General features: G+C 64.9%; 107 protein-coding genes and 1 tRNA gene (2 of these 108 only partly in view). 41 read left to right on the plus strand and 67 right to left on the minus strand.

The window, feature by feature from the left end; genetic code table 11:
• From AC3FLX_RS21990 to AC3FLX_RS22020, 7 genes are all read right to left on the minus strand, one after another.
• On the minus strand, nucleotides 1-969 hold the 5' portion of the coding sequence (locus tag AC3FLX_RS21990; RefSeq protein WP_488699437.1) for an ApeI family dehydratase. It extends 837 nt beyond the left edge of the window; only the first 969 of its 1,806 coding nucleotides appear in the window; its start codon is at nucleotides 967-969; its stop codon lies off the left edge, out of view.
• A gap of 115 nt (nucleotides 970-1,084) precedes the next feature.
• Nucleotides 1,085-1,342: an acyl carrier protein gene (locus AC3FLX_RS21995; RefSeq protein WP_488699438.1), complete on the minus strand. Its 258-nt coding sequence runs from the start codon at nucleotides 1,340-1,342 to the stop codon at nucleotides 1,085-1,087.
• A 73-nt stretch (nucleotides 1,343-1,415) separates the two neighbouring features.
• Nucleotides 1,416-1,673, minus strand: coding sequence for a phosphopantetheine-binding protein (locus tag AC3FLX_RS22000; RefSeq protein WP_488699439.1), 258 nt, complete (start codon nucleotides 1,671-1,673; stop codon nucleotides 1,416-1,418).
• Nucleotides 1,660-2,436: a lysophospholipid acyltransferase family protein gene (locus AC3FLX_RS22005; RefSeq protein ID WP_488699440.1), complete on the minus strand. Its 777-nt coding sequence runs from the start codon at nucleotides 2,434-2,436 to the stop codon at nucleotides 1,660-1,662. The genes AC3FLX_RS22000 and AC3FLX_RS22005 overlap by 14 nt, the downstream gene beginning before the upstream one ends.
• Complete coding sequence (locus AC3FLX_RS22010; RefSeq protein WP_488699441.1) at nucleotides 2,429-3,172, minus strand: beta-ketoacyl synthase chain length factor; 744 nt, start codon at nucleotides 3,170-3,172, stop codon at nucleotides 2,429-2,431. The genes AC3FLX_RS22005 and AC3FLX_RS22010 overlap by 8 nt, the downstream gene beginning before the upstream one ends.
• A gap of 543 nt (nucleotides 3,173-3,715) precedes the next feature.
• Nucleotides 3,716-4,540: an alpha/beta fold hydrolase gene (locus AC3FLX_RS22015; protein WP_488699442.1), complete on the minus strand. Its 825-nt coding sequence runs from the start codon at nucleotides 4,538-4,540 to the stop codon at nucleotides 3,716-3,718.
• 224 nt (nucleotides 4,541-4,764) lie between these two features.
• On the minus strand, nucleotides 4,765-6,144 hold the full coding sequence (locus AC3FLX_RS22020) for an FAD-containing oxidoreductase (protein ID WP_488699443.1): 1,380 nt from the start codon (nucleotides 6,142-6,144) through the stop codon (nucleotides 4,765-4,767).
• A gap of 196 nt (nucleotides 6,145-6,340) precedes the next feature.
• Between AC3FLX_RS22020 and AC3FLX_RS22025 the strand changes: the two genes are divergently transcribed.
• The 3 genes from AC3FLX_RS22025 (at nucleotide 6,341) to AC3FLX_RS22035 (ending at nucleotide 8,525) form a co-directional block, all read left to right on the plus strand.
• Nucleotides 6,341-7,288: a lactate/malate family dehydrogenase gene (locus AC3FLX_RS22025; RefSeq protein ID WP_488699444.1), complete on the plus strand. Its 948-nt coding sequence runs from the start codon at nucleotides 6,341-6,343 to the stop codon at nucleotides 7,286-7,288.
• A 197-nt stretch (nucleotides 7,289-7,485) separates the two neighbouring features.
• Complete coding sequence (locus AC3FLX_RS22030; RefSeq protein WP_488699445.1) at nucleotides 7,486-7,809, plus strand: DUF7281 domain-containing protein; 324 nt, start codon at nucleotides 7,486-7,488, stop codon at nucleotides 7,807-7,809.
• A gap of 290 nt (nucleotides 7,810-8,099) precedes the next feature.
• On the plus strand, nucleotides 8,100-8,525 hold the full coding sequence (locus AC3FLX_RS22035; protein WP_488699562.1) for a phosphodiester glycosidase family protein: 426 nt from the start codon (nucleotides 8,100-8,102) through the stop codon (nucleotides 8,523-8,525).
• Between the two features lie 422 nt (nucleotides 8,526-8,947).
• Here AC3FLX_RS22035 and AC3FLX_RS22040 read toward each other — a convergent pair whose 3' ends face one another.
• The 7 genes from AC3FLX_RS22040 to cysS all read right to left on the minus strand — a co-directional run bounded on the left by AC3FLX_RS22040 (nucleotide 8,948) and on the right by cysS (nucleotide 15,762).
• The gene (locus tag AC3FLX_RS22040) at nucleotides 8,948-9,331 is read right to left on the minus strand and encodes a DUF6538 domain-containing protein (protein ID WP_488699446.1); all 384 of its coding nucleotides are present in this window, start codon (nucleotides 9,329-9,331) and stop codon (nucleotides 8,948-8,950) included.
• 11 nt (nucleotides 9,332-9,342) lie between these two features.
• A tRNA-Ser gene (locus AC3FLX_RS22045) sits at nucleotides 9,343-9,436 on the minus strand.
• Nucleotides 9,437-9,573: 137 nt separating this feature from the next.
• Nucleotides 9,574-10,824 carry an aspartate kinase gene (locus tag AC3FLX_RS22050; protein ID WP_488699447.1) on the minus strand — a complete coding sequence of 417 codons (1,251 nt, stop codon included), beginning with the start codon at nucleotides 10,822-10,824 and terminating at the stop codon, nucleotides 9,574-9,576.
• 177 nt (nucleotides 10,825-11,001) lie between these two features.
• On the minus strand, nucleotides 11,002-12,447 hold the full coding sequence (gene tilS, locus AC3FLX_RS22055; RefSeq protein WP_488699448.1) for a tRNA lysidine(34) synthetase TilS: 1,446 nt from the start codon (nucleotides 12,445-12,447) through the stop codon (nucleotides 11,002-11,004).
• A 1-nt stretch (nucleotide 12,448) separates the two neighbouring features.
• Nucleotides 12,449-13,420 carry an acetyl-CoA carboxylase carboxyltransferase subunit alpha gene (locus AC3FLX_RS22060; protein ID WP_488699449.1) on the minus strand — a complete coding sequence of 324 codons (972 nt, stop codon included), beginning with the start codon at nucleotides 13,418-13,420 and terminating at the stop codon, nucleotides 12,449-12,451.
• Between the two features lie 135 nt (nucleotides 13,421-13,555).
• Entirely contained in the window at nucleotides 13,556-14,377 is an 822-nt protein-coding gene (locus AC3FLX_RS22065) for a DNA-3-methyladenine glycosylase family protein (RefSeq protein WP_488699450.1), read from the minus strand.
• Nucleotides 14,374-15,762 (minus strand): cysteine--tRNA ligase, encoded by a 1,389-nt coding sequence (cysS, locus tag AC3FLX_RS22070; protein ID WP_488699451.1) that lies wholly within the window; start codon nucleotides 15,760-15,762, stop codon nucleotides 14,374-14,376. The genes AC3FLX_RS22065 and cysS overlap by 4 nt, the downstream gene beginning before the upstream one ends.
• Before the next feature lie 168 nt (nucleotides 15,763-15,930).
• On the opposite strand from cysS, the gene AC3FLX_RS22075 reads away from it, so the two are divergent.
• The 4 genes from AC3FLX_RS22075 (at nucleotide 15,931) to AC3FLX_RS22090 (ending at nucleotide 18,718) form a co-directional block, all read left to right on the plus strand.
• Nucleotides 15,931-16,608, plus strand: coding sequence for a tetratricopeptide repeat protein (locus tag AC3FLX_RS22075; RefSeq protein ID WP_488699452.1), 678 nt, complete (start codon nucleotides 15,931-15,933; stop codon nucleotides 16,606-16,608).
• 95 nt (nucleotides 16,609-16,703) lie between these two features.
• On the plus strand, nucleotides 16,704-17,312 hold the full coding sequence (locus AC3FLX_RS22080; protein WP_488699453.1) for a peptidylprolyl isomerase: 609 nt from the start codon (nucleotides 16,704-16,706) through the stop codon (nucleotides 17,310-17,312).
• A 51-nt stretch (nucleotides 17,313-17,363) separates the two neighbouring features.
• Complete coding sequence (locus AC3FLX_RS22085) at nucleotides 17,364-17,864, plus strand: peptidylprolyl isomerase (RefSeq protein WP_488699454.1); 501 nt, start codon at nucleotides 17,364-17,366, stop codon at nucleotides 17,862-17,864.
• A 62-nt stretch (nucleotides 17,865-17,926) separates the two neighbouring features.
• Nucleotides 17,927-18,718, plus strand: a complete 792-nt coding sequence (locus AC3FLX_RS22090; protein WP_488699455.1) for a UDP-2,3-diacylglucosamine diphosphatase — start codon at nucleotides 17,927-17,929, stop codon at nucleotides 18,716-18,718.
• Between the two features lie 63 nt (nucleotides 18,719-18,781).
• Here the strand turns inward: AC3FLX_RS22090 and cysE are convergent, their stop codons facing one another.
• Together cysE and AC3FLX_RS22100 are read right to left on the minus strand one after the other, a co-directional pair.
• Nucleotides 18,782-19,525 carry a serine O-acetyltransferase gene (gene cysE / locus AC3FLX_RS22095; RefSeq protein WP_488699456.1) on the minus strand — a complete coding sequence of 248 codons (744 nt, stop codon included), beginning with the start codon at nucleotides 19,523-19,525 and terminating at the stop codon, nucleotides 18,782-18,784.
• A gap of 303 nt (nucleotides 19,526-19,828) precedes the next feature.
• Nucleotides 19,829-20,695 carry an RNA methyltransferase gene (locus AC3FLX_RS22100; protein WP_488699457.1) on the minus strand — a complete coding sequence of 289 codons (867 nt, stop codon included), beginning with the start codon at nucleotides 20,693-20,695 and terminating at the stop codon, nucleotides 19,829-19,831.
• Nucleotides 20,696-20,931: 236 nt separating this feature from the next.
• Here AC3FLX_RS22100 and AC3FLX_RS22105 point away from each other — a divergent pair, with 236 nt between their 5' ends.
• Nucleotides 20,932-21,774 carry an inositol monophosphatase family protein gene (locus AC3FLX_RS22105; protein WP_488699458.1) on the plus strand — a complete coding sequence of 281 codons (843 nt, stop codon included), beginning with the start codon at nucleotides 20,932-20,934 and terminating at the stop codon, nucleotides 21,772-21,774.
• 13 nt (nucleotides 21,775-21,787) lie between these two features.
• On the opposite strand, the gene AC3FLX_RS22110 is transcribed toward AC3FLX_RS22105, so the two are convergent.
• Complete coding sequence (locus tag AC3FLX_RS22110; protein ID WP_488699459.1) at nucleotides 21,788-22,309, minus strand: pilin; 522 nt, start codon at nucleotides 22,307-22,309, stop codon at nucleotides 21,788-21,790.
• 865 nt (nucleotides 22,310-23,174) lie between these two features.
• Between AC3FLX_RS22110 and mutS the strand changes: the two genes are divergently transcribed.
• Nucleotides 23,175-25,784 carry a DNA mismatch repair protein MutS gene (gene mutS, locus AC3FLX_RS22115; RefSeq protein WP_488699563.1) on the plus strand — a complete coding sequence of 870 codons (2,610 nt, stop codon included), beginning with the start codon at nucleotides 23,175-23,177 and terminating at the stop codon, nucleotides 25,782-25,784.
• Nucleotides 25,785-25,816: 32 nt separating this feature from the next.
• Nucleotides 25,817-26,833 carry a hypothetical protein gene (locus tag AC3FLX_RS22120; protein WP_488699564.1) on the plus strand — a complete coding sequence of 339 codons (1,017 nt, stop codon included), beginning with the start codon at nucleotides 25,817-25,819 and terminating at the stop codon, nucleotides 26,831-26,833.
• Between the two features lie 143 nt (nucleotides 26,834-26,976).
• Here AC3FLX_RS22120 and AC3FLX_RS22125 read toward each other — a convergent pair whose 3' ends face one another.
• A complete protein-coding gene (locus AC3FLX_RS22125; RefSeq protein WP_488699460.1) occupies nucleotides 26,977-27,516 on the minus strand; it encodes an FKBP-type peptidyl-prolyl cis-trans isomerase in 540 nt (179 codons plus the stop codon).
• An 11-nt stretch (nucleotides 27,517-27,527) separates the two neighbouring features.
• Here AC3FLX_RS22125 and AC3FLX_RS22130 point away from each other — a divergent pair, with 11 nt between their 5' ends.
• Together AC3FLX_RS22130 and AC3FLX_RS22135 are read left to right on the plus strand one after the other, a co-directional pair.
• A complete protein-coding gene (locus AC3FLX_RS22130; RefSeq protein WP_488699461.1) occupies nucleotides 27,528-28,736 on the plus strand; it encodes a JmjC domain-containing protein in 1,209 nt (402 codons plus the stop codon).
• Between the two features lie 199 nt (nucleotides 28,737-28,935).
• Nucleotides 28,936-29,175, plus strand: a complete 240-nt coding sequence (locus AC3FLX_RS22135; RefSeq protein WP_488699462.1) for a hypothetical protein — start codon at nucleotides 28,936-28,938, stop codon at nucleotides 29,173-29,175.
• Between the two features lie 100 nt (nucleotides 29,176-29,275).
• Here the strand turns inward: AC3FLX_RS22135 and AC3FLX_RS22140 are convergent, their stop codons facing one another.
• The 7 genes from AC3FLX_RS22140 to AC3FLX_RS22170 form a co-directional block, all read right to left on the minus strand.
• Nucleotides 29,276-30,064 carry an MBL fold metallo-hydrolase gene (locus tag AC3FLX_RS22140; protein ID WP_488699463.1) on the minus strand — a complete coding sequence of 263 codons (789 nt, stop codon included), beginning with the start codon at nucleotides 30,062-30,064 and terminating at the stop codon, nucleotides 29,276-29,278.
• Between the two features lie 70 nt (nucleotides 30,065-30,134).
• A complete protein-coding gene (gene bamC, locus AC3FLX_RS22145; RefSeq protein ID WP_488699464.1) occupies nucleotides 30,135-31,388 on the minus strand; it encodes an NlpB/DapX family lipoprotein in 1,254 nt (417 codons plus the stop codon).
• A gap of 58 nt (nucleotides 31,389-31,446) precedes the next feature.
• A complete protein-coding gene (gene dapA, locus AC3FLX_RS22150) occupies nucleotides 31,447-32,331 on the minus strand; it encodes a 4-hydroxy-tetrahydrodipicolinate synthase (protein WP_488699465.1) in 885 nt (294 codons plus the stop codon).
• A gap of 159 nt (nucleotides 32,332-32,490) precedes the next feature.
• A complete protein-coding gene (locus AC3FLX_RS22155; protein ID WP_488699466.1) occupies nucleotides 32,491-33,066 on the minus strand; it encodes a class I SAM-dependent methyltransferase in 576 nt (191 codons plus the stop codon).
• 52 nt (nucleotides 33,067-33,118) lie between these two features.
• Nucleotides 33,119-33,784: a site-2 protease family protein gene (locus AC3FLX_RS22160; protein ID WP_488699467.1), complete on the minus strand. Its 666-nt coding sequence runs from the start codon at nucleotides 33,782-33,784 to the stop codon at nucleotides 33,119-33,121.
• Nucleotides 33,785-33,888: 104 nt separating this feature from the next.
• Nucleotides 33,889-34,524, minus strand: coding sequence for an L-threonylcarbamoyladenylate synthase (locus AC3FLX_RS22165; RefSeq protein WP_488699468.1), 636 nt, complete (start codon nucleotides 34,522-34,524; stop codon nucleotides 33,889-33,891).
• Between the two features lie 30 nt (nucleotides 34,525-34,554).
• A complete protein-coding gene (locus AC3FLX_RS22170) occupies nucleotides 34,555-35,400 on the minus strand; it encodes a 3',5'-nucleoside bisphosphate phosphatase (protein ID WP_488699469.1) in 846 nt (281 codons plus the stop codon).
• Nucleotides 35,401-35,521: 121 nt separating this feature from the next.
• Between AC3FLX_RS22170 and AC3FLX_RS22175 the strand changes: the two genes are divergently transcribed.
• Nucleotides 35,522-36,598 (plus strand): NAD(P)/FAD-dependent oxidoreductase, encoded by a 1,077-nt coding sequence (locus tag AC3FLX_RS22175; protein ID WP_488699470.1) that lies wholly within the window; start codon nucleotides 35,522-35,524, stop codon nucleotides 36,596-36,598.
• 74 nt (nucleotides 36,599-36,672) lie between these two features.
• On the opposite strand, the gene AC3FLX_RS22180 is transcribed toward AC3FLX_RS22175, so the two are convergent.
• On the minus strand, nucleotides 36,673-37,566 hold the full coding sequence (locus AC3FLX_RS22180) for an alpha/beta fold hydrolase (RefSeq protein ID WP_488699471.1): 894 nt from the start codon (nucleotides 37,564-37,566) through the stop codon (nucleotides 36,673-36,675).
• Nucleotides 37,567-37,712: 146 nt separating this feature from the next.
• Between AC3FLX_RS22180 and AC3FLX_RS22185 the strand changes: the two genes are divergently transcribed.
• A complete protein-coding gene (locus AC3FLX_RS22185; protein ID WP_488699472.1) occupies nucleotides 37,713-39,452 on the plus strand; it encodes an acetate--CoA ligase in 1,740 nt (579 codons plus the stop codon).
• Here the strand turns inward: AC3FLX_RS22185 and AC3FLX_RS22190 are convergent.
• Nucleotides 39,449-40,297, minus strand: a complete 849-nt coding sequence (locus AC3FLX_RS22190; protein WP_488699473.1) for a ferritin-like domain-containing protein — start codon at nucleotides 40,295-40,297, stop codon at nucleotides 39,449-39,451. The two genes, AC3FLX_RS22185 and AC3FLX_RS22190, sit on opposite strands and share 4 nt — an antisense overlap.
• Before the next feature lie 117 nt (nucleotides 40,298-40,414).
• Between AC3FLX_RS22190 and AC3FLX_RS22195 the strand changes: the two genes are divergently transcribed.
• The 3 genes from AC3FLX_RS22195 (at nucleotide 40,415) to AC3FLX_RS22205 (ending at nucleotide 42,464) form a co-directional block, all read left to right on the plus strand.
• Complete coding sequence (locus tag AC3FLX_RS22195; protein ID WP_488699474.1) at nucleotides 40,415-40,939, plus strand: gamma carbonic anhydrase family protein; 525 nt, start codon at nucleotides 40,415-40,417, stop codon at nucleotides 40,937-40,939.
• A gap of 41 nt (nucleotides 40,940-40,980) precedes the next feature.
• Nucleotides 40,981-41,985: an Hsp33 family molecular chaperone HslO gene (hslO, locus tag AC3FLX_RS22200; RefSeq protein WP_488699475.1), complete on the plus strand. Its 1,005-nt coding sequence runs from the start codon at nucleotides 40,981-40,983 to the stop codon at nucleotides 41,983-41,985.
• 86 nt (nucleotides 41,986-42,071) lie between these two features.
• The gene (locus AC3FLX_RS22205; protein ID WP_488699476.1) at nucleotides 42,072-42,464 is read left to right on the plus strand and encodes a hypothetical protein; all 393 of its coding nucleotides are present in this window, start codon (nucleotides 42,072-42,074) and stop codon (nucleotides 42,462-42,464) included.
• Nucleotides 42,465-42,545: 81 nt separating this feature from the next.
• On the opposite strand, the gene ftsB is transcribed toward AC3FLX_RS22205, so the two are convergent.
• The 12 genes from ftsB to edd all read right to left on the minus strand — a co-directional run bounded on the left by ftsB (nucleotide 42,546) and on the right by edd (nucleotide 55,587).
• A complete protein-coding gene (ftsB, locus tag AC3FLX_RS22210; protein WP_488699477.1) occupies nucleotides 42,546-42,887 on the minus strand; it encodes a cell division protein FtsB in 342 nt (113 codons plus the stop codon).
• Between the two features lie 236 nt (nucleotides 42,888-43,123).
• Entirely contained in the window at nucleotides 43,124-44,413 is a 1,290-nt protein-coding gene (gene eno / locus AC3FLX_RS22215) for a phosphopyruvate hydratase (protein ID WP_488699478.1), read from the minus strand.
• A gap of 63 nt (nucleotides 44,414-44,476) precedes the next feature.
• The gene (locus AC3FLX_RS22220; RefSeq protein ID WP_488699479.1) at nucleotides 44,477-44,767 is read right to left on the minus strand and encodes a DUF1330 domain-containing protein; all 291 of its coding nucleotides are present in this window, start codon (nucleotides 44,765-44,767) and stop codon (nucleotides 44,477-44,479) included.
• Between the two features lie 126 nt (nucleotides 44,768-44,893).
• Entirely contained in the window at nucleotides 44,894-45,763 is an 870-nt protein-coding gene (gene kdsA / locus AC3FLX_RS22225) for a 3-deoxy-8-phosphooctulonate synthase (protein ID WP_488699480.1), read from the minus strand.
• A gap of 26 nt (nucleotides 45,764-45,789) precedes the next feature.
• Nucleotides 45,790-47,442, minus strand: a complete 1,653-nt coding sequence (gene pyrG / locus AC3FLX_RS22230) for a CTP synthase (protein ID WP_488699481.1) — start codon at nucleotides 47,440-47,442, stop codon at nucleotides 45,790-45,792.
• A gap of 126 nt (nucleotides 47,443-47,568) precedes the next feature.
• Nucleotides 47,569-48,390: an alpha/beta fold hydrolase gene (locus tag AC3FLX_RS22235; protein WP_488699482.1), complete on the minus strand. Its 822-nt coding sequence runs from the start codon at nucleotides 48,388-48,390 to the stop codon at nucleotides 47,569-47,571.
• A gap of 96 nt (nucleotides 48,391-48,486) precedes the next feature.
• Complete coding sequence (locus AC3FLX_RS22240; protein ID WP_488699483.1) at nucleotides 48,487-49,290, minus strand: proteasome-type protease; 804 nt, start codon at nucleotides 49,288-49,290, stop codon at nucleotides 48,487-48,489.
• Nucleotides 49,291-49,407: 117 nt separating this feature from the next.
• On the minus strand, nucleotides 49,408-50,232 hold the full coding sequence (locus AC3FLX_RS22245) for a transglutaminase family protein (protein WP_488699484.1): 825 nt from the start codon (nucleotides 50,230-50,232) through the stop codon (nucleotides 49,408-49,410).
• A gap of 83 nt (nucleotides 50,233-50,315) precedes the next feature.
• Nucleotides 50,316-51,269: an alpha-E domain-containing protein gene (locus AC3FLX_RS22250; protein WP_488699485.1), complete on the minus strand. Its 954-nt coding sequence runs from the start codon at nucleotides 51,267-51,269 to the stop codon at nucleotides 50,316-50,318.
• A 33-nt stretch (nucleotides 51,270-51,302) separates the two neighbouring features.
• A complete protein-coding gene (locus tag AC3FLX_RS22255; protein WP_488699486.1) occupies nucleotides 51,303-52,778 on the minus strand; it encodes a circularly permuted type 2 ATP-grasp protein in 1,476 nt (491 codons plus the stop codon).
• 249 nt (nucleotides 52,779-53,027) lie between these two features.
• Nucleotides 53,028-53,543: a gluconokinase gene (locus AC3FLX_RS22260; protein WP_488699487.1), complete on the minus strand. Its 516-nt coding sequence runs from the start codon at nucleotides 53,541-53,543 to the stop codon at nucleotides 53,028-53,030.
• 145 nt (nucleotides 53,544-53,688) lie between these two features.
• Nucleotides 53,689-55,587, minus strand: a complete 1,899-nt coding sequence (gene edd, locus AC3FLX_RS22265) for a phosphogluconate dehydratase (protein WP_488699488.1) — start codon at nucleotides 55,585-55,587, stop codon at nucleotides 53,689-53,691.
• A gap of 289 nt (nucleotides 55,588-55,876) precedes the next feature.
• Between edd and AC3FLX_RS22270 the strand changes: the two genes are divergently transcribed.
• Nucleotides 55,877-56,869 (plus strand): MurR/RpiR family transcriptional regulator, encoded by a 993-nt coding sequence (locus tag AC3FLX_RS22270; RefSeq protein WP_488699489.1) that lies wholly within the window; start codon nucleotides 55,877-55,879, stop codon nucleotides 56,867-56,869.
• A gap of 10 nt (nucleotides 56,870-56,879) precedes the next feature.
• Here the strand turns inward: AC3FLX_RS22270 and AC3FLX_RS22275 are convergent, their stop codons facing one another.
• The 4 genes from AC3FLX_RS22275 to AC3FLX_RS22290 form a co-directional block, all read right to left on the minus strand.
• Nucleotides 56,880-59,408, minus strand: coding sequence for a ComEC/Rec2 family competence protein (locus AC3FLX_RS22275; protein WP_488699490.1), 2,529 nt, complete (start codon nucleotides 59,406-59,408; stop codon nucleotides 56,880-56,882).
• 122 nt (nucleotides 59,409-59,530) lie between these two features.
• Nucleotides 59,531-60,358, minus strand: a complete 828-nt coding sequence (locus AC3FLX_RS22280; protein ID WP_488699491.1) for a TatD family hydrolase — start codon at nucleotides 60,356-60,358, stop codon at nucleotides 59,531-59,533.
• Between the two features lie 14 nt (nucleotides 60,359-60,372).
• Nucleotides 60,373-61,116 carry a lipoprotein-releasing ABC transporter ATP-binding protein LolD gene (lolD, locus tag AC3FLX_RS22285; protein ID WP_488699492.1) on the minus strand — a complete coding sequence of 248 codons (744 nt, stop codon included), beginning with the start codon at nucleotides 61,114-61,116 and terminating at the stop codon, nucleotides 60,373-60,375.
• On the minus strand, nucleotides 61,109-62,359 hold the full coding sequence (locus AC3FLX_RS22290; protein WP_488699493.1) for a lipoprotein-releasing ABC transporter permease subunit: 1,251 nt from the start codon (nucleotides 62,357-62,359) through the stop codon (nucleotides 61,109-61,111). Before AC3FLX_RS22290 ends, lolD begins: the two co-directional genes overlap by 8 nt.
• A 102-nt stretch (nucleotides 62,360-62,461) precedes the next feature.
• On the opposite strand from AC3FLX_RS22290, the gene AC3FLX_RS22295 reads away from it, so the two are divergent.
• Entirely contained in the window at nucleotides 62,462-63,586 is a 1,125-nt protein-coding gene (locus AC3FLX_RS22295) for a hypothetical protein (protein ID WP_488699565.1), read from the plus strand.
• A 14-nt stretch (nucleotides 63,587-63,600) separates the two neighbouring features.
• A complete protein-coding gene (recJ, locus tag AC3FLX_RS22300; protein ID WP_488699494.1) occupies nucleotides 63,601-65,301 on the plus strand; it encodes a single-stranded-DNA-specific exonuclease RecJ in 1,701 nt (566 codons plus the stop codon).
• A 14-nt stretch (nucleotides 65,302-65,315) separates the two neighbouring features.
• Here recJ and AC3FLX_RS22305 read toward each other — a convergent pair whose 3' ends face one another.
• Nucleotides 65,316-66,059, minus strand: a complete 744-nt coding sequence (locus tag AC3FLX_RS22305) for a peptidoglycan DD-metalloendopeptidase family protein (protein WP_488699495.1) — start codon at nucleotides 66,057-66,059, stop codon at nucleotides 65,316-65,318.
• 211 nt (nucleotides 66,060-66,270) lie between these two features.
• On the opposite strand from AC3FLX_RS22305, the gene prfB reads away from it, so the two are divergent.
• The 5 genes from prfB to AC3FLX_RS22330 all read left to right on the plus strand — a co-directional run bounded on the left by prfB (nucleotide 66,271) and on the right by AC3FLX_RS22330 (nucleotide 71,946).
• A protein-coding gene (prfB, locus tag AC3FLX_RS22310) for a peptide chain release factor 2 (RefSeq protein ID WP_488699496.1) occupies nucleotides 66,271-67,375 on the plus strand; the annotation gives its coding sequence in 2 pieces (ribosomal slippage) (nucleotides 66,271-66,351 and nucleotides 66,353-67,375; 1,104 coding nt in all).
• 115 nt (nucleotides 67,376-67,490) lie between these two features.
• Nucleotides 67,491-68,261, plus strand: coding sequence for an SDR family oxidoreductase (locus AC3FLX_RS22315; RefSeq protein WP_488699497.1), 771 nt, complete (start codon nucleotides 67,491-67,493; stop codon nucleotides 68,259-68,261).
• Between the two features lie 50 nt (nucleotides 68,262-68,311).
• A complete protein-coding gene (gene lysS, locus AC3FLX_RS22320) occupies nucleotides 68,312-69,847 on the plus strand; it encodes a lysine--tRNA ligase (protein WP_488699498.1) in 1,536 nt (511 codons plus the stop codon).
• 217 nt (nucleotides 69,848-70,064) lie between these two features.
• Nucleotides 70,065-70,820, plus strand: a complete 756-nt coding sequence (locus AC3FLX_RS22325) for a glycine zipper 2TM domain-containing protein (RefSeq protein ID WP_488699499.1) — start codon at nucleotides 70,065-70,067, stop codon at nucleotides 70,818-70,820.
• Between the two features lie 112 nt (nucleotides 70,821-70,932).
• The gene (locus AC3FLX_RS22330) at nucleotides 70,933-71,946 is read left to right on the plus strand and encodes a hypothetical protein (protein ID WP_488699500.1); all 1,014 of its coding nucleotides are present in this window, start codon (nucleotides 70,933-70,935) and stop codon (nucleotides 71,944-71,946) included.
• A gap of 82 nt (nucleotides 71,947-72,028) precedes the next feature.
• Here AC3FLX_RS22330 and iscX read toward each other — a convergent pair whose 3' ends face one another.
• From iscX to uvrB, 12 genes are all read right to left on the minus strand, one after another.
• The gene (iscX, locus tag AC3FLX_RS22335) at nucleotides 72,029-72,223 is read right to left on the minus strand and encodes a Fe-S cluster assembly protein IscX (RefSeq protein ID WP_488699501.1); all 195 of its coding nucleotides are present in this window, start codon (nucleotides 72,221-72,223) and stop codon (nucleotides 72,029-72,031) included.
• 22 nt (nucleotides 72,224-72,245) lie between these two features.
• Nucleotides 72,246-72,584, minus strand: coding sequence for an ISC system 2Fe-2S type ferredoxin (gene fdx, locus AC3FLX_RS22340; RefSeq protein ID WP_488699502.1), 339 nt, complete (start codon nucleotides 72,582-72,584; stop codon nucleotides 72,246-72,248).
• A 38-nt stretch (nucleotides 72,585-72,622) separates the two neighbouring features.
• On the minus strand, nucleotides 72,623-74,488 hold the full coding sequence (gene hscA, locus AC3FLX_RS22345; RefSeq protein WP_488699503.1) for a Fe-S protein assembly chaperone HscA: 1,866 nt from the start codon (nucleotides 74,486-74,488) through the stop codon (nucleotides 72,623-72,625).
• A 9-nt stretch (nucleotides 74,489-74,497) separates the two neighbouring features.
• On the minus strand, nucleotides 74,498-75,016 hold the full coding sequence (hscB, locus tag AC3FLX_RS22350) for a Fe-S protein assembly co-chaperone HscB (protein WP_488699504.1): 519 nt from the start codon (nucleotides 75,014-75,016) through the stop codon (nucleotides 74,498-74,500).
• A gap of 104 nt (nucleotides 75,017-75,120) precedes the next feature.
• Nucleotides 75,121-75,441, minus strand: a complete 321-nt coding sequence (gene iscA, locus AC3FLX_RS22355; protein WP_101682131.1) for an iron-sulfur cluster assembly protein IscA — start codon at nucleotides 75,439-75,441, stop codon at nucleotides 75,121-75,123.
• A gap of 80 nt (nucleotides 75,442-75,521) precedes the next feature.
• The gene (iscU, locus tag AC3FLX_RS22360; RefSeq protein ID WP_488699505.1) at nucleotides 75,522-75,923 is read right to left on the minus strand and encodes a Fe-S cluster assembly scaffold IscU; all 402 of its coding nucleotides are present in this window, start codon (nucleotides 75,921-75,923) and stop codon (nucleotides 75,522-75,524) included.
• Nucleotides 75,924-75,978: 55 nt separating this feature from the next.
• A complete protein-coding gene (locus AC3FLX_RS22365; RefSeq protein WP_488699506.1) occupies nucleotides 75,979-77,199 on the minus strand; it encodes an IscS subfamily cysteine desulfurase in 1,221 nt (406 codons plus the stop codon).
• A 74-nt stretch (nucleotides 77,200-77,273) separates the two neighbouring features.
• A complete protein-coding gene (iscR, locus tag AC3FLX_RS22370; RefSeq protein WP_488699507.1) occupies nucleotides 77,274-77,828 on the minus strand; it encodes a Fe-S cluster assembly transcriptional regulator IscR in 555 nt (184 codons plus the stop codon).
• Between the two features lie 188 nt (nucleotides 77,829-78,016).
• Nucleotides 78,017-78,496: a low molecular weight protein-tyrosine-phosphatase gene (locus AC3FLX_RS22375; protein ID WP_488699508.1), complete on the minus strand. Its 480-nt coding sequence runs from the start codon at nucleotides 78,494-78,496 to the stop codon at nucleotides 78,017-78,019.
• A gap of 48 nt (nucleotides 78,497-78,544) precedes the next feature.
• Entirely contained in the window at nucleotides 78,545-78,784 is a 240-nt protein-coding gene (locus AC3FLX_RS22380; protein WP_488699509.1) for a hypothetical protein, read from the minus strand.
• 36 nt (nucleotides 78,785-78,820) lie between these two features.
• A complete protein-coding gene (locus AC3FLX_RS22385) occupies nucleotides 78,821-79,042 on the minus strand; it encodes a hypothetical protein (protein WP_488699510.1) in 222 nt (73 codons plus the stop codon).
• 114 nt (nucleotides 79,043-79,156) lie between these two features.
• Nucleotides 79,157-81,235, minus strand: a complete 2,079-nt coding sequence (gene uvrB, locus AC3FLX_RS22390) for an excinuclease ABC subunit UvrB (protein ID WP_488699511.1) — start codon at nucleotides 81,233-81,235, stop codon at nucleotides 79,157-79,159.
• Between the two features lie 199 nt (nucleotides 81,236-81,434).
• On the opposite strand from uvrB, the gene AC3FLX_RS22395 reads away from it, so the two are divergent.
• On the plus strand, nucleotides 81,435-82,631 hold the full coding sequence (locus tag AC3FLX_RS22395) for an amino acid aminotransferase (protein WP_488699512.1): 1,197 nt from the start codon (nucleotides 81,435-81,437) through the stop codon (nucleotides 82,629-82,631).
• Nucleotides 82,632-82,862: 231 nt separating this feature from the next.
• Nucleotides 82,863-84,110 carry a polyhydroxyalkanoate depolymerase gene (locus AC3FLX_RS22400; protein WP_488699513.1) on the plus strand — a complete coding sequence of 416 codons (1,248 nt, stop codon included), beginning with the start codon at nucleotides 82,863-82,865 and terminating at the stop codon, nucleotides 84,108-84,110.
• 93 nt (nucleotides 84,111-84,203) lie between these two features.
• Here AC3FLX_RS22400 and AC3FLX_RS22405 read toward each other — a convergent pair whose 3' ends face one another.
• Entirely contained in the window at nucleotides 84,204-84,839 is a 636-nt protein-coding gene (locus AC3FLX_RS22405; RefSeq protein ID WP_488699514.1) for a TetR/AcrR family transcriptional regulator, read from the minus strand.
• Between the two features lie 199 nt (nucleotides 84,840-85,038).
• On the opposite strand from AC3FLX_RS22405, the gene rsxB reads away from it, so the two are divergent.
• Nucleotides 85,039-85,866: an electron transport complex subunit RsxB gene (gene rsxB / locus AC3FLX_RS22410; RefSeq protein WP_488699515.1), complete on the plus strand. Its 828-nt coding sequence runs from the start codon at nucleotides 85,039-85,041 to the stop codon at nucleotides 85,864-85,866.
• Entirely contained in the window at nucleotides 85,863-86,507 is a 645-nt protein-coding gene (gene nth / locus AC3FLX_RS22415) for an endonuclease III (RefSeq protein ID WP_488699516.1), read from the plus strand. Before rsxB ends, nth begins: the two co-directional genes overlap by 4 nt.
• A 5-nt stretch (nucleotides 86,508-86,512) precedes the next feature.
• On the opposite strand, the gene AC3FLX_RS22420 is transcribed toward nth, so the two are convergent.
• On the minus strand, nucleotides 86,513-87,133 hold the full coding sequence (locus AC3FLX_RS22420) for a TetR/AcrR family transcriptional regulator (protein WP_488699517.1): 621 nt from the start codon (nucleotides 87,131-87,133) through the stop codon (nucleotides 86,513-86,515).
• Nucleotides 87,134-87,208: 75 nt separating this feature from the next.
• Here AC3FLX_RS22420 and AC3FLX_RS22425 point away from each other — a divergent pair, with 75 nt between their 5' ends.
• Genes AC3FLX_RS22425 through AC3FLX_RS22435 form a run of 3 tightly spaced genes read left to right on the plus strand, consistent with a single transcriptional unit; the run spans nucleotide 87,209 to nucleotide 90,444 of the window.
• The gene (locus tag AC3FLX_RS22425; protein ID WP_488699518.1) at nucleotides 87,209-88,726 is read left to right on the plus strand and encodes a flavin-containing monooxygenase; all 1,518 of its coding nucleotides are present in this window, start codon (nucleotides 87,209-87,211) and stop codon (nucleotides 88,724-88,726) included.
• A gap of 11 nt (nucleotides 88,727-88,737) precedes the next feature.
• Nucleotides 88,738-89,691, plus strand: a complete 954-nt coding sequence (locus AC3FLX_RS22430) for an alpha/beta fold hydrolase (protein WP_488699566.1) — start codon at nucleotides 88,738-88,740, stop codon at nucleotides 89,689-89,691.
• 27 nt (nucleotides 89,692-89,718) lie between these two features.
• The gene (locus AC3FLX_RS22435; protein WP_488699519.1) at nucleotides 89,719-90,444 is read left to right on the plus strand and encodes a Coq4 family protein; all 726 of its coding nucleotides are present in this window, start codon (nucleotides 89,719-89,721) and stop codon (nucleotides 90,442-90,444) included.
• Nucleotides 90,445-90,513: 69 nt separating this feature from the next.
• On the opposite strand, the gene AC3FLX_RS22440 is transcribed toward AC3FLX_RS22435, so the two are convergent.
• Nucleotides 90,514-91,101: a malonic semialdehyde reductase gene (locus tag AC3FLX_RS22440; RefSeq protein WP_488699520.1), complete on the minus strand. Its 588-nt coding sequence runs from the start codon at nucleotides 91,099-91,101 to the stop codon at nucleotides 90,514-90,516.
• Nucleotides 91,102-91,188: 87 nt separating this feature from the next.
• Entirely contained in the window at nucleotides 91,189-92,127 is a 939-nt protein-coding gene (locus AC3FLX_RS22445) for a DMT family transporter (protein WP_488699521.1), read from the minus strand.
• 91 nt (nucleotides 92,128-92,218) lie between these two features.
• Here AC3FLX_RS22445 and AC3FLX_RS22450 point away from each other — a divergent pair, with 91 nt between their 5' ends.
• A complete protein-coding gene (locus AC3FLX_RS22450) occupies nucleotides 92,219-92,650 on the plus strand; it encodes a DUF1841 family protein (protein WP_488699522.1) in 432 nt (143 codons plus the stop codon).
• A gap of 171 nt (nucleotides 92,651-92,821) precedes the next feature.
• A complete protein-coding gene (locus AC3FLX_RS22455; protein WP_488699523.1) occupies nucleotides 92,822-94,087 on the plus strand; it encodes a phospholipase A in 1,266 nt (421 codons plus the stop codon).
• 10 nt (nucleotides 94,088-94,097) lie between these two features.
• Here AC3FLX_RS22455 and AC3FLX_RS22460 read toward each other — a convergent pair whose 3' ends face one another.
• Nucleotides 94,098-94,502, minus strand: coding sequence for a thioredoxin family protein (locus AC3FLX_RS22460; protein WP_488699524.1), 405 nt, complete (start codon nucleotides 94,500-94,502; stop codon nucleotides 94,098-94,100).
• Between the two features lie 76 nt (nucleotides 94,503-94,578).
• Entirely contained in the window at nucleotides 94,579-95,136 is a 558-nt protein-coding gene (gene grpE / locus AC3FLX_RS22465; protein ID WP_488699525.1) for a nucleotide exchange factor GrpE, read from the minus strand.
• 165 nt (nucleotides 95,137-95,301) lie between these two features.
• Between grpE and AC3FLX_RS22470 the strand changes: the two genes are divergently transcribed.
• The gene (locus AC3FLX_RS22470; RefSeq protein WP_488699569.1) at nucleotides 95,302-95,580 is read left to right on the plus strand and encodes a hypothetical protein; all 279 of its coding nucleotides are present in this window, start codon (nucleotides 95,302-95,304) and stop codon (nucleotides 95,578-95,580) included.
• Nucleotides 95,581-95,649: 69 nt separating this feature from the next.
• Here AC3FLX_RS22470 and AC3FLX_RS22475 read toward each other — a convergent pair whose 3' ends face one another.
• The 3 genes from AC3FLX_RS22475 to hrcA all read right to left on the minus strand — a co-directional run bounded on the left by AC3FLX_RS22475 (nucleotide 95,650) and on the right by hrcA (nucleotide 98,372).
• Nucleotides 95,650-96,045, minus strand: a complete 396-nt coding sequence (locus AC3FLX_RS22475; RefSeq protein WP_488699526.1) for an RNA-binding S4 domain-containing protein — start codon at nucleotides 96,043-96,045, stop codon at nucleotides 95,650-95,652.
• Between the two features lie 41 nt (nucleotides 96,046-96,086).
• Nucleotides 96,087-97,202 (minus strand): ferrochelatase, encoded by a 1,116-nt coding sequence (gene hemH, locus AC3FLX_RS22480; protein WP_488699527.1) that lies wholly within the window; start codon nucleotides 97,200-97,202, stop codon nucleotides 96,087-96,089.
• 117 nt (nucleotides 97,203-97,319) lie between these two features.
• Nucleotides 97,320-98,372: a heat-inducible transcriptional repressor HrcA gene (gene hrcA / locus AC3FLX_RS22485; protein ID WP_488699528.1), complete on the minus strand. Its 1,053-nt coding sequence runs from the start codon at nucleotides 98,370-98,372 to the stop codon at nucleotides 97,320-97,322.
• Between the two features lie 118 nt (nucleotides 98,373-98,490).
• Here hrcA and AC3FLX_RS22490 point away from each other — a divergent pair, with 118 nt between their 5' ends.
• The 4 genes from AC3FLX_RS22490 (at nucleotide 98,491) to mprA (ending at nucleotide 103,427) form a co-directional block, all read left to right on the plus strand.
• The gene (locus tag AC3FLX_RS22490; protein ID WP_488699529.1) at nucleotides 98,491-99,408 is read left to right on the plus strand and encodes an NAD kinase; all 918 of its coding nucleotides are present in this window, start codon (nucleotides 98,491-98,493) and stop codon (nucleotides 99,406-99,408) included.
• A gap of 39 nt (nucleotides 99,409-99,447) precedes the next feature.
• On the plus strand, nucleotides 99,448-101,193 hold the full coding sequence (recN, locus tag AC3FLX_RS22495) for a DNA repair protein RecN (protein ID WP_488699530.1): 1,746 nt from the start codon (nucleotides 99,448-99,450) through the stop codon (nucleotides 101,191-101,193).
• 37 nt (nucleotides 101,194-101,230) lie between these two features.
• Entirely contained in the window at nucleotides 101,231-101,689 is a 459-nt protein-coding gene (locus AC3FLX_RS22500; RefSeq protein WP_488699531.1) for a hypothetical protein, read from the plus strand.
• A 97-nt stretch (nucleotides 101,690-101,786) separates the two neighbouring features.
• Nucleotides 101,787-103,427 (plus strand): MprA protease, GlyGly-CTERM protein-sorting domain-containing form, encoded by a 1,641-nt coding sequence (mprA, locus tag AC3FLX_RS22505; protein ID WP_488699532.1) that lies wholly within the window; start codon nucleotides 101,787-101,789, stop codon nucleotides 103,425-103,427.
• A gap of 32 nt (nucleotides 103,428-103,459) precedes the next feature.
• Here mprA and rrtA read toward each other — a convergent pair whose 3' ends face one another.
• A complete protein-coding gene (gene rrtA, locus AC3FLX_RS22510; protein WP_488699567.1) occupies nucleotides 103,460-104,026 on the minus strand; it encodes a rhombosortase in 567 nt (188 codons plus the stop codon).
• 57 nt (nucleotides 104,027-104,083) lie between these two features.
• Nucleotides 104,084-106,951: a bifunctional [glutamate--ammonia ligase]-adenylyl-L-tyrosine phosphorylase/[glutamate--ammonia-ligase] adenylyltransferase gene (glnE, locus tag AC3FLX_RS22515; RefSeq protein ID WP_488699568.1), complete on the minus strand. Its 2,868-nt coding sequence runs from the start codon at nucleotides 106,949-106,951 to the stop codon at nucleotides 104,084-104,086.
• Nucleotides 106,952-107,180: 229 nt separating this feature from the next.
• Here glnE and AC3FLX_RS22520 point away from each other — a divergent pair, with 229 nt between their 5' ends.
• Entirely contained in the window at nucleotides 107,181-111,485 is a 4,305-nt protein-coding gene (locus AC3FLX_RS22520) for a YhdP family protein (RefSeq protein ID WP_488699533.1), read from the plus strand.
• Nucleotides 111,486-111,555: 70 nt separating this feature from the next.
• Nucleotides 111,556-111,619, plus strand: partial view of a carbon-nitrogen hydrolase family protein gene (locus tag AC3FLX_RS22525; protein ID WP_488699534.1) — the beginning only. The gene runs 761 nt beyond the window's last position; only the first 64 of its 825 coding nucleotides appear in the window; its start codon is at nucleotides 111,556-111,558; its stop codon lies beyond the right edge, outside the window.

Raw genomic sequence — 111,619 nt, forward strand, 5'->3', positions numbered from 1 at the left:
CACGCCCGGCAACGCGGTCCAGCGATCGGCCTGCACCGCGCGCTGACGCCATGCGATGCCGCCGGTTTCCGAACTGCCGAACACTTCGATGGGCGACTGGCCCAGATGGCGCTGCGCATCAATGGCGGCCTCGGGCGGCAGCGGGCCAGCCGACGAAAACACCGCACACAGCGCGGCACGCAGATCGCTCCAGTCGAGGGCTTCCGACATGCGGCGCAGATGCGCCGGGCTGCTGACGAGCATCGCGGGTGTTGTACCGGCTTCGCGCACGAGTTCTTCGTGGTAGACGGCGCGCCTGACCGGCATCGGCCGGCCCGCCGCGAGCGGCCACAGCACGCAGAACAACAGGCCGTAGATGTGCTGGTGCGAGACCGTGGTGAGCACGCGGGCATCGGCAGGGATACGCTCGCCAAAAGCCGCTTGCAGCGCATGCACCTCGGCATCGAGTTGCGACAGCCGCTTGGCGATGGGCGTGGGCGCCCCGGTCGAGCCCGACGTGAAAATCGTCACCTGGGTGGCACGCGGGTCGAGCGCGGGCCATGACATACAGGGCGCGCCGGATGCCCCCTCTTCGGCATTGGCGATCGCGGCGTATCCGGAATCTCCCGGTGTACCCGCGCCAACGGACGCGGGCCACAGCGCCTGCGGCATATCGCCGGCCATGCCGTCTGTATGACCGGCCAGTGCCGCCAGGGTCTCCGGGCGGGTATCTCCCGGCAGGACGACATCCTTGCCCGCGTGCCAGGCGCCAAACAGCGCGGCCGCGAACTCGGCCGTCGAATCGACATACAGTGCCCAGCGGCGACCCGTGGCGCCCGCGAACGTCCGTCGCCATGCGGCGGCGCGCGCGACGAATGCGCGGGTGTCGAGCGTCACGCCATCGTCCTTCGCCACGCAGCGGGGCGCGCGATCATCGGCACGCGCCGACAGCGCGTCCATCACGTCGCACAGGCCGGTCCATTCAGCCATGACGGCTCCTGGCCGTTGCCACGCGCGGCAACCGGCACCGCGGGCCAGCACCGACGAACGCGGGATTCCACTGCGGCGGCAGTCCGGAAAGCAGGTGTTGCAAGCGCATGCCGCGTCAGACCGTGGCGGGCGAGTCGATCAGTTGCGACAGTGCCTTCACCACGTCTTCCACGGTACGGACGGCGCGGAAGTGCTCTGGCTTCACCGGCTTGTTCAGCATCGGCTTGAGCTTCACGATCAGATCGACGGCATCGATGCTATCGATGTCGAGATCGTCGTACAGACGCGCTTCGGGAACGATGCGCGCCGGATCGATCTCGAACGTCTCTTCCAATACCTGTGCGACGCGTGCGTAGATTTCGTCGTGAGTCATGTCATTTCCTTGTTGCCGGCCGCGCCACCTGGGCGCGCTGGCTGTCGTGTTCAATCGGGAATTCCTTCGGCGACTACCCGCGCTGCGCAGCCACGTACGACGCCAGCGCCGAGACACTGGCAAAACGCGCCCGCATCTCGTCCTGACCCGCATTCATCGTGATGCCGTAGCGCTTCTGCAGGGCCAGGCCGATTTCGAGCGCGTCGATCGAATCGAGACCAAGCCCCTCGACGAAGAGCGGCGCCGCGGCATCGATCTCGTCGGCGGTCACATCGTCCAATGCAAGCGACGACACGATCAGTTGCTTGATTTCCTGTTCAAGTGCCTTCACGGCGTAACTCCCTGGAGAAAAATTCGGATAACGAGCAGGTCAGCTGGCGAACCGCCTGCGATTCGTTGGCGCCCGCGTCGACGCAGTCAGCAACGGCCAGATCCTCATGGACCTCGATCACGTAGCGAGGGCGTCGCACGGGGACCCTGTACCACTTCTCGCCCTTGGTCAGCGTGGGGGGATCGCAGCGAATGACGACCGGCGTCAGCGCCCGCCCTCCGCGCACGGCAATATTCGCGGCACCGCGCTGCAGCCGCAGCGGGCCATGCAACGGCGTGCGGGTACCTTCCGGGAAGATCACGAGGTTGTTGCCCGCGCGCAGCGAGGCAATACAGTCGTCGACCATGCCGGCGCCACTGCCATTGCACACGTAGCCCGTGGCCCGCACCGGACCGCGCGTGAACGGGTTGCGAAGCAGGTCTGCCTTGACCACGCAGTCGGCCCGCCGGACCTGCGCGATCAGCAATACGACGTCGATCAGCGACGGATGATTGGCCACGATCAGCAGACCGCTGCGGCGCAGCCGGTCGGCATGGCGGACTTCGCAGCGCATCACGCCCACGCTGGTCATCAGCCAGACGAACACACGAAAGGCATACCGGACCAGTTCCTTGCAGACGCGCTGGCGCACGCTGGCCGACCTGACGAAGCACGTCATCGCCGGGAACACCAGCACGCGCATCAGCAGCCCGCCCAGGCCGAAACAGGAAAAACAGAATCCCGTGGCGCAGACGCGCCAGGTCCGTTCAAGCCGGTCAACCATGACGCCGCCAAACCCAGTTCACGCGCCGCCCGCGATTGGTCAGGCTCGGCGACCCGCCCAGCATGAACCTCAGCACCTCCAGCCCATGCGGGAGCAGCGACGAAGCGCCATCCGGCGCCGCCTGCGCGGACGCGGCTTCGCACGACAGGCTGAACCGGGCACCCGCTCCCGCCGGCCGGCAAAGGCGCCAGGCCCACGCATGAAAGCACTCCGGCCCGGCGGCAAATTCCTGGTACGCATCCGGAACAGGTGCCTCGTAATGCACAAGCACGACCTCGTCGTGACCATCGGCAAGCAGCGCGGCCGCTTCCACGAGACCCGCCTCGACGGTGTCCTGCTCGGCGGCAAGCGCCTGCAGCGTGGCCGTATGGCCGCGATCGATCGAATAGAGCGCGCCGATCGCGTTGTGTACGGCCAGTGCGAACAGCATCGGAGACAGCGGCTCGCCCGCGGTTAGCTGGTCGAGCAGTTGCCAGGCGCGCCGCACCTCGCCATGACGGGACGCGAACACTATCGGCACGGCCCGGGAGGAAGGCTCGCACGCATAAACGGCGTTCAGCGCGACGGGGCCAAGATCGCCCGCACGCCGGCGCAATATCGATGACATGGAGGTAAGCGGCGGGACTTCGCGGCCCATTGGAAGCCACGGCTGGGACGCCCAATCGTGCCAGGATTGCCGGGCAATCAGCCCAGGAGCACAAGCCGCCCAGTCACGAATCTCAAACTCGATCAACATCCCACGCCCACCAGACCAGATCAGGAACCCTTGGAAATCACTCTCGGAAAGCAAACGGGTTCACCCAATCCGGCAAACCCTCCGCCCCGCCCCCCGCGCCCTGCCGCGTCATTCGGATAGCGGATCTCAGATCGAATATCGACGCCAGGCCATCAACCTTGAGAGATGGCCACACAGCCGTTCCCCGCCACGACAAGGCGAGGAAAACGGTCCGTAAGCGTGCTTCCGATGTGATTGCTACCGGTGACTGCCGGGGATGCGGAGGCCGCACATTAGCAGCAGATTTCCCTGTTGCACATAGGTTTCCCTTCAGTTTTGGCAATTTTCAGGGTCGACCGTGGTGCCCATACGACCAAGGTGGCCGGCGGGGATTGTCGGAGTCGTCTGGAAGACGGGCGTGCGGCCCTGTGAATGCGCGGAATCACGCCACTTTGGGTGATTCCGGCAGCATTTGAGGCCCGGCAGGGATCGAAAACCGTCCCTTGCCGGGCGGGATGCCATCGGCGATGGCATCGAAGTCTCCGGCACCGGGCCGGATCGCGCTCAGGATCGGATGAAAGCCAGCAGGTCCGCGTTGATCGTTTCGGCGTGCGTGGTGGGCATGCCGTGCGGGAATCCCTTGTAGGTCTTCAGCGTGCCATTGCGCAGCAGCTTCGCCGAGAGCGGGCCGGAGTCGGCATAGGGCACGATCTGGTCGTCGTCACCGTGCATCACCAGCGTCGGCACGCTGATCTTCTTCAGGTCTTCAGTGAAATCGGTCTGCGAGAACGCGACGATGCCGTCGTAGTGGGCCTTGGTCCCGCCCTGCATGCCCTGCCGCCACCAGTTGGCGATGACCCCCTCCTGTGACTTCGCGCCCGGCCGGTTGAAACCATAGAACGGCCCTTCGGGAATATCGCGGTAGAACTGCGCCCGGTTAATGGCAACCTGCGCCTGGAAACCGTCGAATACCTCCTTCGGCAATCCTCCGGGGTTGGCTTCCGTCTTGACCATCAGCGGCGGCACCGCGGCAATCAGCACCGCCTTTGCCACGCGGGCTTCACCATGACGCGCCAGATACCGCACGACCTCGCCGCCGCCGGTGGAATGGCCCACGTGGATGGCCTGCTTCAGGTCCAGATGGGCGGTAAGCGCGGCCAGGTCATCGGCGTAGTGATCCATGTCGTGACCGTCGGCCGTCTGCGTCGACCGGCCGTGGCCGCGCCGGTCATGAGCGATGACGCGAAAGCCTTGATTCAGGAAGAACATCATCTGCGCGTCCCAATCATCCGCGCTCAGTGGCCACCCATGAGAAAAGACGATTGGCTGGCCACTGCCCCAATCCTTGTAGAAGATCTCGACGCCATCCTTTGTCCTGACCGTTTGCATGCTAATCCCTCTCAGTTTGGTTGCCCCGGCGTGCGGGAGCGTGAGTGATAGTGGCAGCCCCCCGAGACGGCATCGTCCCATCGCAGGCAGGTGGGCAGAAGTGAATGCTTTTTTCGCGTGAAATTAGCGTTGTCGTAGCCGCCCGCACCGTTGCGGTGCAGGCGCCGCGATCGCCAATGACGCAACAAAGCGGCGCGTGCCGGACGCCCCCGCGCTTGCGCCAGCTAGACCAGTGGCCGCAAATCCTGCAGCAGCGTGGGCACCAGTTCGGACACTGTGGGATGGATATGCATCGCGCGGCTGATGGTCGCATAGGGAGCCTTGGCATACATGACGTCCAGCAGCGAATGAATCACCTCGTCGCCGGTCAGGCCAAGGATCGTCGCACCCAGGATCATGCCGGTGTCGGCATCGACGAGGACTTTCATGAAGCCCAGGCTCTCGCCTCTTTCCACGGCCCGCCCGACACGGCTCATCGGGCGTGTGCCGATCAGCACCCTGCGCCCCGACTGCCGCGCCTCGGTGTCCGTCATGCCAATCCGGCCGAGCGGCGGGTCGATGAACATCGCATAAACGGCGATGCGGTCCGCAACGGTACGCGGATCGTTGTCGAGGAGATTGGCCGCGACGATCTCGTAGTCGTTGTATGACGTATGCGTGAAGGCGCCGCGGCCGTTGCAATCGCCAAGCGCCCAGATGCCGGGAACGTTGGTGCGTAACTGTTCGTCGACCTTGATATACCCGCGCGCGTCGGTCTCGATCCCCGCCTTGTCCAGCCCGAGATCGCCGGTGTTGGGCACGCGGCCGACCGCCAGCAGCAGATGCGAGCCGTGCGCTTCCGGCGCCCCGGTCATGCAATCGATCCCGACGGCGATACCGTCGCCGTCCGGGCGCGCGCTCAGGCAGTTGGCATTGAGCCGGACTTCGATCCCCTCGCCTTCCAGTATCTCCAGCACGGCTTGCGACACGTCCTCGTCTTCGCGCTGAACCAGGCGCGGGCCTTTTTCGACGATCGTCACCTTCGACCCGAAGCGCCGGTACATCTGACCGAATTCAAGGCCGATGTAGCTGCCGCCGATGACGATCAGGTGCTCCGGCAGAAAATCCACGTCCATCATGCCCGCATTGGTAAGGAACGGCACTTGGTCCAGTCCCGGCATGGGAGGAACCAGCGCCCGCCCGCCGACGTTCACGAAAATCCGCTCGGCTTGCAGCAATGCGCCGTTCACCTGCACGCTGCGCGCGCTTTCGAAGCGGGCATGACCGTGAAAGACCGTGACGTTCTTCAGGCCACGCATCCACTTTTCCACATTGCTGCTGGAGCGCCCTGAGATTTCATCCTTACGCGCCTTCACCCGCTTCATGTCGACGGCGACCGGCCCATCGATCGTCACACCGTACTCGGCCGCCCGCCGCGCCTGTTGCGCAACATACGCGCTGGCAATAAGGGTCTTGGTGGGAATGCAGCCGGTGTTCACGCAGGTGCCGCCAAAGCGGGCGCGCTCGATGACGGCCAGCTTCATGCCAGTGCCAGCCAGCCGCGCGGCGAGCGCCGGGCCTGCCTGCCCGGCACCAATGACGATCGCGTCGAATTCTTGAGCCATCACGATTCCCCCTGCGGTGCGCCGTGTTCATCATCGTGCGGACGGGCATATGCGGCGGCAAAGCGGCCACGCAGCGCCTGCAACCGCACTTATCCATAGATACCTTAGACCAAAGGCCATTGCCGAAAAACGTCTCAGGCCTCCAAATTGATAGTTGAATTCCACGCCCTGTGTGCGAAGTTATCGGAGACATGCAATGCGGCAACCCAAGATCGTCATCGTCGGCGCCGGTCTGGTTGGTGGGTCGGCGGCCCTATTCGCCGCTGCGGCGATTCCGAGCGCGGAGATCGTACTGGTCGACATCGAGCGGGTGCGGGCCGAGGGTCAGACGCTCGACCTCGCCCATGCCGCGGCATTCTGGGGTCACAGCCATTTCCGCGCTGGCGATCTCGACGACGCGGGCGATGCGGACATCATCGTGATCACCGCCGGCGCAGGCGTGAAACCGGGTCAGACCCGTCTGGACCTGGCCAAAACGAATGTGGACGTCGCGCTTGCGATTGTGGACCGCACCGCACCGCTGGCCCCGGATGCCATCTACCTGATCGCATCCAATCCATGCGACGTCATCGCCGCCGCTGTGGTTGACCGGCTGCGCTGCGCGCCGGAGCGCGTCATCAGCACCGGTACCGCTCTCGACACCGGCCGGTTGCGAGCGCTGCTGTCCGAGCGGCTGGGCGTGGTGGCGCCCGCGATTCATGCCTACGTCATCGGCGAGCACGGTGAGTCGGCGGTCATCGACTGGTCTGGCGCAACGGTCTCAGGCATGCCGCTCGAAACGTTTCTTGCCAGGAGCGGCAAGGAACTCGGCCCGGCCAGCCGCGACCTTGTGCTGCGGTCCGTTCACGAATCGGCCAAGCTCATCAAGGAAGGCAAAGGCGCCACGCACTACGGCATCGCCAGTTCGATCGGGCGAATCTGTCAGGCGATCGCGCACAACTCCGACCAGATACTCACGGTCGCCATCGTGCACCCCGAAGTCGAAGGAATACCGGATGTGTGCCTATCCCTGCCATCGGTGGTCAACGGCAGCGGCGCGCGTCTGCTGGCATATCCGGAACTCAAGCCCGACGAACGCGCGGCCCTGCAACGCAGTGCGCGCATCGTCAAAGAAGCGACTGAGAGCGTGCTGAAGGGGCGGTAGGGTTTTGTGTGTATCAGACCGGCCGGAAGCTCACCGACAGACCCGGCAACACTCGCGGCGTAACTTGAGCGAAGCGTGGCATCCTTGTACCTGTGGTCCCTGGCATCATCCTGCGACGTCAGCCAGCGCCGGAGGGCATTTAGCTGAGCATTTGGCATGTATTTGCCGTGTTTGGGCGACCATCTTCGGAACCATGAATGCACCCTCGCCAATTCGGCGGTCGCCCTTTTCTGCGCGTGCATTGTCAACAGTTGCTAGTTTTCGAAAACCTCGAGACATTTAGGTACATTGGGCGATGCAAGTGGTTCCCGTACGGCGAACACTCAACGCTCGCTGTATTTCGTGGTGACACCCGAGTGGAATTAAGCGACGCGGCAGGTGGGATTGCGCGTCACCCGAGCCGCGTTTTCGCTTTCACGGACTTCGATCCGGCAGGGCTGTATATCGCCTCCCAATTCAGCGCAATATCTCGAATACAGAGCATTCTCATCCACCATCAGTCGTTCTTGGAGGTTTATTGATTTCCTCTTTTTCGATTTAACATGCATTCGGAAAGGTGCCACCAACTCCAGGAAGATCCGTCTTAAAATCATTGCTGAGCGGATCATAGGCGCAGATGCAATTCGTCAAGCAGTCTAGAAACGTATGCTGGCATCCACCATCATCCTGCCCAATTATGGTGATGGATTGCCTAATCGGCTGGCCTCGCCGCACGAATTTTTTTGCGGTTGTCTCACAAACTTTGCGAATTAGATTTTCTACAATACTGAGATAGAATTTTTCTAATTGCGCTAGCTTCTTTCAAATACGTCTGGGAGTTTTCGACGAACACAATTGGCAGTCTTGTACCCAAGCAATTCAGGTTGGCCCGGTACTCGTCGGTCCTCAAGGCTCGGTAGCAGTTTGCCAGAAAACACCTACCTCCCCAAAATACATAAGAACAGCTATTTGCACCGGGAAAAATGAAAACGGTACTCGCTACGTAAAGATAATAATTACCAAAGATTCCACAACCCTCTTCGATCTTGCAGTTTGGATGTCCAGAAAGGAAAATTCAGGCGGTTTGGGATGTGATGATGCAATCAATTTACCCGGCGACACCTCTTCAGGAGCGCTACTATTAATCAAATCGAAGACAGAAAACTCCTTCCAACGGCATCTCTACGGAGAAGGAGTCTACCCTCAAGCGTCGTTAATAGTGCTGTCGTTAAAAGGCGGCTCAGCTAAGCGAAAATAATGGATTGAGCCGGGCCCTAGCCAAATAGCCCAGGCGGCGAATCGAGTACTTTGCAGGGTCGGCGACCCGGTACTCGCAGTGGCAGCAAGAATGGACTCGACCTGCCCTGTCGAAAATGGCTGCCGCAGACCCACAGCACGAACATAGTAGACAAGCCATCCCCTCGGCAGGGTTGCTTTCGATGAGGCCGCGATTGCGGCCCGCTGTCAGAAGCAGACGGATGAAGCTGACCTTCGTGATAACGGTGGCAGCTGTGTTACTCCACTCCAGCCGGATGTCCCACATGGCAGCTCACCCGAGCAATCGTTAGGATGTCGGGGTTGCCCACTTCGCCCACCGCGTTCACCGCCTTGTCAGTGGGATTGCTCTCGCGTCGCCAGATGGGAAGGAGGCAAGGCAGTGCAATCTTCTTCGTCTTAGATTCAAGCCCCTCGCCTCCACCCTGCGCGCTCAAAGATGCCGTCGGGTCCGGCGTTACAGCAGCCTGCGTGGGAGCGACAGGTTGGCCCCTGCGTTAGGCAGAACTCGTCATCAAGCTGGACTGCAACACGCAGCGCGAGACGGGCTGCTATGGGACGTTCTTCGGTACGGAGGCTGTAGATGATCTCTCGTCTGCCGTACACGGCAACGAGATCAACGGGGACTTTCTTGCGGAAGTAATAGACGCCTTTTCGGCGGGTGATGTGCGTCGCTGACGCTCCCTCGGCGTAAGTGACACGCGGAAGGTGCAGCGGTGTCAGGGGCCAAAAGAGGGCCAAAAAAAACAAAACCCCGGAAGACCGCGATCTTCCGGGGTTCGCCGCCAATACAGATGTAGTGGCGGAGACGGAGGGATTCGAACCCTCGATCCAGGTTTTGGCCCAGATGCTCCCTTAGCAGGGGAGTGCCTTCGACCTCTCGGCCACGTCTCCCAAACTTTTGTTGTGCAAGGGAGGCTGCACAACAGAGCGCGTATTCTAGCGAGGCAGTCTCAACTGGTCAATGAATTTTCGATGACCCGTGACAAAAATCACAGCAATCCCGCCACGCCAGAAATTTCAGCAGCCGATCACGCCTGATCCAGCTCGAATACCTTGTGCAGAGCGCGTACGGCCAGCTCCATGTACTTCTCGTCGATCAGCACCGAGATCTTGATTTCCGAGGTGGAGATCATCTGGATGTTGATGCCCTCTTCCGACAGCGTACGGAACATCTTGCTGGCGATGCCCACGTGCGAGCGCATGCCAACGCCCACCACCGACACCTTCGACACCTTCGGGTCGCCCGACACGCTGGCGGCGCCGATATGGGCCTTCACGCTGTCGTTCAGGATCGTCAGCGCGCGCTGGTAGTCGGCGCGCGGCACGGTGAACGTGAAGTCGGTCTTGCCGTCCACCGACTGGTTCTGGATGATCATGTCGACGTCGATATTGGCGTCGGCGATCGGACCCAGGATCTGGTAGGCGATGCCCGGCTTGTCAGGCACGCCCAGCACAGTGATCTTGGCCTCGTCGCGGGCAAAGGCGATGCCGGAGATGACGGCTGCTTCCATTTCAGACTCTTCCTCAAAAGTAATCAGCGTGCCCGAATGCATTTCCTGTTCGAGCGGCATCAGGGGGTCGGTCAGCGACGACAGCACGCGGGTCTTCACGCGGTACTTGCCGGCGAACTCCACCGAGCGGATCTGCAGCACCTTGGAGCCGAGGCTGGCCATTTCCAGCATTTCCTCGAAGGTGATCTGGTCCAGGCGGCGCGCGTCTTCCACCACGCGCGGGTCGGTCGTGTACACGCCGTCCACGTCGGTGTAGATCAGGCATTCATCCGCCTCGATGGCGGCGGCGATGGCCACGGCCGAGGTGTCCGAGCCGCCGCGGCCCAGCGTCGTGATGTTGCCGTCGTCGTCGATGCCCTGGAAGCCGGTGATCACCACCACCTTGCCTGCTTCCAGGTCGCCGAGGATGCGCTCGTCATCGATCGATTCGATGCGGGCCTTGGTGTAGGCCGAATCGGTCTTCACCGGAACCTGCCAGCCCGTGTAGCTGACCGCGTCGATGCCTTCGCCATGCAGCGCGATGGCCAGCAGCGCCACACTGGCCTGCTCGCCCGTGGAGGCCAGCATGTCCAGTTCACGCGGGTCCGGCTGCGCGGAAATTTCCTTGGCAAGGCTCAGCAGGCGATTGGTCTCGCCCGACATGGCCGAAGGCACCACGACAACGCGGTGACCGGCGCGGTGCCACTTGGCCACGCGCTTGGCGACATTCTTGATGCGTTCCGTGGAACCCATCGAAGTGCCGCCGTATTTGTGAACGATGAGAGCCATCTTCTTGTCGACGCCAGCGATTGTGCAAAGCCGATGAAATTACACGAAGAGTCGCTGCCCGTAAAGGCCGAAAGGGGATAAAACCCGTAAAAACGACGCCAAAATCGCGTCATTTCTTGTGAAAAATATTCACAAGCGAAATTGATTCTGTCCCCATTTTCGCCGGTAATTGGCCGTTCAGCTGGCCAGATCTGGCCGTGTCACCCACTCCACACGCCACCGCGGGGCGTGGGGAAATTCGGTGGGCCAGCGGCGATGGATGCCCAGGCCAGCGGCCAGCACGAGCGTCTCGCCGCTCCAGAGCAATGGCAGATGCGCGCGTCGCCAAGCGGGAATATCCGCTTCCTGGTAAGCCTGCTTCAACGCGCGCGCCGGGCCGCCCGGGCGCAGGACGATACGCTCCCCCCCTGCCCTGGCCGCCAGCCGCAGCGGCGCGGACAGTACGGCTTCGGGCACGCCAAAGGTATCGTCGCGCTCGAAGCGCAGTTCGCCACGCCACGCGGGCACCACGATGCGCGCCTCGCCGCGCCATTCGAACGCGAAGGGTGCAGGCGCCCCGGCCGCCACGGCGCGGCATGCGAGAACGCGATCGCGGAAGCGCCGCAGCACCAGACCGTCGTGCGCGATGGCCGGTTCGCCGCCGCGATCTTCAATCAGTTGCGCACGCATTGCGGCCAGGCGCGCAGTCGATGGCGGCTGGGTGCCGAGATCACGCAGCCAATGTCGCAGCACGCCATCGGCGTGGTCGGGCGGCAAGGCGCGTAGGAGCGTGAGATCGAGTTCGGAAAGCGTATCGGCGTCGCGCCCAGTGCAGACCATGCTGGCCAACGATTGCTCGGCCAGCGCGTCGAGCATCCCCGCCGCCTGCGCAAAATGGGAGGCGGCCTGCGTCACGTTCTCGTAAAGCGCGGGAAACGCCTGCAGCAGCGCCGGCAAGTGGGCGCGCAACGCATTGCGTGCGAAGCGCGTGTCGGCATTCGAGGGGTCGTCGATCCAGCGCAGCGCATGGGCCGCGCAATAGGCGTCGATCTCGGCGCGCGCCACATCGAGCCAGGGGCGTAGCAGCTGCACATCACCCTGCGCGTCGAGCGGCCGGCGCGCGGGCATGCCGGACATGCCGGCCACGCCCGTACCGCGAAACAGCCGCAGCAGCACGGTCTCCACCTGATCGTCGCGATGATGGGCGAACAGCAGCAGACGCGCACCCTGGTCGCGGCACATCCGGCCCAGCGCGTCATAGCGCGCGCGCCGCGCCGCGGCTTCGATGCCTTCGCCCGCGGTGGGCTGCACCGTCACGCGGGTGCTCACCAGCGGCACCTGCAGATCGGTGCAAAGGGCAGCACAGAAACGATCCCAGTCATCGGCCTGCGTCTGCAAGCCATGATGAACGTGCAGCGCCACCAGGCGCGCCAGCGGCCAACCGGCAGCCAGCGCGCCGCGTGCGGCATGCAGCAACGCGACGGAGTCGCGGCCACCGGACAGCGCCACGGCGATGGTGAACGGATGCTTGTCGGTGACGGGATCGGCCGGGCCAGAAACAACAAAGGCCGCACTGGCCTGTAAAGCCTGTGCGACCTTGTCGGTCAGACGCGCGGTCAGGTGCGTCGAGTCTTCGGCGCTCACATCATTCCTGGGCGCCGGTTTCCTTGAACTTGCCATAAGCCATCAGGCGCTCGTGGCGGCGCGCCTGCAGTTCCTTGACGCTCATGCCCTGGAACTGGCGCAGCGATTCCGCCAGCGTGCGCTTGAGCATCGTCGCCATACCCTTCGGGTCACGATGTGCGCCGCCCAGCGGCTCGTTGATGATCTTGTCGATCAGGCCCAGTGCCTTCAGGCGGTGAGCGGTCAGGCCCAGTGCCTCGGCGGCTTCCGGTGCCTTCTCGGCCGTCTTCCAGAGGATCGACGCGCAGCCTTCCGGCGAAATCACCGCGTAGGTGGCGAACTGCAGCATTTGCACGACGTCGCCCACGGCAATCGCCAGTGCACCGCCCGAACCGCCTTCGCCGATGATCGTGGCGATCAGGGGCACCTTCAGTCCGGCCATCACATAGAGGTTGTGACCGATCGCTTCCGACTGGCCACGCTCCTCGGCGTCGATGCCCGGGAACGCACCCGGCGTATCCACGAACGTGAAGATCGGCAGACCGAACTTGTCGGCCAGTTCCATCAGGCGCTTGGCCTTGCGGTAGCCCTCGGGCTTGGACATACCGAAGTTGCGCAGCGCGCGCTCCTTCGTGTCACGGCCCTTCTGGTGGCCGATGACCATGCATGCCTGGCCGTTGAAGCGGGCCAGACCGCCAACGATCGACAGATCGTCGGCAAACGCACGGTCGCCGTGCAGTTCATGGAAGTCGGTGAAGATCTCGCGCACGTAGTCCAGCGTGTATGGACGCTGCGGGTGCCGCGCGATCTGCGCAACCTGCCACGGGGTCAGGTTGGCATAGATATCCTTGGTCAGCTGCTGGCTCTTGCCGGCCAGCCGCGAAATCTCTTCGGAAATATCGACAGCCGAGTCGTCCTGCACAAAACGCAGTTCTTCGATCTTTGCCTCGAGCTCGGCAATCGGCTGCTCGAAATCCAGGAAGGTGGTTTTCATAAAAACGCGGACCTGTCTGTGAAGGGGCGCATTCTACCGGAAAAAATCCAGAATACCGCTGCCCAATATGTTGATTCTTATGCATTTTTGGCAAGAATCAACGCCGTCACTGCTTCAAACTGCCCGATTCGGTAACTAATACGTCACTGGCAACGGGTCGAGACTGCGCCACATGTACCAGGTGGCCACGGTGCGCCACGGTTCCCAGTTGGCCGCCACTTCGCGCGCCTCGCTGCGGGTGACCGGCTCGCCACTGAAATAGTTGGTCGAGATTGCGTTGATCAGACCCACGTCATCGAGCGGCAGCACGTTGGGCCGCATCAGATTGAACATCAGGAACATCTCCGCCGTCCAGCGGCCAATGCCACGAATCTGCGTAAGCTCGGCGATCACGGCCTCGTCGTCCATGCCAGCCCACTCGTTGACATGAACCGTGCCGGCCTTGAAATGATCGGCGAGATCGGTGATGTACTCGGCCTTGCGCTTGGACAGGCCGCATCCCGCCAGTTGCTCGGTGCCGGCCTTCAGGAACTGGGCCGGCGTCACGCGCGGGCACAGCGCCACCAGGCGTTCCCAGACCGACTGCGCGGCCTTGACCGAGATCTGCTGGCCGACGATCGAGCGCGCCAGCGTGATGAACGGGTCGCCACGCGAGACAAGGTGCGCGGGTCCGTAAGTCGGAATCATCTTGCGCAGGATGCGGTCGCGCTTCATCAGGTCGGCGCAGGCTTCATCCCAGTACGCTGGGCGCACGGCATCGATAACCGTTTCCACCGGCAGCGGAACAGCCTGCGCCTCCGGCAGATCCGGCTTGCGGCTCTTACCGGCAGCCTTGGCCGTCGCGGACGCCTTCGCCACATCCTTTGCCGACACCTTCGGCGCCTGCTTTGCCGCCGTCTTGCCGGCAGGCTTCGGCGCGACGGCAGCGGACTTCGGCTTGCGCGCGGCAGCGTTCAAGCACGCCTCCACTCGGTGGCACCGCCCGGCTTGTCTTCCAGCACCACGCCGGCCGCCAGCAGCTCCGCGCGAATCCGGTCCGCCTCGGCAAAATTGCGTTCAGCCTTGGCGGTACGGCGCGCGGCAATCTGCGCATCGATTTGCTCGGCGCTCAGGCCATCCACGGCCGCACCACCCTGCAGGAAGGTATGCGGGTCGCGTTCCAGCAGGCCCAGCGTGCCGGCCAGCGCCTTGAGCTGGTGGGCGGCCTGAAGCGAACCGGAGCGGTTCACTTCGCTGGCGAGGTCGAACAGCACCGACATGGCGATCGGCGTGTTGAAGTCGTCGCCCATTGCCTCGGCAAAGCGCTTTGCATGCGGTTCTTCCCAGTCCACGGCGCAGCCACCGGGCTGCGTTTCCTTGAGCGCCGTGTACAGGCGCGTCAGGGCGTGGCGGGCATCGTCCAGATGGGCGTCGCTGTAGTTCAGCGGGCTGCGGTAGTGCGCGCGCAGGATGAAGAAGCGCACGACCTCGGGGTCGTACTCCTTGAGCACTTCGCGGATCGTGAAGAAATTGCCCAGCGATTTGGACATCTTCTCGTCGTTGATACGCACGAAGCCGTTGTGCATCCACACGTTCACGAACGGATTGCCGCTGGCGCCTTCCGATTGGGCGATCTCGTTTTCATGGTGCGGGAACTGCAGGTCGGCCCCGCCACCGTGGATATCGAAATGCTCGCCCAGCAGCGTGCAGCTCATGGCGGAGCATTCGATATGCCAGCCTGGCCGGCCGCTGCCCCACTTCGAGTCCCATTTGCTCTCGGGCGGCTCGGTTTCCTTGGCCGACTTCCAGAGCACAAAATCCAGCGGGTCCTGCTTGGCGTCGTTGGCACTGACGCGTTCGCCGGCGCGCAGGTCTTCCAGCGACTTGCCGGACAGCTTGCCGTAGCCGGGAAACTTGCGCACCGAGTAGTTCACGTCCCCGTCGGCCGCCTGATAGGCCAAGCCCCTGGCTTCGAGCTTCTCGATGATATTGAGCATCTGCGGCACGAATTCCGTGGCGCGCGGCTCGTAGTCGGGACGGATCACGCCCAGCGCGGCTGCATCTTCATGCATGTACTGGATGAAGCGCGTGGTCAGCTGACCGATGGTTTCGCCGTTTTCGGCGGCGCGACGAATGATCTTGTCGTCGATATCGGTGATGTTCTGCACATACGTCACATCGTAGCCGGCGGTACGCAGCCAGCGGTGCACCATATCGAACACCACCATCACGCGCGCGTGGCCCACGTGGCAGTAGTCGTACACGGTCATGCCGCACACGTACATGCGGACCTTGCCGGGTTCGATAGGCACAAAGGGCTGCTTTTCACGCGCGAGCGTGTTGTAGATGTTCAGTTGCTGCATGGAGCGATGTGATTGGTGGCAGAGCGGCGTGCGCGCCATGACGCACGGGCCCCATATCTTACCGGAAGCTCATCCGTCCGGCCTGCGGAGGGGTCATGGCGTTGCGACCTGTCCTGCACGCCGTGCCGCTTTGCTAGAATGCCGCGGAGTATAACGGACCGCCCTTACATGAGCCTGCTTCTGCCTTCCCCGATCCCCGCAACGGCCCGCCGTGGCACCGCCCTTTCCGCCGTCACCGGCGCGCTGGCGATCGCAGTGGCGCTGGCGTCCCTGCCGGCCGCTGCCCAGAACGGCCCGCTGTCGCTTTCCGCGCCACCGGCTCCGTCGAATGTGGCATCGGCGGACCCAGGCATGGTGCCGGCACAGAAGGCCGTCAACGACAAGCGCTACGAAGACGCCATCAAGGGCTTCGACAAAGTGCTTGCCGGTAACCCGCGCAACGCCCAGGCGCGCTTCCAGCGGGCGTGGGCTATGGCCAAGGCCGGTCACGAGGACGAAGCCATCCAGGCTTTCTCCGAAATGGCGCAGGACTTTCCCGAGCTGCCGGAACCGCACAACAACCTCGCCCTGCTCTACGCAAAGCGTGGCGACCTGAAGCGCGCCGAGGCCGAGCTGCTGCTGGCCATCGACGCCAAGCCCGACTACGCCATCGCGTACAGCAACCTGGGCGACGTCTACCGGCGCCTGGCCGAGAGCGCCTACACCGATGCGGTGCGCCGCAACCCCGGAGATACACGCGCCGCGGCCGGCCTGCGCCAGCTTGGCGTGTCGCCCGCGCCCGCCAGCGCGCCGGCTGCCGCGCCCGCCGTCCGAAAGGCGCCCGCCAGCGCCCCGGCGGCACGCTGAACCCGCATGGCAGGCAACGCCGTCATGGGCGTTGCCGCCGCCTGCTCTGCCTCAATCGCATCAAATCATCTGCACTGAAAGATGGAGTTCCAGACATGACCCTTTCCCGCCGCATCGCCCTGGCCGGCCTGATGGCCGCCGCCACCGCGCTGACGCCGTTGGCCGCCCTGGCACAGGGCGCCAGCCCGGCCGCCTCCGCGCCGAAGACCGAGCGTGTGCAGTTCGTCACCAACGCCGGCAAGTTCACCATCGAGGTGTACCCCGACGCCGCCCCGAAGACCGTCGCCAACTTCATGGAATACGTGAAGAGCGGTTTCTATGGCGGCACGATCTTCCACCGTGTGATCAACGGCTTCATGGTGCAGGGCGGCGGCTTCGACCGTGACATGAAGGAAAAGGCCACGCGCGCACCGATTCCGCTGGAGTCCCAGAACGGCCTGAAGAACAAGGCGGGCACGGTCGCAATGGCCCGCACTTCGAATCCGAACTCCGCCACCGCGCAGTTCTTCGTCAATGTGGTGGATAATCCGAACCTCGACTACCCGCAGCCCGATGGCAACGGATATGCCGTATTCGGCAAGGTGGTGGAAGGCATGGACACGATCGACAAGATCAAGGCCGCGCCGACCACAGCCTACGGTGCCATGCGCAACGTACCGGCCGCGCCGATCGTGATCGAGTCCGCCACCGTCGTCACCAAGTAACTCTGCGCCCGCAGTCCTGCGGGCCTAACCGTCACCGTACAGAGGTCACCCATGAGCAAGGTACAACTCCAAACGACGCAAGGCGTCATCACCATCGAACTGGACGCCGAGAAAGCCCCGAAGACGGTGGAGAACTTCCTGTCGTACGTGCGCAAGGGCCACTATGACAACACGGTCTTCCACCGCGTGATCAAGAACTTCATGATCCAGGGCGGCGGCTTCGAGCCGGGCATGAAGCAGAAGGACACCGACGCGCCGATCGACAACGAAGCCGGCAACGGCCTGAAGAACGACCGCTACACCGTTGCGATGGCCCGCACCAACGCACCGCACTCGGCCACGGCTCAGTTCTTCATCAACGTGGTGGACAACGACTTCCTGAACTTCAGCTCGCCCACGCCGCAAGGCTTCGGCTACGCCGTGTTCGGCAAGGTCGTGGAAGGTACCGACGTCGTGGACGCCATCAAGGGCGTGCGTACCGGCAGCTCGGGCTTCCACCAGGACGTGCCGGTGGACGACGTGGTGATCCAGAAGGCCACCATCGTCGAGTAATTCTTCGACGACCTACCCTTCGATGGCGGCATGCCGCTCGTGAACTCACTTTTCCGACACGCATGACCGCATCCCTGCCCACGCCGGCGGCCGCACCCATCGAGGTGCAGGCGCCGGCGTGGTTCATTTCCGATCTGCACCTGACCCCCGGCATGCCGCGTACGCTGGCCGCGTTCGACCGCGTGCTGGACCAGGCCAAACAGCAGGCGCGCACGCTCTTCATCCTGGGCGACTTCTTTGAGTTCTGGGTGGGCGACGAGGAAACGGAAACACCGTTTGCGGCTGGCGTGGCGGCGGCATTGCGCCGCGTTGCCGATGCCGGCGTGCCGGTCTACCTGATGCACGGCAATCGCGACTTCCTGATTGGCCGACGCTTTGCCAGGGCAGCCGGGGCGACGCTGCTGGCCGACCCCTCGGTGATCGTTTGTGCCGGGCAACGCGTGGTGCTGAGCCACGGCGACATGCTTTGCACGGACGACCCGCGCTATAACCGCTTTCGGCACTGGACGCGCAAGGGCTGGGTGCAGCGGCTGTTTCTGGCCTTGCCACTGGCCACGCGACAGAAGATTGCTCGCCGGCTACGGGCCGACAGCGAAGCCGGCCGCGCACGGCAGGCTGACGGTGCCGCACCGCCCGACTATGGCGATGCCACGCCCGCCGCCGTCGACGCGCTGCTGGCGGCGAGCCACGCCAGCACACTGGTGCATGGCCACACCCATCGCCCTGCCCGTCACGCGCATGCGCGAGGCGATCGCTGGGTGCTGACCGACTGGGATCTGGATGGCCGACATCCGCGCGCAGCCGTGCTGCAGCTCGATGCCGGCGGCTTCAGTCTGCTGCCGCAGGTGGAGTGACCGTGACCGCTTCACGACGCACCACGCCGCGCCGGGCGGCGTGCCTGTCCACCGCCGCAACGCCTATTTCATCAGCTTGCGCAGTTCGCTCGCATCGAAGCGGTCGTTCGGGGTGTTCTCGAGATGTTCGCCGAGGCGGTCGAGCGCGGCCAGCACGGCCTCGATGCGGTCATGTTGCTTGGCCGCGTTGTCGATCAGGCTCTTGAGCGCGAGCGACACCGGATCGTCGGCATTCGGCGTGATGCCATAAGCCGAGAACTCCTGCTTCGCGCCCTGCTGGGCGGCCGGGGCATCGGGCATGATGATGCGGGCCGGTATGCCCACCGCGGTGGCGCCCGGCGGCACCGGCTTGAGCACCACGGCGTTCGATCCCACGCGCGCGCCATCGCCCACCTCGAATCCGCCAAGCACCTTGGCACCGGCGCTGACCACCACGCCCGCGCCGAGTGTCGGGTGGCGTTTCTGACCCTTGTAGAGCGATGTGCCGCCCAGTGTCACACCCTGGTAGATCGTGCAGTCGTCGCCGATCTCGGCCGTTTCGCCGATGACCACGCCCATGCCGTGATCGATGAACACGCGGCGCCCCATCCTGACGGCGGGGTGAATCTCGATACCGGTCAACCAGCGTGACCAGTGCGAGATCCAGCGGCCAAGCCAATGGAAACCGCCGCGCCAGCACGTGTGGGCCACGCGATGGAATATCACGGCGTGGAGTCCGGGATAGCAGGTCAGAACTTCCAGGCGGCTGCGCGCAGCGGGGTCGCGCCGCATGATGGCATCGATATCTTCCTTCAGGCGAGTGAACATCTTCGTCGTGTCGTGTTGCCGCGCCGATGCGCGCGCCCGCACGATATGCGGACGGTCGCCGGCGCGGTCATAAGCCGGTCTTGTGCTTCTTGCTTGTGTTGGGGGACGGCCTGGGCGCGTGCGAGCAGGGAGTGTAAGAGATTTATGCGCCTGCCGCCGGGCCCTGAGGCCATCAGGGCTTTTGGGGTCGCGGCGGCTTCAACATCGCGGCGGCTGGCTCACGCAGGCGCGCGCGTCCCGCTGGCCGGGGGCCTGGCTCCGGGAATCGTTCCGCCTGTTGAGTGCCGAGATGGAAATCACGGGTCAGCTGTCCTTGTTGCCTTCTGTCTGCCTGCCGGCCAGCAGCATGCGCTTGGCGATGCCACGCAGGATATTCACTTCCTCGCGTTCGAGTCCGGCTCTGGCAAACATCCGCCGCAGTCGCGGCATCAGCTTGCGTGGATTGTCCGGATCGAGAAATCCGATGGCCACCAGCCCCGACTGGAAGTGGCCGAACATCGATTCGACCTGTTCCGCCGTGGCGGGCTCACCAGAATAGCCGATATTCGGCGCGCCGTCCGGCACCGCGCCCGCCGCCTCCTGCTCCTCCAGCAGCGCCAGGCGCATCTCGTAGGCAATGAGCTGCACCGCCTGCGCCAGGTTCAGGGACGCATACGCCGGGTTGGCGGGAATGTGCGTCACGGCCGAGCAGCGCAGCACCGCATCGTTGGGCAGGCCATAGCGCTCGTTGCCGAACACGAAGGCGATGACCGCCGCGTCGTCGGCCGCCAGCACGGCACGTCCCCGGCTGGCCGCGGCGCGCGGCAGCAGGCGCGGCGGGCCGAATTCACGCTGGCGCGCGGTCATCGCCACCGTAAAGGCCGTGCCAGTCAATGCGCTTTCGATATCGTCGACGATGCGGGCACCCGCCAGCACGTCGTCGGCACCGCTGGCCATCGCCACGGCGTCCGGGTGCGTCAGCACGTCCGGCTCGCGCGGCGTCACCAGCACCAGGCTGCCGGGCACATCGCCAAAACCCATCGTCTTCATCGCGCGGGCGACGGAACCTACGTTACCTGGGTGGCTGGTTTCCACCAGCACCACGCGCACGCGGGAAAAAATGCCGGGCAAGCCACCGGGGCCAGCATCCGCGGGGGTCTGCCCCGCCTCGAAATTCAGTGCTTCAGTCATTTGGGATGCCCCGCTACGACGTTTGCCGCGCGCGACTCGTGCAGCGGGCCGGGTTCCTATACAATGCAGCCTTCCAATTGCGGCGCGGCGCCCAGAAAAGGCGACGCACCCTCGTTCTTCTACAATCCGTTGTGCTGTTCGGCCGATGCCGGACTATCCGCGCGCCTTCCGGCCATGACCACCAGGTCTGGCAGAAGCTGCCCCGCAGGACAGTTCGCCGGCCCCTGGAGAGATTCATGCATCCGATGCTAAATATCGCCGTCAAGGCGGCCCGCAAGGCGGGTTCCATCATCAACCGCGCGTCGATCGACGTCGACCTGGTACGCGTTTCGCGCAAACAGCACAACGATTTCGTGACCGAAGTCGATCGCGCTGCCGAAGCAGCCATCATCGAGGTCATCCGCACCGCCTACCCCGAGCACGCCATTCTAGCGGAAGAGTCCGGCCAGTCCTGGGCCGAGGGCGACGACCAGCACGAATTCACCTGGGTGATCGATCCGCTGGACGGCACCACCAACTTCATCCACGGCTTTCCGCAGTACGCAGTGTCGATCGGCCTGCTGCACAAGGGCGTGCCTTCCCAGGCCGTGGTCTACGATCCCACGCGCGACGAACTGTTCACCGCCAGCAAGGGCGCCGGCGCCTTCCTGAACAACCGCCGCATCCGCGTCACGCGCCGCGACAAGCTGGCAGACTGCCTGATCGGCACGGGCTTCCCGTTCCGCGATCTGGAAGGCGTGGACGAATACCTGGAGATGTTCGCGCTGATGACGCGCAGCTGCGCGGGCCTGCGCCGCCCGGGCGCTGCCGCGCTGGACCTGGCCTATGTGGCCTGCGGCCGCCTGGACGGTTTCTTCGAGCGCGGCCTGAAGCCGTGGGACATGGCCGCCGGCATGCTGCTGATCACCGAAGCGGGTGGTCTGGTGGGCAACTACAACGGCGAATCGCGCCAGATGGAACAGGGCGAGGTGCTGGCCGGTAATCCGAAGGTCTTCGCACAGATGGTTCGACTGCTGGCGCCGTTCTCGCTGGACAACATCAAGCCGGCACTCAAGGCACTGAAGGCAATCGAGGAATAACTCGCGCGGCAGCCTAGCTGCTGGTATCGAGTACGCACGAAAGGGGCAGGTACATGGCGGTGATGCCGCCGGTTCCGCCCCGCACCGTGCAGTCCCAACTGCCGTCCGCCAGGCGGCCCACGGTCAGGCGCGTGCCCTTGACCATCGTATGCACGTCGCCGTCGAGCGTGACGACGATGCTGCCTGACCCGTCCGCGTTGAACACGAAGGTATTGGCGGTAGTGGTAAGCGACGACTTCACGTATCCCAACGAATCGGCGGGATTCGGAAATACGCGCACGCCGGCGTTCAGGCGTTCCTCCACGGGAATCTTGTAGGCCGATGCTTCCCAGAAAGCCCGGCCGATCTGCGCCTTCGCAACAAAAACCTGATAGGTGGGAATGGCGATCGCGGCAAGAATGCCCACGATCGCCACCACGATCATCAGCTCGATCAGCGTGAATCCGCGGTGTGGCGCGGGCCTCCAGGCCACGCCCCACACCGGAATCACGCTGACGGCCCTCCCCGGCCATCTTCCCGCCCTTGCTTTTTTCATTTGCGACCTGTCCTGTTACCGGCCTCTTCGTGCCGCTACGCACGGTTATATCCAAGGATCATGCCAGGCCCGATCGCCCCCATATCTGACACTTTTTGTCGGAAACATCTGGTTACAGACGGCTGTGGCTGACAAATATGCAGCGGCGCTCCGGGGCAACTGACAAATCTCGTCGATTTCGCGCCTGCCCGCTCAAAATGCGGCGTTGCTTGCCGATTACAGCGCAACGTCCAAAGTTATTCTTGCGTTACATGCCGCCGCACGCGGCCTGGCTCCCCGCTCCCGCGTCCCTGCAATTTTTGAGATTCCACCCCAAGACATCCCAGTCGCCCCCAGCTAGATTTGCTGACTGCACATAACTGCTGGAGATCGCATGGAAGCACCCGGACCTCAAATATGCTGGCGCCTCCCCGCGCGGGGCCCTTCACACCACGGCTCCTGTCCGTTCCAGCGCTCAAAGTGCGGCGCACCGGACGGGAAGCCAGCAGTGCATCGCGGAATCGGATGAAAATCCGGTCCGGCAGCGGACCACTGGATGGGCAGGCAGTAAAATGCCGCTTTGCGCCGCGGCCCGCTTGAGGCCAGTCACGTCGGCAAGTCACCGACCACTCGCCACGCCCGCGGCAATCGATACACCGGCGGCCCCTTTCACCGGGCCGCCCGAGAGGAATGCATGTCCGCAGAAGCCTTTTCCAACCAAGCCGAATCCACGCGACCGGACGCACCCGTAGCCGCAGGTGAGATCCAGGAGGCCCGCGACGATACCGTGTCCGCCGAAGCCCTGGCCGCCGCCGAAGGCACGCGCCCGCGCAGCGGCAAAGCCGACAAGTCGGACAAGGCCGAGAAATCCGAAAAGCACACGCCCATGATGCTGCAGTATTTGCGGCTAAAGGCGGACCATCCGGACACCCTGCTGTTCTACCGGATGGGCGACTTCTACGAACTGTTCCACGATGACGCGGAAAAGGCAGCCCGCCTGCTCGACATCACGCTGACGTCGCGCGGCCAGTCCGGCGGCGTGCCGATCCGCATGGCCGGTATCCCGTTCCATTCGGTGGACCAGTATCTGGCGCGCCTGGTCAAGCTCGGCGAATCCGTGGCGATCTGCGAACAGATCGGCGATCCGGCCACGAGCAAGGGGCCGGTCGAACGCAAGGTCGTGCGCATCGTCACGCCGGGCACGTTGACCGATGCGGCGCTGCTGCCCGACAAGGTCGACAGCTACCTGATGGCCGTGCACCAGCAGACCACACGCCGCGGCATCAGCAAGACCGGCATGGCGTGGCTGAACCTGGCTAGCGGAGAACTGCGTCTGATGGAATGCGACGCGGCGCAGCTTTCGCGCGAACTGGAACGCATCCGGCCAGCGGAACTGCTCTATGCGGACGGCATGGACCTGCCGGCGCCGACCTGCGCCCGCACGCGCCTGCCCGAGTGGCACTTCGATCAGGAGGCCGGCACACGCCGCCTGCGCGAACAGATCGGCGTCGCCAGCCTGGAGCCGTTTGGCTGCGCCGGGCTTGGTGCGGCCCTCGGCGCGGCGGGCGCGCTGCTCAACTATGCCGCTACGACGCAGGGGCAGTCACTGCGCCACGTGCAGGGCGTGACCGTCGAGCGCGAGTCCGAATTCGTCGGCCTGGATACGGCCACGCGACGAAATCTCGAACTGACCGAAACCCTCCGCGGCGGCGAATCACCGACGCTGTTCTCGCTGCTCGATACCTGTTCGACCACGATGGGTAGCCGCGCACTGCGCCACTGGCTCCACCATCCGCTGCGCGACCCGGCCTTGCCGCGCGCACGCCAGCAGGCCATTGGCGTGCTCATCGCGCAGGACCCGGACACGGTGCGCGCGGCGCTGCGCAAGCTGTGCGACGTCGAACGCGTTACCGCACGCCTGGCGCTGTTGTCGGCGCGACCGCGCGACCTGTCTTCGTTGCGCGACACGCTGAAGACTCTTCCGTCGGTACAGGCAAGCGTCAGCGCCGCGCATGAGTCGCCGCTGCTCGCGCAGACGATGGACGAACTCGAAGTCCCCGTGGAGTGCCTGTCGCTGCTGATCCGCGCCGTGGCGGAAGAGCCGTCGACGGTGATCCGCGACGGCGGCGTGATCGCACCGGGCTACGACGCCGACCTCGACGAACTGCGCGATATTTCCGAAAACTGCGGCCAGTTCCTGATCGAACTGGAAACGCGGGAGCGCGCACGCACCGGCATCAGCAACCTGCGCGTCGAGTACAACCGCGTGCACGGCTTCTATATCGAAGTGACCAACGGGCAGGCCGACAAGGTGCCCGACGACTATCGGCGCCGTCAGACACTCAAGAACGCCGAGCGCTACATCACGCCCGAGCTGAAAGCGTTCGAGGACAAAGCCCTGTCCGCCCAGGATCGCGCACTGGCGCGCGAGAAGCAGCTCTACGAGGCATTGCTCCAGGCGCTGCTGCCCCATATCGGCAACCTGCAGCGCGTGGCGGCGGCCCTCGCCCGGCTGGACGTGCTGGCCACACTGGCCGAGCGCGCACGAACGCTCGACTGGAGCCAGCCGGAGCGCGTTTCCGAGAATGTCATCGACATCACGCAGGGACGCCATCCGGTCGTGGAAGGACAGTTGGCCGCGGAATCGGTGGCATTCATCGCCAACGACTGCCAATTGAATGAAGCGCGCAAGCTGCTGCTGATCACCGGCCCGAACATGGGCGGTAAGTCGACGTTCATGCGCCAGACGGCACTGATTGTGTTGCTGGCCTGCGTGGGCGCATGGGTGCCGGCGCAAGGTGCGGTGATCGGACCGATCGATCGCATCTTCACGCGGATTGGCGCAGCCGACGACCTGGCTGGCGGACGTTCCACGTTCATGGTGGAAATGACCGAGGCCGCCGCCATCCTGCACAACGCCACGCCGTCGAGCCTGGTGCTGATGGACGAAATCGGCCGTGGCACGTCAACGTTCGACGGCCTGGCGCTGGCATGGGCGATTGCGCGCCACCTGCTCTCGCACAATCGCAGCCACGCGCTGTTCGCCACGCACTACTTCGAGCTGACGCAACTGCCGCAGGAATTCTCGCAGGCCGCGAACGTCCACCTGTCCGCTGTGGAACACGGCGACGGCATCGTGTTCCTGCATGCGGTGCAGGATGGCCCGGCAAGCCAGAGCTACGGCCTGCAGGTGGCACAACTGGCAGGCGTGCCGCAGCCCGTGATTCGGGCCGCGCGCAAGCACCTGGCCTGGCTGGAGCAACAGTCGGCGGATGCCACGCCTACCCCGCAGCTGGACCTGTTCGCAGCCCCGGCCACCCCGCAGGACGACGATGCGTTGGACGTGATCGATGGCATGTCTGCCGATCTTTCCGCCGAACAGGCTGCCGCGCTTGAGGCGCTGGCCGATATCGATCCGGACAGCATGTCGCCGCGTGATGCGCTGGAAGCGCTGTACCGGCTCAAGGCACTGGCGGAACCGACGCGCAAGGCATGATGGCACCGCACCGCTCGGGACGCGCGGCCATCATGCTGGCCGCCCTGGTGTACGCCGCCGGCTTCCTGGCGTCGCACACCGCCCATGCGGCGCGCGCCAGCAAGGTATCGCCACCGGCGGCGCCAACGGTGCAACTGACGCGCATCGCACTGGTCGCCGATGTGCCACAGTGGCCGACGGCGGAGGCCGACACGACGGCGCTGTTCGACCAGATGAGCGCGCGTCAGGCGTCGCTGATCATTCACGCGGGCGGCATCAAGGGTGACACGGAGTCGTGCGGAGACGCCGTGCTGGGCGCGCGCCTGCGCGTGCTCGACGACTCGCCCGCACCGCTGCTCTACGTACCTGGCGAGACGGACTGGGCGGAATGCCACAAGCCGGTCAATGGACAGTTCGATGCCGTGGAACGGCTCAACCGGTTGCGCGAGCTGTTCTTTCCAGTCGATGCCACGCTGGGCCGGCGCACGATTCCGCTGGTACGTCAGTCAGACCAGGCCATGTTCCGGAGCTTTCGGGAAAACGTTCGCCTGGTGGCCGGCAATGTGATGATCGTCGGCCTGAACCTGCCCGGCGACAACAATCACTATCGCAGCGAGGGGGGGCGTAACGGCGAGTTCGAGGACCGCCGCGAAGCCAACCGGCAGTGGCTGGGCCGCGCGTTCTCGGTAGCCGAACAGCGCGACCTGCCGGGGATTCTTATCGTGGTGCACGCCGATCCGCAGTTTGGCAATGGCTGGGAAAAGCGCGGCAAGCCGTCACTGCTCGATGGCTTTCTGCGACGCGGCACCCGCGATGGCTATCTTGAATTCAAGCGACAACTGCGGGACCTGAGCGCGAAGTATCCGGGCCAGGTGTTGCTCGTGCATGCCAGCGACAGCGGCTTCAGCGTCGACAGGCCGCTGCGCGACGCGGGCGGCAAGGTGGTGGGCAACTTTACGCGCGTGGCACTGCCGATCGGCAATCCTTCGCACTGGGTCGAACTGACCATCACGCCCGGCACGCGCTCGGTCTTCCAGGTGGAAATGCAGGACGGACCGAAAACCAACTGACCGCTGGAACATGCCGGCCGACGGAACTTGATGCACATCACGTGCGGGGCGTTGCGCCCAAAATAAAAAAGCCGGCGGATGCCGGCTTTTTCATGTTCGCGATGACCTGTCGCGTATCGCTCGATTGGCTAGAGGATATCGGCTTAGTGCAGCGTGCGCGGGCTGTCGCCTTGGCTGCCTTCGTCCTCGTCTTCGTCGACGACTTCGATGCCCGATGCGCCATGCGCGTGACCGTGTTCCACTTCTTCGGTCGTGGCTTCGCGGACTTCGGAAACCTGGAGCCAGAAGCGCAGTGCCATGCCGGCCAGCGGGTGATTGCCGTCGAGCACCACCTTGTCTTCGGCGACGTCGGTCACCGTGTAGATGATGGAATCCTCGTCGTCGCCGTCCTCGGGCACGCCCTCGAACTGCATGCCGACTTCCAGCGGCTCCGGAAAGCGGTCGCGCGGCTCAACCTTCACCAGTTCGGCATCGTAGTCGCCGAACGCTTCGTCGGGTTCCAGCTGCAGCTGGGTCTCGAAGCCGGCATCGTGACCTTCCAGCGCTTCCTCGATCTTGGGGAACGTGCCATCATACCCGCCGTGCAAATAGACCATCGGCTCATCGGATTCCTCGATGAGATTGCCCTGCGCGTCCGACAGCTTGTACACAACGGACACCACCGTGTTCTTAGCGATTTTCAATTCTTGACTCCATGAGCGATTCCGCATTATACGCGCAGGCCCTGCCCGCGGGCCCCATTGATCCCGATGCACCGCTCACGCTGCTCGGGGGGATGACGCCCGCGGCATTCATGCGTGACGTCTGGCACCGCAAACCGATGCTGATTCGACAGGCAGTGCCCGGAATCGTGCCCCCTGTGTCGCGCGAAGCGCTTTTCGAACTGGCCGACCGCGACGACGTAGAGTCGCGCCTGGTGTCGTACTTTCGCAACCGCTGGAAGCTCGAGCACGGTCCTTTTGCCGAAGACAATCTGCCGTCACGCAAGACTGGCAAGTGGACGCTGCTGGTGCAAGGCGTGAACCTGCACGACCAGGCAGCCGCCGAGCTGATGAGCCAGTTCCGCTTCGTGCCGGACGCACGCCTGGACGATGTCATGATCAGCTATGCCACCGACGGCGGTGGCGTGGGGCCGCACTTCGATTCGTACGACGTGTTCCTGCTGCAAGTATCGGGCCGACGCCACTGGCGAATTTCGTCGCAGACCAAGCTCGACCTGATTCCCGACATGCCGCTCAAGATCCTGTCCGATTTCAGCGCCGAACAGGAGTGGGTGCTCGAGCCGGGCGACATGCTCTACCTGCCGCCGCAGTACGCGCACGATGGCGTTGCCGAAGGCGAATGCATGACCGTCTCCATCGGGTTCCGTGCGCCGGCGTATCGCGAGCTTGCGGGCCATTTCCTGGCGTGGCTGTCCGAAACCGTGGAAGGCAACGAGGACCTGGACGGTCGCTATGCCGATGCAGGCGAGGCCGCCACGGCAACGCCCGCGCAACTGCCGGCCGGCCTGGCGAAGAACGTGGCCGACCGTCTGCAGGCTCTCAAATGGAACGCGGGCATGGTGTCCGAATTCCTGGGATCGTACCTGTCGGAACCCAAGCAATCGGTGCAGTTTGACGAAGTCGCGGAAATCAGCCTGAAGCAATACACGAAGCTGGCCAAGACGCATGGCGTGGTACTTGCTCCCGCCTCCATCGCGCTCTACGACCGCACGCACTTCTTCCTGAACGGTGAAGCCTACGAGCCACCGCCACCGCTGGCGAAATGGCTGCGACGGCTCGCGGATCACCGCCAACTGGCGGCCGAAGATGTGGCCGCGTGCGCGGCGCTTCCCGATCTCATGGACACATTCCATGACTGGACGATGGAAGGTTGGCTGCAGATTGCGCCCGCACGCGTGTAATTTTACGTAACAGAATGAACCGGCATATTTCGCCTATACACAAGGCGGGAAAACGCGGATATAATCGCCCGCTGGCTAGTACTGTGGACCACTGCACTGTCGGCACCCGGGAGAGCCTCATATTTGCAGTACAAGAGCGATAATTACCGGTAATTATTCATCGCCTGTTTTCGTTTTATTAAAAGTTAAAGGACGAACAATGAAGAAGTCTCTCCTGATCGCATCCCTGCTGGCTGCTGTTGCTCTGGCCGCTTGCGGCAAGAAAGAAGAAGCTGCTGCCCCCGCAGCTGACACCGCTGCTTCGGCTCCGGCCGCTGCTGCTCCTGCTGCTGAAGCTTCGGCTCCCGCAGCTGCTGCTCCGGCTGCTGACGCTTCGGCCCCGGCTGCCGACGCTTCGGCTCCGGCTGCTGACGCTTCGGCTCCGGCTGCCAAGCAGTAATCGGATTCTTCCGATACAAAAAGCCGACCTTCGGGTCGGCTTTTTGTTTGGGCGATTATCTGGCGCTCCCCTCATTAGGGGCAACGACATGCCGCGCCGATTATGCCCGCACTCCCTGCCATCCCAGCCCCTCTTCCTGATCAGCTATCAGGATCGCATCCGGCAGAACGCCTAGCACTGTAGCAAGCGCCGCTGCCGCGAGTTCACGGGTGTTGTTCTGCTTGCTCAGATGAGCCGCGACGACGCACGACAAGTCCGAGTGGGTCACCTGCGACAGAATGCTGGCCGCGATATCGTTGGCCAGATGGCCGAAATCGCCGCCGATACGCCGCTTCAACGACCACGGATAAGGGGAATTGTTCAGCATCTCCCGATCGTGGTTGCATTCCAGCACCAGTGCATGCACGCCGGCCAACCGCGCCGTGACGTAAGGCGTTTCCATGCCCGCATCGGTCAGCACGCCCAGCCTGGCATCGCCATCGGTCAACACAAACTGCAACGGCTCCCGCGCATCATGCGGCACCGTGTAGGGATGAATCTGCAGGCCCCCGACCGAAAACACATGATCGGCGCAACATACGCGCACATCGGCCTGGTCTGCCCCGCGCATATGCGACGTTGCCAGCCACGTACCGTGACTCGTATGGACGGGCAGCTTGTGGCGCGCGGCAAACGCGTATGCCGATCCCACATGGTCGCCATGCTCATGCGTGACAAGTAGCGCGTCCAGTTGATCGGGCGACACGCCCAGCCGCTCCAGCCGCCGCGCCGTTTCCTTGATGCCAAATCCGCAATCAAGCAACACGCGCGTGACGGATACGCCGTCGCCAGCCTCTATCAGCAGCGAGTTACCCTCGCTGCCGCTCCCCAAAAAAGCAAAGCGCATCATCGATGCGCTCGCCTGGGAAGATGCCCGGCGGCGGGCGCCGCCGGCATCGATGTACGACAGAAAACGAACATCAGTGCAGCTGTTCGTCGAGCAGCGACAGGATGCGCTTGCTGACGTCGGTGTTCTCCGGCTGGCCGGCATCGTTCTGCACGGTGACCGTGGTGCCCGAGCCGCTACCCTTCAGCGACACGCGATACTTCTTGGCGGTCTTGCCGTCGTTGGCCTTGGTGAAGAGCTTCGAGAAGAAGCCACGGTCATCCACGGCTTGCTTCGGATCCACATAACGCACGTAGTACAGACCTTGCGCGCGGTCGCGGTCTTCCACGGTGAAGTTCACGCGGTCCAGCGACAGGCCAACCGAACGCCATGCGCGATCGAACGGCTCCGGCAGCTGCAGGGCCGGCGCGCCATTGACCTGGCCCAGGAAGGATTTGGTTTCGGCATCGGTAGTGGCGCCAGTCGCTGCCGTGGCACCGATACCTGTCGCGCTAGCCGAGGCCGAAGGCGCTGCTGCTGCGGCAGCCGCCGCGGCATTGCCCACCGGCGTCGGGTTCTTGGCCATCTGGTTGGCCTGGTCCTTCTGCACACCCAGGCGCTGTGCCAGGCGGGAGAGGAACTCGGCTTCCAGTTCCGGATCGGCCGGACGCGGCGTCCAGACCGTCGTCGACTTGTCCACGCCCGTCAGCTGCTCTTGCGCGCCACGGTGGCTGATGAACACTTCGAGCTGGCCGTTCTGGGCGCGCTCCACGCGCGTACGGAACTTGTCGCGCTCGGAGGTCGAGTACAGACCGTCGAACACCTTGCCAATCGTGTTGCGGATGATGTCCTGCGGAATCTTGGCGCGATTCTCAGCCCAGTCCGTTTCCATGATGCCGGTCTGCGGCGAATCCTGCGTCAGCAGGAAACCGTTTTCCTGCCAGAAGCCGCGCAGCGACTCCCACAGCTGGTCGGCACGCATGCCATTGCTGATCACGAGCCAGCGCTGGTTGCCATCACGCTCCATGCGGATGCCCTGCGAGGACGGCAGCACGTTGGTAGCCGGCTCGGCTTCGCGGGTCTTGGTCGCCTGCTGGTAGTTCGACAGCGTGGACGTGCCGGCGGCATCGGGCACGGTGTAGCGACGGTCGCCTTCGAGCTTGGTCAGGTCCGGCGGAATGTCCAGCGACGCGGTCTTCTTGCCCTGGGACTTGTAGTCGATCTTGTCGGGCTGCATGGCCTCGTTGATGCTGCTGCAGCCGGCAATCAGCGTCAGCGCCAGCATGGGCGCAACCACTGCGACACGGCGAACCTGCGTCGCGCCGCGACGGTTAAGCTTCTGTTTCATTGACACGTAATCCTGGTTTCAAGAATTGGCGAATAGCCAAACGTTCAGCCGGCGAATCTCAGCCCAGCAGGCCGGCCGCTGCCAGCGCGCGGCGCACGGTTTCATGCTGGCCTTCCGCCAGCGGGGTCAGCGGCAGGCGGATACCGCCTCCCATCTTGCCCATTTGCTGAAGCGCCCACTTCACCGGAATCGGGTTGGCCTCGACAAACATCGCACGGTTGAGGTCGATCAACTCCATGTGAAGACGGCGGGCCGTCATCACATCGCCCTTCAGGGCGGCGACGCACATCTCGTGCATCTTGCGCGGCGCCACGTTGGCGGTCACCGAGATATTGCCCTTGCCGCCCAGCAGGATCAGCGCCACGGCCGTGGGGTCGTCACCGCTGTAGATGGCAAAGCTATCGGGCGCATCCTTGATCAGTTGCGCTGCACGGTCGATATTGCCCGTGGCTTCCTTGACACCCACGATGCCCGGCACCTGCGCCAGGCGCAGGATCGTCTCGTTGTTCATGTCCGCCACGGTGCGGCCCGGCACATTGTAGAGCAGCACCGGAAGTTCCACGGCTTCCGCGATGGTGCGGAAATGGCGGTACATGCCTTCCTGGGTCGGCTTGTTGTAGTACGGCACGACCTGCAGCGACGCATCGGCACCCACCTTCTTCGCAAAGGCGGTCAGTTCGATGGCTTCGCGGGTGGAATTGCCGCCGGTACCGGCGATGATGGGCACCCGGCCGGCCGATTGCTCGACGGCTACGCGAATCAGTTCGCAGTGCTCTTCGACGTTGACCGTCGGCGACTCACCCGTGGTGCCCACGATCACGATGCCATCGGTGCCTTCCGCCGCGTGCCAGTCAATGAGGTTGCGCAGTGCCGGGTAATCCAGGCTGCCATCCTCATGCATCGGGGTGACGATGGCCACGATGCTGCCGGTAATCTGTGTCATATCTCAGGGAATTCGGGAAATTCGAACAACCGGGATTGTACCGGAACCGTCAGGGGCTCCGGACCCCCTATCTATGAGGGAAAACGTTAACGGGCGTAACGTGTGCCGGGGCCGCCTCGCTGACAGCCCCGCAGGCCCATTCGCTGCGCCTCCGACACCTCAGGCGGGCAGCCGGTAACGCGGCGGCGGACCATCCGAACCCGCTTGCGGTGCCTCGTGGACAGCACAAATGCGCTGCACGAACGCCGGACGTGGACTTTCCAGCGTGCCGTCCTCGTAACCCACCACGCGCAGCGTGCCGCGCGTCACTTCCAGCAATTCGCCGGGATGCAGCAGAAAATCGGGCCGGGAAGGCTTGCCGACGGTCTCGTTGCCCGCCGCAAAGGTTTCGTAGATCAGCACGCCGCCCGGCCCCAGCGCTTCCAGAAGATGCGGCCAGAGCGGACGGTGGAGGTAGTTGGTGACCACCACGGCATCGAACCGCCCCGCATCGGCCAGCGGCCAGCTGCCTTGCTCCAGGTCAGCCACACGGCCCACCACGCCCGCCGGCAGGCCGGCAATGGCTTCAGCGTCGCGGTCGACGCCCAGCACCGCAAACCCCTGCCCGGCCAGCCAGGCCGCATTGCGGCCGCTGCCGCAGGCAAGGTCAAGAACCCGGCCGCCAGGCCGGATCAGGTGCGCCCAGCGGGTCAGCCAGGTAGATGGCGCGGCAAGCGGAGGATGCGTCAAGGTCATGCGCGGCGAGTCGTCTGAAACGGGATAAAGGAAAAGGCAGGCAGCGGCCGGACTACTGCAGCACCATCAGCACCGGGCGCAGCATCAGTTCGACGATCGACAGCAGCACGGTCATCACCGGCTGCATCCAGATCCGCGTGATAACGCCAGCGGCAACCAGCGCCAGGACGATGAAGATGCCATACGGCTCGACCCGGCCCACTGCCTCGGCCATGCGGCGCGGCAGGAATGCCGTCAGCACGCGGCCACCGTCGAGCGGGGGGATTGGAAAAAGGTTGAAGGCGGCCACCACGGTATTGACCAGGACGCCAGCACGCGCCATCTGGCTCCAGAACGGCTCCTGCACCTGGGCGGCCGCCAGCCCGACGGCCACCAGCGCCCACAGGAACGCCTGCAAGATATTGCTGGCCGGGCCCGCCAGCGCCACCCACATGCCATGCCAGCGCGGGTTGCGCAGATGGCCGAATACCACCGGCACCGGCTTGGCAAAGCCGAACACGAACTGGCCCGCGGTCAGGAAATACAGCAGCAGCGGCACGGCCACGGTGCCGATCGGATCGATATGGCGCACCGGGTTCAGGCTGACGCGCCCAAGCAGCCAGGCTGTGTTGTCACCGAAATACTTCGCGACAAAACCGTGGGCGGCCTCGTGCAGCGTGATGGCGAACAGCACGGGCAGCGCATATACGGCGAAGGTCTGGACGATCGAGGAATCCATGCAAACTATTCTATCGGGCCGCCGGCATCAAAGGCTGTCCGGCATGTCCTTGGGTGTGCGGTATGTATCTAAAACTGCAGCCGAATCGAAACAGGCAGGCCAGATCAGACGGCGGCGGTCAGTCCGAAGCGCTCCAGGTCGCCACGGCCCGGACGAACCAGTTCCGGCTCGCCACCGGACAGGTCGATCACCGTGGTTGGCTGCGCCGGTGCGGGGCCGCCACAGATCACGAGGTCGAGCTGCTTTTCCAGCCGTGCGCGAATCTCGGAAGGCTCGTTCATCGGCGCCTCGTCATCCGGCAACTGCAGCGTGGCCGAAATCAGTGGCTGCCCCAACTCGGCCACCAGCGCCAGCGGAATCGCATGGTCGGGCACACGCACGCCAATGGTCTTGCGCGCGGGATGCGAAAGCCGCCGCGGCACTTCCTTGGTCGCTTCCAGGATAAAAACGTAGGGTCCCGGCGTGGCGCCCTTGATCCAGCGGTACTGGCGGTTATCGACCCGCGCGAAGTTGCCGAGTTCCGACAGGTCGCCGCACATCAGCGTCAGATGGTGTTTCTCGTCGATGCCACGCAAACGGCGCAGCCGTTCCACGGCGGACTTGTCGTCGAGCTGGCAGGCCAGTGCATAGCTGGAATCGGTGGGCAGCGCGATCAGGCCGCCCTTCTGCACGATCTGCGCGGCCTGCTTGATCAGCCGCGCCTGCGGGTTGTCGGGATGGATCTCGAAGTACTGGGACATGGCGGACGCGGATTGTCTGGGGCGATCAGCTTACCAGTCGTGCCAGACCGGTGTGACGTCCGATGGCAACGGCGGCAGCGTGCCGATCTCCACGCGGCCTTCGCCAGGACCGTGGAAATCCGATCCGCGCGATGCCAGCAGGCCATAGCGGCGCGCCACGTCGGCGTAGCGGCGAAACTGGTCGGGCGTGTGGCTGCCGGTCACAACCTCGACGGCCCGCCCGCCCAGTTGTGTGAAGTCGTCGAACAGCGCGTCGTGCTGGATGGGGGTGTAGTTGTAGCGCCCCGGATGCGCCATCACGGCGATTCCGCCAGCGCCACGAATCCAGCCCACGGCTTCCGCCAGAGACGACCAGCGGTGCGGCACGTAACCGGGCCGGCCTTCGGAAAGATATTCGCTGAAAACATCGCCGATGGTCTTGCAGCGGCCTTCGTCCACCAGCCAGCGCGCAAAGTGGGTGCGCGAAATCAGATCGGGATTGCCCACGTAGCGCAGCGCGCCTTCGTAAGCGCCGGTGATGCCGATCTTCTCCAGGGCCACGCCGATGTCCTGCGCGCGGCGGGCGCGGCCGTCGCGCGTTTTCGCCAGCCCGTCGATCAGGTCCGGGTTGAACGGATCGATCTGCAGGCCGACGATATGGACGGTCTGCCCGGCCCATGTCACCGAGATCTCGACACCGGGCACGTAACGCATGCCCATCGCCTCGGCGGCGGCACGGGCCTCGGCCTGGCCGCCAACCTCGTCATGATCGGTCAGGGCCCAGAACGCCACGCCACCGGCGTGCGCACGCGCGGCCACCTCGGTCGGCGACAGCATCCCGTCGGACACGGTGGAATGGCAGTGCAGATCGGCGTTGATGGCATGGGCGTTTTGCATGGGTGCCATTCTACTCCTGGCAGGGTTTTTTAGCCCTGCCGGCAGAGGTGGCGTGTCCGGATTGCGGTGCCACGCAAGGTATGATGGGGCCTGTTTCCACCGCAGTTTTCCGCCTTTTCCCATGTCCTCCACGCCCAGCTCCGCCGCCATACCAACCTCGGAAACCATCCAGACCGATGTGCTGATCGTCGGCGCCGGCCCCGTGGGGCTGTTCGCGGCGTTCCAGGCAGGCGTGCTGGGACTCAAATGCGAGCTGATCGACGTGCTCGATCGTGCCGGCGGCCAATGCACCGAGCTGTACCCCGAGAAGCCGATCTACGACATCCCCGCCGTGCCTGGCTGCCTGGCCCAGGAACTCGTGGATCGCCTGCTTGAGCAATGCGCGCCGTTCGCGTTTCCGATGCACTTTGGCCAGCGCGCCCAGTCCGTCAACGACGTCACCAGTGCCGACGGCCATCCGCGCGTGCTGGTGACCACCGACGGTGGCAAGCGGTTCGACGTGGCCGCCGTGCTGATTTGCGCCGGCGCTGGCGCCTTCGCCCCGCAGCGCGTGTCGCTGCCCGAGGCCGCCGCGCTGGAAGACCGCCACGTGCACTACGCCGTGCGCGACACGTCGCGCTTTGCCGGCAAGCGCGTGATCGTGGCAGGTGGCGGCGACTCGGCGCTGGACTGGGCATTGGCCCTGCGCAAAGTGGCGGCGCGCGTCACGCTGCTGCACCGGCGCGAGGGCTTTCGCGCGGCGGACCACACGGTGGGCGCCATGCGTGCGGCCGTGGACGCCGGTGAGATGGATTTCGTAGTCGGCATGCTCGGCAGCCTGCAGGCCGATGATTCGGGCGCCCTCACCCACGCCGGCATCAAGACACGCGACGGCGATCGTACGGTCGAGGCCGACGAGCTTGTGGCGCTGTACGGCCTGGTTTCGGAGCCGGGTCCGATTGCCCAGTGGGACCTGGACATGCGCGCGGGCCGCATCCAGATCGACGACACCACTACCTACGAGACATCGCGCCGAGGCATCTTCGCCGCCGGTGACATCGCGGTCTATCCCAACAAGCAGAAGCTGATTCTCTCCGGCTTCCACGAGGCCGCGCTGGCCCTGCGCAAGGCTTACCACTACGCATTCCCCGAAAAGGCGCTGGTACACGTGCACACCAGCAACAACGCCGCGCTGAAAGAAAAGCTCACGCACGCGTGAGCGTTGGCCCGATGAGTGCTCCCCTCCCGCGCGGTGGGAGGGGGAGAACATCCAAAGCCAAACCAAGACCAAACTCAGCCCAGGAAATCCTCGATCAGTCTGGCCACCACCTGCGGCTGGTCGTGGTGCAGCATGTGGCCGGCGTCGTCGACAAACACCTCGCGGAAATCCGGAAAGGCGCGGAAGCGCTCCTTGAATTCCTCGATGCTTTGCTTGTGCGCAATGTGTGCCAGCGTGGGCGAGTTACGCGCTTCCACGTGCAGCACCGGCGACGCGACCTTTGCCCAGATCGCCATGATCTCGTCGATGCGGTACAGCGTGGGGTTGGTCATCTTATGCGCGGCATCGCCGAGGATTTCCCATCGTCCGGCGTCATTGCGGCGCGACCAGTGCGCGGCCAGGAATGCCGCGCGCTCGTCCGGCAGGCGCGGGTTGGTCTTCTGCAGCCGCGCCGCCACTGCCGCCTGGCTGTCGTAGGTCTTCAGCTCGGGCTGCGCGCGCAGTTCGTCGAGCCAGCGCGCCAGCCGGCCCGGCGCCTGCTCGGGTCGCGTACGTGTCAGGCCGAATCCCTCCAGGTCCACCACGCGCCGCACGCGCTCGGGCCGCACGCCCGCGTAGATGCAGACCACGTTCGCACCCATGCTATGCCCCACCAGATCGACCTGCCCCTCGGGCTGGTAGTGGTCGAGCAGCGCTTCGAGGTCGGCCACGTAATCGGGGAACCAGTACGAGCGGGTGCCCGGATATTCCGTCGGATAGTCGGATTCGCCAAAGCCGCGCCAGTCCATCGCAATGACGTGCCAGTCACGCTCGAACGCGTCGACGAGGAACTGGAACGATGCCGCCACGTCCATCCAGCCATGCAGCATGAACAGCTTCGGGGCGCCGGGTTGTCCCCAGTGGCGCACGTGCGTGCGCAGGCCGCGCAGCGTGATAAATTCGGAGCGCGAAGTTTCCGTGATGGTCATGGTGTCTACCCTCTGTGCCCGGGTCTTCTGATGCGTGCGCGGCCAATGACCACGCGGCAGCCCGGATAAAAATAGAACGATCGTTCGATTGCTGGATTATAGCCAAACGGCTAGCCGGTGCGAGCGAGAACATTGGAGACAACTGCATGACCGCCTTGCCGGCCACGCGCCGTGACGACTATCACGCGCTGCACGACTCGTTCCACTGGAATGTGCCCGAATTCTTCAACCTGGCCGAGGTCTGCTGCGGCCGCTGGGCACGCGACCCCGCCACGGCAAACCGCATCGCCGCCCATACCGAGCATGAAGATGGCCGGCGCGCGTCGTACACCTACGCCCATATCCAGGCCGAAGCCAACCGTCTGTCGCGCGCGTTGCGCGAACTGGGCGTCCAGCGCGGCGACCGCGTCGCCATCGTCATGCCCCAGCGCATCGAGACCGTCGTCGCGGGCATGGCCGTGTACCAGTTGGGTGCCATCGCCATGCCGCTGTCGATGCTGTTCGGCCCCGAGGCCCTGTCATATCGCATCGACCACAGCGAAACGCGCGTGGCCATTGCGGACGAAACATCGATCGACAACCTGCTGGCCGCCCGCCCCGACTGCCCGACGCTGAAAACCATCATCGGCGCCGGCCAGGCCACCGGCCGCGGCGACCTGGACTGGGACACGCTGCTGGCCGCGCAAATACCCGAGTTCACGGCCGAACAGACCAAGGCCGACGAAGCGGCGGTGCTGATCTACACCAGCGGCACCACGGGTCCGCCCAAGGGCGCGCTGATTCCGCACCGCGCGCTGATCGGCAACCTGACCGGTTTTGTCTGCTCGCAGAACTGGTATCCGAATGACGACGACGTGTTCTGGAGTCCCGCCGACTGGGCCTGGACCGGCGGTCTGTGGGATGCGCTGATGCCCGCGCTGTACTTCGGCAAGCCCATCGTCGGCTACCAGGGCCGTTTTACGGCCGACCGCGCATTCGAACTGCTGGAGCGCTACGGCGTGACCAATACGTTCCTGTTCCCGACCGCGCTCAAGCAGATGATGAAGGCTTGCCCTGCGCCATCGGAAAAATACGATCTGAAGCTGCGCGCCATCATGAGCGCGGGCGAGGCCGTGGGCGAAACGGTGTTCACGTGGTGCCGCGACGCATTGGGCGTGATCGTCAATGAAATGTTCGGCCAGACCGAGATCAACTATATCGTCGGCAACTGCACTGCCCAGTACGACGACAACCACCTGGGCTGGCCCGCGAGGCCAGGGTCGATGGGGCGCCCCTACCCCGGCCACCGCGTCGCCGTGATCGACGACGAGGGCCGCCCGTGCGCCGCCGGGGAGGATGGCGAAGTGGCCGTCTGCGCCACCGATATCCACGGACATCCCGACCCGGTGTTCTTCCTCGGCTACTGGAAGAACGAGGCCGCCACGGCTGGCAAGTATTCCGAGCACGAGGGTCTGCGCTGGTGCCGCACCGGCGACCTCGCACGCATCGATGCCGATGGCTATCTCTGGTACCAGGGCCGTGCCGACGACGTGTTCAAGTCGTCGGGCTATCGCATCGGGCCAAGCGAGATCGAGAACTGCCTGCTCAAGCATCCCGCCGTATCGAACTGCGCGGTCGTGCCGTCGCCGGACCCCGAGCGCGGCGCCATCGTCAAGGCGTTCATCGTGCTGACGCCCGCCGTGGCCCGGTCGTTCGACAACGACGCGGCGTTGATCGCGGAATTGCAGCAGCATGTGCGCGGCCAGCTGGCGCCGTACGAATACCCGAAGGCAATCGAGTTCATCGACCAGCTGCCGATGACCACCACGGGCAAGATCCAGCGCCGCGTGCTGCGGCTGATGGAGCAGGAACGCGCGCAGCAGCAGGCCGGAAACCCGGCGAACTAGCCCGCCGAGGCTTCCAGCCAGGCCAGTTCATCCTCGTCGAATCCGGCCGCGCGCCGGGCATCGAGGTTGAACGGGCCGCGCAGCTTCGGTGCCTTGTATTGCTCGGCCAGCTGCGCGTAGGTGGCCACTGGTTCGAGTCCGCGCTGCGTGCAGAGCCAGCGGTACCAGCGGTTGCCGATGGCGACGTGACCCACTTCGTCGCGCAGGATGATGTCGATGATCGCGGCGGCGGCTTCATCGCCGGCTTCGGCCAGCTTGGCCCGCACCGGCGGCGATGCGTCGAGTCCGCGCGCTTCCAGCGTGCGCGGCACCAGCGCCATGCGTGCGAGCACGTCGGCCGACGTCTTGTCGGTCATCTCCCACAGGCTGTTGTGCGCCGGAAAGTCGCCATACGTGGCGCCCAGCGTTTCAAGGTGATCGGCCAGCAGCGTGAAATGGTAGGCCTCTTCATCGGCCACGCGCAGCCAGTCGCGGTAGTAGTCGGCGGGCAGGCCCGGAAAGCGCCAGACGGCGTCCAGCGCCAGATTGATGGCGTTGAACTCGATGTGGCACAGCGCATGAATCATGTTCGCGCGGCCGGCGGTGGTATGGATCGACCGGCGGCGCTCCACGCGCATCGGCGGCACCAGTTCGGGCCGCGCCGGACGGCCCGGCACCGCCCCCGGCTCCGCCACAAGGACTTCATCGACATCGACTACCGTATTCGTACCGGCCTGCAGCGCGGCAAACAATGCCCGTGCCGCGCCGGCCTTGGCGCGGGCATCGGTCATGCAAAGCACGTCGAGTGCGATGCGGCGTGCAGAAAGTGGCGCTTCAGCGATGTCGGCGCGTGCGATCACTGGCATAGGCGTAAAATTCGGGAAGCCGCCATTGTAGAGCCTCGCCGGTGCAGTACCGCGCCAGAACCGGCTCTTTTAATCCGCGCGGCCATCCCCAATTACGCACATTCAGCAGGAGACCTCATGGCGCTTTACCAGCTCGGCGATACCGCCCCGTCCATTCACGAGGATGCCTATGTGGCGGCGGAAGCCACCATTATCGGCAACGTGACGCTCAAGGCGCGTGCCAGCGCCTGGCCGGGCGTGGTGATCCGTGGCGACAACGAGCCGATCGTCGTGGGCGAAGACACCAACATCCAGGAAGGCTCGGTGCTGCATACCGACCCGGGCCGCCCGCTTACGCTGGGCGACAAGGTGTCCGTGGGTCACCAGGCCATGCTGCATGGCTGCACCGTGGGCGAAGGCTCGCTGATCGGCATCCAGGCCGTGGTGCTCAATGGTGCGGTGATCGGCAAGGAATGCCTGGTCGGCGCGGGTGCCGTGATCACCGAAAACAAGGTGTTTCCGGACCGCTCGCTGATCCTGGGCGCGCCCGCCAAGGTGGTGCGCGAACTGACCGATGCCGACGTGGCCAACCTCTATCGCAACGCCGAAACGTATGCGAAGCGCCAGGCCGTGTACAAGACACAACTCAAGCGTATCGGCTGACCACAGCCGGAACGCGACTTAACCGCTAGACAAACAGAACCGTGACCGCTTCCTCGAATCCCGATACGCTCCAGAAATTCCTGTTCGACGCCGCCCCTGTGCGCGGCGAACTGGTCCGCATGGAGGCCACCTGGCAAGAGGTGTTGAATCGCCACACCTACCCCCTGCCGGTACGCCGCGTGCTGGGCGAGATGATGGCGGCCGCGGCGCTGCTGTCGGCCAATCTCAAGTTCAATGGCGCGCTGGTCATGCAACTGCATGGCGATGGCCCGGTGCGCATGCTGGTGGTGGAATGCCTGTCCGACCTGTCGATGCGCGCGACGGCCAAGATCGCCGAAGATGCCGAGATTGCTGACGACGCCACGCTGAAGCAGCTTGTGAACGTGCACGGCAAGGGCCGCTTCGCCATCACGCTCGACCCGCAGGACAAGCTGCCGGGCCAGCAGCCCTACCAGGGCATCGTGCCGCTGGCCGACGAACATGGCCCGCTGGCGTCGATGACCGAGGTGCTGGAACATTACATGCAAGCGTCCGAGCAGCTCGACACGCGTCTGTGGCTGGCGTCGAATGACCAGGTGGCGGCCGGCATGCTGCTGCAGAAACTGCCGGCATACGGCGGCACGGCCGGCGCGCAGATTGGCGAAACCGGTGCGGCGCTGACCGACGAAGGCCAGGCGCAGGACCTGGACACCTGGGATCGCGCCTGCCAGCTGGGCGCTACGCTGAAGGAAGACGAACTGCTGGCGGAAACGCCGGACACGCTGCTGCGCCGACTGTTCTGGGAAGAACTTCAGAATGCCGGCCTGCGGGTATTCGAGCCGATGACGCCGCATTTCCAGTGCTCGTGCTCGCGCGACAAGGTGGCTGGCATGCTGCAAACGCTGGGCCAGGATGAAATCGAAAGCATCATCGCCGAGCGCGGCGAGGTGGAAATCCACTGCGACTTCTGTGGCCAGCGCTATGCGTTCGACCCGGTGGATGCCGCCCAGCTGTTCACGGCCCCGGTGGCCACGGGCGCGGGCGAAGGCGCGAAGCAGCAGCACTGAGGGTTGGCCCCGCTTACCGTGCGGAACCACACGCACGGGTGACTGGGTCCAATGGCATGCTTGAAGTCGTTCGAACGGAGTCCGACATGACAGCGACCATTCGTTCCGGATCACCCCCCGTCCTGGCCGGCGCCCTGGCGCTGGCAGCCCTGCTTGCCGGCTGTGCGGCGCCGGTGCCGCGCAATGTCGACGGCGTGCCGGCCACGGCGCGGCTTCCCGCCGACACCATCCCGCCAGCCCAGATCAGCGAAGGCGAACGTCAGCGGCTGGGCGCGCTGAACAAGCAGATCCTTCAGGAACAGGCCGCCGTGATGGTCAACCAGCAGTCCGCGGCCGCATGGAGCCGCGCGTCGTATGCGCCGAACACCAGCTTCAGCCTGTTCTACAACGGCTGGGGCGGCGGTGGCTGGGGAGGTGGCGTGGGTGTCGGCTTCCCAGGGTATGGCTGGGGAGGCTACCCGTACGGCGGCTGGTGGTAAGCGACGACGGGTAATAGATGTGTGGCGGCAGGGTCGAGGCCAGGATTCACTTTTCCTGGCGTCTTTCTATCCTGGCGTCTTTCAGTGTCCGCCCCGGCCTGCCACGGAATTGGCTGGCGGCGGTAGCGGCGGTGTGGCGCTGACCTTCGGCGCCGGGGCCACGAACTGCACGAAGACTTCATCGTCCTTGACCATGCCCAGTTCGTAGCGGGCACGCTCCTCGATGGCGCCCGTGCCATCCTGCAGGTCTTTCACTTCCCCTTCCAGTTTGGCATTGCGCAGCTTCAAGCCTTGATTGTGCGTGGCTTGTTCATTGACCTGGCGATTCAGGTCCCAAACGCGCAGCCAGCCTCCCTTGCCCAGCCAAAGCGGGTACTGAATGGCCAGCAACAGCACGAACAGCAGCAGGGAAATCAGGCGCATCGGGGCAAAAGGCGCAATGGGAAGGCGTGACCGGAGGTTTCCGATGGGCACCAATGATCCATCAAGCGGCCGCAGATTGCAAAACAAAAGACGCTACAAAGCGCAACAACGGTGCGCGTAACGCCCGGCATCGGCACAATCACCACAGATTCAACAAAAAAACGCCGCTCCGGCAGACCGGTAGCGGCGTTTTCTTTTGGCTTGCGGACGGACTGGCCGCCCGCACGCTCAAGGCATCAGCGCAGGTTGTAGAACGCGCTCTTGCCCGGGTACGTAGCGATATCGCCCAGATCTTCCTCGATGCGGATCAGCTGGTTGTACTTGGCGATACGGTCCGAACGCGACAGCGAGCCGGTCTTGATCTGGCCAGCGTTGGTACCAACGGCGATGTCGGCGATCGTGCTGTCCTCGGTCTCACCCGAACGGTGCGAGATCACGGCGGTGTAGCCGGCGCGCTTGGCCATCTCGATGGCGGCGAACGTCTCGGTCAGCGTACCAATCTGGTTGATCTTGATCAGGATCGAGTTGCCGATGCCCTTCTCGATGCCTTCCTTCAGGATCTTGGTGTTGGTCACGAACAGGTCGTCACCCACCAGCTGCACACGCTTGCCGAGCTTGTCGGTCAGCGTCTTCCAGCCTTCCCAGTCGCCCTCGGCCATGCCGTCCTCGATCGACACGATCGGGAACTTGTCGCACAAGTTGGCCAGGTAGTCGGCGAATTGCGTCGACGACAGCTTCAGGCCTTCGCCTTCCAGCGAATAGACGTCTTCGGCTTCGTGGTAGAACTCGCTGGCGGCACAGTCCAGCGCCAGCAGCACGTCCTCGCCAACCTTGTAGCCGGCCTTCTCGACGGCCTGCACGATCGTGTTCAGGCACTCTTCGTTCGACGAGAAGTTCGGCGCGAAGCCGCCTTCGTCGCCAACGGCCGTCGACATGCCCTTGTCGGCCAGGATCTTCTTCAGTGCGTGGAACACTTCGGCGCCGCAACGCAGCGCTTCACGGAAGCTGGTCTGCGACACGGGCATGATCATGAATTCCTGGATGTCCAGGCTGTTGTTGGCGTGCGCGCCACCGTTGACGATGTTCATCATCGGCACCGGCATCTGCATCGCGCCCGAACCGCCGAAGTAGCGGTACAGCGGCAGGCCAGCCTCTTCGGCAGCGGCCTTGGCCACGGCCATCGACACGGCCAGCATGGCATTGGCGCCCAGACGGCCCTTGTTCTCGGTGCCATCGAGTTCGATCAGCGTGCGGTCCAGGAACGCCTGCTCGGACGCGTCCAGGCCCATGATCGCTTCGGAGATTTCGGTGTTGATGTGCTCGACGGCCTTCAGCACGCCCTTGCCCAGGTAGCGCGACTTGTCGCCGTCACGCAGTTCGATGGCTTCGCGCGAGCCGGTCGATGCACCCGACGGCACGGCGGCACGGCCCATCACGCCCGACTCCAGCAGCACGTCGCACTCGACAGTGGGATTGCCGCGCGAGTCCAGCACCTCGCGACCGATGATATCTACGATTGCACTCATATTTCCTCTCAGGACTGTTGAATCTTCGTGAATCTTCTACGTGCCAGATGACGGGTGGAAGTCTCAGACGCCTTCCACGACGATCATGTTCATCTTTGCCGCATGCTTGCGGGATTGGCGGGCCGCCAGGTATTCCTCGCTGTCGTAGAAAGCCTTCGCGGCTTCGAAGCTCTGGAATTTCAGCACGACCACCCGCGTCGGTGCCCATTCCCCTTCGAGCTGCTCGGTCTTGCCGCCGCGCACCAGCACTTCCGCACCGTGCGCCTGCATGGCCCGGCTGGAAAGCACCTTGTACTGCTCGTATTGCTGGGGATCCGTCACGTCGACGTACGCGATGATAAGGCCGGCGGCCATACGCTATCTCCGAATCTTTTGTATTGTCTTTCGATACCGGCGCGTCGATGTTGATCCTAATGACTCACCGCGCCCGGAAGCGACACCGCCCGCGACAGGCGCGGGCGGCGGGTATTACGGGCCAAGTCAGGCGCAGGCCGGCCAGCCGAAGTTGTCTTCCAGGAAGCCGGCGCGCTTGACCAGGGTATCCAGGTCCTTCAGCACAGCCAGCAGTTCCTTCATGCGCGACAGCGGCACCGCGTTCGGGCCATCCGACATGGCCTTGCTCGGGTCCGGATGGGTTTCCATGAACAAACCCGCCACACCCGTGGCCACGGCGGCACGCGACAGCACCGGCACAAACTCGCGCTGACCGCCCGAGCTGGTGCCCTGCCCGCCCGGCAACTGCACCGAGTGAGTGGCGTCGAACACCACCGGGGCACCGGTCTCGCGCATGATCGCCAGCGAGCGCATGTCCGATACCAGGTTGTTGTAGCCAAACGAGACACCACGCTCGCAGGCCATGAAAACGTCATCGGGCAGGCCAGCATCGCGCGCGGCGTCGCGGGCCTTGTCGATCACGTTCTTCATGTCGTGCGGCGCCAGAAACTGGCCCTTCTTGATGTTCACCGGGCGGCCGCTCTGGGCGCACGCACGGATGAAATCAGTCTGGCGGCACAGGAATGCCGGCGTCTGCAGCACGTCTACCACGGCGGCGACGGGCTTGATCTCGTCGATCTCGTGGATGTCGGTCAGCACGGGCACGCCGATCTCGCGCTTCACGGTGGACAGGATCTCCAGACCCTTTTCCATGCCGAGACCACGGAACGACTTGCCCGACGAACGGTTGGCCTTGTCGAACGACGACTTGTAGATGAACGGGATGCCCAGCTCACGGGTGATTTCCTTGAGCTGGCCAGCCGTGTCCAGTGCCATCTGCTCGGACTCGATGACACAAGGCCCGGCGATCAGGAAGAACGGCTTGTCGAGGCCGACATCGAATCCACACAGTTTCATGGCTTTCTCTCCTTCGTCGCGCGAGTTCAGGCGCCCTTGCGTTGCTGCGAGGCCAGCGCGGCTTGCACGTAGGCCTTGAACAGCGGATGGCCATCGCGCGGCGTCGAGGTGAATTCCGGGTGGAACTGCACGCCGACGAACCACGGGTGCATCGACTCGGGCAGCTCCATCATTTCCGGCAGGTTCTCGGTCGGGGTACGGGCCGAAATCACCATGCCAGCCTTTTCGAGCTGCGGCACGTAGTGATTGTTGACTTCGTAACGATGGCGGTGACGCTCGTTGACTTCGGCGCCGTAGATCTGCGCGGCCTTCGTGCCTGCCTGGATCGGCACGCGTTGCGCGCCCAGGCGCATCGTGCCACCGAGGTCGGACTCAGCCGAACGCTGTTCCACCTTGCCCTCGCGGTCTAGCCACTCGGTGATCAGCGCGACCACCGGGTGCTCGGTCTCGAGGTTGAACTCGGTCGAGTTGGCGTCGTTCATGCTCGCCACATGACGGGCGAATTCGATCACGGCCAGCTGCATGCCCAGGCAGATGCCCAGGTACGGTACCTTGTTCTCGCGGGCGTACTGGATCGCGCGGATCTTGCCTTCCGTGCCGCGCTTGCCGAAACCGCCCGGCACCAGGATGGCATCCAGCGGCTGCAGCACTTCGAGGTGACCCGATTCCAGCTCTTCGGAATCGATGTACTCGATGTTGACGCGCGTGGCCGTATGCATGCCAGCGTGGCGCAGCGCCTCGATCAGCGACTTGTACGACTCGGTCAGGTCGACGTACTTGCCAACCATGCCGATCTTGATCTCGTGCTCGGGGTTTTCCTGCGCGTTGACCAGCTTCTGCCACATCGACAGGTCGGCCGGCTTCGGATCCAGGCGCAGTTCCTCGCAGATCAGGCGGTCCAGGCCCTGCTCGTTGAGCATCTGCGGGATCTTGTAGATGCTGTCGGCATCCCACACCGAAATCACGGCGTCCTGCGGGATATTGGCGAACAGCGAAATCTTGGCGCGCTCATCGTCCGGGATCGGACGGTCGGCGCGGCACAGCAGCGCCGTCGGCGAGATGCCGATTTCACGGAGCTTCTGCACCGAGTGCTGGGTAGGCTTGGTCTTCAGCTCGCCGGCGCTGGCGATGAACGGCACCAGCGTCAGGTGCACGAACGCGCAATGGTTGCGGCCCAGGCGCAGGCTCATCTGACGTGCGGCTTCCAGGAACGGCAGCGATTCGATGTCACCCACGGTGCCGCCGATTTCCACCAGCGCCACGTCGGCCTTGCCGTCGTGCGAGGCGGCCGCGCCACGTTCCACGAACGCCTGGATCTCGTTGGTGATATGGGGAATCACCTGCACGGTCTTGCCCAGGTATTCGCCGCGGCGTTCCTTGCGGATCACCGACTCATAGATCTGGCCAGTCGTGAAGTTGTTCGACTTGCGCATCTTGGCCGACACGAAGCGTTCGTAGTGGCCGAGATCGAGGTCGGTTTCAGCGCCATCCTCGGTCACGAACACCTCTCCATGCTGGAAAGGGCTCATCGTGCCGGGGTCGACGTTGATGTAGGGATCAAGCTTGAGGAGGGTGACTTTGAGGCCGCGCGACTCGAGAATGGCCGCGAGCGAAGCAGCAGCGATGCCCTTGCCGAGAGAAGAGACGACGCCACCGGTGACGAAGACGAATTTGGTCATAAACCGAGCTTGCCGGGGAAATTGGGATTATACATGAGACCCCGTCCGCCGCCGACCCGGAATTTGTGACAGCGGCGAGTCCGCAATGCCCGCCCGAACCGCTGCGGCGCATGCGCCGCTCCGCCCCTATTGTCCGGCCTGGCGCATCTGCCCGATCAGTTCGCGCACCACGTCCGCGGTCTCCAGCGGGCGCTCCATCGGATAGAGATGGCCGCCTTCCACGTAGCGCAGGTGGTCACCCACGAGCTTGCGCGTGGCGCCCAGGCCCACCTGCCGCACCTCGCGCGATTTCGTACCGGCGACAAATCCGACCGGCACCGGCGCGCCACGTGCCACGCGCCGGCCCAGGCTGGTTGGCAGCGTCCGATAGATCCGGTATTCCACATCACGGTCAAAGCGCAGGCGGCGCTCCGCTGCCCGGCCGGTGGGTTCGGTGCCGTGCTCGGTGTAGTCGCGCAGCACGTCGGGGTCCCAAACCTGGAAATTGCGCTTGGCCTGGAAGTGGGTCCATACCGATTCGGCATCGGGCCAGTGCGTCCGGCGCTTCTTGGTCACCGCCGCCGGACTCGGCTTTTCGTCCAGCCCCAACACCTGGGATGCCCGCAGCAGCGAAGCTCGCCAGCCGGCGATGATCGGCGAATCGAGCATCACCACGCCCCGCACGCGCTGCGGATTGCGCAACGCCGCCATCAGCGACAGGAATCCACCGAGCGAATGCCCGACGAGCCAGACCTTGCGGGAGTCGGCGCCGTCGCGCCCTGCCCGGTCAATCTCGCGCAGCAGTTCTTCCACCAGGTTCGGCCACTCCCGCGTGACCGGAAATTTCGGGTCATGGCCGTAGCGTTCGACGGCGCGAATCTCGAATGCTTCCTCCAGCGCGCCGAATAGCTTGCGATAGGTCGGCACCGGAAATCCGTTGGCATGGGAGAACAGCAGGATGTCGCGCATGGAGCGGGGGCAGGGAAAATGAAGTCGCCGCAGAGTGTACTGCGGCGCAACGCCCGTTCGGCGCGCCGACGTCGCCTCGGGCGTAGGTAAATCCTTCTACCTGTCGCGCCGTGCCCGCACCGGCTGGCCCCAGCGGTCGGCCTCGTCGCGCGCCAGCGGAAACTCGGCGGGCTGGGCGGCATCCCATTCCGGGTTGCAGATCTCGCCGAACACCTGGCGCAGGCGCTGCCCCCAGGTATCGCGGATCATGCGGAAGTAGGCGTTCTTTTCGTCGATATTGACGAATCGCGTCACGCGCAGCGAATCGGCCTCGTACACCAGCAGGTCCAGCGGCAGGCCTACCGAAATGTTCGACTTCAGCGTCGAATCCATCGATATCAGCGCGCACTTGGCGGCCTCGCCCAATGGCAGCGATGGCGACACCACGCGGTCGATGATCGGCTTGCCATACTTGGCCTCGCCGATCTGGAAATAACAGTTCTCCGGCGTGGCCTCGACGAAATTGCCCGCGGCGTAGATATTGAACAGTCGTTGGCGTTCGCCGCGAATCTGGCCGCCGAAGATCATGCTCACATTGAAGTCGATGCCGGCCTCGCGCATCGCGTGGGCGTCGCGCTTGTGCACGGCGCGCACCGCATCGCCAACGATCGAGGCGGCCTCGAACATGTCACGGGCCGTCCACAGCGAGCGCTTCTCGTCGCGCCCTTCGGCCAGCAACTGGCGCACCGACTGGCTGATCGCCAGGTTACCGGCAGTCATCAGCACCAGCACACGGTCGCCGGCCTCTTCGAACACGGTCATCTTGCGCGCGGTGGAAATGGCATCCACGCCTGCATTGGTTCGGGAATCGGACAGGAATACCAGGCCGGCATCCAGCCGCATGGCTACGCAGTACGTCATGTTGTGTGTTTTGGGCGACGGCAAGACTGCATTCTAGCCGGTCGGGAATGGGGAGAACGCTCGAAAATGCTGGCCATTTTCTCCCCACTTCGCCATGCGGGCGAGGGGAGAAAGCCATCAGGTCGCGGGCGTGATCGAGATATCGACTTCAAGGGTCTCGCCAGCGCCGCCTTCGAGAATGCCCCGAATCGGTGCAGCCGACGCGTAGTCGCGCCCCACGGCAAGCCGTACATGGCGCGCGTCTGTCACACATCGGTGCGTCACGTCGATACTGCACCAGAGTCCCTGGCCAGCGTCGAGGCAGACATCGGCCCAGGCGTGGCTGGCCAGCGCCGTTGCGGCGGGATCGTAGAAGTAGCCACTGACATAACGGGCCGGAATGCCAAGCGCGCGGCACGCCGCCACCATCACCTGAGCCTGGTCCTGGCAGACGCCGCTGCCCTTCTGGAAGGCTTCGGCGGCGGATGTGCCGACATCGGTCGTATTGGCCTTGTAGCGGACACGGTCGGCAATGCCGCCTGCCAGCGCCAGCAACGCGGGGGCGTCATGCCCCACGGCCAGATATGGCGCGGCGAACGCCTGCATGTCGGCGGGCGCGTGGGTAAGCGGCGTGCCCGCCATGAAATAAAGCGGCGACACACGCGACTCGCCCGCTTCGGGCGCATCGACGAACGCGTGATGCCCGGCGCCCTCGCCTGCCTTCACTTCCACTTCTCCCGTGGCGGTGATGGCGATGGTACGGGCCGGGCCGGCCATAGTGAAGTTGTGCACGATGTTGCCGAAGCCGTCGCGTGCCTCCGACAGATTGCCGGGCGCGGACAACTGCCAGGTCTCGACCGATTGCAGCGGCCCCGAACGCGGTGCCAGACGCAGCTCATGCACGCTGCGGCGCACCGCTTCGGTGTATCGGTAGACGGTCTTGTGGTGGATCCTGTATTTCACGATGCGTATCGCGCACACGGCACATGTACCTGCCAGACATCACGCACCCGGCACATGATGCGCCGGGCACATATGGAACATCGTCAGGCGGCCTGCAGCGGCACGAGGAAATCCCGGCTGATGCCATTGCCGAGATCGCCGATGCGCTCCAGGAAGCTGGTCAGGTACGCGTGCAGCCCGACGGCGAAAATGTCGTCGATGCGCGCGTATTTAAGGTCGGCGTGAAGTTTACCAGCCTGCCGCTCGGTCTCGGACGATTGCTGGTTCGACACCAGCGCCAGGATCGCCACCACTTCGTCCATGCTCGACACCAGCGAGCGCGGCATGTCCGGCCGCAGGATCAGCAGCTCGGCCACGCGCTGCGGCGTGATCACGGCGCGGTAGATCTTGCGGTAGACCTCGAAGCCCGACACCGAACGCAGTACCGCCGCCCAGTGGTAGAAATCGTTCTGCTCGCGGTTCGGATCACTGTCGTCCCGGCCCGACGCCTGGAACTTGACGTCCAGAATCCGCGCCGTGTTGTCCGCGCGCTCCAGGAACGTGCCCAGCCGCATGAAGTGGAAGGCATCGTCCTTGAGCATCGTGCCGAATTGCACGCCGCGCGCCAGGTGCGAGCGGAACTTGACCCATTCGAAGAAGCGCGACGGATCTTCGCGCAGCTCGCCATCGGCGATGATGCGCTGCACGTCCAGCCACGTGGTGTTGATGGTTTCCCAGACCTCGGTCGTCAGCGACCCGCGCACCGCCCGCGCGTTCTCGCGCGCCGCGCGCAGGCAGCTCATGATCGACGACGGATTGGTCATGTCGCGCACCATGAAGTCGATGACGTCGTCACGGTGCAGCAGGCCGTACTTGTGGTCGTAGGCCTGGGTCAGTTCGGAGATATCGAGCATCGCCCACCAGCCCTGCTCGGCCACTTCGGCCGATTGCGGCAGCAGCGAGGTCTGGTAGTTGACGTCGAGCATGCGCGCGGTGTTTTCCGCGCGCTCGGTGTAGCGGGCCATCCAGAACAGGTGGTCGGCGGTACGGCTCAGCATGATGGGGTCTCCCGGCGATCAGTATGTTCGGCTTCAGCGTTCCAGCACCCAGGTGTCCTTGGTGCCGCCGCCCTGCGAGGAATTCACCACCAGCGACCCCTCGCGCAATGCCACGCGCGTCAGGCCGCCCGGCACCATGCGCACCTCCTTGCCCGACAGCACGAACGGCCGCAGATCGATATGGCGAGGCGCGATGCCGGACTCCACATACGTCGGGCAGGTGGACAAGGCCAGCGTGGGCTGCGCGATGTACTGCTCCGGGCGAGCCTTCACGACTTCGCGGAACTGGTCGATTTCGGCCTTGGTCGCGGCCGGCCCTACCAGCATGCCGTAGCCACCGGCGCCATGCGTTTCCTTGACCACGAGGTCGGCCATATGGTCCAGCACGTACTGCAGGTCGTCCGGACGCCGGCACATGTACGTGGGCACGTTCGACAGGATGGCTTCTTCGCCCAGGTAGAACCGGATCATGTCCGGCACGTAGGGGTAGATTGACTTGTCATCGGCCACGCCGGTGCCGATTGCATTGCAGATCGTCACGTTGCCGGCGCGATAGACCGACAGCAAGCCCGCCGCACCGAGCGTGGAGTCTGGCCGGAACACGAGCGGGTCCAGGAAGTCGTCGTCCACGCGGCGGTAGATCACGTCGATGCGCTGCGGCCCCTGCGTGGTGCGCATGTACAGATGGTCGTCGTCGACGAACAGGTCGCTGCCTTCGACCAGTTCCACGCCCATCTGCTGGGCCAGGAACGCGTGCTCGAAGTAGGCCGAGTTGTACATGCCCGGCGTGAGTACCACCACGGTGGGATCGGCAATGTTCTGTGGCGACACGCTGCGCAGCATGTCGAGCAGCAGATCGGGATAGTGAGCCACCGGCGCCACGCGGTTGCGTGCGAACAGGTCCGGAAACAACCGCATCATCATCTTGCGGTTTTCCAGCATGTACGACACGCCCGACGGCACGCGCAGGTTGTCTTCCAGCACGTAGAACTCACCCTCGCCGGCACGCACCACGTCGATACCGGCCACGTGCGCGTAGATATCGCGCGGCACGTCGACGCCAAGCATCTCGGGACGGTACTGGGCGTTGTTGTAGATCTGGTCGGGCGGGATCACGCCGGCGCGGATGATGTCCTGCCCGTGATAGATATCGTGGATAAACCGGTTCAGCGCGGCCACGCGCTGGCGCAGGCCGCGCTCGAGCGTCGCCCATTCGCTGGCCGGGAACACGCGCGGTATCACGTCGAACGGGATGGTCCGCTCGGTGCCGCTATTGGACTCATCCTTGTCGCCATAGACGGCAAAGGTGATGCCCACGCGCCGGAAGATCAGGTCCGCCTCCGCGCGCTTGTTGTCCATCGTCGCCACGGACTGCCGCCCCAGCCAGTCCGCAAAGCCCCGGTAGTGGGGCCGAACCGCCCCTGACGGCAAAACCTGCCCGGCCTCGATGGCCGTCAGTGTGCCGTCCTCTCGCCCTTCCAGCATCTCGTCGAAAAACCGCGCCGCCATGATGGCCGCTCCTTCGTGGATGTGGGCGCCTGCCGCGGGTGCCGTGCCGCCTGACTACTCCCCGGCTTGCTGCATGGCAACACCGCCGGCCGCCCGTTTATCGATGCCTCGTCGAGTCGACGCTTTGAAGCATATCCGTACCACCAAATCCCGCAAGGGGTTGCATGCACGAGACATGCGCCGGTACGCGAAAACGGATTAGCAAGATGCTTGCCAGGCCCTGGGGCATGCCTGGCTTTCTGGTGCCCCCTACCGGGCGGCCTTTCCGCAGGAAACCGACTCCGGCGGGCATTTGGCCAGGATGTCCTCCACCAGCGCTTCCGGCGGGCGGCGGATATCGAGCACCAGCGCGTCTCGCGGTTCTTCCAGCGTATCGAACTGACTTTGCAGCAGCGCCGGATTGAAGAAGTGGTCCGACCGGACCGACAGCCGGCTGCCGATCGTGGCGGCATCGCCCTTCATGAACACGAACGTCACGCCGCCATCGGGCGGGCTCAGGCGGTCGCGGTAGATCTGGCGCAGCGCCGAGCAGGTGAAAACATGCGTACGCCCTTCGGCGCGGGCGGTGTCGATGGCCGAGCGCATGGCGTCCAGCCAAGGCCAGCGGTCTTCGTCGGTCAGCGGCACGCCGGCGTGCATCTTGGCCTTGTTGGCCTCGCTGTGGAAGCTGTCGGCGTCATGGAAGCCACAGTGCAATTGCTGCGCCAGCAGTTGGCCCACGGTGGTCTTGCCGCTGCCGGAAACGCCCATCAGGATATAGATCATGTCTGCTCCATCGAACATGGTATCGGGTGGTATTGCCACCCTTGTCGGTAGCCGCCGCCCACGCCCGGCGTGGCACGGCGGTGCCCCGGCATGAAGATGCCGGGGAATACGAAAATGTCTGAGTAAGCCGGAGTCCTGACGCCGCCTATTGTGCGACGGCGGCGCGCGTTTGGACAGCCGCAGCCGCATCGGCCTCGGACAGGTCGAGCGCGCTACCGCCCTCCTCGGCGATGCGTGCGTGGCGCCGGAACAGGCCAAACAGGCCCCGGCCCATGCTGAAGTTGGCGAAATCATCAACCGGCGCGGGCGTCGGCGTGCGCGCCGCGAACCCGGCCTGCGCGGCGGCGTCTCCCACCAGCTCCAGCGTGCCCGCCACGGCATCGACGCGAATGATGTCGCCATCACGCACGCGCGCCAGCGGCCCGCCAACCAGCGCCTCGGGACCCACATGGATCACGGCCGGCACCTTGCCCGACGCGCCGGACATCCGCCCATCGGTGACCAGCGCCACCTTGTGGCCGGCGTCCTGCAGCGCGCCCAGCGCCGGCGTCAGGCGATGCAGTTCGGGCATGCCGTTGGCATTCGGCCCCTGGAAACGCACCACCGCCACCACGTCGCGATTGAGTTCGTCCGCTTCGAAAGCGGCTTGCAGCGCCTCCTGCGTATCGAATACACGGGCCGGGGCTTGCACCACACGATGCTCGTCGGTAACCGCGGATACCTTGATCACGCCGCGACCGAGGTTGCCGGCCATCAGGCGCAGGCCACCTTCGGCCGAGAACGGCGCCGAGGCCGGCGCCAGCACCGCTGCATCGCCACTCGTTGTCGGACCCTCGCGCCAGCGCAATGCGCCATCGGTCATCACCGGCTCCTCGGTATAGCGAGCCAGGCCGCGCCCCATCACAGTGTTGACGTCCTCGTGCAGCAGGCCGGCATCGAGCAGTTGCGCGATCACGTAGGCCACGCCACCAGCCGCATGGAAGTGATTCACATCGGCAGAGCCATTCGGATAGACGCGCGCCAGCAGCGGCGTTACGGCCGAGAGCTGGTCGAAGTCGTTCCAGTCGATGATGATGCCGGCGGCACGCGCCATTGCCACCAGGTGAATCGTGTGGTTCGTCGAGCCGCCCGTGGCCAGCAGGCCCACCATCGCGTTGACGATGGCGCGCTCGTCGACGATTCGCGCCAGCGGCGTGTATTCGTGCCCGCGCGCAATCAGCGCCAGCGCACGCTGGGCAGCCGCCGTGGTCAGCGCATCGCGCAGACCACTGTCCGGGTGCACGAACGCCGAGCCTGGCATGTGCAGGCCCATGATTTCCATCAGGAACTGGTTGCTGTTGGCGGTGCCGTAGAACGTGCAGGTGCCGGCGCCGTGGTAGGCCGCGCATTCGGCCTCCAGCAGCGCATCGCGGCCGATCTGCCCCGTGGCGTAGAGCTGGCGCACGCGCGCCTTTTCCTTGTTCGACAGACCGGACGCCATCGGGCCGGCCGGCACGAAAACGATCGGCAGATGGCCGAACTGCAGCGCGCCCATCAGCAGGCCAGGCACGATCTTGTCGCAAACGCCCAGCATCAACGCCGCATCGAAGGTGTTGTGCGACAGCGCGATCGCCGTGCCCATCGCAATGGCATCGCGCGAAAACAGCGACAGTTCCATACCGGCATTGCCCTGCGTAATGCCGTCGCACATCGCCGGCACGCCACCCGCCACCTGCGCCACGGCACCGACGGCACGCGCGGCTTCGCGGATCACTGCCGGATAGCGCTCATAAGGCTGGTGCGCCGACAACATGTCGTTGTAGGCGGTGACGATGCCCAGGTTTGGCGCGTGTTCGACGCGAAGCTTCAGCTTGTCGTCAGCGGGCAGCGCGGCATAACCGTGCGCAAGGTTGGCGCACGACATACCGCGTAGCGGCCCCTGATCTTGCTGCGCGCGCTCGCAACGCGCCAGATAGGCGGCGCGGCTGGCGCGGCTGCGTTCAACGATGCGTTGCGTCACTGCCGAGATTTCGGCGCGGACATTGCCGTTGGCGGCTAGGGTCATGGCGAAATGAATCCTCGTGGGGCGATTCGCAGGGACCAAAAATGGCCTGCAAATCTGTAGATTTTCTACATTATAGCCACGCGCGGCACACGCCCGGAAGGCTTGCATCGGCGTGAATATGGCGTTATACGCGCAAATTCGGGTAAATCCTAAGGTTGAAACCGGGCAACACGACTGCGAATTCGTGGCCCGAATGTGTAGAATCTCTACAAAATTCCAGGACGGCGCTCCGCCAATCAGGCGCCCGCTTCGACGATACCCACGCACAGCATCCCGCACGACCCTCACCATGCGCGACAGAATTCTTGCCGTCTACGACACGCTACGCCCGTCCGAACGCCGGCTGGCCGACTATGTGGCCCGCCACGGCGCCAGCGTCATCAGACTGACCATGCCCGAGCTGGCGGAGCGCGCCGGCGTTTCCCAGCCGACCATCGCACGCTTCTGCGCCGCGCTTGGCTATGACGGCTTCAAGGAATTCAAGCTCCAGTTCGCCCAGAACGTCGGCGGCGGCACGCCGTTCGTCCACCAGGACGTGGAAGCCAGCGATCGCCCCGCCGATATCGCCGGCAAGGTGTTCGACCGCACCATCGCCACGCTGATGAGCGTGCGTAACGCACTGTCGGCCGACCAGATCGAGCACGCGATCCGCCTGCTGGCCAGTGCACGGCGCATCGAGTTCTACGGCTGCGGCAACTCGGGTATCGTCGCACTCGACATCCAGCACAAGTTCTTCCGCCTGGGCATTCCCACCACGGCCTACTCCGATTCGCACGTATTCAGCATGTCCGCCGCCCTGCTGCGGCCCGGTGACGTCGCCGTGCTGGTCTCCAACAGTGGCCGCACCTGGGACATGCTGGCTGCTGCCACCCTGGCACGCGGCAGCGGTGCCAGCGTGCTGGCACTGACCCATAGCGGCTCCCCGCTGGCCAAACTTGCCGACGTCTGCGTGTTTTCCGATGTCGAGGAAGACAGCGAGGTCTACACACCGATGACGTCGCGCATCTGCCATCTGGTACTGGGCGACGTACTGGCCGCCGGCGTGGCATTGGAGCGCGCGGATTCGGTGGCGGCCGGACTGCAGCGGGCCAAGGCCCATCTGCGCGAACGCCGCATCGCTGGCGCGGAACCGGCTCCCCTGGCCGCACAGACGGAAGAATCCGACGACGGCCCCGCAAAGTCCGCCGGCAAGCTCCCTGCCCGCACGACACCCAGGACCGAAACCCGGTCCAGCGCAAAATCGTCCGCAAAACGGGCCAAGGCAACGGCTCGCGCAAACTGAACCCTTCCCCTTAACGCGGCGCGGCCGGCGCGTCGCGCCAGTAGCGGCGATTGCGCTGCCGGTATGGCACCACCTCGAGACCGGCACCGTGCGTCACGATGGATACCGCACCAGTCTCGTCGGACCGATAGCGCGCAATGCCGGCTCGCTCGTACCGGCGCCAGACGTCCTCCCGGGGATGCCGGTAACGATTGGCAAATCCGAGCTGAAAGATGGCCACCGTCGGCTGCACGGCACGCAGGAACGACGTGTGGGATGACGTGGCGCTGCCATGATGTGGCACCAGCAATATGTCGGCGCGCAACTGGTCCGGCGGCACACGATCAATCAGGCCCAATTCCTCGCGCGCGCCGATATCGCCAGTCAACAGCAGACTGCGATGCGCGGTTGCCACGCGCAACACGCAACTTCGCGCATTGCTCGATAAGCGCGACTGCGACAGATCACCCCTTGAGGGATGAAGGATGTCGAATCGCACGCCGTCCCACTGCCAGCCGGTACCGGCGACGCATGGCTCCCACTGCTTGCCCGGCACCTCCAGCAGCTTGTGATCGGGTGGCGACGCGGTCAACATCGCACCAACCTGCACCGCTTGCGTGACATGCAGGACACCGCCAGCGTGATCGGCATCCTCGTGGCTGACCATCAACACGTCCAGTCTGCGCACGCCCTTGGCACGCAGGAAAGGCGCGATAACCTGGGCGCCTGCGCTGCTGCCCGAGACATGGGCAGGGCCGGCATCGTAAAGCAGCGCGTGGCGCCGCGTTTCCACGAGCACGGCCGTACCCTGCCCTACGTCAAGCGCGGTGATGCGCATTTCCCCTTCCCGCAGTGACGCGCGACCGGCCAGAAGCATCGGCAACATGAGCAGCCCGCCGGCCCAACGCGGTATTCGGCGCCCGGTCTCTTTGGACACGCCATGCCCGCGCACGCGCCTCCTCTCGCCCGTGGCAGGGCAAGCGGACGATGGCCGACGCGCGCAGTCACGCGGCATCAGCAGCAGCGTCACGCCAGCAATGGCCAACCCTGCCGCGATCCATCCGGGCTGCGCAGCCTCCCACACCGCCCACGATGGCGCAGCCAGCCAGGCAAGGCCGCGAACCAGCCACTCAAGCATGGTGTGCGCCAACCCAAGCAACAAACCTGCAACGCCGCCGGGCAAGACCGCCCCGACCAGCGCGAGCGGCGTCACCAACAGGCTGACGACGGGAATTGCCACCGCGTTGGCCAGGCTGGACACGACCGATACCTGCCCGAATAGCAGCAAGGTCAGCGGCACGAGTCCCACCGTCACGGCCCACTGCGCGCGCGCCGCATCCGCAAGCGTTGCCCCCGCACGCCGCATCCATCGCACGATGACCGAGGCGGCCTGATCCTGACCGCGATCACCCTCCTTGCGGGCATGGAAGAAAATCACGGCGACGGCGCCAAACGATAACCAGAATCCCGGCGACATCACGGCCCAGGGATCAATGGCCACGGCCACGCCCGCCGCCCATGCCAGCACCACCGACACCGGCGGCGATCGCCCGCTCCACAACGCCACCGCAGCGACGCTGAGCATCGTGACGGTGCGCAACGCGGGGATCTGCATTCCCGCGATCAACCCATAGCCAAGTGCTGTCAGCACCGCCACCACCAGCGCGGCCTTCTGCGTCGGCCAGACCAGCGGCAACGGCCGGCTCAAGATGCGGCCCATGCCAAACGAGCGGCGCCATAGTCCGCGCGCCAATGCCCCGGTGGCTCCCGCGATCATCGTGATGTGCAGGCCGGAAATACTGACGAGATGGGAGATACCGGTCCGTCGAAAGATCTCCCAGTCCGACACGCCGATGCCGCGCTGATCACCTATGACCAGCGCGATCAGCACGGACCCGTAGCGCGCATCGGCCGGCATGGCCGCACGCAACCGGTCGCGGAGTGCCGCACGCCACATCTCGATGCGGACGCCCCAGGGCACTGCGCCGCCATCACTGTCGCGCATGCCGTCCCGTACGTAGCCCGTCGCGTCGATGCCTTCCGCAAGCAACCAATAGGCGTAGTCGAAACCGTACGGATTGGCGAGTCCGCGCGGCCTGCGCAGGCGTACGGTCAGGCGATGGCGCTGGCCCGGCTGCAGCCGTTCGGCCGGCTCGCGCCATGTCAGCAACAGCGTTGACCCACGCGCAAGCGCGGCCGTCTCACCATCCGACCGCTCGACGTCAAATCGAAAGCGCGTGCCATGATCGGCCTCGTCGGGCAAGCCGGCGACGATGCCTTCGACAACAACATCGCGCCCCATCAATTCCGGTGGCAGCCATCGCTCCATGCGAAGCTCGGCTCGCCATGCCGCCCATCCGAAAGCGGTCAGCACCGCCAGTGCGATAGCAATACCCCAGCGCGCATTGCACCACCACGTTCGTCGCCCACGCAGCATCAGCGCGCCGATCAACACCGCCGCACTGCCCCACCCGATCCACCATGCGTGCGCGGATGGCAGCGCGGCCTGTTGCTGCCACAGCCAGCAGCCCGCCACGAATGCCAGCAGCAGCAACCGCATTTCGCCCCTCCAAACGCTTCACGAACGGGCGTAGTTGTACCGCGTCAGCACACGTCAAAACGTGTCCGAACGTTGTGTCGGCGTGTCAACTGGTTAAATCGGAGGGAAGGCGGACAGTACGATCAGCGCGGCGCCATGACGTCCGCGAACGCGGCCAGGCGTGGGAGCGCGGCCACCGAGTTGCGCCACATCGCGTCCGCCAGCTCACGTTCCGGCAGGCCGCGCAGCTCGGCCATCACGCGCGCCACGCCAGCCACCTCGCCAGGCGTATTGCGCGCCTTGTGCTGTTCGCCGAACTGGTCGTCGGACAGCCAGGCCGGGGCGATATCGGGCGCGTCGGTTTCAAGCACGATAGCTTCGATCGGAAGCTCGCTGGCCAGCCTGCGGATCTGCCTGGCGCGCGAAAACGTGACGTTGCCGCCGAAGCCGAGCTTCATGCCATGCTCGACGTAGCGGCGCGCCTGCTCATGGCTGCCGTTGAAGGCGTGCGCAATGCCCTGCCGCACACCCGCGCGCCGCAACCCGGCATAGACCTGGTCCTGCGACTTACGCACATGCAGCAGCACGGGCAGATCAAACTCGCGCGCAATCTTCAGTTGCTCGGTGTAGAGCCAGGTCTGGTGCGCGGCATCGAGACCCGGCACAAAGAAATCGAGGCCGATCTCGCCAATGGCAACCAGGCGCGGATCGTCGATCGACGCCGCCACCTGGCTACGCAGCGCATCGAGGTCTGCCTGCCCGGCGCCGGGCGTGCAAAGTGGATGGATGCCAAGCGCGTAGACGCAGTGCCGGTTGCCATGAGCCAGCCCCCGCACGGCGTCGAAATTGGACACGGCTACCGCCGGCAGCACGATGCCCGAAACCGCGGCAGCCGCCGCGGCCCCGATCACGCCGTCGCGGTCGGCATCGAACTCGCTGGCATCCAGATGGCAATGGGTATCGATCCACATAGGGTCGGGCCGGGTCAGCGTTCCTGGTGCAGGTGTCCGTCGCGCAGCCGGAAGACGCGGTCGCAGCGGCCGGCCAGATCCATGTCGTGCGTCACGATCACAAAGCTCGTGCCCAGCGTGCGCGACAGGTCGAGCATCAGGTCATAGACACCGCCGGCCGTATGGTCGTCGAGGTTGCCGGTAGGTTCATCGGCCAGCACGCAGGCCGGCTGCCCCACCAGCGCGCGCGCGACGGCCACGCGCTGGCGCTCGCCACCCGACAGCTCGCCAGGACGATGCTTGGAACGGCCGCCAAGCCCCACGCGCTCCAGCATCGCCTGGGCCGCTTCACGGGCCTGCGGTTCGCGGAGACCACGGATGCGCATTGGCATCGCCACGTTATCGAGCGCCGTGAACTCGGGCAGCAGATGATGAAACTGATAGACGAAGCCCAGCGCGCGATTGCGCACGACGTTGCGTTCCTTCTCGCGCAGCGCCGTGAACGGCTTGCCGAGTAGCGCCACGCGGCCCGCATCGGGATTGTCGAGGCCGCCCAGCACGTGGAGCAGCGTCGACTTGCCTGACCCCGATGCGCCCACGATGGCCACCTTCTCGCCCGCGTTGATGCGCACGTCCACGCCGCGCAGCACCTCCACGTCGAGCCCGCCCTGGCGGAAACGCTTGGTCAGACCTTCGGCCACCAGCACCGGCGACCCGCCGGTCTGGACCGCCGCCGCTGGCACTGCCGCGGCCTCCTGGATCAGCGTGGTATCACTCATAGCGCAGCGCCTCCGCCGGATTCACGCGCGCGGCGCGCCAGCTGGGATAGATCGTGGCCAGCGTCGCCAGCACGAAGGAAATGATGCCGATGGTGGCGATGTCGTTCACGCGGGGGTCCGAAGGCAATTCGCTGATGAAATAGATGTCCTTGGGCAGGAACTGCACGTGCAGCACACGTTCGATGAACGGCACGATCACGTCGATATTGGTCGCAATCAGCGTGCCGCCCAGCACGCCGAGCAACGTGCCGATGAAGCCGATGGCCACGCCCTGGACGATGAAGATCTTCATGATCGAGCGCGGCTGGGCGCCCATCGTCCGCAGGATGGCGATATCGGCCTGCTTGTCGGTCACGGTCATGACCAGCGTCGACACGAGGTTGAACGCCGCGACGGCGATGATGAGCGTCAGGATGATGAACATCATGCGCTTTTCGGTCTGCACCGCGGCAAACCAGTTCCGGTTCTGCTTCGACCAGTCACGCAGGTACAGGTCTCCGCTCATGGTGCCGGCCAGCTGCTGCGCCACCTGCGGGGCACGCTGCATGTCCTGCAGCTTGAGCCGCACGCCCGACGGACCGTTCTGGCGGAACAGCACCTCGGCGTCTTGCATGTTGACCAGCGCCAGCGCACTGTCGAACTCATAGTGCCCGGACGAAAAGATGCCGACCACGGTGAACTGCTTCAGTCGCGGCAGGATGCCTGCCGGCGTGATGGTGCCCTGCGGCGCCACCAGCGTGACCTTGTCGCCCACCCGCACGCCCAGCGCGTTGGCCAGTTCGTTGCCCAGTGCGATATCGAAGCCGCCCGGCACCAGCGCGTCCATGCTGCCGGACCGGAACTGGCTGCCGATATCGGACACCTTCGGCTCCTGGCTCGGGTCCACGCCACGCAGCAACACGCCGCGCACCGCGTCGTCGCGCGTCAGCATGGCCTGCGCGGACACATAAGGCGCGGCGCCCACCACTTCCTTGTTGCGCTCGGCCTCGGCGGCCGTCGTCTGCCAGTTCTGCAGCGGTGCCGCGCCGATGACCTCGATGTGCGACAGCACCGACAGCATGCGGTCGCGCACCTCTTTCTGGAAACCGTTCATGACGGACAGCACGACGATCAGCGCGGCCACGCCCAGCGCGATGCCAAGCATCGAGATCATCGAAATGAACGAAATGAACGTATTGCGGCTGGCGCGCTTGCTTGCGCGGGTATATCGCCAGCCGATCTGCCACTCGTAAGGAAAGTTCAAGAGGAATCCTGTTGTTCTGGAAACGCCTGGTTGCCCGGTTTTGCCGCCTGGGGTGGCGGAAAACTGGCGCCGGCCAGCCGGAAGTTTACAATCTTGGCAACCATGATGACGCACCTGACCCTGATTGTGCCTTTTTCCGTCCCGCCTGGCGCCGGCGACGACGCCACGGACGATGTCGTCCCTGGCGCGCTGCTGCGCCAGTTGGAGTTGCCCGCGCTCGGAAAGTTGCTGACGCGCGCCTCCCCGGGACCCCGCGAAACGCACGACGATCCCTATTTGCGCACGCTGCCGCAGGAACGCTGGCTGGCTGGCCGCGCTGGCCTGGACACCACGCAGGTGCCGACTGCGCCCTTTATGCGCCTGGCCGACCAGGCCGCCGCCGATCGCTCACCCGCCAGCCCGCAGGCCGAACCCGAGGCCGGCTGGGCCTGCCTGCAGCCGGTGCATATTCACGCCGCGCGCGACCATCTGGTGCTGATGCATCCGGACCAGCTCGGCATGCGTGCCGACGAGGCCGACGCACTGCGCGGCGCCGTTGCCGACCTGCTCGACGAAGCCGGCATCCGGCTCGACGCGCCCCACCCCGCCCGCTGGTATGTGCCCGCGGACGTCTTTGGCGTGCTGGAAGCCACCACGCCCGTGCGCGCCACCGGCCGCAATATCGATATCTGGATGCAGGCCGGACCGCGCGCACGCGACTGGCGCCGGCTGCAGAACGAGATTCAGATGACCTGGCACAGCCACCCGGTGAACGAAGCCCGCGAAGCCGACGGCCAGCTGCCGGTGAATTCGGTCTGGCTCCACGGTGGCGGCAAGGCCGGTGCCGTGCGCAAGCTGGCCGATACGGTGCTAGCCAACGATCCGTTCATGGCGGGCCTGGGGCTGGCCGGCGGCAGCCGGATTGGTGCGCCGCCGGCCCGCTTTGCCGACGTGCAAGGCGCCGACGGCAGCGTGATGGTCATGCTCGATGACGCGACCGAAGCCCATATCTCGTCCGATTGGGGTCTGTGGCTCGACCGCATGCACGCGCTGGACGCCGAGTGGTTCCAGCCCGTTCTGGATGCACTGACCGCCGGCCAGATCCAGGCCGTCACGCTGGTGCTGGGCGGGGAAAACCACTTTGCCGAATTCAAGGTCACGCGCGCCGACCTGCGCAAGTTCTGGCGCGGCATGGGCGCGCGCGGCGACTGGCGCGCGCTACTTTCGAACCTGGCCCTGGCCGCCTGACCTGCTTTCCAGATATGACCCGGATCGCCATCCGCTCCCATTCCCTCGAACATGCCGACGTGCTGACCGCGGCGGGCCTGCATCCCACGCTGGCCCGCATCCTGTCCGCGCGCGGCGTGCTGCATCCGTCCGAACTGGCCACCGACCTGCCGGAGCTGGTACCGCCGTCGCTGATGAAAGGCATCGGCCACGCCGCCGAATACCTGGCCGATGCGATTGCCGCCCAGCGCAAGCTGCTGATCGTGGCCGACTATGACTGCGACGGCGCCACCGCCTGCGCCGTCGGCGTGCGGGGCCTGCGCATGCTCGGCGCGCGCGTCGACTACATCGTGCCGAACCGCTTCGAATACGGCTATGGCCTGACGCCCGAGATCGTCGAACTGGCCGCGCAGCAGCGGCCCGACGTGATCGTCACCGTCGACAACGGCATCGCCAGCGTCGACGGCGTGGCGGCCGCCAATGCGCGCGGCATCGACGTGGTGGTGACCGATCACCACCTGCCTGGCGCCGTGCTGCCCGATGCCGCCGTGATCGTGAACCCGAACCAGCCCGGTTGCGAATTCCCGAGCAAGAACCTGGCGGGCGTGGGCGTGATGTTCTACGTGCTGCTGGCGCTGCGCGCGGAACTGCGCCGGCGCGACGTCTATACGAAGGAAACGCAGCCGCCGCTACAAACGCTGCTGGACCTGGTGGCGCTGGGCACCGTGGCCGACGTGGTCAAGCTCGACTCGAACAACCGGATTCTGGTGGCACAGGGCCTCAAGCGCATGCGCGCAGGCCGCATGCATCCGGGCGTGGCCGCGCTGTTTCGAGCGGCCGGACGCGAAGCCACGCGCGCCAATACGTTCGACCTTGGATTCGGGCTGGGTCCGCGCCTCAACGCTGCCGGCCGCCTGGCCGACATGTCGCTCGGCATCGAATGCCTGTTGACCGACGATGCCAATCGCGCCTGGGAGATTGCGCAGGAGCTGGATGGCATGAACCGCGAGCGGCGCGATATCGAAGCCGGCATGCAGCAGGAAGCGCTGCAGATCCTGGAGCAACCGCTCGCGGGGCTGGACGTGGCATCGCGCTACACGGTGAGCGTGTTCCACGAGACCTGGCATCAGGGCGTGATCGGTATCGTCGCCTCGCGGCTGAAGGAGAAATTCCATCGCCCGACGATCACGTTCGCGCCGGGCGACGACGAGCATATCAAGGGCTCGGGCCGCTCGATCCCCGGTTTTCACCTGCGCGACGCGCTGGACCTGGTTTCGAAGCGCCACCCTGGCCTGCTGGTGAAGTTCGGCGGCCACGCAATGGCTGCCGGCCTGACCGTGCGCGCCAAGGATTTCGACACTTTTGTCAGCGCCTTCGAAGCGGTGGGCCGTGAATGGCTCAACGAGGAACAGCTGGCGCGCGTGATCGAGACCGATGGCGATATCGAGGATGCCTGCTTCAGCCCCGAATTCGTCACACTGCTCGAAGGCCATGTGTGGGGCCAGGGCTTTCCGCCGCCCACGTTCTCGGGCGAGTTCGAGGTGCTACGTCAGACGGTGCTCAAGGGCAAGCATCTGAAGCTGCAGCTCGGGCGGGGCAGCCAGCGCTTTGATGCGATCTGGTTCAACCATGCCGACGCGCTCGACGGCGCGAGCGCGCTGGTGGCCTACCGGCTCGACAACAACACATTCAACGGCGTGACGCGCGTGCAACTGGTGGTGGAGCACGCGCAGTAGCGCCGGCGGGCTTATCAGCGCGACGGCAGGTAACTTGCCGGATTCACCGGTTTGCCGTTGCCGCGCACCTCGAAATGCAGCTCGCTGGCGCGGCTCATGACGCCGATGTCCTGGCCCGCCGACACGCGGTCGTTTTCCTTGACCAGCAGCCGATCGAGGTTGCCGTACACGGTCAGCCAGTCATCGTTGTGCTTGATGATCACCAGTTGACCGTAGCCGCGCAGCGTGCCGACGTGGATCGCCCAGCCCGCGGCAGCCGCGCGCACCTTGCCACCCGCTGGCACTTCGATGCGCAGGCCCTTTTCCGCTGGCGGAGAAAAGCTGCCGGTGACGCGCCCGTCGGCGGGCCACTGCAGCCGGATGGCGCTGGCGGGAGGCTTCGATGACGGCGTTTCGGGGCTGGCGCTGCGCGCGGGGCCGGCCGATGGCGCCGGCTTGTCGTTGGCCTTGGCGGCCGAAATACCGGCGCCGGCTGGCGGCTTGACACGGATCAGCTGGCCAACTTCGATCTGGCTCGAATCGGAAATGTTGCTCCAGCGCGCCAGTTCGGACACCGAGCGGTTATGGCGCCGCGCGATCGAATACAGCGTATCGCCGCGCTCCACGCGGTAATAGCCTTCGGGCGCCGGCTCGCTCGGGGTGGTGCCGCAGGCGGCCAGCATGGCGGCCACGGAGATGGCGGCCAGACGGCCCAGCGTGCGGCGGCGCGCGCCCTGCTGGCGCAAATCGTCGGGATGGACTGCGTGGATTCCTGTCATGCGTACGGGGAAACTCCTGATCGTGGGCGCTATTGTCGCCGAAGTCACAAGAAAAATCGGCAACCACTCCTAACGAATGTCACGCAATAGACCGTTCGCATGCCGAACAGTTCAGCGAAACCTGCCGGGAATGGGCCAACCGAGGGCGGATTCGGGGCGCCAATCCGCTATAATTCCATGTTTTGCAAGCGCAGAATCTCTGGGAATATCAATGGAAGCAGAACGCCTCAACGCCATCTCCGGTGCCATCTCCGATCTCCGTTCGCGAACGGAAGATCTACGGGGGTATCTTTGACTACGATGTCAAAGAAAACCGCCTAGACGAAGTCAACGGACTCCTGGAAGACCCGGACGTCTGGAACAACCCCAAGCGCGCCCAGGACCTGGGCAAGGAAAAGAAGGCGCTGGAAGCCGTCGTGCAGACGCTCGGCAAGCTCACCGACGACCTTGCCGGCGCGGACGAGCTGTTCGAACTCGCCCGCGAGGAAGGTGACGACGAAACGATGCTGTCGATCGAAACCGACGTGCAGGGTTTCGAGGCCATCGTCGCTGACATGGAATTCCGCCGCATGTTCTCCGGCGAGATGGACCAGGCCAACGCGTTCATCGACATTCAGGCCGGCGCCGGCGGTACCGAGGCGTGCGACTGGGCATCGATGCTGCTGCGCCAGTACCTGAAGTACTGCGAGCGCAAGGGCTTCAAGGCCGAGGTGCTGGAAGAGTCCGAAGGCGACGTGGCCGGTATCAAGAGCGCGACGATCAAGATCGAGGGCGACTACGCATTTGGCTACCTGCGCACCGAAACCGGCGTGCATCGCCTGGTGCGCAAGTCGCCGTTCGATTCGTCGGGCGGCCGCCATACGTCGTTCTCGTCCGTGTTCGTGTACCCCGAGGTGGACGACTCGTTCGAGGTCGAAGTCAACCCGGCCGACCTGCGCGTGGACACGTACCGTGCGTCGGGTGCCGGCGGCCAGCACATCAACAAGACCGATTCGGCCGTGCGGATCACGCACATCCCGACCGGTATTGTCGTGCAGTGCCAGAACGACCGTTCGCAGCACCGCAACCGCGCCGAAGCCATGTCGATGCTGAAGTCGCGCCTGTACGAGCATGAAATGCGCAAGCGCCAGGCCGAGGCCGACAAGCTCGAAGCCGGCAAGACCGATGTGGGCTGGGGTCACCAGATCCGCTCGTACGTGCTGGACCAGAGCCGCATCAAGGACCTGCGTACCAATGTGGAAATGTCGAACACGCAAAAGGTGCTCGACGGCGACCTCGACCCGTTCATCGAGGCCAGCCTGAAACAGGGCCTGTAATACCTGCAAGACCCATGAGCACCGCCACGCCGGCCCTGGCGCCAGCGTGGCGGTGCGACGAAAACCAAGAGTCTCAATCCCCGAAGCCGCCGTCTTACCGAACAGGGTCCTCGCCATGTCCACCGGATCGCCCCGCTCCACTCACCTCTACATCGTCACCGGCGCCTCGCGCGGCCTGGGCGCTGCGCTCGTGCGCACGCTGCTCAAGCCGGGCAACCGCATCATCGGCGTGGCGCGCAGCCGCAACACCGACCTCGAACGCGAAGCCGCGGCCAGCGGCGTGCCGGTGGCCTGGCATCTGCAGGACCTTTCGCAGCCCGGCCCCGCGGCGGGCTGGCTGTCGAGCGTGCTCGAAGCCGTGGACGATGCACCGGCCAGCGTGACGCTGATCCTGAACGCCGGCGTCGTGGAGCCGATCGGGCCAATCACCGAACTGCACGAAAACACGCTGGTGCCGCATCTGCAGACCAACCTGGTCACGCCGATGACGATGACCGGTGCGTTCATCGACGGCTCCGCACGCTTCGATTGCCCGCGCAAGGTGCTGGCCATCTCGTCGGGCGCGGCACGCAACCCGGTGCAAGGATGGAGCGCATACTGCGCCGGCAAGGCTGGCCTGGACATGTTCATCCGCTCGGTCAACGCCGAATACGCGGCCCTGCCCGAAGGACGGGCGGTGCGCGCGGTGGCGCTGGCCCCGGGCGTGGTGGACACGGGCATGCAGGAAACCATCCGTGGCGCCGATTTCGCGCAGGTGCAGCGCTTCCGTGACCTGAAGGCCAATGAACAGCTGGCGTCGCCCGACGAAGTCGCGCAACGCATAGCCGCCTACCTGGACCGCGCCGATTTCGGCAAGACCGAACTCGACGACATCCGCAACTATTGAACCGACCAAATCGTGCGCGGCACCTGCCTCGCGCGAACGAACCTGACATCATGACCGAACCGAACCGCACGCCCGCCGCCGACGCGCCTGCCGTAGACGAGAACAAGATCATCGCCGAGCGGCGCGAGAAGCTGCAGGCCCTGCGCGAGCAAGGCGTAGCCTTCCCGAACGATTTCCGCCCGACGCACCAGGCCGGCGCGCTGCACGCGCAGCATGGCGAGACCGACCAGGCCGCGCTGGAAGCCAGCCCGGTGGAAGTGTCGATCGCCGGCCGCATGATGCTCAAGCGCGTGATGGGCAAGGCCAGCTTTGCCACCGTGCAGGACGGCAGCGGCCAGATCCAGTTCTACATCACGCGCGACAAGGTGGGCGAGGACGTCTACGCCGCCTTCAAGCACTGGGACCTTGGCGACATCATCAGCGCGCGCGGCGAGCTGTTCCGCACCAACAAGGGCGAGCTGTCGGTGCAGGTGCGTGAACTGCGCCTGCTGTCGAAGAGCCTGCGTCCGCTGCCGGACAAGTTCCACGGCCTGGCCGACCAGGAAATGAAGTACCGCCAGCGTTATGTGGACCTGATCGTCTCGCCGGAAACACGCGACACGTTCCGCGCCCGCACCAAGGCCATGTCGTCGCTGCGCCGCCATATGTCCGACGCCGGCTTCATGGAAGTGGAAACGCCGATGCTGCACCCGATTCCGGGCGGCGCGGCGGCCAAGCCGTTCATCACGCACCACAATGCGCTGGACATGCAGATGTTCATGCGCATCGCACCCGAGCTGTACCTGAAGCGCCTGATCGTCGGCGGCTTCGAGCGCGTGTTCGAGATCAACCGCAACTTCCGTAACGAAGGGGTGAGCCCGCGCCACAACCCCGAGTTCACGATGATGGAGTTCTACGCGGCCTACACGGATTACCGCTGGCTGATGGACTTCACCGAAAACCTGATCCGCCAGGCCGCCATCGACGCAAGCGGCAGCGCCGTGCTGACGTACCAGGGCCGCGAGCTGGATCTGAGCCGCCCCTTCCATCGTCTGACGATCTGCCAGGCCATCCAGAAGTTCGCGCCCGAATATACGGATGCGCAACTGGCCAACGCCGACTTCCTGCGCACCGAGCTGAAGGGCAAGTTCAAGATCAACACGGCGGCGCCGCAGTTCCTGAACGCCGGCCTGGGCACGCTGCAACTGGTGCTGTTCGAGGAAACGGCCGAGTCGCAACTGTGGGAGCCGACCTTCATCGTCGACTATCCGGTGGAAGTGTCGCCGCTGGCGCGCGCCTCGGACAACCAGCCGGGCATCACCGAGCGTTTCGAGCTGTTCATCACGGGCCGCGAGATCGCCAACGGTTTCTCGGAGCTGAACGATCCGGAAGACCAGGCCGACCGCTTCCGCAAGCAAGTCGAGCAGAAAGACGCCGGTGACGAGGAAGCGATGTACTTCGACGCCGACTATATCCGCGCGCTCGAATACGGCATGCCCCCGACCGGCGGCTGCGGCATCGGCATCGACCGCCTGGTCATGCTGCTGACCGACAGCCCGAATATCCGCGACGTCATCCTGTTCCCGCACCTGCGTCGCGAAGACTGATAAGCGTGACAAAGTTCTCTCCTCTCTCTCATTGCGGGAGAGGAGAGCGCCTCAAGGTGTTACAGACACCGCGCCACATTGACTCGCATCGGCTGTAATGCATTGATTTTTCGACCGATTTCCAGCAACAGATCCTTACAAAATCAAACGGAAACCGGATCGTAATTCCGCCAGACTCTAGTTATCCACCCTTCACGGGTGACTCGGAGAACAAGAAATGTCTGGTCCGGAAACCCTTCCCGCCCTGCCGCCGCAACGTCGCCTGCACCCACTGGTTGGTGCCGCGGCGGTTGCCATCGTGATTGTGAGCCTGACCGCAGTGGCTGCCGTGACTGGCGTGCTGCCAATCACCAAGGCCAACCAGGGTGCCACAACGGAAGCGTCGTACAACGCGCAACCGCAGCAACCGTATTCCATTCAGGGCATTCCGGGGCCGGAGCCGGTCACGAACCGCGCGCCAGACCAGGCACCGGGATCGACCACGCGACCTCCGTCCTATTACGCACAGCAGGCGCAACCCACGCAACAAGTGCAACAAGCACAGCAGGCACAACAGGCGCAACAGGCGCAGAACGTGGCTCCGCCACCGGCGCAGCCTGCCCGGCAGGCCCAGGCCGATGAACGGTCCGCCGCGCGGCCCAGCCACACTGCGGGCCAAGTGACCGGCGTACAGGTCGTGGAAAGCGAAAAGCCGACCAGCGGGCTTGGTGCCGTGGGTGGCGCGGTCGTTGGCGGCCTGCTCGGCAATCAGATCGGCAGCGGTAACGGCCGAATCCTGGGCACCGTGGCCGGTGCGGCGGCTGGGGGCTTCGGCGGCAACTATGCCGAAAAGAAGCTGAACACGAACAAGTCGTACCGCGTCAGCGTCAAGATGGATGACGGATCGCGCCGGACCTTTACCTATCAAAACCCTCCGGGCGTGGAGGTAGGCCAGCGCGTGCACCTTGAGCGCGGCGTGCTGGTAACGGGCTGATACCTTCGGTAATCAACGGAAATATCGTCCGTTACCAATCACACACACAGGGCCGGCTTTTCGCTGGCCCTTGTTGCTAAGATGGCGCAGCCCCAATGTGCCGGCCATCATCATGCCTTCCCTGCTTTCTATTGCCCTGTCTCGACGCCTGCGCATGCCTGCGCTGCTGCTGAGCGCGGCAGTATGGATTGCGCCGGTGCATGCGCAGGAAGCCCTCATACTGGGCGGTCTGCAACGCACCGACGAGGGTGGAGAAACCAGCTACGGCTACTCCTACAGCTACCAGCACAATCTGGCCGAGAACTGGTACGCCTCGTTCTCGTACCTGAACGAGGGGCATGTCACGAATCATCATCGGGATGGCCATAGCGTCCAGCTCTGGTGGCGCTACCCGTTTGCCGACCGTCGATTCAACCTCGCCATTGGGGCCGGCCCTTATCGATATTTCGATACCACCGACCGCAACGACGATGGCAGCTCCGACGATCATCACGGCTGGGGCCTGCTGGCCAGCGTGGCGGCCACATGGTATGTCAACGGCGGCCCGTGGATGGTGCAGGCCCGCTTTAACCGCGCCCAGACGCCGTCGAGTATCAAGACCAATACGCTGCTGATCGGCGTGGGCTACCAGCTCGACCGGGGCGATCGTGGCGGCCCCGTGGTGCCGCCCCCGTCGCGGACCGACAACGTCACGCAGAACGAAATCACCGTGTTCCTGGGCCAAACCATCGTGAATACGTTCAACTCCGAGACCTCGGTCGCCAAGGCAGTCGAGTACCGCCGCGGCCTGGCCCGCTACGTGTCTGGCACCTTCAGCTACATCAACGAAGGCGAAAGCTCGGCGCTACGCCGCAACGGCCTGGCCGCCCAGCTATGGCTGGAGCGTGCGTTCTTCCGTGATGCGTTGACGCTGGGGGTTGGCGCCGGGCCTTACTACGCGATCGATCTCAGCGAGCACGGGCGCAGCGCTTCGAGCGAGCCGTCGCGCTGGTCCGGACTGCTGACGATGTCCGCAAGCTACCGCATCAGCCAACGCTGGCTTGCGCGCGTGTCGTGGAACCGGACTGTGACCGGTTACGACCGTGACACCGACGTGTTCCTGGCCGGCGTGGGCTATCGGTTCTAACTTCCGCGCCGATCCTTCTGCGCAGGCAATAAAAAAGCACGGCGGATTGCCGTGCTTTTTTTGTGCACTGGGGGACGCGGGCTTACTGCGCTTCCTCGATCCAGGCCTGCTGAATCGCCTCCAGGATCTTCTCGCCCGAGCGCTCGGGCAGATCGCTGAAGCCGTCCAGTTCCAGCACCCACTGGCGCAGCTGGGTAAAGCGGATCGTCACCGGGTCCACGTCGGGAAATTTGTCGTACAGCGCGGCGGCGATATCGAAAGTGTCAGTCCATTTCATGGGGATGTCCTGGCGTGAGGTCTTAGTGACCTTCCTTGGCGTGGTTGATCGTGTACTTCGGAATCTCGACGGTCAGGTCCGTATCGGCAACCAGTGCCTGGCACGACAACCGCGAATTCGGCTCCAGGCCCCAGGCCTTGTCGAGCAGGTCTTCCTCTTTCTCTTCGGCGTCCTCGAGCGAGTTGAAACCCTCGCGCACAACCACGTGGCACGTGGTGCAAGCGCACGATTTTTCGCAAGCGTGCTCGATTTCGATACCGTTCTTCAGCAGCGCGTCGCAAATGCTGGTGCCGGAGCTGGCTTCAAAGACAGCGCCCTCGGGACACAACTCGACGTGGGGCAAAACGATGATCTGTGGCATTTCTATCCTGTTCTCTCTTTGGGTTGCAGCAGCGGCGATCAGCCAAGCTCCTGCACCTTCTTTCCGGCCAGAGCGCTCTTGATGGAGCGGTCCATGCGGCGTGCGGCAAATTCGTCCGTGCCGTGCGACAACTGCTCCACGGCTGCCTTGATCGCGCGATGGTCTTCGCCGCGGGCAATCTCGCTCACCTTGGCGATCAGCGCGTCCACGGCGACACGTTCGTCGGCGGACAGCAGGTCGCCATCGACTTCCAGCGCACGCATGGTGGCCTCGACCAGCCGCTCGGCTTCGACGCGCTCCTCGGCCAATGCGCGACTCTTCATGTCGTGCTCGGCCTCGCGGAAGCTCTCCTGCAGCATGCGCGCGATATCGTCATCGGCCAGACCGTACGACGGCTTGACCGATACCGAAGCTTCCACGCCCGAATTGGTTTCGCGCGCCGCCACCGACAGCAGGCCGTCGGCATCCACCTGGTAAGTCACGCGGATGCGCGCGGCCCCCGCCACCATCGGCGGAATGCCCCGCAACTCGAAGCGCGCCAGCGAGCGGCAGTCGCTGGCCAGCTCGCGCTCGCCCTGCAGCACGTGGATGGCCATCGCCGTCTGGCCATCCTTGAAGGTCGTGAATTCCTGCGCACGCGCCACGGGAATCGTGCTGTTGCGCGGGATGATCTTCTCGACCAGACCACCCATCGTCTCCACGCCCAGCGACAGCGGAATCACGTCGAGCAGCAGCCAGTCCTCGCCAGGCGCGTGATTGCCGGCCAGCAGGTTGGCCTGCATGGCGGCGCCCAGCGCCACGACCTTGTCCGGGTCCAGATTGGTCAGCGGTTGCTGACCGAAATACTCGCCCACGGCCTTGCGGATCGCCGGCATGCGCGTCGCGCCGCCGACCAGAACCACACCCTTCACGTCGTCGGGCGTGACACCGGCATCGCGCAATGCCTTGCGCACCGGGGTCAGCGTCTTCTGAACCAGATTGGCCGTAATCTCGATGAACGTCTGCGCGTCCAGCGGCAGATGAACGATTTCGCCCGTGGTCAGCACCGCGTCGATGACCGTGCTGTCGCTGGCGGAAAGCGCTTCCTTGGCCGCGCGAGCGCGCACCATCAGCAGGCGCGTGTCTTCCGCCGACAGCGGTTGCAAGCTGGCCTGTTCGACGATCCAGCACAGCAGGCGCTGATCGAAGTCGTCGCCGCCCAGCGCGGAGTCGCCACCGGTCGACATCACTTCGAACACACCCTTGGTCAGCTTGAGCACCGAGATGTCGAAGGTGCCGCCACCGAGGTCGTACACGGCGTAGATGCCTTCGGCCGCGTTGTCCAGGCCGTAGGCGATGGCCGCCGCGGTCGGCTCGTTGAGCAGGCGCAGCACGTCGATGCCGGCCAGTTGCGCGGCGTCCTTCGTGGCCTGGCGCTGCGCATCGTCAAAGTATGCGGGCACCGTGATCACGGCGCCGACCAGCTCATCGCCGAGCGAGTCTTCGGCGCGCTGGCGCAGCGTGGCCAGGATCTCGGCCGAGACTTCCACCGGACTCTTGATGCCGGCTACCGTCTTGAGCTGCACCATGCCCGGCGCATCGACAAAGTCGTACGGGCTGTGCTCGATGTTCGTGACGTCACGCAGACCGCGCCCCATGAAACGCTTCACGGAAATGATCGTGTTCTTGGGGTCGCGCACCGCTTCGTCCTGGGCCTTGTAGCCGATATGCGCGTTGCCGCTGGGCAGGTAGCGCACCACCGACGGCAGCAGCGAGCGGCCATCGTCGTCGGGCAGGACTTCGGGAATGCTGTTGCGCACGGCCGCCACCAGCGAGTTGGTGGTGCCAAGGTCGATACCAACGGCCAGCCGGCGCTGATGCGGCGCGGGCGACATGCCGGGTTCGGAAATCTGGAGCAGTGCCATGAGAATCTTCTAATCTTCGAGCCGATCGATCGCCTCGCTGGCGTCGTGTTCGATCTTTTCGATAAACATCAGCTGGCGCGCGGCGGCGCCGGCAGCTTCGTTGTCACCGGCATCGAGCAACGCGCCAAGGGCTGCGTGGCGCTCGCGCTTTTCCTGGCGCAGGTCGCGCAGCAGGTTGTCGAGCTGACCAACGTCACGCGCTTCCGCCGCTTCCTGCAACGCTTCGCGCCATTCCATCTGCTGCATCAGGAACGACGGCGCCATTGCCGTATTGCTTTCGGCCTGGATGTCCACGCCACGCAGATGCAGCAGGTAGATGGCGCGCTTCAGCGGCTGACGCAACGTGCGATAGGCCTCGTTGGCGTGCGCGGCCCACTGCATGGCCACGCGCCGCTCGGCATCGCCGGCATTGGCAAAGCGGTCCGGATGCGCTTGCGACTGGACGGTGCGATAAGCCGCGTCCAACGCGGCATCGTCCACTTCGTATCGGGCAGGTAGTCCAAACAGCGAGAAAAAATCGTCTTTCAAAGCGCGTGTTTCCAAAACAGTCACAACAAAAAGGAGCGGTCATGCCGCCCCTTGTCGTGTTGCCGCCCTCGCATCGGTTGCCGATCCGGGAGCGGCACAGGCCATCAGACCCGGAACGACTCGCCGCAGCCGCACTCGTCCTTGACGTTCGGATTGTTGAACTTGAAGCCTTCGTTCAACCCTTCGCGCGCGAAGTCCAGTTCGGTACCGTCGATGTACGGCAGGCTCTTCGGATCCACGATCACCTTGATGCCATGCGTCTCGAACACCTGGTCCTCCGGGTGCAGCTCGTCCACGTACTCCAGCTTGTACGCCAGGCCCGAGCAGCCGGTAGTCTTCACGCCCACGCGCAGGCCAAGGCCCTTGCCGCGGCGCTCCAGGTAGCGGGAAACGTGTTTCGCCGCCTTTTCGGTCATCGTGATCATCTTTGCCTTGCTGTCGAACGCCACGCGCGATACCGCATCGCGCGCGGCCATGCCAACCTGTCTGACGCGGACTAACCCGCTCAGGCAGCCTTCTGCTCGGCGCCGCCGTGCTTCTTCTTGTAGTCCTCGACGGCCGCCTTGATGGCGTCTTCCGCCAGGATCGAGCAGTGGATCTTCACCGGCGGCAGCGCCAGTTCCTCGGCGATCTGGGTGTTCTTGATCTCCAGCGCCTGATCCACGGTCTTGCCCTTGACCCATTCGGTCACCAGCGACGACGAGGCAATTGCCGAGCCGCAGCCGTAGGTCTTGAACTTGGCGTCTTCGATCACGCCCGACTCATTCACCTTGATCTGCAGCTTCATCACGTCGCCGCAGGCCGGAGCGCCGACCATGCCGGTGCCCACCGCGTCGTCGTTCTTGTCGAACGAACCGACGTTGCGCGGATTTTCATAGTGGTCGAGAACCTTGTTGCTGTAAGACATTTTGGTTACCTCTGACGAATCTTTATGGGGTTCTTGTTTTTGCCGTGGATCGCAATCAGTGCGCGGCCCACTGGATCGAATTCAGGTCGACGCCGTCCTTGAACATTTCCCAGAGCGGCGACAGGTCGCGCAGCTTGCCGATCTTGTTCTTGAGCAGCTCGACGGTGTAGTCGACCTCGGCTTCGGTCGTAAAACGGCCAACCGTGAAGCGGATCGAGCTATGTGCGAGTTCATCATTGCGGCCCAGGGCACGCAACACGTACGAAGGCTCCAGCGACGCCGACGTGCAGGCCGAACCCGACGACACGGCCACATCCTTGATGGCCATGATCAGCGACTCGCCTTCGACGAAGTTGAAGCTGACATTCAGGTTGTGCGGCACGCGGTGTTCCATCGAGCCGTTCAGGTACACCTCTTCCATCGACGACAGGCCGTTCCACAGGCGATCACGCAGCATGCGGATACGCTCATTCTCGGTGGCCATTTCCTCGCGGGCCAAGCGGAATGCTTCGCCCATGCCGACGATCTGATGCGTGGCCAGCGTGCCCGAACGCATACCGCGCTCGTGACCGCCACCATGCATCTGCGCCTCGATACGGATGCGCGGCTTGCGGCGTACGTACAGCGCGCCGATACCCTTCGGGCCATACGTCTTGTGGGCCGAGAACGACATCAGGTCGCACTTCAGCGTGGCCAGGTCGATTGCCACCTTGCCGGTAGCCTGGGCCGCGTCGCAGTGGAAAATGACGCCCTTCTCGCGGCAAATTTCGCCGATCTGCTCGACGTCCTGGATCACGCCGATCTCATTGTTCACCAGCATCACCGACACCAGGATCGTGTCCGGGCGGATCGCCTGCTTGAACACGTCCATGTCGATCAGGCCGTCGTCCTTGACGTCGAGGTAGGTCACCTCAAAGCCCTGGCGCTCCAGCTCACGCGTGGTGTCCAGCACGGCCTTGTGCTCGGTCTTGACGGTGATGATGTGGCGTCCCTTGCCCGAGTAGAAATTGGCCGCGCCCTTGATGGCGAGGTTATTCGACTCGGTGGCACCCGACGTCCAAACGATCTCGCGGGGATCGGCACCCACCAGCGCCGCCACCTGCTCGCGCGCCTCTTCCACGGCGCGCTCGGCGTCCCAGCCATAAGCGTGGCTGCGCGATGCCGGATTGCCAAACTGCTCGCGCAGGTACGGAATCATCTTGTCCGCCACGCGCGGGTCCACCGGCGTGGTGGCCGAGTAATCCATGTAGATCGGGAAATGTGGGGTGGTGCTCATCTTATGACTGCCTTATAGGGATCGCTAATCGCGTACTGCCTACCGATAGTTTAGTGCAGGTAATTCAATCTTGCTTAGGACTGGGCAAGACTGAACACCGAGTTGACCATGCGGGCGCGGGCCGGTTTTTCCTGCTTGTCGGCCTTGCTGCGTGAAACGGTCACCGGCTGCTGCGCGGCGTCTTCGCGCATGTCGTGCAGGACCGCCGGCTGGCGGGCACGCTGCTGGTCAACGAGATTCTTCAACGAGACGGAGTCCAGATATTCGACCATCTTCTGGTTCAGCGTGGCCCACAACTCGTGGGTCATGCAGCGCCCGGATCCGTCGTCTCCGTTACAATTGCCCTTTCCACCGCACTGCGTGGCATCGAGCGGTTCGTCCACGGCGATGATGATGTCCGCCACCGTGACGTCCTCCGCCTTGCGCGCGAGGCTGTACCCGCCGCCCGGGCCGCGTACGCTTTCCACGATCTCGTGCCGGCGCAGCTTGCCAAACAGCTGCTCCAGATACGACAGGGAAATCTTCTGACGCTGACTGATGCCTGCCAGGGTGACAGGACCTTGATCCTGGCGCATGGCCAGGTCGATCATGGCGGTTACCGCAAAGCGGCCTTTGGTGGTCAGTCTCATGATGCTCGGGGAGAGGGAATACTTGAGAATTTCGGTCGAGTTTAAGATATCCCGACTAAATCAGTCAAGTTCCCTGTCCGACAACGCACTATTCCGCCAGCGATAACGATGAATCGGCCGAGCTTAGGACATCGGCCACGAGAAGTGCGCTACATTGATCTTTCGCATGGCAGCGCACGCGGTGCGCGTCACTCCAGCTCACGCCTGAGCATCGCCACGACGCCGTCGCAGGCATCTTCCACGTAATCCAGCACCTGCTCGAAGCCATCGCCTTCACCGTAATACGGATCGGGCACCTCCTCGGCGCGATGACGGGTGGCAAAGCTCATCAGCAGCCGCAGCTTGTCGGGGCTGACCTCGGGATGCAGCCGGCGCAGCGCGGCCATGTTATCGAGGTCCATCGCCAGCACGAGGTCGAACCGGTCGAAATCCGCTACGCCCACCTGGCGTGCGCGCAGTGCGGAGAGGTCGTAACCGCGCCGCAGCGCATGGCGCTGGCTGCGTGCATCGGGAGCACGGCCCACGTGATAGTCATGGGTGCCCGCGGAATCGAGCTCGATCCTGTCGGCCAGTCCGGCGGACTGGAGTTTGGCGCGCAGCACGCCCTCCGCCGTGGGGGAACGGCAGATATTGCCCATGCAACACATCAGGATGGCGTATTTTTTCATCGGCGCGATTTTACCGCCTCGCCTCCGAACGCCGCGTGCGAAATTTCGCTAGAGCCGTTCCGCCAGCTGCTTGCCACGCGCAAAACCGGCAGCCTCGGCGGTTTCAGGCGTCTTGTAGTGTTCCGTCGGCGGGGATGTCTCCACGAGCGTGTCGGCGGCGCGGATATTCGTGCCCTTGCGGCACACCCGCACCGTGTAATCCCATTCGATTGGCGACCGGGGTTTCACCAGCACCTGGATTTCGTGCGTCTCGAAAACCCTCTTCTTCCATTCACTGCTGTAGGACATCAGTGTGTCTCCTGCCGTGCCGGCTGTTTTGGGAGCTCAGCTTACCTCGCCGGCATCAATTGTTCGCATGGCTTCGGCTTCTGCCAAGGCAAGCGCTGCCTCTGGCGTTTCCGCCGAGCCGGTTTCCGTTTCAAATGTCGGCCCGCCGGGCTCGCCAAAGGCATCCGCAATGGTCAGCACCCCGGCAAACCCACCGCCCGCTCGCGGAATCGCGCGGGCCACCACCGCATAACCACCATATTCGAACTGTGTCACCACGGCACACTCCTCTGGTTCGTGATCCGGCGCCCCGCCGCCCGCGGCGGACTGCCTAACCACTATAGGATGCCGTGGCGCACCGTGCCCATTCGGGCCTGCCCGGCTTGCCAGCGCTCAAAGGTGATCGCCTTCCGCGCCCGCGCCGAACACCTGCGCCCGCAGCTTGGCCAGCTGGTCGCGCACCTGCGCGGCCTTTTCGAACTCCAGATTCTTGGCGTGATCGAGCATCTGCTTTTCCAGACGCTTGATCTCCTTGGCCACCTGCTTTTCGCTCATGTCCTCGTATTTGGCGCGCTCGGCCTGCGCGCTCAGCTCCGCCTTGACCTCGTCCGCATCGTAGACACCATCGATGATGTCCTTGATCCGCTTCACCACGCCACGCGGCACGATGCCATTGGCCTCGTTGAACTCCATCTGCCTGGTGCGGCGGCGCTCGGTTTCGCTGATGGCCACCTTCATCGAATCGGTCATCCGGTCCGCGTACAGGATGGCCGTGCCATTGACGTTACGCGCCGCGCGCCCGATGGTCTGGATCAGCGACCGCTCCGCGCGCAGGAAGCCCTCCTTGTCGGCGTCGAGGATCGCAACCAGCGCCACCTCGGGAATATCCAGACCCTCGCGCAGCAGGTTGATCCCGACCAGCACGTCGAACGTGCCCAGGCGCAGGTCGCGGATGATTTCCACCCGCTCGACCGTGTCGATGTCCGAATGCAGGTATCGCACCTTGACGCCATTCTCGGACAGGAACTCGGTCAACTGCTCCGCCATGCGCTTGGTCAGCGTGGTCACCAGCACCCGCTCGTTGACCTGCACGCGCGAATGAATCTCGCTGAGCAGGTCATCCACCTGCGTGGTGGCGGGCCGCACATGGATCACCGGATCGACCAGCCCGGTCGGCCGGACCACCTGCTCCACCACCTGCCCCGCGTGGTCCCGCTCGTACGCGGCGGGGGTAGCCGTCACAAACACCGCCTGCCGCATCTTGCGCTCGTATTCGTCGAACTTGAGCGGCCGGTTGTCCAGCGCCGAGGGCAGGCGAAAACCGTATTCCACCAGCGTGGTCTTGCGCGCGCGGTCACCGTTGTACATGCCGTTCAGCTGGCCGATCAGAACGTGCGATTCATCGAGGAACATCAGCGCATCGGGCGGCAGGTAGTCGACCAGCGTCGGCGGCGGCTCGCCCGGCTTCGCGCCCGACAGGTGCCGCGAATAGTTTTCGATGCCCTTGCAGAAACCAAGCTCCGAGAGCATCTCCAGGTCAAAGCGCGTGCGCTGCTCCAGCCGCTGCGCTTCCACGAGCCGGTTTTCCTTGTAGAAGAAATCCAGCCGCTCGCGCAGTTCGACCTTGATGTCCTCGATCGCGCGCAGCACCGTTTCACGCGGCGTCACGTAGTGGCTCGACGGATAGACGGTGAAGCGCGGAATCTTCTGGCGCACGCGGCCGGTCAGCGGATCGAAGAACTGCAGCGAATCCACCTCGTCGTCGAACAGCTCCACGCGCACGGCCATTTCGGCGTGCTCCGCCGGAAAGATATCGAGGGTGTCGCCACGCACGCGGAAGGAGCCGCGCTGGAAGTCGGTCTCGTTGCGCGTGTACTGCATCGCGATCAGGCGCGCGATGATGTCCCGCTGGCTAAGCTTGTCGCCGGTGCGCAACGTGAGAATCATCTGATGGTATTCGCTTGGATTGCCAATACCGTAGATCGCCGACACCGTCGCCACGATGATCGTGTCCCTGCGCTCCAGCAGGCTCTTGGTAGCCGACAGCCGCATCTGCTCGATATGCTCGTTGATCGACGAGTCTTTTTCGATGAACAGGTCGCGCTGCGGTACGTACGCCTCGGGCTGGTAGTAGTCGTAGTAGCTGACGAAGTACTCGACCGCATTGCGCGGAAAGAACTCACGGAATTCCGAATACAGCTGCGCCGCCAGGGTCTTGTTCGGCGCGAAGACGATTGCCGGCCGTCCCATGCGGGCGATCACATTGGCCATCGTGAACGTCTTGCCTGACCCGGTCACGCCCAGCAGCGTCTGGAATGACAGGCCGTCCTCGACCCCCTCCACCAGTTGGCGGATGGCTTCAGGCTGGTCGCCCGCGGGCGGAAACGGCTGGTAAAGCTGGAACGGCGACCCCGGGAAAGTGACGAATTTATCTTCATCCAGGGGCGGGGCGACTTCAGCGAGATTCGTCATAAACGTAGGGAAAAACCTGAGGAATACTGGCGGGATACGCTAGAATCTTGGGGTTGCGCGGATCGGTTCAAGCCCAGTTTGCCTGAGGCATGCTGTCAGGTTCTGTCAGTAGTGTCAGGAGCCAGCCGCCGCAGCCGCAGCGCAGTTCGAAGCATTCTACGCCCTCCGTTTTGTTACACAGCTGACCACGAGATCCCAAATGAGTTTGTTTTCTGCCGTCGAGATGGCCCCGCGCGACCCGATCCTGGGCCTGAATGAAGCATTCAATGCCGATACCCGTGCCACCAAGGTGAATCTGGGCGTTGGCGTGTACTTCACCGACGAAGGGAAAATTCCGCTGCTGCGCGCTGTGCAGGAAGCCGAAAAGGCCCGCCTGGCCACCGCCACGCCGCGTGGCTACCTGCCCATCGAAGGCATCGCCGCCTACGACCAGGCCGTCCAGACGCTGCTGTTCGGCAAGGATTCGTCGCTGATCGCCGAAGGCCGCGTGGTGACGGCACAGGCACTTGGAGGCACCGGCGCCCTGAAGATCGGCGCCGACTTCCTGAAGCGCCTGTACCCGAACGCATCGGTCGCCATCAGCGATCCGAGCTGGGAAAACCACCGCGCGCTGTTCGAATCCGCCGGCTTCACGGTGGTCAACTACGCCTACTACGACGCGCCTTCGCACGGCCTGAACTTCGCCGGCATGGTGGAATCGCTGAAGTCGTACCCGGCCAACACGATCGTCGTGCTGCACGCCTGCTGCCACAACCCGACCGGCGTGGACCTGAACGACGCCCAGTGGAAGCAGGTGGTGGAACTGGTCAAGGAACGTAACCTGATCCCGTTCCTGGACATGGCATACCAGGGTTTTGCCGACGGCATCGAGCCGGATGGCGCCGCCGTACGCCTGTTCGCCGAGTCGGGCCTGCCGTTCTTCGTGTCCAGCTCGTTCTCGAAGAGCTTCTCGCTGTATGGCGAGCGCGTGGGCGCCCTGTCGATCGTCACCACGGGTAAGGAAGAAGCCCAGCGCGTGATGTCGCAGATCAAGCGTGTCATCCGCACGAACTATTCGAACCCGCCCACCCACGGCGGCACCGTGGTGGCCACCGTGCTGAACAGCCCGGAACTGCGCGCCATGTGGGAGCAGGAACTGGGCGAAATGCGCGACCGCATCAAGCTGATGCGCAATGCGCTGGTGGACAAGCTGGCCGCCAAGGGCGTTCCGGGCGACTTCTCGTTCGTCAAGGCGCAGCGCGGCATGTTCTCGTACTCGGGCCTGACGTCCGCCCAGGTTGACCGCCTGCGCAACGAGCATGGCATCTATGCCGTGGGCACCGGCCGCATCTGCGTGGCTGCGCTGAACAGCCGCAACATCGACGCCGTGGTCAACGCCATCGCCGCCGTGTACTAAAAAGCAACACCTGACCCGCTGTCAGCAGCAAAAGGCGACCCAGAGGCCACTCGGGGCGCCTTTTTTGTTTCTCTCGGCCCCTGTCATCCAGAATTAGCGCCAATGTCCTATTGTCTTCGTCGCCTAACGAAGTAACTTCAAGACATATGCTGCAGAGCACGATCGTTCGATTGCAGGCATAATCGTTGCGCGACAAGCACTCGCGACAAGAAAGGTTAGACAGGTACCGGCATGCTTTACCAACTGCATGAATTCCAGCGCTCGATGCTGAACCCGCTGACCGCGTGGGCCCAGGCGACCGCCAAGACGTTTGTAAATCCCCTCAGCCCCCTCTCGCTGATTCCTGGCGCCCCCAGGATGGCCGCTGGCTACGAGCTGCTTTACCGGCTCGGCAAGGAATACGAGAAACCGGAATTCGGCATCAAGAGCGTCCGCTCCAATGGCCGCGAAATCCCGATTGTCGAGCAGACTGTGCTTGAAAAGCCATTTTGCAAGCTGGTCCGCTTCAAACGGTACGCCGACGATCCCGAGACCATCAAGCTGCTGAAGGACGAGCCGATCGTGCTGGTCTGCGCGCCGCTGTCGGGCCACCATGCCACGCTGCTGCGCGACACCGTGCGGACGCTGCTGCAGGACCACAAGGTCTACGTGACCGACTGGGTCGACGCCCGCATGGTCCCGTCCGAACATGGCGCCTTCCATCTGTCGGACTACATCTACTACATCCAGGAATTCATCCGCCATATCGGCGCGAATAACCTGCATGTGATTTCGGTGTGCCAGCCAACTGTGCCGGTGCTGGCCGCGATCTCGCTGATGGCCTCGGCCGGCGAGAAAACGCCACGCACGATGACGATGATGGGCGGCCCGATCGACGCCCGGAAGAGTCCCACCGCGGTCAACTCGCTGGCGACGAACAAATCGTACGAATGGTTCGAGAACAACGTCATCTACACGGTGCCGGCGAACTATCCGGGCCACGGCCGCAAGGTCTACCCTGGCTTCCTGCAGCACGCAGGCTTCGTGGCGATGAATCCGGACCGCCATCTGTCGTCGCACTATGACTATTATCTGAGCCTGATCGAGGGCGATGCCGACGACGCCGATGCGCACGTGCGCTTCTACGACGAGTACAACGCCGTGCTGGACATGGCAGCGGAGTACTACCTCGACACGATCCGCGAAGTGTTCCAGGAATTCCGCCTGGCCAACGGCACGTGGGAAATCGACGGGAACCCGGTCCGCCCGCAGGACATCAAGAGCACAGCGCTTCTGACGATCGAAGGCGAACTCGACGATATCTCGGGCGCCGGCCAGACCGCGGCCGCGCACGATCTGTGCGCAGGCATCCCGAAGGCCCGCAAGCAACACGTGACCGCTCCCAAATGCGGCCACTACGGGATCTTCTCGGGCCGCCGCTGGCGCGACAATATCTATCCGGAGCTGCGTGACTTCATCCGCAAGCACGAGAAAGCCTGATAGCCCGGACGCTCACGCGCCCAGACCGTAAAAACGAAACGCCCGCGATTCTCGCGGGCGTTTTGCATTTCTGCGCGGCTTGGGGATGCGGACTTAACGGTTTGTCAGGTACGACAGCAGCATATCGGTATGCAGATCGGCAAACCGTGCGTGTTCTTCTTCCGAGGCCACGTCGCGGCCAATAACCGCGCTGATGGTGTACCGGTTGGACAGCACGTAGTAGCCCAGCGCCGAAATCGTCAGGTAAAACTGCGGCACGTCGATATTGTCGCGGAACACGCCCTGCTTCTGTCCGCGCCGAATGATCTCCGCAAGCACATCCACCACGGGATTGATCAGCTGATGCAATTGCGCCGACTTCTTCAGATGGCGCGCCTCGTGCAGGTTCTCGCTGTTCACCAGCCGGATGAACTCCGGGTGCGCGTAGTACCAGTCCCAGACAAAGCGTGCCAGCGTGCGAACCCCTGCCACTGGGTCTTCGTCGGTGATATGCAGCTGCTCCTCGGCCGCGCGAAATTCGGCGTACTGTTTTTCAAGCACGGCCAGGAACAGGCCCTCCTTGCTGCCGTAGTAGTAATACAGCATGCGTTCGTTGGTCTCGGCGCGTCGCGCGATCTGGTCGACGCGTGCGCCGGCCAGTCCGCCCTTGGCAAATTCCTCGGTGGCGGCGGCCATGATGCGCCGGCGCGTGCCTTCAGGATCCCGCTTGGTTTTTGGCTCGTTCGACATGAATATCTGATCTGTCAGTTGCGCGGATTATGGCACAGCCCGTCACCCGGAATCAGGCTCCCGTCCCATACGGGTGACGCGGCATGATCGCCTTTTCTGCACCGCCGCGAAATCGGGGATAATCCTTGCCGCGCACACGTCCACAGAGGCGTGCCAGACGCCAGTCGTCCCCCGATTTCTCATTTGCAGTTGTGCAGTCGTGACCAGTTCCCTCTCATCCCCTGCCGGCGGCGTCAGCCTGGCAGACCGCCTTGAAGCCCTGCTGCCCCAAACCCAGTGCACCAAATGCGGGTTCGACGGCTGCCGGCCGTATGCCGAAGCCCTGGCTGCGGGCGAGGCGGCAAGCAACCGCTGCCCGCCGGGCGGCGCCGAGGGCACTGTCCGGCTGTCCGCCTTGCTGAACGTCGCACCGCAGCCGCTCGATCCCGAGCGCGGCACGGAACAACCGCGCGCGGTGGCCCGCATCGATGAATCGCTGTGCATCGGCTGCACGCTCTGCATCCAGGCCTGCCCGGTCGATGCCATCGTCGGCGCGCCCAAGCAGATGCACACCGTGCTGCCCGACTGGTGCACCGGCTGCGACCTTTGCGTGGCCCCCTGCCCGGTCGACTGCATCGACATGATCCCGGTCACCGGCGAAAAGACCGGCTGGGCCGCATGGTCCCAGGAACACGCCGACGCCGCGCGCAATCGCTACGTATTGCACAAGGCCCGCCTGGTGCGCGAGCGCGAGGAAAACGATGCGCGCCTGGCGGCCAAGGCCGCAGCCAAGCTCGAAGCGTTGCAAGCGGAGAATGCCGCCAGTGAAGCGGAACAGGCTGCCCAGGCACGCAAGAAAGCCATCATCCAGGCCGCTATCGAACGCGCGCGCCAGAAGGCGGCCGCCGTCCAGCCGCGCAACACCGAGGACGTTTCGCCGGCAGTGCAGGCCCAGATCGATGCCGCCGAAGCGCGCCGTGCAAAGCTCGGCCTTACAGACAAGCCCGACCAGAACGATAACAGCGACAACGACGATTCCCAGTCATGAATCCTGCGAAGCGCCTTGCCATCTTCGAGACCTTGCGTGAGGTCAATCCGAATCCGGAGACTGAGCTGGAGTACAGCTCGCCATTCGAATTGCTGATTGCGGTGCTGCTTTCCGCCCAAGCGACGGACGTGGGCGTGAACAAGGCCACACGCAAGCTGTATCCCGTGGCCCATACCCCGCAGCAGATCCTGGATCTCGGTGAAGCCGGGTTGATCGAATACATCAAGACGATCGGCCTGTACAAGACCAAGGCCAAGCATGTGATGGAGACCTGCCGCATCCTCGTGGAGCAGCATGGAGGCAAGGTGCCGCCCGTGCGCGAGGCACTCGAAGCGCTGCCGGGCGTGGGTCGAAAGACCGCCAACGTAGTGCTCAACGTGGCGTTCGGCCAGCCGACGATTGCCGTCGACACGCATATCTTTCGCGTGGCAAACCGCACCGGCCTGGCGCCGGGCAAGAACCCCGACGCCGTCGAGCAGAAGCTGCTGAAGGTGACGCCGACCGAGTTCCTGCACGATGCGCACCACTGGCTGATTCTGCATGGCCGCTACGTCTGCAAGGCGCGCAAGCCCGAATGCTGGCATTGCGCCATCGAGCCGCTCTGCGAATTCAAGCCGAAGACGCCGGCCCCGAATGTCTGATTGCGCTAGTCCTGCCTGAGTACCAGCGCAAGCTGAAGCGCGGTGCGCGCCACGGTATCGACGTCGGGTGCATAGCCACTGCGAATCCAGTACAGCGCCACATGCACCACCCCGCCGGCCACGCCGGCGGCCAGCATCGGATCGACGGGCGTGCCGGGCCGCATCAGTGTCCGGGCCAGTAGCGCACCGAAGTCGCAGAGGGACACCGCCAGCGCCTCATCCACGAGCTTGCTGACCCCACGGATTTCCACCAGGAACACGCGCGCCGAGCGCGGCTCGCATTGCAGCGCGCCAAAATAGGCCCGCAACATGGCCAGCGCGCGATGTTCGCCATCGCCACCGGCCTCCTCTCCTGCTCGCACCAGCGTTTGAAGCAACCGGTGTGTGACCGTTTCATACGATGCCAGCAGCAATGCCTCGCTGTTGGCGAACGATTCATAGAAATAGCGCTCGGTCAGGCCGGCGGCCTCGCACACGGCCTTGACCGTGGCGTTCTGATAACCCCGCTCGCCGTAGACCTGCACGGCGGCGGCAATCAACTGCTCGCGCCGCTGGGCGCGGCGTTCTTCGGCTTCGGCGCCACGGTAGCGGCGGGCGGGAGATAGCTCGGTGGTCATGGCGGCCATTATGACATTCCCTATTGTCAGATGGCTTCTGACAACCTATGTTGTCAGAATACCAACTTGCCCCCGGTAGCCGTCATGCGCCCTCAAAGTCCCGATGACGATGTTCTGGATGTCCTGATCGTTGGCGCCGGCCTGTCCGGCATCGGCGCCGCCCGGCAACTGCAGCAGCGCTGCCCGGACAAGCGCTTCGCCATCCTGGAGGCCCGCGATGCCGTCGGCGGCACCTGGGATCTGTTCCGCTACCCAGGCATCCGATCGGACTCGGACATGTACACGCTGGGCTACCGCTTCAAGCCCTGGCGCGGCGCCAAAGCCATTGCCGACGGACCGTCGATCCTGGCCTATATCCGCGAAACCGCAGAGGAAGCCGGCATTACGCGGCACATCCGCTTTGGCCACAAGGCCGTGGGCGCCGCCTGGCACAGCGCCGAAGCCTGCTGGACCATCGAAGCGGAACGCGCGGCCGACGGCAGCCGCCAGCGGCTGCGCGCCCGCATGCTCTACGTGTGCGCGGGCTACTACAGCTATGCCGAAGGCCACCGCCCCGCCTTTCCGGGCGAGGAAGCATTCCAGGGACGGATGGTGCATCCGCAGTTCTGGGACCCGACCCTGGACTACGCCGGCAAGCGCGTGGTGGTGATCGGCAGCGGCGCCACCGCCGTCACACTGGTACCAGCCATGTCGGCAACGGCGGCGCACGTGACCATGCTCCAGCGCTCGCCCACGTATATCGTCACCCGCCCCGGCGAAGACGCCATCGCGCACAAGCTGCGGCGCGTGCTGCCCGAGCATCTGGCCTACCGCGCCACGCGCTGGAAGAACGTGCTGCTGGGCATGTTCCTGTTCCAGCTTGCGCGCCGGCGCCCCGCCAAGGTCAAGGAACGCATCGTCGGCATGGCGGCCGCCCAGCTTGCTCCGGGTTTCGACGTGGGCACCCATTTCACGCCGCGCTACAACCCTTGGGACCAGCGCGTCTGCCTGGTGCCCGATGGCGACCTGTTCCGCGAAATCCGCGATGGCCGCGCGTCGGTAGTCACCGATCAGATCGAACGATTTACCGCCGATGGCATCGAGCTGAAGTCCGGACAGACGCTGCCGGCCGACATCGTGGTCGTGGCCACCGGACTGAAGCTGAACATGCTCGGCGATATCGCGCTGACCGTCGACGGCCAGTCGCGCCGCCCATCCGAATCGCTCGCGTACAAGGGCATGATGCTGGGCAACGTGCCGAACCTGGTGCTGGCATTCGGCTACACCAATGCGTCGTGGACGCTCAAGGCCGACCTCACCGCCGAGTACGTCTGCCGCCTGCTCCGGTTCATGGACCGGCGCGGCTACCGGATCGCCATGCCGGAGATCGATTCGTCGGTGCAAACGGTGCCGTTCCTTGATTTCTCGTCGGGGTACGTGCAGCGCGCTGCCTCGGTGCTGCCGAAACAGGGACACCGCAAACCGTGGCGCGTGTATCAGAATTACCTGATGGACATGCTGACGATCCGTCATGGCCGTATCGACGACGGCGTGCTGCGCTTCGACCGCGTAGAGGCCGCCGCGATGCCAAACAACGACCCGCTTGCCGAGGCTCAATCTTGAACATCCTCTTGATGCTGATCGCCATCGTGGCGGCTCTGGCCGTAGCGCTGCTCGGCCTGCTCTTCCTGTTCACCCGAAGCACCGTGCGGAAGATCGAGGCCGGCTTGCCGCCAACGGGCCGCTTTATCGATGTTCCGGGCGCGCGCCTGCACGTGGTCGAACAAGGCCAGGGGCAACTGGTGCTGCTCGTGCATGGCCTGTCCGGGCAACTCGCCAACTTCGACTACGGGATGGTCGCGCCGCTGGCGAAGGACTTTCGCGTGATCGCCGTCGATCGCCCGGCCGCTGGCTGGTCGACGCGCACGCCAGGCGCGCCCGCCGATCTGCGCGCGCAGGCCGACACGCTGGCCGCGTTGATCGGCAAGCTGGGGCTGGAAAAACCGCTCGTGGTCGGCCATTCGCTCGGCGGCGCGATTGCGCTGGCGCTGGCCACCTATCATCCGGAGCAAGTGGGCGGACTGGCACTGATCGCACCGCTGACGCACCCGCCCGAAGAGATTTCGCCGGTCTTCAAGGCCATGACGATCCCCAGCGCGGCGATGCGCAAGCTGATCGCATGGACGTTGCTGATTCCGATGTCGATCCGCAATCGCGAACAGGTCATGGACATCGTCTTCGGCCCCGATGCCGTGCCGGCCGACTTTCCCACACGCGGCGGCGGTCTGCTGGCGTTGCGGCCCGGCCATTTCCTTGGCGCCTCGGAGGATCTGATAGGCGCCGCGCACAGCCTGCCGCCGCTGGTGGCGCAATACGAAGCGCTTTGCGTGCCGGTCAGCATCCTCTACGGGCGTGAAGACCGTATCCTCGACTATCGCAAGAATGGCGAGGCCTTCGTCGCCAGGCTGCCTACCGCCCGGCTGACATTGGTCACCGGGGGGCATATGCTGCCAGTCACCGCCATCGATACCAGCGTCGATTTCGTGCGCACCGCGGCCGCCAGGCTGCGTGAACCGGCAACCGCCTGACCCGCCAATACCGAAAGGAAACCCGACATGGCTTCTTCCACCGGTTTCAACCCATACAGGCGCGACCTGGGTACCGCGTTTCAGGCCATCCGCAAACTGCTGGCGGACGGCAACGACACCGAGCAGGTCTTCAAGATCATGCGCGCGCTGAACGGCCCGTCGATGCCCAGGAACTACAGCCGCCTGCTCGGCACGCCAGACGGCCGGCGCATGGCCTACCAGCGCATCGAGCTTGCGGAAAAGCTGTCGGACCCTGCCTATATCGCCAGCTTTGCACCCGGCACGGTCGGCGCCACATATCGCGCCTTCCTGGAAAAAACCGGCTACAGCGCCGACGGTCTGGCCAAGGTTTCGAACCTGAACCAGGAGCCGATCGTCGAGGACGCCTATATGTGGTTTGGCCGGCGGACCCGCGACATCCACGATATCTGGCACGTGCTGACCGGATATCGTGCGGACGAAAGCCTGGGAGAAGCCGCGCTGGTGGCGTTCAGCTACGCGCAGACTGGCGGCAAGGGCTGGGCCTTCATCGCCATCGCCGCATCGCTGAAGAGCTGGCGCGTGACGCGCAGCCTGGCCTTTGCGCGGGCGGTGCTGGAGGGCTACCGGCTGGGCCGGCGCGCGGGCTGGCTGCTGGGCGAGGACTACGAACGGCTGCTCAACGAACCGATCGACGCGGCACGCATCCGCCTGGGTATCGCCGAACCGGTGCGCTACCTCGCGTGCAATCCGATGCAGGAATGGACGGCCTGAGCCGGCACGCAAGAACGAAAAAGGCGACCCATTGGGTCGCCTTTTTGTTTGCAGCGAGGGGCGTCTGGCTCAGACCACGCGGCAGGCTTCGTCGAACGACAGGCGCGGCAGGCGCGGGTGCAGTTTCTCGGCTTCGCCGTAACCCAGGTTGATCAGGAAATTGACTGACCACTTGCCGTCGGGGAAAAACGCGGCGTTGACCTTGGCGGCATCGAAACCACCCATCGGGCCGCAATCCAGGCCCAGCGCGCGTGCGGCCAGGATGAAGTAGCCGCCTTGCAGCGAGCTGTTCATCAGCGCGTCACGCGCGATTTTTTCGTCGTTGCCGGCATACCAGGCACGGGCATCGGCGTGCGGGAACAGCTTGGGCAGCTGGTCGTGGAAAGCGTTATCGAACGCGATGATCGCCGTCACGGGTGCCGAGCGGGTCTTCTCCACGTTACCAGCGGACACGCAATCCACCAGGCGCGCCTTCTGTTCGGCGGACTTCACAAACACGATTCGGGCGGGCGAGCTGTTCGCGGCGGTCGGGCCGAACTTCATCGCTTCGTAGATCTGCTTCAGCAGCGCATCATCCACATGCTTGTCTTGCCACACGTTATGGGTGCGGGCTTCGGTGAACAATTGTGCGATGGCGGCCTGATCGACGGATTTCATTGCGCGTTTTCCGGGTTCTGTGAAGGAAGAAGGCGCAATTGTACCCAAGCGGGCGTAATCAACCCACAAGCGGTTTGATGAACCCATTCAATTCCGTTCGTCGGCGGTATCCAGTGGCGGCGTGCCGCTGGCCCTGCGGGTGAGCCATAAGACGCCCAGCACGATCATCCCGCCGCCCACGGCCTGGGTGGGACCGATATGCTCCCCCAGCAAGACGGCTGCCAGCACGACGGTCACCACGGGTTCCAGCGTGGACAGCATCGACGCCTTCGCCGCTCCCAGCTTCTGCAGCCCGGCAAAGAACGTCAGGATCGCCAGCACGGTGGAAATCAGCGCGATGGCCAGCAGGGCCAGCCATCCACCCGCCGTGGCGGGAAACTGCGGCGGCACCCCGGCGCCGGTGCGCAAGATGCCGACGGTCACATAGACCAGTGCAGCGGCCGAGCAGATCACAGTGGTCGTGGCGATGGCATTGACGCCTGCCGTCACGCGCGCGCCCACGACGATGTAGATCGAATAGATCACCGCCGCGGTCACGCCCAGCGCAATCCCAAGCGGCTCGCCTTCGCCGCCGCCCACGGTCAGGCCGGCCCCGACCGAACACAGCACCAGCGCGATCACGGCCGGCGTGGTCAGCTTTTCCTTGAGGAAGACCGCCGCCAGCAGCGTCACGAACAGCGGATAGAGATACAGCAGCAACGCCACCAGACTCGCCTGCGCATGGTTGAGCGCCGTGAAGAAACAGTAGGACTGGCCGACGTAGCCGATACCGCCCATCGCCGCCAGCGCCAGCAGACGGCGCAGCGGCGGCAGCCCGATGCCCCGCGCCCGCATCACGAAACCCATCGCCACTGCCGCGACGACAAACCGCACGGCCAGCAGCCCATAGACATCGGCACCGGCCGCATACGCAAAACGCGCGAAGATGGCCATCGCGCCGAAGGCGCTGGCGGACAGCGCAATCAGCAGCACGCCCGCAAACTTGTCGCGGGCCTGGCCCAGGGTGCCGGTGGCGGAAGCAGTCATATTGGCAGCACAGATCCGAAAGCTCGCATTCTACTCACGCGCCCGGCCGCATCGGCAGCATCCGGACCGCTGCACTACAATAGCGGCCATCATGTTCAATCCCTCAAGAGAAGAAGTCCGCCGTTTCTTCTGCGAAGCATGGCAGAAGCGCGTAGCGGGCAATGTCCTCACGCCGCTCGAGGCAATCGCGGTCGACTGGATCGACCAGCATCCCGAATACCACGCCCTGCTGGACGACACGGAAGGCGCGCTCACCCGCGACTACACGCCCGAAGACGGTCAGACCAACCCGTTCCTGCACCTGGCGATGCACCTTTCGATTTCCGAACAGGTTTCGATCGACCAGCCACCCGGTATCCGCGCTGCCTACGAGGCCCTGAGCCGCCGGCTCGATTCGCCGCACGCGGCGCAGCACGAGATCATGGAGGCACTGGGCCAGATGCTCTGGAACGCCCAGCGCAATGGCATGCCGCCTGACGGCCAGGCGTACGTCGACGACATCAAACGACGCGCTGCTGGCTGATTTCCACGCCGATCCCGGCACGAATTGGTCGCCCTACGGTCTTCCGTTGCGAACAATTCGTCACAAGGTGCCTTTACAGCACGTGGTAGGCTTCCGCCATCGCTACTTCTGCCACGTCCGCGTCACCGGATCGATGCCGGTTGTGCTTTCGGTGCGGCGTGCCGACGCTCCATGCCTTTCACCGTGCCCTTGCGCGCCGCCTGCCGGTGCGCGGTCGCTCCAGCCTTGTCCGCGTTCGCCGTTTGCGGCGCGCTGCTGACGCCACTCCACGCACATGGCGCCGTGGCGCTACTGCAGCCGCCACGCCAGGTGGACGGAACACGTCCGCTCACGCTGACGGTACTGGTCAGTGCCGATGCGGACACCCGCCGCTACGCAGTCCCGGACACCCTGCAGGTGACGGCCTCGGGCGATCTGGCCGCGCCCATTCGCATCGAACTGAAGCGCGTCGGCAGCGGCCCTGCCGTGCTGAATCTGCGGCCTGGCGAGAATCGCACCATCAGCTACGCGGCCGACTGGCCCGCGAGCCTGCGCGGCCAGGTACGGCTGGACGTGACCGGCATCGATGCCGCCCCGGTCATCGTCTCGCTCAATCGCGCTCCGCTACCAGGAGAAATCCCGGCCGCACCGGTAGCCACCGCGCCGGGCGAAGAAAAACCACCGGTCACGCCGGTGGTCGCCGCACAGGACAAGGCCCCGCCGCCCGCCCCGGCCGATCTGCGCGACGCGCAGCGCCTGTCGTTCAACGAGCCGATGTACATCATGTTCGGCGCCCACGATGGCGCCAACGCCAAGTTCCAGATCAGCTTCAAGTACCGGATTTTCGAAGGCGAAGATCCCAACTCGAAGTCCGTGCTGGACAATCTCTATTTCGCCTACACGCAGTTCTCGCTGTGGGATCTGGCGGGCGACTCGCGCCCGTTCAAGGACACCAACTACCGGCCCAGCCTGTACTACTACCTGTCCGATACGGGCGTGAAGAACAGCGTGCTGAGCCGGCTGTCGATCGCCACCGGCTTCGAACACGAATCGAACGGCCGCGCTGGCGACGATTCGCGCTCTATCAACACGCTGTTCGTGAAGCCGACGATGTACTTCGGCGACCAGACCGACTGGCATTGGCGCGTGGCGCCGAAGGTCTACGCCTACGTGGGCAAGAGCGACAACGAGGACATTGCGCACTACCGCGGCTACGTGGACCTGAACGTCGCCTATGGCAAACCCGATTCCTGGGAATTCGCCGCCACGCTGCGCAAAGGCACCCGCAAGGGCTACGGCAGCGTCGACACGCAGGTCACCTATCCGCTGGCGCGGCTGCTGCCCGGCACCGCCGGATTCCTGATGGCCGGCTTCTTCTACGGGTATGGCGAAAGCCTGCTCTACTACAACCAGAAGACGCCGTGGCAGTTCCGCATCGGCTACGCGCTGTCCCGCTGATTCCAGGCGGTCAGCCAGCCAGCGGCTTGCCTTCGGCCTTGAGCTTCGCGTTGCCCACCGCCGCCGCGAACTGCCCATAGCCATGCCAGCCCGTGGCGCGCCCCAGTTTCTTGCCCTTGTGGAAGAACATGAACACGGGAATCCCATGCAGCCCGAAGCGGCGGCCCACTTCCGGATGCGCGTAGACGTTGGTGTGCAGCCAGCGCAGGTTCAGCGCGCGGAGCTGGTCGGGGTTCGCCAGGATCGCCTTCTTGGCAATCTCGCAGTTGAAGCAGTCCACGCCCCAGAAGAAGACGCAGACCAGGTCGTCTCCGCTGGCGGCAATGGCGGCATCGATCGAGTCGGGGTCCACCGGCTGCATGTCGAGCGCCTCGAATGCACGGTGATCGAGATGGGGTTGTTGCGTATCGGACATCCTGACCCTCCAGAAACAGCAACGCCCGGAGACCTTGCGGCCACCGGGCGTGTTTCAATCCATTACAACCTGACGGTCAGCGCGGCGCCGAAACGGTCACCAGCGCCGGACGCAGCACGCGGTCGGCAATCGTGTAGCCGCGTTGCAGTACCGAGACCACGGTGTTCGGCTCCTGCTCGGACGGCACCATCGAAATGGCCTGATGGCGATGCGGATCGAACTTCTCGCCAACCGGATTCACTTCGACGATCTTGCCGCGCTCGAATGCCGCGGCCAGTTGGCGTGCCGTAAGCTCCACACCTTCGCGCAGCTTTTTCAGGTCGCCGGTGTTGTCGGCCAGGGCGGCCTGCAGGCTGTCCATGACCGGCACGAGGTTGTCGGCAAAACTTTCAATCGCAAACTTGTGCGCCTTGGACACCTCGTCCTGCGAGCGGCGGCGGATGTTCTCGCCTTCTGCCGTGGCGCGCAGGAACATGTCGTAGTGCTCCTTGGCCTTGACTTCCAGCTCGGCCACCTGCTGGGTCAGGCGTGCGATGTCGTCAGCGCCGGCGGCCGCAGCCTCGGGCGCCGGCGCAGCACCGGCATTGGCCGCCTGCTGCGTGTTCGGATCTGGCGTCTGATTCTGTTCTTCCATGTCGATTCGTATCAAAGCTAAAAACACCGGGCCGCGCTGACTGCGGACCGGGGGGTGGATTGGATGCCAATCGGCAAGTCTAGCCGCACATGGCGACACCCTCAGGGTTTTTCAAGGTGTGCGGGTTCAGAGACTCGGAAATACGCCGTTACAAAGGCCTGTTTGATGCAATCTGGTGTTTATTGCTTTGCTGCAACGCAAACACTAAGATTCAATGTAGGAAAAAATGACAAAAATAACGGGAGCAAAGAGGTGGATCATTTTGGTGCATCTTTGGGACGCTTCACCATGCACAAGCTGCCTGTCGTGACGTTATGCCTCGTTGCCGCGTTGTCGGCGATGACGACCTTCATCTGTCTCTCGGACGCGGTTGCCCCGCGCGACACGGAGTATGGCAGCGGTAAGGCCGTATTCAAGCACTACATCGTCCAATACGTCCGATAACCCCTTCTTCCCTTGACCAGCCGAGGCGCTCCGCTCCGGCTGGATTCCTGTTGTTCCTTCGCTGCCTGATCAACTTCTGAAGTCGTCGATACGGCGCCGGTCACGCTTGGTCGGCCGCCCCTGCAGCTGCGCGGCCGGTTCCGGCTGCATGCGCCGCCGGTCCGCTTCCTGCTGGCGCCGGGCCTGGCTTTCCGGCGATTCCTCGTAGGTGCTCTGGGCGATCGGGGCAGCCCCGCGCGATGCCGGCACGCCCTTGACCACCACCTCCCAGCGCTGCTGATGCGCTTCCAGCACCACCATATCGCCCGGCTTCACCTCACGCGAATTCTTGACAGGCTGGCCATTGACGGTCACCCGGCCACGCTCCACCGCATCGGCCGCGAGCGAGCGCGTCTTGAAGAACCGCGCGCACCATAGCCATTTGTCGATGCGCATCCGCGCATCCGCTTCGAAGTCCACTTGCATGCTTCAGTTCCTTCCCATCCTCGCCGCGCCCTGAGCTTTGCTCATGCCGCCGCGCCGCGCGTCTGGGCACGCGTGCGCCGCGCCTCCAACTCATGCGGATGCGGCAAATCGAGCGGCCAGCCCTGCAAATGCTGCAGCGCCATCTCTGCCAAACCCGCGATCCAGGCCTCGGAATCATTCATGCATGGAATGAAATGGAAGTCCTTGCCGCCGGCCACGCGAAATTCGCTCTGCCCTTCCATCGCGATTTCCTCCAGCGTTTCGATGCAATCGGCCGGAAAACCCGGGCAGAACACATCCACGCGGTGCGTGCCCACCTTGCCCAGTTCCACCAGCGTCGGCGCGGTATAGGGCTGCAGCCATTCGGCCTTGCCAAAGCGCGACTGGAACGTCACCTGATACTGGCCCGGCTGAAGCCCCAGCGCCTCGCCGAGCAGCCGCCCGGTCTTCAGGCATTCGCAATGGTACGGATCGCCAAGATCCAGCAGGCGCCGTGGCAGCCCGTGGAAGGACAGGATCAGCTTGTCGCCGGCCGCAAAGTCCGGCACGCCATGCTCGGCCCAATATCGCCGGACCTGCACATTCAACGCCGCGATATATGAGGGATGATCGTGAAAGTGCTTGATCAGGCGCAACTCCGGCTGATTCCGCCAGGCCGACAGCACACGGAACAGCTCGTCGAACGCCGTGGCTGTGGTCGTGCCAGAAAACTGCGGATAGAGCGGCAGCACCAGGATCTGTTCCGTGCCCTGGCGACGCAGCGCTTCCATGACCGATTCGATCGACGGATTGCCGTAGCGCATCGCGCAGGCCACGGTCACGTCGTGCCCCAGCTTGCGCATCAGCAGTTGCAGCGCATGCGCCTGGCGTTCGGTATGCACCAGCAGCGGCGACCCGGTCATATGGGCTTCGCGCAGCCAGATCGATTCGTACTTCATCGCCGACGCGCGCGAGCGGAACGGCAGGATCAGGCCGTACAGGATGGGCAGCCAGGCCAGCCGCGGAATTTCCACCACGCGCGGATCGGACAGGAATGCCTTCAGGTAGCGCCCCACCGCCTTGGGCGTGGGCGCGTCGGGTGTGCCGAGGTTGATCAGCAGGATCGCGGTGCGCGGCGGCTGGCCGTGCTGGTATGCCGGTTCAGGCGAAAACGTCATGAGGATTCCGGTTCGGATGCCGGGGCGCTGGCAATCGGGGATTCAATCGGCCAAACCATCTGGAAATGTTGGCCGGCCGGCTGGGGCGGCCAATACTGGACAGACACCGGCAGCGCATCAGGAGTTCTGGCTCAGTGCGCTCGACAGCAGTCTTGCCGTGATGTCGACAATCGGGATCACGCGCTCGTAGGCCATGCGCGTGGGGCCGATCACTCCGAGCGTCCCCACGATCTGGCCGTCCACTTCATAGGGCGCCGTAATCACGGCCATATCTTCGATCGGCACAAGCTGGCTCTCGCCGCCGATGAAGATCTGCACGCCCTGCGCGTGGCTGGACACGTCCAGCAGCTGCAGCAGGCTGGTCTTGTGCTCGAACACGTCGAACAGTCGGCGCAGCTTGTCCATGCTCGACGACAGGTCTTCCACCTCCAGCAGCCGGCGCTCGCCCGAGATCACCACCTGCTCGGTGTTGTCCTCGGCCATCGCGCTGCTGCCGGCCTCCACGGCGGCCTGCATCAGCGACGACATATCGCGCCGCAGCGCCTGCAGCTCGCCGCGCAGGTGGTCGCGCACGGCGTTGAAACTCATTCCCGCGTAGTGCGTGTTGAAGAAGTTGGCGGCCTCGATCAACTGGGCCGGCGTGTAGGCCAGCTCGGTCTGGATGATGCGGTTCTGGACGTCGCCTTCCGGGCTGACGATGATCAGCAGGATGCGCTTGTCGGACAGCCGCATGAATTCCACCTGCCGGAACGACTGGGCGCGCCGTGGCGTCATCACCACGCCGGCAAAGCGCGACAGGTTGGACAGCGTGTGCGCCGCCGCCGTGATCATCCGTTGCGGGCCCAGCTGCTGGCTCGCCATCTGGCCCTGGATCTGGTCCGTCAGGCCGGCCAGTTCGGCACTCAGCCCCGGCGGGCCTTCGAGCGGGCGGGCCGTCAGCATCGTGTCGACGAACAGCCGGTACCCGCGAGGCGTGGGAATGCGGCCAGCCGACGTATGCGGGCTGGCGATGAACCCCATTTCCTCGAGGTCGGACATCACATTGCGAATGGTGGCCGGCGACAGGTCCAGACCCGAGTACTTCGACAGGGTCCGCGAGCCCACCGGCTGTCCTTCGGCGATGTACCGCTCGATCAGGGTCTTGAGAAGCGTTTTCGAACGTTCGTCCATGATGTCGGGATTTTAATCAAATCTGGGCAGTTAGGGCGTCAAGGCCGTCATTCGCGCGTCGGCGGGGACTATCCGGGGGAAGCTGGCAATGGCCATGCCGGTATGTTCTAATCCCGCCATGTCTGCCCCCTCAAAGCCCAGCGCCCCGCGCGCGCCGTTCAAGACTGTTGCCCTGGTGGGCAGGCACTCGACCGCCGGGATCGAAGGCCCGCTCGAGGAGCTTGCGTCCTGTATATCCCGTAACGGGCAGGACGTGGTGTTCGAGCGCGAAACCGCGCAGGCCACCGGCCTGACCGGCTACCCGGTACTGACGCCCGACGAGATCGGGCGGGACGCCGACGTGGCCGTGGTGCTCGGCGGTGACGGCACGCTGCTGGGCCTGGCCCGCCAACTGGCCGGCCACGACGTTCCCGTGATCGGCGTCAACCACGGCCGGCTGGGCTTCATGACCGACATCCCGCTCGAGGACGTCACCACGACACTGCCCGAAATGCTGGCCGGCCGGTACGAAGCCGAATCGCGCATGTTGCTGGAATCAAGCGTGATCCGCGACGATGCGGTGATTTTTTCGGCGTTGGCATTCAACGACGTGGTGGTCAACCGGTCCGGCATCTCGGGCATGGTCGAACTGGCCGTCTCGGTCGATGGCCACTTCATGTACAACCAGCGTTCGGACGGCCTGATCGTGTCCACGCCCACCGGCTCCACCGCTTATGCGCTGGCCGCGGGCGGCCCGATCCTGCATCCCACGCTTTCTGGCCTGGTGCTGGTGCCGATCGCCCCGCATGCGTTGTCGAACCGGCCGATCGTGCTGCCGCACGACGCCGAGGTCACGATCGAGGTAGCCAGCGCGCGCGATGTCAGCGTCAACTTCGACATGCAGTCGCTGGCGTCGCTGCTGCCCGGCGACCGGATCGTCGTGCGCCGCTCGGCCAAGACGATCAACCTGCTGCACCCGGTGGGCTACAACTACTACGCCACGCTGCGCAAGAAGCTGCACTGGCACGAGTACCCGACCGAAGACAACCGGCTCTGAGCCATCCACTTTCCCGCCTGACGCCACCTACGGTCCAAGATGCTGCGCAGCCTGTCCATCCGCGATTTCGTCATCGTCGATACGCTCGATCTCGACTTCACAAGCGGTTTCACCGTGTTCACCGGCGAAACCGGCGCGGGCAAGTCGATCCTGATCGACGCGCTGGCACTGGTGCTGGGTGAACGCGCCGACGCCGGCGTGGTGCGCGAAGGCGCGGCACGCGCCAGCATCAGCGCCACCTTCCATACGCATGCCGCGCTGGACGCCTGGCTCGAGGAACGCGAACTGGCCGGCGACGATGACACGGTGCTGCTGCGCCGGACCGTCGATGCATCGGGCCGCAGCAAGGCCTTCATCAACGGCGCCGCGGCCACGCTGGCGCAATTGCGCGAAGTGGGCGACCAGCTCGTCGACATCCACGGTCAGCACGCGCACCAGCAGCTGCTGCGGCCCGATGCGCAGCGCCAGTTGTTCGACGCCCATGCCGGCCTGACCGAGCAGGCCGGCGCCGTGGCCGAGGCGTGGCGCGCGTGGCGTGTGTGCGTCAAGCAGCGCGAGGCGGTTGAGCACCAGTCGCGCGAGATGCAGCTCGAACGTGAACGGCTGGAATGGCAGGTCGGCGAACTGGAAAAGCTGGCCCCGCAGCCCGGCGAGTGGGAAGAGATCCAGTCCGAATACAACCGGCTGTCGCATGCCGCCGGCCTGATCGACGGCAGCCGCGCCGCGCTCGACGCGCTGTCGGAATCCGATGGCGCCGTGGCGTCGGTACTGAACGGCGTCGTGCACCGGCTGCAGCAGCTGGCCGATGTCGACCCCGCGCTGCGCGACGTGCTGGCCGCGCTGGAACCGGCGCTGGTGCAGGTCGACGAAGCCGCGCATACGCTGAACCGCTACGTCGACCGGCTCGAACTCGACCCCGAACGGCTGCAGGCCGTGGAAGAGCGCATGCAGGCACTGCACGCCACGGCGCGCAAGTACCGGCTGCCGCCGGAGCAGCTGGCCGACGAACTGCTGGCCCGCAAGCAGCAGCTGGACGACCTGCAGGCCGCGCAGGACATCAACAAGGTGCTGGCCCGCGAGGCCGCGTCCCGCGCCGCCTATCTGACGCTGGCCCAGCATCTGTCGGCCGCGCGCAAGGTCGCCGCCGACGCACTGTCCGCCGCCGTGACCGACGCCATGCAAGGGTTGTCGATGGCGGGCGGCACGTTCGCGGTGGCACTGAACCCGCTGGACGAAGGCCAGAGCCACGGCTTGGAGCAGGTGGAATTCCTGGTCGCCGGCCACGCCGGCGTCACCGCGCGTCCGCTGGCGCGCGTGGCATCGGGCGGCGAACTCGCGCGTATCAGCCTGGCGATCTCCGTGATTACCAGCGAAGCCGCGCCCACGCCGACGCTGATCTTCGACGAGGTCGATACCGGCATCGGCGGCGCCGTGGCCGAAGTGGTTGGCCGCCGGCTGCAGGAACTCGGCCGTTCGCGCCAGGTGCTGTGCGTCACGCACCTGCCGCAGGTTGCCGCGCAGGCCGGCACCCATCTGCTGGTCAGCAAGGAAAGCAAGGCCGACAAGACAGGCGCGGTCACGCGCTCGCGCATCCGCGTGCTCGACACCGAAGGCCGCGTCAATGAAACGGCGCGAATGCTCGGCGGCGCCACGGTGACTGCCACAACCATGCAACATGCCGAAGAGATGCTCGCGCAGGGCGCCCGCGCGGCCGGTCTGGCAGCCAACGCCGCGCATGCCCCTGCCGAGGGCGGCGGCAAAAAGCCGCGCCGCGCGGCAGGCTGAGCGGCGCCCACGATCACTGGAACAGGAGTTTCAACCGATGAAACATGGCAAGCTGCCATTGCCCGGCCATCCCAGGTCATACAGGATGGCTCGCCGCGCGACCGCGTCCGCGATTGCCGCGTTGGCCCTGACTGCCCTGACCGCGGTGTCGGGATGCGCGTCGGAATCAACGTCGTTCGCGCCGCCGCGCGGCAGCATTACCGATGACCGTGCCATTGGCGACATCCTCGTCAAGTTCGCGCCGCCCGAGGTGACGGCGTCCGAGGAGGCCGGCAAGCTGCTGGCCGAGGTCAAGGGACCGGTGCGCTATATGGTCAAGCGGCCGATGTCTGGCGGCGTCTGGCTGGTGACGGCCGTGACCGCGTCCGCCGACGTGACGCTGGACCAGGCCGTGGCCACGCTGCAGGCCGCGCCGCGCGTGGAGTCGGCCACGCCCGATCGTTTGCTGCGGCCGCATCGCACCATGCCGGACAGCCGCGACATGCCGAAGTCGTAACGTACGGGTCAACTGGCCGGGTCAAAAAGCCAAGCAGGTCATCGGGCAACTCATCAGCCGTAGCAGTTTGCATCACCAGAACTCCACAGGAGCACAGATGCCGCGTCTCAAGCTGAACTTTCGCCACCGGTCGGGGCTGCCAGCGCTGCTGATCGTCTTCGGATCGCTACTGGGTCTCGCCCCCGCCGCACAGGCAGACACGTCCGCCACGGCACGACAGGCGCCGGTCTACACGGGCAACTACATCGTGCGCTGGCGCGACGGCAGCCAGACCGTCGACACCAGCGCCGACACCTCGCGCATGAAGCGCGTGGAGTCGAACACCGGGCTTACGCTGTCGGTCAAGCGGCCGATGGCCAATGCCATGCAGTTGCTGACGGTGAAGGACAACCGCGGCGACGATCCGGAAGCGGTAGCCAAGCGGCTGCGCGAAGATCCGCGCGTGGCCGACGCGGTGCCAGACCGCTGGCTGCGGTTGCACGACACCGTGCCGAACGACCCCGATTTCGTGAATCAGGTCTACATGAATGCCCCGGCGACGGTGCCGGGCGGCGCCAACCTGCCGCGCGCATGGGATCGTTCGCGTGGCAGCAGCGGCATCGTGATCGCCGTGGTCGACACCGGCTACCTGCCGCACCCCGACCTGGCCGGCCGGCTCGTGGCGGGCTATGACTTCATATCGACGACCACGGTATCGGTCGACGGCGATGGCCGCGACAGCGACCCGACCGATCCGGGCGACTTCGTACCCTCCGGCTCGACATGCCCGGATGGCAGCGGCGCAAGCAACAGCACCTGGCACGGCACGCGCGTGGCGAGCGTGCTCGGTGCATCGACCAACAATGCCTCGGATATCGCCGGTGTCGACTGGAACGCGCGCATCCAGCCGGTGCGCGTATCGGGCCGCTGCGGCGCCCTGCTCTCCGATACCGTCGACGGCATGCGCTGGGCAGGCGGTCTGAACGTGCCCGGTGTGCCGAACAACCCCACCCCCGCGCGCGTGGTCAACGTCAGCCTGGGTGGCGGCACGTGCTCCAGCATCGAGCAGCAGGCCGTCAACGACCTGAACGCCGCGGGCGTAATCGTGGTGGCCGCCGCGGGTAACTCGGCCGGCGCGGTGGAAGCCCCGGCCGACTGTTCGGGTGTGATCGCGGTGACCGCCCATGCGAACGATGGCGAGAACGCGAGCTTTGCCAATGTCGGCACGCAGGTGGCCATCAGCGCGCCGGGCGGCGGCTGCGGCAACTCGAAGGTCATCGTGACCAACAATGTCGTGACCGGTTGCACGGTCAGTCAGTCGTTCATCCGCACGCTGACCAATGCCGGCATGGCCAGCCCCACCACCTACATCACTGTTGGCTCGCAAGGCACGAGCTTTGCCGCGCCGATGGTGTCAGGTGTGGTGGCGATGATGCTGGCGGTCAACCCGGCGTTGACGCCCGCACAGGCGACACTGGTACTGAAGAACACGGCGCGCCCGCATCCGGCAGGCAGCTTTTGCACGCTGAGTGCCAATACGGGCAAGTGCGGCGCCGGGCTGCTCGATGCGGACCAGGCACTGGCGGCGGCACCGAATCCGCCATCGACCGCCACGTCATCGGGCGGCAGCAGCGGTGGCGGGGGTGGCGGGGGTAGTGGTGGTGGCGGCGGCGGTGGAGCATTCTCGCCGTGGAGCGCGGCGGCGCTACTCGTGATCGGCCTGATCGGTTTCGGCACGCGGCGGAAGGCGCCGCGATAAACGCACCCGCGGCTCAGGCGCTTGCCTGTCAATCACCGCCGCCGCTGGCCCCACCACTCCTGCAGCAGCCAGCACGCCAGACCAGCCACCGCGCCTGCCGCATGGGCGCCGCGCACCACGCCGAAGCCCCAGGATGGATCGAACACGATGGCGGCCAGCCACGACTGTTCGATCCAGACCTTGCCCAGCACAATGACGCAGGTCACCACACCAATCCAGCGCGACCAGCCTTGCGCCTGCAGCAGGCGCAGCGCGGTCCATAGCACCAGGCCATGCGTCGCGCCGGACAGTCCGCCATACCAGCCGATGGCCGGCATGCGCAGCAGCGCAACCTGCACCGCCAGGCCACAAGCCAGCAGCACGATCAGCATCTCGCGGATGCGCGCCACGCGGCCAGCCAGCAATAGCAGTCCCGCAGTCGCCGCCACGTCGGCAAGATAGTGCTGCCATCCCAGGTGAACCCACATCGCGGTGATCACCCGCCACCATTGCCCGTCGATGCGCACGGCATCGCGCACATAGAGCCCGTGCGCGTGGAGCCACGGCACGAACGTGAACAGGCCCGCCAGCACCGCCACACCAGCCACCGTGGCCAGCATGGCGGGCCAGCCCGGCAACTGCCGCGTGTCCGGCGGCGCCACGACGCTCACCGCGCGTCAGCCTTCGCCAAACACGGCTCGCCAGACCGCGCGCACCGCCGTGGCCTGTTCGGCCACGCTGTCTGGCGCCACGCGCGCCTGGTCCTGGCCGTCCAGCCGCAGTTTGTGCTGGCGCGCACGGAACATCCGGTAGGCGTCGCCCACTTTCAGCGCCAGCCCCGCATCGATCAGGTTCAAGACACCGGCCATGCGCAGCAACGCGATATTGCCGGCGTTGCGTGTCAGCTCCGGATGCGCGCCGCTGTGCAGCAGCACCAGGTACTGCACCGTGAACTCGATGTCGACCATGCCGCCGCGGTCGTGCTTCAGATCGAATAGCGCAGTCGGGTTCGGATGCCCCTCGGCCACCTTCGCGCGCATCTGCACGATTTCCTCGCGCAGCGCCACGGCATCGCGCGGCTGGCGCAGAATCTCGTCGCGCAGGTCCTCGAATCGGTTGCCGATCTCCCGATCACCGGCGCAGAAGCGTGCGCGCGTGAGCGCCTGGTGCTCCCAGACCCACGCCGTGTTATCGCCCTCGCGCAACTGATAGCGGCGGAACGAATCGAAGCTCGTCACCAGCAGCCCCGCCGCGCCATTCGGGCGCAGGCGCGTGTCCACGTCGAACAGCATGCCCGCCGCCGTATGGCTGGTGAGCCAGGTGATCAGGCGGCGCGCATAGGCGGCGTAGACGTCGGGCGCGCGCTCGTGGTCGTCGTCGTAGAGAAAGATAAGGTCCAGGTCCGATGCATAGCCCAGTTCCTTGCCGCCGAGCCGGCCATACGCAATGATCGCGAAGCGCGGCGCATCGCGATGACGCGTCGACAGCTGGCGCCACACGGCCTGCATCGTGACTTCCAGCATCGCATCGGCCAGGTCGGACAGCCGGTCGGCCACCTGCTCCACGGTCAGCATCCCCTGCAGGTCCTGCAGCAGGATGCGGAAGATCTCGGCATGGTGCTCGCGGCGCAGGATATCCATCTGCGTCTCGACCTGGCCGTCGGATGCCTGCAGGCGTTCCGCCAGCCGGTCGCGGAACCCGGCCCAGTCCGGCGCGCTGGCCAGCGCGTCGCTGTCCAGCAGTTCGTCGAGCAGTTGCGGATGGCGCGTCAGGTACGTGGCGGCCCAACGGGAGGCGTGCAGCGTCTGCGCCACGCGATCCATCGCCTGCGGATACTCGGACAGCAGCGACAGGTATGACGCGCGCCGGCTGATGGCGTCGAGGAAGTCCAGAAAGCGCGCAATCGTGGCGTCGGCATCGTCCTGCTTCACCGCAAGGTCGAGCGCGCGATTCACGAGCTGGTCGAAGCGGCCACGGCTGGTTTCTGACAGCGCGCGATAACGCATCGATGTGCCGATGGCGCGCAGGCGGTCATACAGTCCCGTGCAGTCGCTGAACCCGGCCGCTTGCAACGCCTGACACGGCGACGACTCCGGATCGGTCTCGTCATCGTCTTCCGGATTGGCCTGCGTGGCGCGCGACGACATTTCCTCGCGCACCAGCGCGGGCCAGAGCGGCTCGTTCTGCGCCGCCTCGCCGTCCGCGAACGGGTCCGCGAACGTGGCTTCGAACTGTTGCGCCACGGGGTCCATCAGCGTGGTCATCTGCGCGGCCAGCGCATCCCAGTCCTCACAGCCCATCATCCGCGCCACGGCCTGGCGCTCCTCGTCCGACGTGGGCAGGTGGTGTGTCTGCGCATCGTCACGATACTGGAGACGGTGTTCGAGCTGGCGCAGGAACCGGTAGGCATCGGCCAGTTGCTCGGCCTGGCCGGCCGGCAGCAGATTGCGCGCCACGGCCACGTCCAGCACTTCGAGCGTAGGCCGCACACGCAGCGCGGGGTCCTGCCCGCCGCGAATCAGCTGGAACACCTGCGCCATGAACTCGATCTCGCGGATGCCGCCGCGACCGAGCTTGATATTGAACGAACGCTGGTTCACGCCGTGGCCGGCCAGCCCGCCGCTGCGCTTGGCCGCCTCTGCGCGGATCTGCGCATGCAGCGAGCGGATGGCGGCGATCACGCCGTAGTCCAGATAGCGGCGGAACACGAACGGCGTGGTCATCCGGCCCAGCAACGCGGCGGCGCGTTCGGCGTGCGGCGTGTCCACGGCCGATACGACCCGGCCCTTGATCCACGCATATCGCTCCCACTCGCGGCCCTGCACCACCAGATACTCCTCCAGCATGCCGAAGCTGCAGACCAGAGGCCCGGCATCGCCGTTCGGGCGCAGGCGCATGTCCACGCGGAACACGTAGCCGTCGCCCGTAACTTCCGAGAGCAGCGTGATCAGCCGCCGTCCCAGCCGGATGAAATACTCGTGGTTCGACAGGCTGCGCGACCCGCCCTGCGTGTCGCCATCCTCGTCGTAGAGAAAAATTAGGTCGATGTCGGACGATACATTGAGCTCACGCCCGCCGAGCTTGCCCATGCCCACCACCACCAGTTCCTGCACCTCGCCGCTCTGCGCGCCGGTGGGCCGGCCAAAAGTGGCAGCCAGGTCGTCGCCGAGCACACGCAACCCATACTGGATCGACAGCTCGGCCAGGTCGGTCATGGCGCCGGTGATTTCGGCCAGCGTGGCCAGCCCGCGCAGATCGCGCTCGATCACGGTGCACATGACCTCGGCGCGCAGGCGCCGCAGCGCCTGGGCCGCGGCGGCCTCGGCATCGGCCGATGGCGCCTGCAGCGCTTGCAGCCGCGCCTCCATCCAGCCCCGTGTGATCGGTCCGACGGCCGCGTCCGCGATGATGGCCGGCAGCCCCGGTCGCGCGGCAAGCACACGCCGCGCGTAATGGGAGTACGCGGCCGAGTACAATACGTGGCCCTCGCATTCGGCGGGGGTAAGTCCCTGCGCCGTCATCGTGGCAAAGGCCCCCTGGGCCATGTTGCCGATCGGTCCGGCGGCGCCCGGCGACGGCTGGAACGATGTGGTTCCGGCGCCATCCGTCGGGAACTGCGGGCCGGTCGATGCCGGGGCGGTGCCCTCGGCGGAACTCGTCGGATCAGGGACAGTCATTCCAGTTACGTTGAATTTGGGCAGGCGCCGATAAAACCGCGGTGGCGCTTGTACGCACCACTTTGGAGAGCGGCTAGTATTGTCGGATAATCTGCGCATGTCCAGCCGCCCCACCGCCCCTGACGACGGTTCCGGATCGCCTCGCGGTGACGGCACCGTTGCGGTGGCCGGCTCCCCCGTTTCGCACCCAGACTCTCCCGGCCGTGGCCGGCGCGTGATGGCGCACGTCCAGCGCTGGCTGCGTGCTGCCTGGCAAGGGCTGTTCACGCTGGCACGCCATCCTGCCTGGCGCCGGCTCTGGCGCATGCTGGTGCGCATCGCCGTGGCACTGGCCGCGCTGGCCATCGTCGCCGTCCTGCTGATCCGCTTCGTGCTCTGGCCCCAGGCTCATGCCGCGCGCCAGTGGCTGGAGCATCAGGGCTCGGCCGCGCTTTCGGCCAACCTCACGATCGGGCAGCTCGACACCTATTGGGACGGCTGGCGGCCCGCATTTCGCGCCAGCAATGTTCAGGCGGTGGATGGCGATAAACGGATGCTGCTGTCGACGGCCACGCTCGAAGGCAAGCTGTCGTGGCAGTCGGTACCGGCCCTGACCCTGCAATTCGCAAGCCTGACCGCCGACCGCGCCGACGTGCTGATTCGCCGCACGCCAACCGGCCGCGTGCTGGTGGCCGGTATGCCGGTCGAGGCATCGAAACAATCGGGCGACAACGACCCCTTCCTGAACTGGCTGCTGTCGCAGGGCCGCATCGAGCTGAAAAGCGGCAACCTGCGCTGGCTGGACGAGAAAGCCGGACTGCCCCAGCTGGAAGTGGCCGACATCCATTTCACCGCCGAGCGCCACGGCGCGCAGCATTCGGTACGGCTGGACGCCAGCAGTGCGTCGCTGGCAACCCAGCCGCTGGTGTTTCAGGCCAATCTGCGCCACGACTACCTGCACGGCGCGGGCAACTGGCAGCACTGGACCGGCCAGGCCAGCTGGGCATTCAACCAGTTGCAGTTGCCGGTGGTGCAGCGTTATCTGGCCATCTTCGACAACGTGGCGAGCGGCGTCTTCAGCACCGACGGCACCGTCGATTTCCGGGGCGGGCATGTGCTGCGCAGCCAGATGCGCCTGCGCGCGACGGATGTGGACCTGCTGCTGTCGGGGGCGCCCGAGCCGCTCAAACTGGCGAATGCCCAGGCCCTGCTGCTGCACAAGGGTGACCGCAACGGCAACAATTCGCTCACCATCGACACGCTGCTGTGGCAGGCCGAGCAGCAAGCCGGCCCGGCCTCCACGTCCGATGCATCGTGGCGGGAAGGCATGCGCAAGGTCACGGTCGACTGGGCACGCGGTAGCGCTGGCCAGCTGCGCAAGTTCGCGCTGCGCGCACCGACCTTCGACCTGAACACGGTACGCGCGCTGGCCACTTCGATGCCGATCGACACGGCCGTACTGCGCCAACTCCGTGCGCTGCAGCCGGCCGGCCATATCGACAACCTCGACGTCGTCTGGTCACGCGAACGTGCCGGCCTGCTGTCGCGCGGCCCGGGCACGCCCCACTACACCGTTCAGGGCACGCTGCGTGGCGTATCGATCAACAGCCAGCCCGCGGTGCCGGCCGTCGGCCCCGACGGCAAGCCTCATACCGGCATGCCGGGCTTTACCCGACTGTCCGGCAACTTCAGCTTCGACGACCGCCAGGGCACTGCGCGCGTGGACAGCACCGGTGCCACGCTGAGTTTTCCGGGTGTTTTCGACGATCCGCTCGTGCCGTTCGACGAACTGCGCGGCGACGTGCGCTGGCGGCACGACAACGACAAACTCGTGGTCACCACCGACGGCATCCGCTTTGCCAATGCCGATACCGCGGGCACCGTGCGCGGCAGTTGGCGCGCGGGCGGCGACGGCAACAGCGGCATTGCGGACCTGTCCGGCGAGCTTGAACGCGCACTCGCCAACCGCGTGCCACGCTACCTGCCGTCGACGATGCCGGCCACGCGCCATTACCTGGAAGGCGCGCTGGTAGGCGGCGAAGCCTATAACGTGAAGTTCCTGGTCAAGGGCGACCTGTACCACTTCCCGTTCCATCCCCCGTTCACCAAGGCCGGCGACTTCCGCGTGGAGGTGCCGATCCGCAACGTGAGCTACCAGATCGCCCCGCACGAAACCGGCCCGAACATCGCCGGCGCCGCCAATGGCACCGGTAACGGCCATGCGAACAATGGCACCACCGGCATGGCCTGGCCCGATTTCACGGACATCTCGGGCATGCTGCTGTTCGAGCGCAGCACGATGTCGTTCCAGGCCAAGCAGGCCGGGGTGCGCGGCATTCCGGGCATCGTGCTACGCGACGTCAATGGCCAGATCGATGACCTGAGCGACCACGGCCATCTGCTGATCGATGGCGGCGCCACCGGACCGGTGCAGGGCTTCCTGCGCTACGTTGCCGCCACGCCGGTGAACGGCTGGACCGGCAACGTCACCGAGAACGCACACGCGCCGGGCCACGGCGAGCTCAAGCTGAAGCTCGACCTGCCGCTGAGCCACGCCGCCGGATCGAAAGTCAACGGCGAATTCCGCTTCCCGGGCAACGACGTAACGCTGTTCCCGGAGCTGCCCACGCTTTACGGCGCGACTGGCGCCGTCGCCTTCGACGAGCACGGCTTCCAGCTCAACAACGTGCGCGGCCGCTTTGTGGGTGGCGAAACCCGCATCACCGGCGGCACCCAGCCCGACGGAACCACGCGCGTGGCCATTGGCGGCACGGCCACGGCGCAGGGCCTGCGCGAAGTGCTGGGCACCGGCGCGGCCGCGCTTGGCGCGCGCATCGACGGCGCCACGGCGTACTCGGCCGTGGTTGGCGTGCGCGACAAGCGTCTGCAGGTGCAGGTGGCATCCGATCTCAATGGCCTGGGCCTGGATCTGCCGCCACCGCTGGGCAAGCTCGCCGCCCAGGACATGCCCCTGCGCTTCGACCTGCGGCCGTCTGCCACCCGCAGCGCGCTCGACGATATGACGATCCAGCTCGGCAACGCCGCCAGCGCGCGTTACGTGCTGCGCCGGGCAGAGACGACCGAAGTGGTTTCCGGTGGCATTGGCGTGGGCCAGGCCGCCCCGCAGCCCGCGTCCGGCGTGACCGCGGCAATCACCGCCGAGCGGCTCGACGTGGACGCCTGGCGCAACCTGCTGGACCCCGCATCCGACGAGCGCAAAGCGCCCGAAACCGTGGACCGTTCGTCGCCGTTCCTGCCCGAGCGCATCGGCGTGCGAACCAAAACGCTGGATGCTTTCGGCCGCAGCCTGAACGATGTATCGATCGATGCCAATCGGGAAGGCGGCGGCTGGAACCTGCAGATGGCTTCGCGCCAGATCACCGGCACCGGGCAATGGCGGCGCGACAGCAACAATCCGGTGGGGTCCCTGACGGTGCGCCTGTCGCACCTGGACATTCCCGAAGCCAGCGATGACGGCCATAGCATGACCGAGGCCATCACGCGCAGCGTCGAAGAAATGCCCGCGCTGGATCTGGCCGTCGAAAAATTCGTGCTGCATGGGCACGACTTCGGCAAGCTGGAGGTCAAGGCCCACACCAGTCATACCGACAACCAGCCGGTCTGGACGCTGGATAGCCTCAGCATCGAACAGCCGGGCGCCACGCTGACCGGCAGCGGCAGCTGGCGTCTGCCGCGCAGGTTGCGCGAGGCCGCGGCACAAGCGAACGCTTCGTCCACCGAGGGCCGTCGCACCCTGCTCAATTTCAAGCTCGATATCCGCAATGCCGGCGACGTGCTGGAGCGCTTTGGGCTGGCCCACACGGTGCGCGACGGCAAGGGATCGCTGGAAGGCCGCATCGCCTGGCGCGGGTCGCCGATGTCGATCGACTACCCGACGCTATCGGGACGGCTGAACCTGAAGCTGGAAAACGGCCAGATCCTCAGCGTCGATCCGGGCGCGGCGCGGCTGCTGGGTGTGCTGAGCCTGCAGAGCCTGCTGCGCTTTGCCACGCTCGACTTCCGCGCGCTGAGCAGCAAGGGCCTGGTGTTCGACGACATCACCGGATCGGGCACCATCGAGAACGGCGTGGGCAAGATCGACGAATTCCGCTTCAAGGGCAGCCAGGTGATGGCCTCGATGACGGGCACGGCGGACCTGCTGCATGAAACGCAGGACGTGCAAGTCGAAGTCGTGCCGCGCATCAACGCCACCACGACGTCGGTGGCCGCCGCGTTCATCAATCCCGTGCTTGGCATCGGCACGCTGGCGGCGCAGCTGCTGTTTGCCGATGAGTTCTCCAAGGTGTTCACGCAGCACTACCACGTGAGCGGATCCTGGGCCGACCCCAAGGTCAGCAAAGTGGAGGACAATAAGCCGCGCCAGGCGCCGGTACAGGAACGCTCCAGCGCCTACCCGCGCTGATTCGCCCCACCCGCCCCAGCCCGCCCCGACAAGCCGACAGACAGACCGAAAGACGTCAAAGGAAGCCACGATGACCGCTGCCAATCCGTTCCGCGTCGCCGCCATCCAGACCGTGACGGGAACGTCGCTCGACG

The organism is Cupriavidus sp. 291-E7 (assembly GCF_057798835.1).

What these genes read in the sequence shown, in the direction of transcription:
- AC3FLX_RS21995 (WP_488699438.1), bottom strand. Translation starts at nt 1,342, where the DNA reads ATGACTCACGACGAAATCTACGCACGCGTCGCACAGGTATTGGAAGAG.
- AC3FLX_RS22005 (WP_488699440.1), bottom strand. Translation starts at nt 2,436, where the DNA reads ATGGTTGACCGGCTTGAACGGACCTGGCGCGTCTGCGCCACGGGATTC.
- AC3FLX_RS22010 (WP_488699441.1), bottom strand. Translation starts at nt 3,172, where the DNA reads ATGTTGATCGAGTTTGAGATTCGTGACTGGGCGGCTTGTGCTCCTGGG.
- AC3FLX_RS22015 (WP_488699442.1), bottom strand. Translation starts at nt 4,540, where the DNA reads ATGCAAACGGTCAGGACAAAGGATGGCGTCGAGATCTTCTACAAGGAT.
- AC3FLX_RS22020 (WP_488699443.1), bottom strand. Translation starts at nt 6,144, where the DNA reads ATGGCTCAAGAATTCGACGCGATCGTCATTGGTGCCGGGCAGGCAGGC.
- AC3FLX_RS22025 (WP_488699444.1), top strand. Translation starts at nt 6,341, where the DNA reads ATGCGGCAACCCAAGATCGTCATCGTCGGCGCCGGTCTGGTTGGTGGG.
- AC3FLX_RS22030 (WP_488699445.1), top strand. Translation starts at nt 7,486, where the DNA reads ATGCACCCTCGCCAATTCGGCGGTCGCCCTTTTCTGCGCGTGCATTGT.
- AC3FLX_RS22050 (WP_488699447.1), bottom strand. Translation starts at nt 10,824, where the DNA reads ATGGCTCTCATCGTTCACAAATACGGCGGCACTTCGATGGGTTCCACG.
- AC3FLX_RS22060 (WP_488699449.1), bottom strand. Translation starts at nt 13,420, where the DNA reads ATGAAAACCACCTTCCTGGATTTCGAGCAGCCGATTGCCGAGCTCGAG.
- cysS (WP_488699451.1), bottom strand. Translation starts at nt 15,762, where the DNA reads ATGCAGCAACTGAACATCTACAACACGCTCGCGCGTGAAAAGCAGCCC.
- AC3FLX_RS22075 (WP_488699452.1), top strand. Translation starts at nt 15,931, where the DNA reads ATGAGCCTGCTTCTGCCTTCCCCGATCCCCGCAACGGCCCGCCGTGGC.
- AC3FLX_RS22080 (WP_488699453.1), top strand. Translation starts at nt 16,704, where the DNA reads ATGACCCTTTCCCGCCGCATCGCCCTGGCCGGCCTGATGGCCGCCGCC.
- AC3FLX_RS22085 (WP_488699454.1), top strand. Translation starts at nt 17,364, where the DNA reads ATGAGCAAGGTACAACTCCAAACGACGCAAGGCGTCATCACCATCGAA.
- AC3FLX_RS22090 (WP_488699455.1), top strand. Translation starts at nt 17,927, where the DNA reads ATGACCGCATCCCTGCCCACGCCGGCGGCCGCACCCATCGAGGTGCAG.
- cysE (WP_488699456.1), bottom strand. Translation starts at nt 19,525, where the DNA reads ATGTTCACTCGCCTGAAGGAAGATATCGATGCCATCATGCGGCGCGAC.
- AC3FLX_RS22100 (WP_488699457.1), bottom strand. Translation starts at nt 20,695, where the DNA reads ATGACTGAAGCACTGAATTTCGAGGCGGGGCAGACCCCCGCGGATGCT.
- AC3FLX_RS22105 (WP_488699458.1), top strand. Translation starts at nt 20,932, where the DNA reads ATGCATCCGATGCTAAATATCGCCGTCAAGGCGGCCCGCAAGGCGGGT.
- AC3FLX_RS22110 (WP_488699459.1), bottom strand. Translation starts at nt 22,309, where the DNA reads ATGAAAAAAGCAAGGGCGGGAAGATGGCCGGGGAGGGCCGTCAGCGTG.
- mutS (WP_488699563.1), top strand. Translation starts at nt 23,175, where the DNA reads ATGATGCTGCAGTATTTGCGGCTAAAGGCGGACCATCCGGACACCCTG.
- AC3FLX_RS22120 (WP_488699564.1), top strand. Translation starts at nt 25,817, where the DNA reads ATGCTGGCCGCCCTGGTGTACGCCGCCGGCTTCCTGGCGTCGCACACC.
- AC3FLX_RS22130 (WP_488699461.1), top strand. Translation starts at nt 27,528, where the DNA reads ATGAGCGATTCCGCATTATACGCGCAGGCCCTGCCCGCGGGCCCCATT.
- AC3FLX_RS22135 (WP_488699462.1), top strand. Translation starts at nt 28,936, where the DNA reads ATGAAGAAGTCTCTCCTGATCGCATCCCTGCTGGCTGCTGTTGCTCTG.
- AC3FLX_RS22140 (WP_488699463.1), bottom strand. Translation starts at nt 30,064, where the DNA reads ATGATGCGCTTTGCTTTTTTGGGGAGCGGCAGCGAGGGTAACTCGCTG.
- bamC (WP_488699464.1), bottom strand. Translation starts at nt 31,388, where the DNA reads ATGAAACAGAAGCTTAACCGTCGCGGCGCGACGCAGGTTCGCCGTGTC.
- dapA (WP_488699465.1), bottom strand. Translation starts at nt 32,331, where the DNA reads ATGACACAGATTACCGGCAGCATCGTGGCCATCGTCACCCCGATGCAT.
- AC3FLX_RS22155 (WP_488699466.1), bottom strand. Translation starts at nt 33,066, where the DNA reads ATGACCTTGACGCATCCTCCGCTTGCCGCGCCATCTACCTGGCTGACC.
- AC3FLX_RS22160 (WP_488699467.1), bottom strand. Translation starts at nt 33,784, where the DNA reads ATGGATTCCTCGATCGTCCAGACCTTCGCCGTATATGCGCTGCCCGTG.
- AC3FLX_RS22165 (WP_488699468.1), bottom strand. Translation starts at nt 34,524, where the DNA reads ATGTCCCAGTACTTCGAGATCCATCCCGACAACCCGCAGGCGCGGCTG.
- AC3FLX_RS22170 (WP_488699469.1), bottom strand. Translation starts at nt 35,400, where the DNA reads ATGCAAAACGCCCATGCCATCAACGCCGATCTGCACTGCCATTCCACC.
- AC3FLX_RS22175 (WP_488699470.1), top strand. Translation starts at nt 35,522, where the DNA reads ATGTCCTCCACGCCCAGCTCCGCCGCCATACCAACCTCGGAAACCATC.
- AC3FLX_RS22180 (WP_488699471.1), bottom strand. Translation starts at nt 37,566, where the DNA reads ATGACCATCACGGAAACTTCGCGCTCCGAATTTATCACGCTGCGCGGC.
- AC3FLX_RS22185 (WP_488699472.1), top strand. Translation starts at nt 37,713, where the DNA reads ATGACCGCCTTGCCGGCCACGCGCCGTGACGACTATCACGCGCTGCAC.
- AC3FLX_RS22190 (WP_488699473.1), bottom strand. Translation starts at nt 40,297, where the DNA reads ATGCCAGTGATCGCACGCGCCGACATCGCTGAAGCGCCACTTTCTGCA.
- AC3FLX_RS22195 (WP_488699474.1), top strand. Translation starts at nt 40,415, where the DNA reads ATGGCGCTTTACCAGCTCGGCGATACCGCCCCGTCCATTCACGAGGAT.
- AC3FLX_RS22205 (WP_488699476.1), top strand. Translation starts at nt 42,072, where the DNA reads ATGACAGCGACCATTCGTTCCGGATCACCCCCCGTCCTGGCCGGCGCC.
- ftsB (WP_488699477.1), bottom strand. Translation starts at nt 42,887, where the DNA reads ATGCGCCTGATTTCCCTGCTGCTGTTCGTGCTGTTGCTGGCCATTCAG.
- eno (WP_488699478.1), bottom strand. Translation starts at nt 44,413, where the DNA reads ATGAGTGCAATCGTAGATATCATCGGTCGCGAGGTGCTGGACTCGCGC.
- AC3FLX_RS22220 (WP_488699479.1), bottom strand. Translation starts at nt 44,767, where the DNA reads ATGGCCGCCGGCCTTATCATCGCGTACGTCGACGTGACGGATCCCCAG.
- kdsA (WP_488699480.1), bottom strand. Translation starts at nt 45,763, where the DNA reads ATGAAACTGTGTGGATTCGATGTCGGCCTCGACAAGCCGTTCTTCCTG.
- pyrG (WP_488699481.1), bottom strand. Translation starts at nt 47,442, where the DNA reads ATGACCAAATTCGTCTTCGTCACCGGTGGCGTCGTCTCTTCTCTCGGC.
- AC3FLX_RS22235 (WP_488699482.1), bottom strand. Translation starts at nt 48,390, where the DNA reads ATGCGCGACATCCTGCTGTTCTCCCATGCCAACGGATTTCCGGTGCCG.
- AC3FLX_RS22240 (WP_488699483.1), bottom strand. Translation starts at nt 49,290, where the DNA reads ATGACGTACTGCGTAGCCATGCGGCTGGATGCCGGCCTGGTATTCCTG.
- AC3FLX_RS22250 (WP_488699485.1), bottom strand. Translation starts at nt 51,269, where the DNA reads ATGCTGAGCCGTACCGCCGACCACCTGTTCTGGATGGCCCGCTACACC.
- AC3FLX_RS22255 (WP_488699486.1), bottom strand. Translation starts at nt 52,778, where the DNA reads ATGGCGGCGCGGTTTTTCGACGAGATGCTGGAAGGGCGAGAGGACGGC.
- AC3FLX_RS22260 (WP_488699487.1), bottom strand. Translation starts at nt 53,543, where the DNA reads ATGATCTATATCCTGATGGGCGTTTCCGGCAGCGGCAAGACCACCGTG.
- edd (WP_488699488.1), bottom strand. Translation starts at nt 55,587, where the DNA reads ATGACCCTAGCCGCCAACGGCAATGTCCGCGCCGAAATCTCGGCAGTG.
- AC3FLX_RS22270 (WP_488699489.1), top strand. Translation starts at nt 55,877, where the DNA reads ATGCGCGACAGAATTCTTGCCGTCTACGACACGCTACGCCCGTCCGAA.
- AC3FLX_RS22275 (WP_488699490.1), bottom strand. Translation starts at nt 59,408, where the DNA reads ATGCGGTTGCTGCTGCTGGCATTCGTGGCGGGCTGCTGGCTGTGGCAG.
- AC3FLX_RS22280 (WP_488699491.1), bottom strand. Translation starts at nt 60,358, where the DNA reads ATGTGGATCGATACCCATTGCCATCTGGATGCCAGCGAGTTCGATGCC.
- lolD (WP_488699492.1), bottom strand. Translation starts at nt 61,116, where the DNA reads ATGAGTGATACCACGCTGATCCAGGAGGCCGCGGCAGTGCCAGCGGCG.
- AC3FLX_RS22295 (WP_488699565.1), top strand. Translation starts at nt 62,462, where the DNA reads ATGATGACGCACCTGACCCTGATTGTGCCTTTTTCCGTCCCGCCTGGC.
- recJ (WP_488699494.1), top strand. Translation starts at nt 63,601, where the DNA reads ATGACCCGGATCGCCATCCGCTCCCATTCCCTCGAACATGCCGACGTG.
- AC3FLX_RS22305 (WP_488699495.1), bottom strand. Translation starts at nt 66,059, where the DNA reads ATGACAGGAATCCACGCAGTCCATCCCGACGATTTGCGCCAGCAGGGC.
- AC3FLX_RS22315 (WP_488699497.1), top strand. Translation starts at nt 67,491, where the DNA reads ATGTCCACCGGATCGCCCCGCTCCACTCACCTCTACATCGTCACCGGC.
- lysS (WP_488699498.1), top strand. Translation starts at nt 68,312, where the DNA reads ATGACCGAACCGAACCGCACGCCCGCCGCCGACGCGCCTGCCGTAGAC.
- AC3FLX_RS22325 (WP_488699499.1), top strand. Translation starts at nt 70,065, where the DNA reads ATGTCTGGTCCGGAAACCCTTCCCGCCCTGCCGCCGCAACGTCGCCTG.
- AC3FLX_RS22330 (WP_488699500.1), top strand. Translation starts at nt 70,933, where the DNA reads ATGCCTTCCCTGCTTTCTATTGCCCTGTCTCGACGCCTGCGCATGCCT.
- iscX (WP_488699501.1), bottom strand. Translation starts at nt 72,223, where the DNA reads ATGAAATGGACTGACACTTTCGATATCGCCGCCGCGCTGTACGACAAA.
- fdx (WP_488699502.1), bottom strand. Translation starts at nt 72,584, where the DNA reads ATGCCACAGATCATCGTTTTGCCCCACGTCGAGTTGTGTCCCGAGGGC.
- hscA (WP_488699503.1), bottom strand. Translation starts at nt 74,488, where the DNA reads ATGGCACTGCTCCAGATTTCCGAACCCGGCATGTCGCCCGCGCCGCAT.
- iscA (WP_101682131.1), bottom strand. Translation starts at nt 75,441, where the DNA reads ATGATCACGATGACCGAAAAGGCGGCGAAACACGTTTCCCGCTACCTG.
- iscU (WP_488699505.1), bottom strand. Translation starts at nt 75,923, where the DNA reads ATGTCTTACAGCAACAAGGTTCTCGACCACTATGAAAATCCGCGCAAC.
- AC3FLX_RS22365 (WP_488699506.1), bottom strand. Translation starts at nt 77,199, where the DNA reads ATGAGCACCACCCCACATTTCCCGATCTACATGGATTACTCGGCCACC.
- iscR (WP_488699507.1), bottom strand. Translation starts at nt 77,828, where the DNA reads ATGAGACTGACCACCAAAGGCCGCTTTGCGGTAACCGCCATGATCGAC.
- AC3FLX_RS22375 (WP_488699508.1), bottom strand. Translation starts at nt 78,496, where the DNA reads ATGAAAAAATACGCCATCCTGATGTGTTGCATGGGCAATATCTGCCGT.
- AC3FLX_RS22380 (WP_488699509.1), bottom strand. Translation starts at nt 78,784, where the DNA reads ATGTCCTACAGCAGTGAATGGAAGAAGAGGGTTTTCGAGACGCACGAA.
- uvrB (WP_488699511.1), bottom strand. Translation starts at nt 81,235, where the DNA reads ATGACGAATCTCGCTGAAGTCGCCCCGCCCCTGGATGAAGATAAATTC.
- AC3FLX_RS22395 (WP_488699512.1), top strand. Translation starts at nt 81,435, where the DNA reads ATGAGTTTGTTTTCTGCCGTCGAGATGGCCCCGCGCGACCCGATCCTG.
- AC3FLX_RS22400 (WP_488699513.1), top strand. Translation starts at nt 82,863, where the DNA reads ATGCTTTACCAACTGCATGAATTCCAGCGCTCGATGCTGAACCCGCTG.
- AC3FLX_RS22405 (WP_488699514.1), bottom strand. Translation starts at nt 84,839, where the DNA reads ATGTCGAACGAGCCAAAAACCAAGCGGGATCCTGAAGGCACGCGCCGG.
- nth (WP_488699516.1), top strand. Translation starts at nt 85,863, where the DNA reads ATGAATCCTGCGAAGCGCCTTGCCATCTTCGAGACCTTGCGTGAGGTC.
- AC3FLX_RS22420 (WP_488699517.1), bottom strand. Translation starts at nt 87,133, where the DNA reads ATGGCCGCCATGACCACCGAGCTATCTCCCGCCCGCCGCTACCGTGGC.
- AC3FLX_RS22425 (WP_488699518.1), top strand. Translation starts at nt 87,209, where the DNA reads ATGCGCCCTCAAAGTCCCGATGACGATGTTCTGGATGTCCTGATCGTT.
- AC3FLX_RS22430 (WP_488699566.1), top strand. Translation starts at nt 88,738, where the DNA reads ATGCTGATCGCCATCGTGGCGGCTCTGGCCGTAGCGCTGCTCGGCCTG.
- AC3FLX_RS22435 (WP_488699519.1), top strand. Translation starts at nt 89,719, where the DNA reads ATGGCTTCTTCCACCGGTTTCAACCCATACAGGCGCGACCTGGGTACC.
- AC3FLX_RS22440 (WP_488699520.1), bottom strand. Translation starts at nt 91,101, where the DNA reads ATGAAATCCGTCGATCAGGCCGCCATCGCACAATTGTTCACCGAAGCC.
- AC3FLX_RS22445 (WP_488699521.1), bottom strand. Translation starts at nt 92,127, where the DNA reads ATGACTGCTTCCGCCACCGGCACCCTGGGCCAGGCCCGCGACAAGTTT.
- AC3FLX_RS22450 (WP_488699522.1), top strand. Translation starts at nt 92,219, where the DNA reads ATGTTCAATCCCTCAAGAGAAGAAGTCCGCCGTTTCTTCTGCGAAGCA.
- AC3FLX_RS22455 (WP_488699523.1), top strand. Translation starts at nt 92,822, where the DNA reads ATGCCTTTCACCGTGCCCTTGCGCGCCGCCTGCCGGTGCGCGGTCGCT.
- AC3FLX_RS22460 (WP_488699524.1), bottom strand. Translation starts at nt 94,502, where the DNA reads ATGTCCGATACGCAACAACCCCATCTCGATCACCGTGCATTCGAGGCG.
- grpE (WP_488699525.1), bottom strand. Translation starts at nt 95,136, where the DNA reads ATGGAAGAACAGAATCAGACGCCAGATCCGAACACGCAGCAGGCGGCC.
- AC3FLX_RS22470 (WP_488699569.1), top strand. Translation starts at nt 95,302, where the DNA reads ATGCAATCTGGTGTTTATTGCTTTGCTGCAACGCAAACACTAAGATTC.
- AC3FLX_RS22475 (WP_488699526.1), bottom strand. Translation starts at nt 96,045, where the DNA reads ATGCAAGTGGACTTCGAAGCGGATGCGCGGATGCGCATCGACAAATGG.
- hemH (WP_488699527.1), bottom strand. Translation starts at nt 97,202, where the DNA reads ATGACGTTTTCGCCTGAACCGGCATACCAGCACGGCCAGCCGCCGCGC.
- hrcA (WP_488699528.1), bottom strand. Translation starts at nt 98,372, where the DNA reads ATGGACGAACGTTCGAAAACGCTTCTCAAGACCCTGATCGAGCGGTAC.
- AC3FLX_RS22490 (WP_488699529.1), top strand. Translation starts at nt 98,491, where the DNA reads ATGTCTGCCCCCTCAAAGCCCAGCGCCCCGCGCGCGCCGTTCAAGACT.
- recN (WP_488699530.1), top strand. Translation starts at nt 99,448, where the DNA reads ATGCTGCGCAGCCTGTCCATCCGCGATTTCGTCATCGTCGATACGCTC.
- AC3FLX_RS22500 (WP_488699531.1), top strand. Translation starts at nt 101,231, where the DNA reads ATGAAACATGGCAAGCTGCCATTGCCCGGCCATCCCAGGTCATACAGG.
- mprA (WP_488699532.1), top strand. Translation starts at nt 101,787, where the DNA reads ATGCCGCGTCTCAAGCTGAACTTTCGCCACCGGTCGGGGCTGCCAGCG.
- rrtA (WP_488699567.1), bottom strand. Translation starts at nt 104,026, where the DNA reads ATGCTGGCCACGGTGGCTGGTGTGGCGGTGCTGGCGGGCCTGTTCACG.
- glnE (WP_488699568.1), bottom strand. Translation starts at nt 106,951, where the DNA reads ATGGCCCAGGGGGCCTTTGCCACGATGACGGCGCAGGGACTTACCCCC.
- AC3FLX_RS22520 (WP_488699533.1), top strand. Translation starts at nt 107,181, where the DNA reads ATGTCCAGCCGCCCCACCGCCCCTGACGACGGTTCCGGATCGCCTCGC.